The following is a 110,915-nucleotide window of genomic DNA, read 5'->3' on the forward strand; positions in this document are numbered from 1 at the left end:
ACCGTTGCAGACCGAGGAGGTGCTGACCGACGCCGGCGTGGGCACCGACGACATCTCCGGGGTGGAGGGCAAGTCGACCACCACGGTGGCGATGGACTTCGGCCGGATCACCATCAACGACGACCTTCAGGTGTACCTGTTCGGCACCCCCGGCCAGGACCGGTTCTGGTTCCTCTGGGACGAGTTGGCCTTCGGCGCCCTCGGCGCGGTGGTGCTCGCCGACACGCGGCGGCTGGCCGACTGCTTCCCCTCGATCGACTACTTCGAGCAGCGTGGCATCCCGTTCGTGGTGGGCGTGAACTGCTTCGAGGACACCCGTCGGTTCGAGCTGGAGACCGTACGCCGGGCGCTCGACCTGGATCCGGACGTGCCGATGGTGCTCTGCGACGCCCGGGACCGGCAGTCCGGCAAGCTGGTGTTGATCTCCCTGGTCGAGCACGTGGCCCGGCAGCGCGGTGAGCCGGTGCCGGCCGCCTGAACCGGCCCCGCCGCGGGCGGGCGGCCTGGCGTCGGCCCGCCGACGCGGGATCGGCGGGCCGATCCGGTCCTCGGAAAGCCGGTTAGCGGGTCGGCTTCGCGGGCAGCTCTGGTTGGATCTACTCCAGGATGCCGGCAAAGGGGTGCAGCGTGACTGGTCAGGGCGAGATCGTCCACATCGGGGGTTACACCGCGCAGAGCGGAGGGCGGGGAAGCGGCATCGTCGCCGCCCACCGGGACCCGGCCACCGGGGCGCTGACCCCCCTCGGCACGGTGGCGGTCACGCCGTCACCGTCGTTCCTCGTGCGGCACCCCACCCGTCCGGTGCTCTACGCGGTGAACGAGCTGACCGACGGGGAGGTCAGCGCCTGGCAGGTCGGGCCGGACGGCGCGCTGGACGCGCTCGGCAGTCGGTCGACCGGCGGCGCCGAGCCCTGTCACCTGGCGGTGCTGCCCGACGGTGACCACCTGGTGGCGGCCAACTACGGCGGCGGCAGCGTCGCGGTCTTCCCACTCGACGCCCAGGGCGTGCCCGGCGAGCGCACCGATCTGGTGGTGCACGAGGGGCACGGCCCCGACCCGGAACGCCAGGACCGGGCGCACGCCCACATGGTCTCCCCGGGCCGGGGCCGGGAGCCGCTGCTCGCGGTGGACCTCGGCACCGACTCGGTCTACCGGTACGACCTGGACGGCGCGAGCGGGCGGCTGGTGCCGCGCGGTCCGCGGATGCGGACGGCGCCCGGCACCGGGCCCCGGCACCTGGCCCGCCATCCCGACGGCCGGCGCTGCTATCTGGTCGGCGAGCTGGACGCCTCGGTCACCGCGTACGAGGTGACCGACGAGGGGGCACTGCACCAGCGTGGCCGGGTCGAGGCGAGTGAGCGAGCGGGCCACGTCCAGCCGTCGGAGGTCGCGGTCGACCCGGACGGCCGTTTCCTCTACGTCGCCAACCGCGGGGTCGGCACCATCGCTGTCTTCGACCTGGCCGGTGAGCTGCCCGATCTGGTGGCCGAAGTGGACACCGGCGGTGAGTGGCCGCGACACTTCGCCCTCATCGGGGAGCACCTGTACGTGGCCGACGAGCGGGCGGACATGGTGCGGGCCTTCCGGCGGGACGCGAGCACCGGCATCCCGGCCCCGGTCGGCGAGCCCGTCCCGGTGGCGAGCCCGACCTGCGTGCTGCCGTGAGTCGGTCGGCGGCGGGACCGGACGTGAGAGGGAAACCGGTTTGGCAACGCCGTGGGGCCGCCTCGTCACACTCTGTTGCTAATTGGTGATCAACTGTTTCTCCTGCGTAACTTTAGTCCGAACGGATGTGGCAGAGACGGCACCTAATACGCAAGATGGTCAGCGTGTCAGCAGGCCGCCATCGCATGCGTACAAAACTTCATCTAGCAGCCGCCGCCGCGACGGCGACGGTTCTCGTCGTCACCACCGGCGTCTGGTTCGGCTATAAGGAGCTGGTCCAGCCCAGCTGTTCGGGAGAGATCCGACTCGCCGTGGCGGTCGCCTCCGAGCTGGCGCCCGCCGTGGACGCCGCCGCGTCCCAGTGGGTCAAGGACGGCGCCGCGGTCGGCCCCACCTGCATCCGGGTGGACGTCTCGGCGTCCGACCCGGTCGACGTGGCCGCCGTGGTGGCCGCGAAGCACGGTGCCGTGCTGGCCGGCGTCGGCCAGGCCAGCGGCACGGCGGTCACTCCGGACGTCTGGGTGCCGGACTCCTCGACCTGGCTGCTGCGACTGAAGAAGGACGCCACGGCGTTCGCGCCCACCAACGGCGCCTCCATCGCGCGCAGCCCCGTCGTCGTGGCGATGCCCGAGCCGGTGGCCACGCGGCTGGGCTGGCCCAACGCCAAGTTCACCTGGGCCGATCTGCTCAAGCAGGTCAACAGCAGCAAGCCGCTGCGTACCGGCATCGTCGAGCCGACCCGGGACGCGGCCGGCCTGTCCGGCCTGCTCTCGCTGACCACGGCCGCCAGCGGTGCCGGCGGGGACGCCCAGCGCAACACCGTCGGCGCGCTTCGGGCGCTGGCCACGGGTCGCTCCTCGCTCCGCAACGACCTGCTGGCCCGCTTCCCGACCGCCACGGACCCGACGTCCATCGCGAGCGCGCTCGGTGCGGCGGCGCTCTCCGAAGAAGACGTGATCGCCTACAACAGCAAGAAGCCCCCGGTGCCGCTCGCCGCGCTCTACATGGAGCCGGCCCCGATGCCGCTGGACTATCCGTACGCGGTGCTGCCCGGCATCGAGCCGACCAAGGCGGCGGCGGCAAAGGTGCTGTTCGAGCTGCTCACCGCCCCGAAGTTCCGCGACCGGCTGGCGGCGCAGTCGCTGCGCGGTCCGGACGGCAACTGGGGTGCCGGCTTCAACGCGCCGCAGGGCGCCCCGAGCCCGGCCGGCGGCGCGTCGACCGCCCCGGCGGCCGGCGGCACCGCGGCGGGCGGCCTGGACCCGGCCGCGATACAGCGTGTCGTCTCCAGCTGGTCGATCGCCACCCAGTCGGGTCGGATGCTCGCCGTCATCGACGTCTCCGGCTCGATGAAGGACCTGGTGCCCAGCGCAAACAACCGCAGCCGGGAGGAGGTCACCGTGGACGCGGCCCGCCGCGGCCTGGGACTCTTCGACGACTCCTGGTCCATCGGCCTGTGGACCTTCTCCACCAAGCTGGTCGGCAACCGGGACTACCGGCAACTGGTCCCGATCGGGCCGCTCTCCGGCCAGCGGGCGCAGTTGGAGGGGGCACTCGCCACCATCAAGCCGTCCAGCGGTGACACCGGCCTCTACGACACCATGCTGGCCGCGTACCAGGCGGTGCAGGAGGACTGGCAGCCCGGCCGGGTCAACTCCATCGTGCTGTTCACCGACGGCAAGAACGAGGACGACAACGGCCTCAGCCAGGGGCAACTGCTCGCCAAGCTCAAGCAGGTCGCGGACCCGGAGCGGCCCGTGCAGGTCATCATGATCGGTATCGGCGAGGGCGTCAGCAAGACCGAGTTGGAGTCGATCACCAAGGTGACCGGTGGCGACGTCTTCGTCACCAAGGACCCGAACGAGATCGGCAGCATCTTCCTCACCGCCATCGCGCGCCGCCCCCCGGCGCCGCGCTGACCGGCCGCACAGCAGGAGAAACCCGCCGTACCGCGTCAGCCGGTACGGCGGGTTCCTTTTATGGCCGCAGGGTTGAAGAAAAGTGACGGCAATACGTCGGAAGCAATCGGCAGCCATAGTTATCAAGGCAGGATGTCGACGTGTCCCGGCATCGTCCGTCCGCCTCCGGTCCGACTCGTCGGCCGGGGCCGTCCTGAGCAGAGTGGGAGGGCCGGTGACCGCGGCGACACTGTTGACCCCCGCCAGCACCTCGGCGACGCCGGAGGGCCCGCCGAGCGGGCTGGTGGCCCGCGCCGACGAACGGTCCTACGTCCGGGTCCTGGTCGTGCTGGACACCACAATCCTCATCATCGCGCTGCTCGTCGGGTACGTCGGCCGGTTCGGGGACGAGGAGCCGGTCGGCTCCAAGATCCCGTACGTGCTGGTGGCGCCGGGGTTGGTCCTGGCCTGGCTGATCTCCCTCAAGGCGCTCGGTTGCTACGACGACCGGGTCGTCGGCTACGGGGCGGACGAGTACCGGCGGGTCAGCTCGGCGAGCCTGCGGTTGGCCGGCGCGATCGCGATCGCCGGCTACATCGCCGACGTCGGCGTCTCCCGTGGTTTCCTCGGCATCTCGTTCGCGGTCGGCACGGTCGGGCTGGAGGTGACCCGGTTCGTCGCGCGCAAACGCCTGCACCGGGCCCGCTCGAAGGGCACCGGCTGGTCCCGCAAGGTGCTCGTGGTCGGCGACACCGCACACGTCCTGGAGTTGGTGCACACCCTGCGCCGGGAGCCGTACGCCGGCTATCAGGTGGTCGGCGCGTGCATCCCCGACGCGCTGCTCGCGCCGGTGGCCCAGCGGCTCGGTGACGTGCCGGTGGTGGGATCGTTCCGGGGCATCCCGGAGGCCGCCACCGCGATCGGCGCGGACACGGTCGCGGTGACCGCCTCCGGTGAGCTGACGGCGGCCCGACTGCGTCGGCTCGGCTGGCAGCTGGAGGGGACCGGCGTCGACCTCGTCGTGGCGCCCGCGCTGACCGATGTGGCCGGCCCACGGATCCACACCCGTCCGGTCGCCGGGCTGCCCCTGATCCACGTCGAGGCGCCCGAGTTCCGTGGTGCGCGCAAGCTGGTCAAGGGGTTCGTCGACCGGTCGGCGTCGTCGCTGGCGTTGGCGCTGCTGCTGCCGCTGATCGCGGTCATCGCGTTGGCCATCAAACTGGACAGCCGGGGGCCGGTGCTCTTCCGGCAGGTCCGGGTGGGTCGGGGCGGCCAGGAGTTCGGCGTGTTCAAGTTCCGGACGATGGTGGTCAACGCCGACGCGCTGCTCACCGAGCTGGCGACCCGCAACGAGACCGACGGCCTGATGTTCAAGATGCGCGACGACCCTCGGGTGACCCGGGTCGGCCGGCTGCTGCGCAAGTGGTCGCTGGACGAGCTGCCGCAGCTGGTCAACGTGCTGCTGGGCCAGATGAGCCTGGTCGGGCCGCGTCCGCCGCTGCCCTCGGAGGTGGCCCGCTACGACGGTGACGTGGCCCGGCGGCTGCTGGTGAAGCCCGGCATGACCGGGCTGTGGCAGGTCAGCGGTCGATCCGACCTGAGTTGGGAGGACGGCATCCGACTCGATCTCTACTACGTGGAGAACTGGTCGCTCGCCGCCGACCTCACCATCCTCTGGAAGACCGCCGGCGCGGTGCTGAACAGCCGCGGCGCGTACTGACCGCCGCCGCTCACGCCTGCGGGCCGGTCCAGTCCAGGCAGACCACCACGGCATCGTCGACGAGGTCGCCGGCCACGAACGCGCGCAGGTCACCGATCAGCGACCGCACGGCGTCCAGTGGCTCCATCGGGCCCGTCCGGCGCAGGAACCGGTCCAGTGCCGTCTCGCCGTAGCGCACGTTCTTCCCGGTGGCCTCCACCACGCCGTCGCTGACCACGAAGAGCCGGTCGCCGCGTTCCAGCGTGAACGTCTGCTCGTGGTAGTCGGTCGCCTCGAACATGCCGAGCGGGAACTGCGCCTCCAGCGGTTGCTCGGTGACCTCTCCGCCCCGCAGCAGGACGAGGCGTGGCGAGCCGGCGTCCACCACGCTCATCGTCCCGGAGCGCAGGTCCAGCTCCATCAACAGCACGGAGAGGTGCCGCTTGCCCCGGTACTCGTCGTAGATGGCCTGGTCGGCGAGGGCGGCCTGATCACCCAGACTGAGGCCGGCCCGGCGGGCGTTGCGCAGCGCGTGGGTGGCCAGCGACGTGAGCAGGGACGCCGCGACACCCTCACCGGTCCCGTTGACCGTGGAGAGCCAGAGACGCTGCCCGTCGTCGGCCCAGTCGAAGCTGTCGCCCCGCACGGCGTACGCCGGCTCCAGCTGCCCGGCCAGGCTGAACGAGGGTCGGATCCGGCTGCGGCCGGGGAGCAGGTCCCACTGCATCTCGGCGGCCAGGGTGAGCCGCTGGCTGCGCCGCGCGACGCGGTAGACGTCGGTGCCGGCGGAGACGGCCGCCAGCTCGTGCGCGAGCGCGGTGGCGACGTCGGCCAGCTCGCCGAGCACTGCCGGGTCGTCGGCCACCGGCGCGAGACGCAGGACGCCCCGCCGTTCGCCGCGCATGCTGACCGGCACCCAGGCGGTGCCGTCGACCAGCAGGGGCACCTGGTGGTCGAAGGCCCGCCAGGCGGGGTGTCCGGCGTCCCGGATGGAGTCACCCTCGGTGAGTGGCAACAGCTCCGAGAGGCGGTAGTCGACCTGGTACAGCTCCGCTTCGGTGATCCCGTACGCCTCTTTGAAGATCTTCCCGATGCTGCCCACGAGAAGGTCGGCGGGTGTCTCGTTCAGGGTACGACGTGCCCGATTGACCGGTTTACTCATCAGGCCTCCTTGATCAAAGCTCGACTACCAGTGGCTTCGGAGTAGTCTCGGGCCACCATGGCCGAAGAACACGGTCCACCGGACCCTGCGACGAGTATGGCTGCCGCGTTGGACGCGGCGGCGGGAGCCCTGCTGGGCGTATGGGATTCCGCCCGCGAGGCGACCGCCAGCCGGGTCTCCGGAGCCCAACTACGGGCTGTGATGGTGGTCGAGCAGCACGACGGGATCAACCTACGCCAGCTCGCCACCCGCCTGGACATGTTGCTCAGTTCCGCCAGCCGACTCTGCGACCGGTTGGTCGCGGCCGGCATGCTGGAGCGCGAGCCGGGTCGCTTCGACCGGCGGGAGATCTCCCTGCACCTCACCCCGGAGGCCCGTCGACTCCTCGCGGAGCTGCGCGCCGACCGGCAGAAGCGAATTGCCACAGTGCTGGCGGCGATGACTCCGGCGGGCCGTACCGCCCTGGTGAGCGGGATGCGGGAGTTCGACGAGGCCGCCCGCCGGCAGCAGGCGCGAAGCGGCTCGGCGCCGGATGACGGGGACCGGCCGCCTGGGCGAGACGACTGGCCGGACGACGCGGACCCGCGGGATCCGGACCGGCCCACCGGGCCGGCGGGGGACTCGTCGGAGCGCCCGGAGCGGTCGACCCGAACGGTGTGGCAGACCGGCCCCGAGCGGGCGGTGGGCACGCCGCGCGAATGGCCCACCGGTGAGCCGCCGGTGGCCCGGACCGCCTGACTCAGGCCGGCGCCGACGCGCACACCGCCAGCACGGCGATGTCGTCGTGAGCCTGCCCGCCCAGCCACTCGTCCACCACCTGGAGCAGCCTGTCGACCAGCGCGGCCGGAGGCAGCCCGGCCGCTGCGGCCAGTGCGGCGCGCAGCCGGTGCGCGCCGAACTTCTCGGCGTGGACCGGGCCGCCGTTCGCCTCGGTCACCCCGTCGGTGTACGCGAGGAGCAGGTCGCCCGGGTCGAGGTGCACCCGGGCGTCGGCGAACCGGGCGTCGGCCAGTGCGCCGACCGGCATCCCGCCGACCGGAACCGGGACGACCGAACCGGCGGCGGTGACCAGCAGCGGCGCGGGGTGCCCGCCGCCGGCGATCCGGATGTCCACCCCCGCCGCCCCGCGCTCCAGTGACCCGAGCAGCAGGGTGGTGAGCTGGCTGCGCCGTGCGGCCGTCGGGCGCGTCGAACAGGGTGCGGTTGAGCAGGTGGATCAGCTCCAGCGGTCGCTGCCGCCGGGCACGGTCGGCAGCTCCGGCGGGAGCAGGCTGGTCTGCAACACCCGGGCCAGGTGGGCCTGCTCGCCGTACAGCTCGGCGGCGGCCAGCGCCGCGCCGGCCCGCGCGGCGAACTCGCGGGCCAACTCGACGTCGCGTGGGTCGAAGCCGGCCCGGCCGGCACGGCGGACCAACAGCAGTGCACCGGCTGACCCCCCGGGACCGGGCATCGGGCTGACCAGCAGCGCGCCCGGCCGGCCGAACCCGGGTGGGAGCACGGCGCTCAGGTCCGCGGCCTCGGCGTCCCGCCAGCGGCTCGGCTCGGTGGGTACGCCGTCGACCGCCCCGCAGGTGCCGGCCGTGGTGCTCGGCGTCGAAGCTCTCGGTGCCGTCCCGCACGGCCCGGACCGGTGCCGCCACCGGGCACTCGGACAGCTCGACGTCCGCGACGATCTCCGGGAGCAGCTGGGCTGCCCGGGCGTTGACGAGGGTGACCCGGCCGGTCTCGTCGGTCGTCAGCACGGCCTCGGCGAGCCCGTCGAGCAGCTCGCGGGCCAGTGGCGAGTCGGCCGGCAGCGCACCGCCGCCGCGTTGGCGGGTCGGTGGTCGCGACGCCTGCCAGTCGCCGCCGACCGGACCTGCGATGCCGCCCCGTCGGGTCGTGGTCACCGCCCGACGCTGCCGGGCGTCCGACGACCTGTACGCATGCTGCTCCTGCGCTCCTCGCCTGCCGATAGTTGCTCGACGGCAAGCGTACCGAGCCGCACCGACGCACGCCCGGAGCGCGTCAGCCGGAGCGGTTCAGCCAGCCTGCGGGGCGGGCGACGATCCGCCGTACCACCGAGCCGGCCGCGCCCACGGCGGCGGCCTCCGGACCGAGGGTCGAGGGCCGGACCGTGACCGGTGACCAGGCGGCGGTGAGCACCCGGGCCGCGATCTCGGCGAGCACCGGCGGGCACAGCCAGGGCGCCAGCGGGGCGTACCCGCCGCCGAGCACCACGGTGTCCAGGTCCAGCAGGTTGACCACGCCGGCCACCGCCACCCCGAGTGCCGTACCGGCGTCGTGCAGCGCCCGTAGCGCGTCCGGGTCACCGGCCTCGGCCAGCTCGGCCAGTCGCGCCGTCGCGGTGTCCGCGGGAAGCTCCGCCCGTACCAGCCCGGCGCCGGCCACGATCGCCTCCTGACCGGCGTACTGCTCCAGGCAACCCTGCCCTCCGCAGCGGCACGGACGGCCCTCGGGGTGGACCGGGAGGTGGCCGATCTCGCCGCTCCAGCCGCGTACGCCGCGGAACAGCGCGCCGTCCAGGACGATCCCCGCGCCGATGCCGACCTCGCCGGAGATGTGCAGGAAGCTCGCCGGGCCGGGCGGCCGGGAGTGCAGCTCGCCGAGCGCCGCGAGGTTGGCCTCGTTGTCCACCACCAGGGCCGGGATGCCGGGCACCTGTTCGGTCAGGGGCGGGTGCCTGCTGAGCAGTTCGGGCACCGCGACGTCCCGCCAGCCGAGGTTCGGCGCGAGCCGGACCAGGCCGGCGTCGTCCACCAGGCCGGGTACGGCGAGCGCGGCTCCGGCCAGGGTGAGGCCCTGCCGGGCCGCGTCGGCGCGGGCCTGCCGGGCCAGGTCGACGAGGCGGGCCAGCGCGTCGGCGGGGGCGACCGGGCGCAGGTCGGCCCGGTGCACGGTGCGGTGCCGGACCTGGCCGGCGAGATCGACGACGCACACCGTCAGGTAGTCGACGTTGACCTCCAGGCCGAGCCCGGCCGGGCCCTGGTCGGCCAGGACCAGCCCCCGGGCCGGGCGGCCGGCGCCCGCCCGGGGCGCCGGGTCGGCCTCGCTGACCAGTTGGCCCGCGAGCAGGTCCTCGACCACCGCCGAGACGGTGGCGCGGGTCAGGCCGGTGGCGGTTGCCAGGTCGGCCCGGGACGGGGGACGCTCGGCGGCGGCGATCCGGCCGAGAACCAGGGCGAGGTTGAGCTCGCGGAGGCTGCCCTGACGGGCTGCGCCGGCCGGGGCGTGGGTGGGGCTCACCCCTTGACAGTGCCATAGGGCGGGCAAATAATTCAATCGCTGAACAAATACCTGACACCACCACCCCGGAGGTTGCTCATGGCACCCCGTCCCACCCCCGCCGACAAGTTCTCCTTCGGGCTCTGGACCGTGGGCTGGCAGGCCCGCGACCCGTTCGGCGACGCGACCCGTCCCGAGCTGGACGCCGTCGAGGCGGTGCACCGGCTCGCCGAGCTGGGCGCGTACGGCATCACCTTCCACGACGACGACCTGATCCCGTTCGGGGCCGACGCCGCCACCCGCGATCAGCGCATCGCGCGGTTCCGCAAGGCGCTCGACGAGACCGGCCTCGTGGTGCCGATGGTCACCACCAACCTCTTCACCCACCCGATCTTCAAGGACGGCGGCTTCACCAGCAACGACCGCGACGTCCGCCGGTTCGCGCTGCGCAAGGTGCTGCGCCAGGTCGACCTGGCCGCCGAGCTGGGCGCCAGCACCTTCGTGATGTGGGGTGGTCGCGAGGGCTCCGAGTACGACGTCGCCAAGGACGTCCGCGCCGCCCTGGACCGTTACCGCGAGGCGGTGGACCTGCTCACCCAGTACGTCATCGACAAGGGCTACACCATGCGGTTCGCCCTGGAGCCCAAGCCCAACGAGCCGCGCGGCGACATCCTGCTGCCCACCATCGGGCACGCGCTCGGCTTCATCTCCCAGCTGGCCCACCCGGAGATGGTCGGTCTCAACCCGGAGGTCGGCCACGAGCAGATGGCCGGGCTCAACTACGCCCACGGCATCGCCCAGGCGCTCTGGCAGGGCAAGCTGTTCCACCTGGACCTCAACGGCCAGCGCGGCATCAAGTACGACCAGGACCTGGTCTTCGGCCACGGTGACCTGATGAACGCGTTCGCCCTGGTGGACCTTTTGGAGAACGGCAGCCCGAACGGCGGGCCGACCTACGACGGCCCCCGGCACTTCGACTACAAGCCCTCCCGCACCGAGGACATGGACGGTGTCTGGGCCTCCGCGGCGGCCAACATGAGCACCTACCTGCTGCTCAAGGAGCGGGCCGCGGCGTTCCGCGCCGACCCCGAGGTCGTCGAGGCGCTCGCCGCCAGCAAGGTCGACGAGCTGAACACGCCGACGCTCGGCGACGGTGAGGGCTACGAGGAGTTCCTGGCCGACCGGTCCGCGTTCGAGGACGTCGACGTGGACGCGGTGGCCGCGCGGGGCTTCGCCTTCGTCCAGCTCAACCAGCTCGCCGTCGAGCACCTGCTCGGCGCTCGCTGAGGCCCCGCCATGCCGTTGGTCGCAGGCGTTGACTCGTCCACCCAGTCCTGCAAGGTGGTCATCCGGAACGCGGAGACCGGCGCCCTGCTCCGGCAGGGCCGGGCACCGCACCCGGACGGCACCGAGGTCGACCCGGAAGCCTGGTGGCAGGCGCTGCGCAGCGCCGCCGACGAGGCCGGCGGGCTGGCCGACGTCGCGGCGGTCTCCGTCGCCGGCCAGCAGCACGGCATGGTCTGCCTCGACGAGGCGGGCCGGGTGGTGCGCCCGGCCCTGCTGTGGAACGACACCCGCTCCGCCGACGCCGCCGCCGACCTCATCGAGGAGGCCGGCGGCGGCTCGGAAGGGCGGCGGTTCTGGGCCGAGGCCACCGGCAGCGTGCCGGTGGCGAGCTTCACCATCACCAAGCTGCGCTGGCTGGCCCGGCACGAGCCGGATCTGGCCGCACGGGTGGCGGCCGTCTGCCTGCCGCACGACTGGCTGACCTGGCGGCTGGCCGGTGCGCCGGGGCTGGCGGGGCTGCGGACCGACCGGGGTGACGCCAGCGGCACCGGCTACTGGTCCCCGTCCACCGGTTCCTACCGTCCGGACCTGCTGGAACGGGCCTTCGGTCGGCAGCTCGTGGTGCCCGAGGTGCTGGGCCCGGCCGAGTCGGCCGGCACGCTGGCCGACGAGCTGGGTGGGGGCGGCGCGCTGCTCGGCGCGGGCACCGGCGACAACGCCGCCGCCGCGTTCGGCGTCGGCGCCGGTCCCGGTGACGTGGTCGTCTCGATCGGCACCTCCGGCACGGTGTTCAGCGTGGCCGACGTGCCGGCCGCCGACGAGAGCGGCGCGGTGGCCGGCTTCGCCGACGCGTCGGGCCGCTTCCTGCCGCTGGTCTGCACGCTCAACGCCGCCCGGGTGCTGGACGCCGCCGCCACGATGCTGGGCGTCGACCTGGACGAGCTGGCCGAGCTGGCGCTCTCCGCGCCGGCCGGCGCGGACGGGCTGGTCATGGTGCCCTACCTGGAGGGTGAGCGGACGCCCAACCGTCCGCTGGCCACCGGCGCGGTGCACGGGCTGACCCTGCGCACGTCGACCCGCGCGCACCTGGCCCGGGCCGCCGTGGAGGGCATGCTCTGCGCGCTCGCCGACGGCCTGGACGCGCTTACCGCGCAGGGCGCCACCGTCCGCCGGGTCATCCTCGTCGGCGGCGGGGCACGCTCGGCCGCGGTCCGCCGGATCGCACCGCAGGTCTTCGGCTGCCCGGTGGTCGTTCCGCCCGCCGGGGAGTACGTCGCCGACGGCGCCGCCCGCCAGGCCGCCTGGGTCGCCCTCGGCGGTCCGACCCCGCCGCAGTGGGAGGTCAAGGGCACCGAGGAGTACGCGGCGGAGCCCGTCCCCGCCGTCCGTGACCAGTACGCCGCCGCCCGCGGGTTGGTCCTCGACCGCCGCTGAGCGTCGGAGTCGACGCGGGTGGGAGCCGACCGGCACCCACCCGCGTCGCGACTTGCGTACCGGAGTCTGGTTGGCTGCCCGTCATGAGCGTGACCAGTGGCGGGCCCGGCCAGCGCCGGAGTGGCCGGGGCGGCGGCCGGGCGCACCGGCTGTACAGCGTCGTGGTGTTCGTGCTGCTCGCCTCGCTCGACAACGTGGCGATCGGGCTCGTCCCACCGCTCTACAAGCCGATCGCCGGCGCGTTCGACGTGTCGGGGCGGCTGCTCGGGCTGGTCACCGCCGTCAGCTTTCTGGTCAGCGCGGTGGCCGCGGTCGGCTGGGCGTACGTCGGGGACCGGAGCAACCGCAAACCGCTGCTCATGGTGGGCACACTGCTCTGGGCGGCGGGCACCGGCGGCAGCGCGCTCGCCGGCGGGTACCTCACGTTCCTGGCCGCCCAGCTCGTCGCGGCGGTCGGTCTCGGTGCGGTCGGCTCGGTGGGCTTCTCGGTGGTCACCGACCTGATCTCGCCGACCCGGCGCGGGTTGGTGATGAGCTTCTGGGGGCTCTCCCAGGGCGTCGGCACGCTCGCCGGCACGCTGTTCGGCGGGCTGCTCGGCGCGGCCGACTGGCGACGGCCGTTCCTGCTGCTGACCGGGGTGGGCCTGGTCGCCACCCTGGCGTACCTGTTCACCTACGACGTCCGGCGCGGCCAGAGCGAACCGGAGCTGGCCGACGCGCTGGACGCCGGCGCGGACTACGACTACCGGATCAGTCGGGCCGACGTGCCGAGGATCCTGGCCCGGCGTACCAACCGGTGGCTGATCCTGCAGGGCCTGACCGCGCAGGCGGCGTTCGGCTCGCTGGTCTGGCTGCCGGTGCTGTTCGCCGAACGGGCCGAGGCCCAGGGCTACTCGGAGTCGACCGCGGTGGTGGTGGGCAGCGTCTTCGCCACGCTGTTCCAGCTCGGTGGGGTGCTCTCCATCGTGGGTGGGCTGGTCGGCGACGCGGTGCAGCGGCGTACCCCGGGGGGTCGGGCCCTGGTCGCGGCGGTCGGCATCCTCGCCGCGCTGCCGTTCTACCTGGTGCTGTTCTTCGTGCCGGTGACCATCGACGTGCCCGACGGCGGCAGCGCCGGCGCGGTGGTCGGCGCGGTGCTGTCCAGCGTGGTCACCGAGCCGTCGGTCGGACTCAGCCTGCTCACCGCCGTGGTGGCGCTCGCGTTGACCTCGGCGAACTCGCCGAACTGGTTCGCGCTGATCGCCGACGTGAACCCGCCGGAGCACCGGGGGACCGTCTACAGCCTCGGCAACCTGGTCAACGGGGTCGGCCGGTCGGCCGGCAACGGGCTGGTCGGGGTCGCCTTCCAGGGTCTTCGCGCGGCCTTCCCGCCACCGCTGAACTTCGCCGTCGGGCTGGCCGCGTTCCAGCTCTTCTTCATTCCCACCGGCATCATGTACTGGCTCGCCTCGCGTACCTCACCGGCGGACATCGACAACGTGCACGACCTGCTGCACACCCGAGCCGACCGCCTCTGACGGGCCCTCGCCCCGTACCCGCGCCGGCTCGTTGGCTGGTTGTTCCGGAGCGGCCTGGACCTCCTTCTCATCACCCGATCATCGGGCGGCCGCCAGGTCCGCGTAGTGCCAGCGCCGCCTTTGCTCTGCTTCAACCCACGCAACACATAAGGGCACCGACTGTCGCCTCGGTTGAAGCAGAGCAAAGGACGTGATGCGCAGCGGTCCCCGTCCCCGACCCCCCCCCACCGGCCCGGCGCTGGAAAGCGGTGGGGCGGTGGGGCGGACTCCATTCAAACGGCAGCGGAGCAGGCCGCGGCGGCGGGAGAGGGCTGGACCGGACCGGTCAGCCGCGGAGCCAGACCGTGACGTCGGTCGGGACCGCGCCGTGGTCGTCCAGCGATGCGCTCGCGGCGAGCACCTCGGCGCCGGCCGGAACCGGCACCGGAGCGTCGCCGAAGTTGGTAAGCACCGTCAGCTCGCCGTTGCGGAAGGTCAGCACCTCGTCGTTGGAGGACAGCCACTCCAGCGTGCCCCGGCCCAGGCCGTGGGCACGGCGCAGACGCAGCGCCGTGCGGTACAGCTCGTACGTCGAGCCGGGCACGTCGCGCTGCCGGTCCAGCGCGTACTCCGCCCAGGACGGGGGTTGCGGCAGCCAGCTGGCGTCGGTGGGCCCGAAGCCGTACGACGGGGCGTCGGCCTCCCACGGGATCGGCACCCGGCAGCCGTCGCGGCCCCGCTGGGTGTGCCCGCTGCGCGCCCAGGTCGGGTCCTGCCGGGCCTCGTCGGGCATCGTGGTGTGCTCGGGCAGGCCCAGCTCCTCGCCCTGGTAGAGGTACGCCGAGCCGGGCAGGGCGAGCATCAGCAGGGTGGCCGCCCGGGCCCGGCGCAGGCCGAGCGCGGCGTCCGGCTGCGGGTCGCCGATGCCGATGCCGTTGGGCCGGCCGCCGCCGATCGCCAGGCCGAGCCGGGAGGCGTGGCGTACGACGTCGTGGTTGGACAGCACCCAGGTCGTCGGCGCGCCCACCGAGTCGGTCGCCTCCAGGGAGCGGGTGATCACCGCGTACTGGGCCGGCGCGGTCCAGGCGGCGAGCAGGTACTCGAAGTTGAACGCCTGGTGCATCTCGTCCGGGCGGACGTAGCGGGCCAGCCGCTCGACCGGCTCCACCCACGCCTCCGCGACCAGTACCCGCTCGCCGGGGTAGCTGTCCAGGACCCGCCGCCACTGCCGGTAGATCTCGTGCACGCCCTCCTGGTCCCACATCGGCGGGCGCGGCTTGTCGATCTCGTTGCCGGAGAGGATTTCCTGGGGCTCTTGCCAGTCGGCCAGGTCGGCCTGCTTGACGAGGCCGTGCGCCACGTCGACGCGGAAGCCGTCCACACCGCGGTCCAGCCAGAACCGCAGCACGTCCAGGAACTCCTTGTGCACCTCCGGGTTGTCCCAGTTGAGGTCGGGCTGGCCGGTGTCGAACAGGTGCAGGTACCACTGGCCGGGTCGGCCGTCCGGGTCGACCGTCCGGGTCCAGGCCGGACCGCCGAAGACGCTCTGCCAGTCGTTCGGCGGCTGGTCGCCGGCCGGGCCGAGGCCGTCGCGGAAGATGTACCGGGACCGCTCCGGGCTGCCCGGCGCGGCGGCCAGCGCGGCCTGGAACCAGCGGTGCGCCGACGAGGTGTGGTTCGGCACCAGGTCGACGATCACCCGCAGGCCGCGGGAGCGGGCCTCGGCGATCAGCTTGTCCGCGTCGGCGAGGGTGCCGAACAGCGGGTCGACGTCCCGGTAGTCGGCCACGTCGTAGCCCGCGTCGGCCTGCGGGGACGGATAGAACGGGGAGAGCCACACCGCGTCCACGCCCAGCTCGACCAGGTGGTCGAGGCGGGCGGTGATGCCCGGCAGGTCCCCGATGCCGTCACCGTCGGAGTCGGCGAACGAGCGTGGGTAGATCTGGTAGATGGCGGCCTCGGTCCACCAGCCGGTGATCGGGTGACCGGAGGAGGTCTGCTGCGTCGGATCGGTGTTCAGGGTCGTCTCCCGTGTCGCGCGGTGGGTGGACTGCCGGCGGTGCTGCTGCCGGCCGCGTCGCCGCCAGCCGCCGGCCGGCGGCGGATGGTTGGGGTTCAGTGTGCCCGCGGCGGCGCGGTGGACTCTCGGACCACCAGCCGAGTGGGCAGGATCACCGATGTGTCGCCGCCGGCGGTTCGTTGACCGACGATCGGGCTCAGGTTGCGGGCCCCGAGCGGGTCGAGCAGCATCCGGGCGGCCAGCCGGCCCTGTTCGGCGGCCGGCTGGGCGATGGTGCTGAGCCCGAGCACGCCGGCGAGGTCGTGGTCGTCGATGCCGACCACGCTGACGTCCTGCGGTACGCGCAGCCCGGCGTCGCGCAGCGCGGTCATCGCGCCCATCGCCATCTCGTCGCAGGCGGCGACGATAGCGGTCGGCGGAACACCGCGGGCCAGCAGCTCGGCGGCGGCCCGGTTGCCGCCGTCGATGGTGAACGACGACTCGACGTCCAGGCTCGGATCGGGTCGCAGGCCGGCGGCCCGCAGCTCCGCCTGGTAGCCCCGGCGCCGGTCGAGGTGGGTGGTGAAGGCCAGCTCGTCGTCGGGGTCTCCGGAGATGTGCGCGATCCGCCGGTGGCCGAGGTCGAGCAGGTGGCGGGTGGCCATCCGCGCGGCCGCCACGTCGTCGATCCGTACGCACGGCCAGTTGGGCACCCTGCTCCCCGAGCTGATGGTCACGCCGGGCAGGTCCAGGGCGGCCAGCGCGGTCAGGTCCGCCGGGCGCAGCGGCGTGGCGACCAGCATCATGGCGTCGACCCGCTTGTGCAGGTTGGCGGTGCGCAGCACCCGCTGGCGGATCTGCTCCCGACCGCCCAGGTTGTAGAGCAGCAGGTCGTAGCCGGAGTGGTGCAGATACTCCTCGACCGCCTCGACGACCGTGCTGAAGAACCAGCGGGTAATCCGGGGTACGACCACCGCGACCGTGCCGGTGCGGCCACCGGCGAGCCGGGACGCGCTCGGCGAGACCGCGTAGTCGAGCTGCTCGGCGGCCGCGAGGACTCTGCGTCGGGTGGCGGCCGAGACCGTCGGCAGCCCGCGCAGGGCCCGCGAGACGGTTGCCGTGGAGACCCCGGCCAACCGGGCGACATCATCAATCTTCGTCATGCTTCCCCCGCTCGGTACCCGTCGCCCGCCGCCGCCCTCAGGGGCCAGGCGGCGGCGGGCAAGCGGGTCAGCCCTTGACGCTGCCGGCGAGCAGACCTCGCACGAAGAAGCGCTGCAGGGACAGGAATACGACGAGCGGTACAACGATCGAGACGAACGCGCCCGCGGTCAGCCGCTGCCACTCGTTGCCCCGGGTGCCGGCCATCTCGGCGAGCCGAACCGTGAGCGGGGCGGTCTCGTTGCCGCCACCGGCGAAGATGAGCGCGACCAGCAGGTCGTTCCAGACCCAGAGGAACTGGAAGATGCCGAACGCGGCCAGCGCCGGGGTGATCAGCGGCAGCACGATGGTGCGGAAGATCTTCGGGTGGGTGGCCCCGTCGACCCGGGCCGCCTCCATCAGGTCGCCGGGGAGCTGCGAGATGAAGTTGTGCAGCAGGAAGACCGCGAACGGAAGCGCGAAGCAGGTGTGTGCGAACCACACCTGGGCGAACTTCTGCTCGTCGACCAGGTCCCATGCCGGCATCAGGGTGACGCCGCCGAGGGTGACGCCGGTGGAGAAGAACTTCAGCAGCGGCACCAGGGCCATCTGCAGCGGGACGATCTGCAACGCGAAGATCGCGATGTAGAGCCAGTCCCGCCCGCGGAAGTCGATCCACGCCAGCGCGTACGCGGCCAGGGCCGCGAAGGCGAGCGGGAAGAGCACCGACGGGATGGTGATCGCCAGCGAGTTGATGAAGTAGCTGGCGAGCTGCCCGGACGACGCCGACCGCCCGAAGAGGACCTGCTGGTAGTTCTCCAGGGTGAACTGCGGGTTGGTGAAGGCCGTCCACCAGCCGGTGGTCTTGATCTCGTCCTCCGGACGGAGGGAGGAGACGAACAGGCCGAAGGTCGGGATGGTCCAGACCACCGCGATGACGATCGAGACGAGCGTGGCCGTACGGCTGTTGAGTCGCCGACGTACCCGCCCGGCGGCGGTGGACGCGGTGCCGTCGGTCTTCTGGACGCCGGCGGCGACGGTGGGCGTTGCGGTCGTCATCTCAGCCCTCCCGCTGTTGACGGAGGTTGCGGATCTGGTAGATCACGACCGGGATGACCAGGATGAAGAGGAAGACCGCGAGCGCGGAGCCCTGCCCGTTCTGGCCGTACCGGAACGCCTGGTTGTACATCTCGCTGGCGATGACGCTGGTGTCGTAGTTGCCGTTGGTCGAGGTCCGGACGATGTCGAAGACCTTGAGCGTGGCGATCGTGAGCGTCACCGCCACCACGATCAGGGCCGGCCGGATGCTCGGCATGGTGATCTGCCAGAACATCTGCCAGGGGCTGACCCCGTCGAGCCGGGCGGCCTCCACGATGTCGCCGGGGATCGCCTTGATCGCGGCGGAGAGCACCACCATGGCGAAGCCGGCCTGGATCCAGACCATGATGACGATCAGCAGCAGCGTGTTCAGGGGTGATTCCAGCAGCCACTGCTTGGGCTCGCCGCCGAGACTGGTGACGATCTGGTTGAGCAGACCGATCTGGTCGCCCTCGCCGCGGTAGGCGTAGACGAACTTCCAGATGATGCTGGCGCCGACGAAGGAGATCGCCATCGGCAGGAAGATCAGCGACTTGGCCACGGCCTCGAACCGGGCCTTGTCCACCAGGACGGCGTAGATCAGGCCGAACGCGGTCGCCACCAGCGGGACCAGAACCACCCAGACCAGGGTGTTGATCAGGACCCGGAGCATCGAGTCGTCGGAGAACATCCAGCCGTAGTTGCGCAGTCCCACCCAGCTGGTGCTGCTCCCGTCCATCAGGGAGAGCAGCACGGTGCGAATGGCCGGCACGACCAGGCCGATGGTGAGGAGCAGCAGCGTGGGCAGCAGGAAGAAGAGCGCGAAGATCCCCTCCCGTTGCCGGGGGCGGCGGGGAAGTGGAGCTCCACTCACCGAGGCGGCCACGAGCTGCGCCTCCCGTCGCCGGGCAAACCAGGCCGGGACGACGTCGAGCAGCAGGAGCAGACCGCCCACCACCACCACGAAGGCGACCAGCCCGTACATCAGCATGAGGAGCTTCGGCTGCTCATCGGCGAAGTCGAACTCCATCAACCCTCCCTTCCGGGTCCGGTTCGGCCGGTGGCCCGGCCCGCGACCGCGGGCCGGGCCACCGCCGGGATCACTTGGGCCAGCTGCTCTCGATGCCCTGGAGCACCGGGGCGGTCGCCTTGCCGTTCAGCCAGTCGACCATGCCCTTCCAGAACGTTCCCGCGCCGACGGCGGCCGGCATCAGGTCGGATCCGTCGAAGCGGAAGACGCCGGTCTTGTCCTGCAGGATCTGGACGGAGAGCTTGTCGATCGGGCTGGCGACGTTGGCGATGTCGAGCTTGTTGTTCGCCGTGACCCAGTTGCCGAGCTTCGCGCGGCTGTTGACGTACTCGGCGGAGGCCAGGTAGGTCTGCACCGCCTGCACCTCGGGACGGTCGGCGTAGGCGACGACGAACTCGCCCGCGCCCAGCACCGGCTTGCCCTTGGCCGCGTCGATGGCCGGGAAGTAGAAGGCGAACGCGTCGCCGTCCTCGGCCACCTTGGTGCCCTCGGGGAACTGGTTGGCGTAGAAGGACGCCTGTCGGTGCATCGCGCACTTGCCGGTGGTCACCGGCAGGCCCGCCTCCTGGAAGGCGGTGGTGGTGATGCTCTTGACGCCGCCGAAGCCGCCGTTCATGTACTTCTCGTTCTTGAGGATCGTGCCGGCGCGGTCCACCGCGTCGACGACCCGCGGGTCGTTGAACGGGATCGCGTGGGTGGTCCACTGGTCGTAGACCTCGGCGCCCGCCGTACGCAGGAGGACGTCCTCGATCCAGTCGGTGGCCGGCCAGCCGGTGGCGTCACCGGACTCGACGCCCGCGCACCACGGCTTCATGCCACTGGCGGCGATCTTGTCGCTCAGGGCGATGAGCTGCTCCCAGGTGGTCGGGACCTCCCAGCCCTTCTCCTTGAACGTCTTCGGCGAGTACCACACGAAGGACTTGACGTTCGCGCCGAGCGGCACGCCGTAGAGCGTTCCGTTGACGGTGCCGTACTTCAGCCAGTCGGCCGGCATGTTCTGCTCGGCCAGGGCCTTGGTGTCGGCGCCGAGGGACTTCAGCTTGCCGGCGTCCGCGAACCGCTTCACGAGGCCCGGCTGGGGCACGAAGGCGATGTCGGGCGCGTTGCCGCCGTCGACCCGCACGGGGAGCTGGGCCTCGAACTCGCCGCTGCCCTCGTACGCGATCTCGATGCCGGTGCAGTCGGTGAACTGCGACCACGACCGCTCGAGCAGGTCGGCCTCGGCGTCACGGATGGACGCGTAGATGGAGACCTTCTTGCCGTCGTGGCCCTGGTACTTCTCGTATGGGGCGCACTCCGCGGAGCCCGCCTTGTCGCTCTTCTTGTCGTCACCGGTACCGCAAGCGGTGGCGCTGAGCGCCAGCCCGAGCACACCGGCGATCACGAAGGCCTGGCGTGGTCTGGTAAAGACCGCCATGCCGTCCTCCTTCCTAGCCGGCGTGGTCTCCGCTGGTGACCCTCGCCGGTCCGATTGGGCGTGCACACATGTAAGCGCTTGCATCCGGTCTGGTCCACCCCCTGTCAGACACGAGCGAGTAACAATCCCGAAACCTCGTGTCCGTCGGCTGGGCGCGCTCCCAGTCGCGGATCCCGGCTCTTTCGAAGAGTGGCGATATCTGTCAGGCTGAGGCCACTTCATCGAAGGTTTTGAACATAGGAGGAGCTGGATGCGTAAGCGGTGGATCAGCCTGCTGGTGACGGGCCTGCTCGTCGGGGGAGTCCTCGCGCCGGCGAGCCCGGCGCTGGCCGCGCCGACCTTCAAGGTGCCGTTCCCGTGCGGCCAGTCCTGGTCGGGGCAGACCCGGTCGGACCACAGCCCGGCGTACGCGGTCGACTTCAACCGCACCGACGACCTCGGCGACCCGGTGGTGGCCAGCGCCCCCGGCACGGTCGACCGGGTCACCGACCTCGGCGGCACCAGTTACGGCAAGTACGTGCGGATCGACCACGGTGGCGGCTACACGACCTACTACGCCCACCTCAACGGCTTCAACGTCTCGGTGGGGCAGACCGTCGGCTACGGCAAGGTGCTCGGCTGGGTGGGCAGCACCGGCGGGTCCACCGGCCCCCACCTGCACTACGAACAGCGCCTCAACGGCAACGACATCCAGGTCAGGTTCAACGGCACGCTCGGCCTGTACTGGGGTAGCAAGACCTACACCAGCGACAACGGGTGCAGCTCGGGCACCGGCAACGCCACGGTCGACACCAGTGGCACGCCGCTGACCGTCCGCTCCGGCCCGGGCACGGGGTACGCCTCGGTGGGCACCGTCGCCGACGGCACCCGGGTGACCATCGCCTGCCAGACCAGCGGCTCCACGGTCACCGGCACGTACGGCACCAGCTCGATCTGGGATCGCATCGGCAGCGGCCGCTTCATCGCCGACGCGTACGTCTACACCGGTTACGACGGCTACATCCCGAACGTGCCCCGCTGCTGACGGGGCCTGGGTCCTCCGGCGGGGCCGCTTCCCGCCGGAGGGCCGGCGCCGGTCAGGTGTTCAGTCGCCAGATCGACAGGTTGAGCGCGGCGGCGAACGTGACCCACGCCCAGTACGGCAGCAGCAGCGCGGTCGCGACCCGGGACACCCGGGCGAAGAGCGCCACGGTGAGGCCGATCGCCAGCCACATCACCACGATCTCGGCGAACGCCAGCCCGTACCGCCCCGCGCCGAAGAACAGTGGCGTCCAGATGGCGTTCAGGACGAGTTGGGCGGTCCACGCCCAGAGCGCGGGGGAGAAGCCGACCCGACGCCACACCAGCCAGCCGGCCAGGGCGATCAGCGCGTAGAGCACGGTCCAGACCGGGCCGAAGAGCCAGGAGGGCGGCGCCCAGCCCGGCTGGCGCAGGCTCGCGTACTCGTCGGTGGTGCCCTGCACGCCCAGCCCGCCGATCGCGGCCGCGACGAAGACCGCCGCCGCGAAGCCGGCGAGCGCCCAGCGCGACCGTCGGCCGGAGGCGGGCCGCGCCTCGCGAGATGTCTCCATGGTCGAGATATTGCCGCTGAACCGTCGGGTCAAACCCACAAAAAAGCGCCGGGGCCGCTGCGGCCGGGGCTTCTGTCGGGAGGACGAAGCTCCGGTCGCGGCGACCCCGACGGGTCCCGGTGTTGTGATGAGTTGTCAGAAGGTGCGAACGGTCAATTGAAGATGCTGACACCACCCGGGCCGACCAACAGCCCGACGACGATGAGGACGACGCCCCACAGGATCTGCCGGCGGAACAGCGCGAGGATGCCGGCGACCACGAGTACGACTGCGAGAATCCAGAGAATCAGCTCCATGACCTCTGACTACCCGACCCTCCGATCGGGGAAACCTGGTCGGTGTCGAGTTGATCCCCGACATGGAAGACGCTGTACGCCTGCTTGATCACCGGGTGCGCCACGTTGCGGACGCGTACCCCTCCCGGGGTGGTGCCGCGCTCGGTGCCGGCGTGCGCGTGCCCGTGCAGGGCCAGCGCCGTGGGCGCCGAGTCGATCGCCTGCCCGAGCTGGTACGACCCCAGGAACGGGTAGATCTCCAGCGGCTCGCCGGCCAACGTGTCCGGAACTGGCGAGTAGTGGGTCAGCGCGACCAGCATGTCGCAGTCCAGCGAGCGCAGGGCCTTACCGAGGCGGTCCGCGCTCTCGTTGGTGGTCCGGACGAACGCCTTCATCTCCGGCTCGCCGAAGTCGCTCGCGCACCGGCCGGCGAACCCCCCGCCGAAGCCCTTGACGCCGGCGATGCCGAGCCGGCCGCCCGCGCAGTCCAGCACCACGCCGTCGCCCTCCAGCACGGTGATGCCCGCGTCCTCGAGCACCTTCACGACCTGCGGCACCTGGTCGCACTGGTGGTCATGGTTGCCCAGCACGGTCACCACCGGTACGGCCAACCCGCCGAACTCCTGCGCCACGCAGCGCGCCTCGGCCTCGGTGCCGTGCCGGGTCAGGTCGCCGGCCAGCAGCAGCACGTCGGCGCACTCCGGCAGCTCCTCAAGCGCCGGGCGGAACCGGCCGACCACGTCCTCGTCCAGATGCACGTCGCCCACGGCGGCGATCCGGATCACCATGAAACCTCCCTCAGGGCAGTTGCTCGATCTCCGTGGGCGCCTGGGCGCGGATCACACCGATGTCGCTGGTGATCGGCACGTCGGGGAAGCGCTCCGACACCCGGCGCAGGATCTCCTCCCGCCGGTGCGGGCTCTCCACCTCGCCGTAGAGCACGAGGGCGCGTTCCCGCCGGACCACGGTGATCCCCTGTTCGGCGACTGCGGGATCCTCGGAGAGCAGCCGGTGGATCTCCGCCTCGACGTACTCGTCCGGCGGCCCCGCGCCACTGTCGCGATCGTGCGTCACGGTGTCTCCTCTCCTGGTTGGGTGCCGGTGTCCGGCACCACCTCCAGCCGATCCAGCAGCACCAGGAACGCCTCGGCGTACGGCGAGTGCTGCGTCTCCTTGCGTACCCGTTCCCAGTCGATCTGCTCCCGCAGCGACCGGGCCAGTGGCAGGCCGCGGGCGAAGTCGCAGTAGTGCTGGGAGAAGCTCAGCAGCTTGTGCACCATCAGCTGGGTGGCGGAGAGGACCGGCATGTGGATGGCGTCCACCGGCCGCACGACCGTGTCGGCGAACGTCTCCTCGGTCACCGGCGTCTCGATCGGCCGGTGGATCAGATCCACCATCCGCCCGTCGTCGAAGACCTTGACCAGCCAGTCCTCCGGCGGCCGCTCGGCGCGGAAGCCCGCGGCCACGAGCGCCTCCAGGGACCGCTCGACGTCGGCCTCGCGGATCAGGAAGTCGACGTCGTGGTCGCTTGAGTGGCCGCCGTGGGCGTAGACGGCGAAGCTGCCGCCCAGGGCGAACGGGATCTCGGACTGCTTGAGCACGGCGGCGACCTTCTTGAGGGTGTGCACCAGACTCTCGTCCCCGCGCTCAGCCATCTGGATCTCCCGTCGGTCGTGTTGGTGGACAGGCGGTTGGATTCGAACTCCCGTACCCGGCATTCCGGTCGCCCACACCTGGTGTCGTCGCGGTCGGGTGCCAACGGTGACAAAGGGCAACAAACGTCACGGGCCGCAAGCACGGGTCGGATAACCTGTCGAGGGTGGCCAGATCATCGGGGACGCGACGCGGCCGAGCCCGATTGCGCACCGTCGCACTGATCGGCATCGACGGCTCGGGCAAGACCACGCAGGCACACCGGCTGGCCGACGCGCTGACCGCCGCCGGCCGCCCCGCGACGTACCGCCGCAACGCCAGCGGGCGTCGCTGGCTCGGCCGGCTCGCGCACCGGCTCGGCCTGCCGGACGCGCAACGACTCGTCGGGCGCGACGGCGTCCTGGCGGTGGAGTCCGTGCTTCGCTGGCTCGCCATCGCCGCGGCCCTGCTCAGCTGCCTGCTCACCGGCCGGACGGCGGTGATGGACCGCTACTCGGCCTGCCAGTACGCCAGCATCCGCGCGCACGGCGGGCACCGCTGGGAGCGTCTGGCCCGGGCCGGCTACCGCCTGTTCCCGACGCCCCAGGTGACCTTCCTGCTCGCCGTGGACCCGGCCGTGGCATACCAGCGCATCGAGGAGCGCGGCACCGACCACGAGTCGATGGGCTGGCTCACCGCGGCGGACACCGCCTACCGGACCCTGCCCGAGTACCCGAGCTTCGTCCTCGTCGACGCGGGCCGCTCGGCCGAGGAGGTGACCGAGCAGATCCAGGCGCACCTGTCGACCTGGCTGCGGTCGGACGTCCGCCCCGACCCCACCCGGCCATCGGCGGAGGGGTCAGCGCCCCCCGAGGTGCCGCAGCCGGCGCCCCCGCCCGCCCCGACACCCCCGCCCGCCCCGACACCCCCGCCCGCCCCGACACCCCCGCCCGCCGCGTCGGCGCAGGAGCGGGCCGGGCGCGGCGACATAACGTCCCTGCTCGTTCAGGCGCGTCCGTAGACCGGAACGCTGGCCCCGGTGGTCGGCGCGGAGTCCGTCGAGGCCAGGAAGCGGATCACCGGCGCGATCTCGGCCGGCGTGACCCAGCGGGAGTGGTCGGCGTCGGGCTGCGCGGCCCGGTTCGCCGGGGTGTCGATGACGCTGGGCAGCACGGTGTTGCAGCGCACGTTGCGGGAGCGGTATTCGACCGCGACCGCGTTGGCGAAGGCCAGCACCGCCGCCTTGGCCGTGACGTAGCCGGCCGCGCCGGCGAACGGGGTGAGGGCCGCCCGGGCCGACACGCACACCACCGCGCCGCCGCCGGCCGCGACCAGGCGCGGCAGCGCGGCCTGGGTGACCAGGTACGTGGGTCGCAGGTTGACGGTGAGCATCCGCTCGAACTCCTCGACCGGTGTCTCGTGCACCAGGCCGCCGCTCGCGTACCCGCCGACGAGGTTGACCACCGCCCGCAGCGGCGCCGCGGGGTCGCCGACGGCGGCCTCGACGACGCGGGCCGCGCCCGCCGGGTCGGTCAGGTCCGCGACGACCCGGACCAGCCCGTCCGCCGCCGGCTCCGACCCGGGCCGGGCTGCCCGCTGCGGTACGACCACCCGCCAGCCCGCGTCGACGAACGAGGCGACGACCGCCCCGCCGAGCCCACCCGTGCCTCCGGTCACCACCACGCTGCGCTCCGCCATGCGCCACACGCTAGCGTCCACCGCGCCCACCCATCGGGCGACCGGCGCTCTGCCGACAGCAGAGTGGTTGGCATGATCGGCCACCGGCGGCGCAGGATCGGCGGATGCGGATCCTGATTCTCGGTGGCACGCGGTTCTTCGGCCGGGCGGTGGCCCGGCTCGCCGTCGCGCAGGGCCACGACGTGACCTGCGCGGCCCGGGGCGTGTCCGGTGTCGTGCCGACCGGTGCGCGGTTCGTGCCGGTCGACCGCGACGACCCCGCGGCGCTGGTGTCGCTCGCCGGCGACGGCTTCGACGCGGTGGTGGACGTGACCCGCCAGGTCAGCCACGCCCGGCACGCGCTCGCCGCGCTGGCCGACCACGTCGGTCACTGGTCGTTCGTGTCCACGATCTCGGTGTACGCCGACAACACCGCCCCGGGTCAGACCGCGGCGCACGCCCCGCTGCTGTCGCCTGCCCCGCCGGACGTGGACGCTCCGGTCGGCCCGGACCACCGCTGGTACGGCGAGTGCAAGGTCAGCATCGAGCGGCTGGTTCGCGAACTGATGGGTGCGCAGCGGTCGTTCATCTGCCGGGCGGGGCTGATCGTCGGCGCCGAGGACCCGAGCGACCGCTTCCCGTACTGGGTGCGACGACTGGCGAACGGCGGGGAGGTTCTCGCGCCCGGACGGCCAACCGACCGGGTGCAGTTCGTGGACGTCGCCGACCTGGCCGGCTGGCTGCTGCACGCCGCCGACGCCCGCCTCGCTGGCACGTACGACGGCACCGGCCCGGCGATGTCCCGCGCCGATCTGCTGACCGGCGTGGCGGCCGGTCTGGGTGTCGCCGAGCCGCACCTCACCTGGGTCGATCAGGACTTCCTGCTGGCGCGCGACGTCCGCGAATGGTCGGGGGAGCGGGCGTTGCCGCTCTGGGTGCGACTGCCGGAGGGGGCTGGCCTGATGGACCGGGATGCCCGGCCGGCGCTGGACGCGGGTCTGACGATCCGTCCGTTGTCCGACACCGTTCGGGCGACCGTGTCCTGGATGACAGCGCGGCCCGACGACGTACGGCAGGGTGGACTCGACCCGGCGGATGAGGCGGCGATCCTGGGAGAGTGGCAGGCTGTGCGGAACGCGTGATCCGGGTCGTCGACACTTTTCCCACCACATACGGTCATGGTTGACGCTCACGCCTCGTGAAAGTAAGTTTCATCCGTGGCGAAGAGTCCGAAGATTTCTGCGAGTCACGAGCCTGGTGGGCTGATCGTCCACATCAGCGGGCTGTTGCCGTCGCTGTCGCCCGCCGAGCAGCGGGTCGCCCGCCTGGTCGTGTCCGACCCGGCCGCCGCCGCCCGGCGGACCATCACCGACCTCGCCACCGCAGCGGAGACGTCGGAGGCGACAGTCATCCGGTTCTGCCGATCGGTCGGCATGGACGGCTATCCACAGCTGCGCATCCGGCTGGCCGCCGAGGCCGCCCGCCGCATCGAGCCGCCGGACGCCCGGGTCGTCGGCGGTGACATCCCGCCCGGCGCCGACCTCGCCCAGATCATCGCCACCATCGCGTTCAACGACGCCCGAGCCGTCGAGGAGACCGCCGAGCAGCTCGACCCGGCCGTCTGCGAGCAGGTGGTCGAGGCGATCGCGAGCGCGGGCCGGATCGACATCTACGGCGCCGGCGCCAGCGGGTTCGTCGCCTCCGACTTCCAGCAGAAGCTGCACCGCATCGGCCGGATCGCCTTCTACTTCCCGGACGTGCACACCGCGTTGACCTCGGCCGCCCTGCTCGGCCGCGGTGACGTCGCGATCGGCATCTCGCACACCGGCACCACCTCCGACGTCATCGAGGTGCTGGAGCAGGCCCGGACGCGGGGCGCGGCCACCGTGGCGCTGACCAACTTCCCGCGCTCGCCGATCACCGAGGTCGCCGACTTCGTGCTGACGACCGCGGCCCGCGAGACCACCTACCGCTCCGGAGCGACGGCCAGCCGGCTCGCCCAGCTCACCGTCGTCGACTGCCTCTTCGTCGGGGTGGCCGCCCGCAACCGGTCCCGGGCCCGCAAGGCCCTGGAGGCGACCGCCGAGGCGGTCCAGTCGCACCGGGTGGGTGCCAGTCGGAGACGGGCATGACGCCCGGTTCGGTGGAGCCGGACGAGGACATGTCAGCACCGCCCGCCCGCCCGAGCGTCCGGGTGGGCGCACCCACCGAACGACGCAACCCCCTCAGCGCGGACCTCGACCTGATGTCGACCCGGGACGTGCTCACCGTGATCAACGAAGCCGACCGGCGGGTGCCGGCGGCGGTCGCCGCGGTGCTCGACGAGATCGCCACCACCGTCGACCTGGCGGTGGCGGCGTTGCGCGGCGGGCACCGGGTGCACTACTTCGGGGCCGGCACGTCCGGCCGGCTGGGCGTCCTCGACGCGGCCGAACTGGCTCCCACCTTCAACTCGCCCCGGCACTGGTTCTGTGCCCACCTGGCCGGCGGCCCGGACGCCATGTGGCGGGCCGTGGAGGACGCCGAGGACGACGACCGGAACGGGGCGGACGAGGCCGCCGGATGTGTGCGCGCCGGTGACCTGGTGGTCGGTCTGGCGGCCAGCGGACGCACCCCGTACGTCCTCGGGGCGCTCGCCGCGTCCCGCGCCGCAGGCGCCTCGACGGTGCTGCTGTGCGCCAATCCGGAGGCGGAGGCCGCCCGGTCGGTCGACGTGTTCATCGGGGTGGACACCGGACCCGAGGTGGTCACCGGGTCGACCCGGATGAAGGCGGGCACCGCGCAGAAACTGGTGCTGAACACGTTCTCGACCGCCGTCATGGTGCGCCTGGGTCGGGTCTACTCGAACCTCATGATCGATATGGTGGCCACCAACGCGAAGCTCCGGGGACGAATGATCTCGATCCTGGTGGAGGCGACCGGCTGCTCGGAGGAGGTCTCCCGACGCGCCCTCAGCGCGGCCGACGGCGACCTGAAGACGGCGCTGGTCTCGCTGGTCTCCGGAGCCGAGGTGGCCGCCGCCCGAGCCGCCCTGGAGCGCTCCGCCGACCAGGTCCGCGGGGCTCTAGCCCTGCTCGCCTCCTAGCCCGCACCGCCCGGGAAGCGAACGGGGCTCCGGATTGTTCACCGGGGCGGGGGGTAATAACACCCCCGTGGATGAACCGACCGCCCCATTGCTGCGTATCTGGCAGTGACCAGGATCGCAGCACGGAGGTGACCCGGGTCGCTGTGCCGGCGCGGGCGGCGGTGTTGCCATGGTGCGGGCGATCAGCGATTCGTCGACCCGCCAACCCGTCCGAGGCGCCCAGCGGCGAGCCACCCGACGGGTGCTGACAGCAAACATGGACCGTGCTCTCAGCAACTACTCAGGCATTCGTGACACTTTCGACTCACGACATGGAATCCCCGACACGTCTCATCTGTTGTGTAGGTGTCAGCGACGGCGGGCACAGCAGAAGTTACCAGGGGCTGACCGGACGTGGGGAATGGCAAGGAACCGGGCAACCGGCGCGAGCGAGGGGACCGTGGGCAACGTGGACAAGAAAATCGGCATGCGCACCGACGAGGTTGCCGAGGAGCGCGACCTGGTCGGCGTCTACCTGCACGAGATCTCCCGGACGCCACTGCTGGACGCCGCCAAGGAGGTCGATCTCTCCAAGGCGATCGAGGCTGGCCTCTACGCGGAGCACCTGCTCGGCGAAGACGCAGTTCCCGACGGTGTCGACCGGGCCGACCTGGAGCGGCTGGTCGTCGAGGGTGAGCGCGCGAAGGACCTCTTCATCCGCGCCAACCTGCGACTGGTCGTGTCGATCGCGCGTCGTTACGTGCGCTCGGGCATGCCCATGCTGGATCTGATCCAGGAGGGCAACACCGGCCTCGTCCGGGCGGTCGAGAAGTTCGACTACGAGCGTGGCTACAAGTTCTCCACCTACGCCACGTGGTGGATCCGCCAGGCCATCAGCCGGGCGATCGCTCAGCAGGAGCGCACCGTCCGTCTGCCGGTGCACCTGGTGGAGGACGTCAACCGGATGCGCAACGTCATCCGGCAGCTCACCCGTGAACTGGGCAGCGACCCCGAGCCGGAGCAGATCGCCGCATCGCTCGGTGTCACCGTCGAGCGGGTCAACGAGTTGCGCCGCTGGTCGCAGGACACCGTCTCGCTGGACACCCCGGTGGGCGACGACGGCGACACGAACCTCGGCGACCTGGTCGCCGACAGCGACGCGCCGTCGCCGGAGGACATCGTCCTCAGCGGCCTGGAGCGGCAGCGCATCGAGGGGCTGCTCAACCACCTCGACGACCGGTCGGCCGGCATCATGCGGGCCCGCTACGGGCTGGAGGACGGCCGCGAGCACTCGCTGACCGAGGTCGCGTCCCGCTTCTCGCTGTCCCGCGAGCGGATCCGGCAGCTGGAGATCCAGGCCCTCGGCCGGCTCCGCGAGCTGGCCCGGGCGGAGGGGCTGCAGGCAGCCTGACCTGGTAGTAATGACGGCGAACGGCCGGCGTCCGATAGGGGGACGCCGGCCGTTCGCCGTATCGGGTCGGGCTAGCGGACCCGGCCGTAGCCGTGGATGGACATCATGTTCATGCCGCGCTTGAGCACGTTGCGACCGGCGCTCGGCGCGTCGATGACCTGACCGTCGCCCACGTAGAGGGCGACGTGCCCGAGCCCGCTGTAGAAGATCAGGTCTCCCGGGCGCAGGTCACCCCGACCGATGTGGGCGACCGCTCCCCACTGCATCCGTGCGTTGTGCGGCAGCGACCTGCCGGCCGCCCGCCAGGCCGCGAGGGTCAGTCCGGAACAGTCGTAGCCGTTCGGCCCTTCACCGGCCCAGACGTACGGCTTGCCGACCGCCCCGAAGGCGTAGCGCACCGCAGCGCCGGCGTCCCCGGCCACGGCGGGCACGTTTGTGGCCTCGGCCTCCGCCGCCTTGGGCGCGGGTCGCTCGGTGGCGGCCCCGTACGCCTGCCGGCGCAGCTCGTACAGGTCGGCCAGGTCACTCTCGATGCGCTTCTTGCCCGCCGCCAGCTCGCGGGCCTGCGCGGCCTGCCGGGTCAGCGTGGCGTCCAGGCGTGTCTTCTCGTCGAGCAGCCGCCGCTGGTTCGCGGTGAAGCCGGAGATGCGCTCCTGGCGCTGGCGGGTCAGCTGATCGAGGGTGCCGAGCCGGTCGAGCAGAGCGACGGAGCCGCCGGGACGCAGCAGCGCGTCCATCGTCTGCAGGCCACCGCTCTTGTACGCGGTGTTGGCGAGTGCCGCGACGTCGGCCCGGCTCTGCTCGGCCTGCTGTTCCAGGGGGCCGATGCGGGCCTGTAATCGGGCCACCGCGGTCTTGTTGACCTTGATGTCTTCGGTGAGCTTGTTGTAGGACTCCACGATCCGTTCCAGCTCGGCCGAGGACGTCTCGATCCGGTGGGTCAGGTCGGCGGGGGACGGCTCGGCGTGGGCCACCGCCGTCGGGGCGATCAGTGCGGCCGACATGCCGGCCAGGACCGCGGTGCGCAGCAGGGTTCTCAGGGATGACAAGAGCGAAGGGCTCCTCTCCCACGGCCGCCGACGGGGCTGCTGACGCCCTCGGCGACACCGGCCGGGGCCATCCGGGTGGACGGCACTGGGCCGGACCGGCTCGCCCAACCTAACCCGGGACGGTTGTGCCGCGCAGTTGAAGCAGGGGCGAAAGTTGGCGAAGTGGCGCGAAGTGCCGCTGCTGTCGGTGACACCAGCGGGACTGCTGACGCGGGAGGGGGGACCGCCCGCGAGCCCGTTTTCGCATCCGCTGACCGATATCTGACATTCGTCGTTCCGGGCGTATGCCGTCGGATGGCCTCCGCCAATATCCGATAAAACCTGAAATGGATGCTGTTTCGCGGCGATGTCCCCCGGTCGGGTGAGCAGGTCGGAATCGTAAATGCCCAGGTGGAGTGGCGGTGCCCCAACACAATGGAGCCGCAGCCGGGAATCCCGTCCCCGGGCAGCGATGCCCGGCCACGGACCGAACCCGGCAGACCGCCCCACGGGAGGAACCGTGAATCGTGAAGGCGCAAAGACGCGACCGCAACGAACGGTGCCCGGAGCCAGGTCCACGCTGCTGTACGCGCGACCCGGCATCATCGTCACCGTCGACCGGTTCACCGTCGGCCGCACCAGCTATCGCATCGTCGACCTGACCCACCTGCGCACCACCCGAGGCCCGCACGACCGGATCGCCGTCCGGGCGGTGGTGACCACCGCATCCATGATCGGCGTGGTCGGCCTGCTTCTCGGCTTCAGCGGCGGCCTGCAACGGTTGACCGCCGAGGCGTACCTCATCCTCGGAGCGGTGCTCCTGCTGCCGGCGGCACTCGCCCTGGTCGGCGACCGCTGGCGCCCACCGCCGTACGAGCTGTGGGGCTGGCACCGGGGCGCGGAGGTGCTGCTGTTCAGCGCCGACGACGAAAGGCAGTTCGGCCAGGTCACCCGGGCGCTGCTGCGCGCCCGGGAGGTCAACCGGTACGGCGGCTGGGTCGACCCCCTCGCCTCGGCGGACCCGTGGCGGCCCAGCCGCTGACCAGACCCGCCGCCGGGCCGGTCAGCTGGCGACCGGCTCCGGCGTACGGGTGGCGGGCCGGTCCAGCCAGGCGGTGACGCGACGCTCGGCGTAGAACGAGACGAACGGCACGGTGCCGGCGAGCATCACCAGGAGCATCCGCTTCAGCGGCCAGTCCGCCCGCCGGCTCAGGTCGAACGCGGCCACCAGGTAGATCATGTAGAGGAAGCCGTGCGCCGGGCCGACCGTCTCCACCACGACCGGGTTGTCGAACGCGTACTTCAGTGGCATGCCGACAACGACAAGCAGGATCAGCACCACGCCCACGATCCAGGCGATCACGCGGTACCGGGTAAGGGCTGCGCCCACCTTCGTCCGTCCTTCCGAGCCCGGCTCAGCCGGGATAGTCACCGGGCCGGGCGCCCGGATTGGCGTTCAACCATGACAGGTAGTCGTTGTAGGCGGCCAGGTCGGCGTCGTCGCCGGGCGTCGCGTTGACCGGCACCCGGGTCACCCGCACCGGTCGGCGTACCGCCGGTCGGGAGCCGATGGTCGCGGCCGGCGGCGGCTCGACGGCCGGTGCGTCGGCGGGGTCCGCCGGTGGCTGGGCGGCTGTTTCCGCGTTGTGGCGTGCCAGCCGCACCTCGCGCCACCAGACGTACACCACGAAGCCGGCGAAGATCGGCCACTCGACCGCGTACCCCCAGCTGAGGTTGTTGCCGGCCGTGGCCCGGCTGATCTGCCACCAGCCCAGCCCGAGGAAGCCCACGACCAGCACGACCATGGCCACGTGACGCGCGATCCACGCCGGGGTCCAGAGCCACCTCATGGCGTCGAGGGTACCGGGAACGGCGGCGCTCTCCGACACGGTGTCGTAGCTGCCACGCGGGCGGGATGGTTTGGCGTTCCCCGGTGTGGGCATCCGTCTAGACGCCAGCCCAAACGAGACCAGGGGGGCGATGATGACCGGATCGGTACGCGAGGACGGCTTTCCGTCCAGCGGCAGCACGGAGATGAGCCCTGAGCAGCGGGTGCCCGAGTGGGGCGGCGACCACCTCGCCGACTCCGGTGGCGCCGACCTCGACGGCGACGCGCTGGGCGTCGACCCGACGGAGCTGACCGACGACGATCTGATCCGCGAAATGCACAGCCTGCACCGGACCCGGCTGGACACCCTCCGGCACGCGGCCGACTCCGCGCTCGCCAACCACCTGCGGCGCACGGCGGACCTGGAGACCGAGTACCTCGCCCGTCACCCGGGCCGGGAGGTCGACCCGAGCCGCCTGCGGGACGTCTGATGCCGGCGCGAGCCGTGCGCGGCATGTCCGCGCCACCCGAGGTGGTCTTCAACACGGCCACCGACCCGGCTCGGGCCTCGGCCTGGTTGCCGGCGCCGCTGCGCAACGACGGGAGCCCTCCCGCCGAGATCAGGGGCGAGGAGCTGCGGGCCCGCTGGAGCGACGCCGACTGGGCCGCCGAGATCCGGGTGGACCCGGCTGACTCCGGCGGCGCCCGGATCCAGCTCGACCTGACCGACGGCTCGGGCGCCGACCCGGACCAGTTGGCCGACGAGGCGCTGACCAACCTCGCCCGCGAGGTCGCCGACAACCTCCAGGCCGGCTGACACCGTCACCGACGGCCGCTTTCGCACCATGACGACATGTGAGGAGAACGGTGAGCGACACTGGCCTGCGACAGAAGGCGGCGCGGCTGCGCCGGGCGTACGCGCCGCACGAGCACCGGCCGCTCGGCGGCTACCTGGTGGCGATGGGCACCTACGCCGGGGTGACCGGGGCGCTGGCCGGCCTGGTCAAGGTGACCGGCCGCCCGGTGCCCGAACGTCCCGCCCCCGCCGACGTCGTGTTGCTCTCCATCGCCACGCACAAGCTCAGCCGGCTGCTGTCCAAGGACGCGATCACCAGCCCGCTGCGGGCACCGTTCACCCGCTATGACCGGCCGATCGGCAGCGGTGAGGTGATGGAGCAGGTCCGCGACTCGGGCAGTTCCACCCGGCACGCCATCGGCGAGCTGCTGAGCTGCCCGTTCTGCCTGGCGGTCTGGGTGGCCACGGGGCTGACCGGGGGCCTGGTGCTCGCCCCCCGCCTCACGCGTCTGGTGGCCACCGCGCTGACGGCGGTGGCCGCGTCCGACTTCCTCCAGATGGCGTACGCCACGGCGCAGCAGGCCGCCGAGGGTGGGCACGACGACGACTGACCCGACGACGAACGCGACGTGGGGGCCGGCATCAGCCGGCCCCCACTCTCGTACGCGTCAGCGCTGCATGCCGGACCAGCCGTGCGGCGATTCCGGCTCCCGTTCGTCCTCGTCGTCCCCGGTGATGATGTCCCGGTCCACCGCGGTGCGGTCGTGTTCGTTGGCGAAGTCCGGCTCGGGCGTGGTGTCCCTGCCCTTCGGTGGTTGGCCCAACGCCGGCACCTTCTCGTCGTGGTCCTCGTGGTGCGTCATGTCGGTGTCCCTTCTGGGGTCGCTCAGGCGACGGTGCCGCCCAGCAGGTCACTGGCCTCGTCCACCGCGTACTCGCCCTCGGGGAGCGCGTCGATCCGGGCGAGCAGATCCGGCGGTAGCTCGGCGGCCACCGCCCGGCGGTAGATATCCCCCTGGGTGACCCGCTCCTGACCTCGGAAGATGTCATCGAGCAGGTCATCGAGGGCGTGGGTGTCCGGCTCGTCGGCAACGGGTGCGTCGTCGGTCACGCCGATCAGCTACCCGGGGCGGAATCGGTCAAACGTCGCGCCGGTGGGCCCACCTGCCGAGAGGGTGACCCACGAGGCTTCCTTTGCTCTGCTTCAACCTACGCAACGGTTTTGGGCGCTGGCTGTTGCGTCCGTGGAAGCAGAGCAAAGGCGCCGTTGGGAGCATGCTCTGCGTCGGTGGCGCGACGGTGCTCTTGTACAGACAGCGCCGCCCCCGAGCCTTGTGGGCCGGGGGCGGCGCTGGTGTCGGTGTGTAGGTCGCCTCTCGGCGAGTGGCGCGACGCGGCTCCAGCCGAACGGTATTCCGCGAGGGCTATTTAGGTGAGGCCCGGGGACACTGAGCACACCGACACCTCAGTTAACCAGGCCCCACCGTCCCGTGTTCCGCGCACCGCAGTGCCGGCCGTCACACCCTCACGCCCGGGTTGGCAGCGTGGCCCGACGGGCCCGTACGGCGGTGGCCAGGTGGTCGAGCACCTCGGCGGTGTCGTCCCAGCCGAGGCAGGCGTCGGTGACCGAGCGGCCGTACACCAGCTCGCGGGTCGGGTCGAGATCCTGCCGGCCGGGCAGCAGGAACGACTCCAGCATCACACCGGTGATCCCGCGCTGGCCGGCTGCCATCTGCGCCGCCACGTCCGCGGCGACCAGCGGCTGGTTGCGGTGGTCCTTGCCGCTGTTGGCGTGGCTGGCGTCGATGACCAGGCGCTCCGGCAACCCGGCCGCCCGGAGCAGGTCGAGCGCGCCCGCCACCGACTCCGCGTCGTAGTTGGGCCGACCGCCACCACCGCGCAGCACCAGGTGCCCGTCGGTGTTGCCGCGGGTGTGCATGATCGCCGGGGTGCCGGAGAAGTCGATGCCCGGGAAGACGTGCGGCACCCCGGCGGCGCGGATCGCGTCCACGGCGGTGCCGATGCTGCCGTCGGGGCGGTTCTTCATGCCGATCGGCATCGACAGGCCGGAGGCGAGCTGCCGGTGCACCTGGCTCTCCACCGTGCGGGCGCCGATCGCACCCCACACCACCGTGTCCGCGATGTACTGCGGGGTGATCGGGTCGAGGAATTCGCAGCCCACCGGAAGGCCGAGACGCAGGACGTCGAGCAGCAGCGCCCGGGCCCGGCGCAGGCCGGTGTTGACGTCGCCGCTGCCGTCCAGCCCAGGGTCGTTGATCAGGCCCTTCCACCCGACGGTGGACCGCGGCTTCTCGAAGTAGACCCGCATGACGATCAGCAGGTCGTCGGCGAGCCGGTCGGCGGCGGCGCGCAGACGCTCGGCGTAGTCGAGGGCGGCGGCCGGGTCGTGCACCGAGCACGGGCCGACCACCACCAGCAGGCGGTCGTCCTCGCGGTCCAGCACGCGGCCCACCGCGCGTCGGCCGTTCAACACGGCGGCGGCGAGCGGGGCGTCCAGGGGCAACTCGTGGTGCAGCAGGGCGGGTGTGGTCAGCGGCACGACACGGTCGATCCGCTGATCGCTGACCCGATCGGTCTCCGGGGTCGTCACGGTGGGCATCCTTTCGCCGACCGTGCCCGGGGCCGGTGCCCGGGACGAGCCGGCTGCTCGTACGCAAAAGGGCAGGAACGACAGCTCCTGCCCAGCCGGCTCGGTCCGTGGTGACGTCAGTTCATGGTGAAGTCACCGGCGTGGGAGCCGGCTGCCTAAACCATCGATAGGAACGCGTCACGAGGGCCAGCGTACCCGACCGGGCGGGGGTGCCCGTGGCATCGTCCCAAGATGCGGGGTGAACATCGCGTGCCGAGGCCGGGCCGGGGGTAACAGCTGTGCCATGACTGACGAGCAGAGCGATCAGGAGCGGGCGGAGTCCCGCGCGCACCACCTCCTTCCCGAGGAGGAGGCGGTGGGCAGCGACGACCCGCAGGCGCAGGCGGAGGCCATCCTCGCCGAGTCGGACATCCGCGAGGAGGACCAGAACGTGGCCCCGGACACGGTGCTGGAACGTCGTACCTCGGATCAGACGGTTGCCGCCGTCGAACCGCCGGACTGAGCCCGCGCGCCGCGGGCCCGGCGTGAGCCCCGGTAGGTCTGCTCGCGCAGCCAGGCGAGTGGACCGGCCGCCCGCAGTTCGGGTGGCAGGTTGCGCACCGGGTCGAACGCGAGCGCGGCGTCCTCGGCGGCGTCGAGCGGGGCACCGATGCTGACCTGGCCGACCGGCCGCCACGGCCCGACGGCGGACGCGACCGCGAGCACCACGCGCGGCGCGTCCGCCCGGGCCGCGGCAGCGACGGCGGCCAGAGTGCGGCCGAGGTCGACCGAGTCCGGGTCGGCCAACGCGGCCAACCAGAGATGACGCCGGCCCAGGCGGTAACACGTGATCGTGCTGTACGTCCCGGTGAAGCCGCGGCGGGGCAGCGGCAGGTTCCGCAGCACCGGAGCGGCGCCGCTGGAGCTGACCAGCAGGTCGAACGGGCGGCCGGTGGGGGAGTGCACGCGTACCGCCAGGCCCAGCACGTCCGGCCAACCGCCGGGTGTGGGCGTACCCCTGGAGAGCCGGACCGTGGCCGCGTAGCGGCCGGGGTCGTCCAGCAGGGCGACCCCGGTGGGTGGTCCGGGCGTACCCCAGATCGTCACCTCGCCGGTGAACGACCGGCCGGCCGGATGCAGCAGCCGGCCGAGCGCGGCGGTGGCGCGTTCGACGGCCCTGGCGGCCGGTCCGACGGTGCGGCGCGCGGGCGGAGCGGGGGTCGGTGGGGTCATTGCTCTGCGGTACCCCGACCGGCCGAGTCGATGCCGGTCGGCCGGCTCGCCGACCGGCGGCACGTCACCTTTCCGCCCGCGAGATCGGATAGCGTCGTGCCATGCCCGACAGTGGTTACCCCTGGCCCATCGAGACGTCCCGACTGGACAACGGCCTGCGCGTGGTGGTGAGCGAGGATCGCACCGCACCCGCGGTGGCCGTCAATCTCTGGTACGACGTCGGATCCCGGCACGAGCCGGCCGGGCAGACCGGTTTCGCCCACCTCTTCGAACACCTGATGTTCGAGGGCTCGGTGAACGTGGCGAAGACCGAGCACATGAAGCTGATCCAGGGCTCCGGTGGCTCGCTCAACGCCACCACCAACCCGGACCGGACGAACTACTTCGAGACGGTCCCGGCCGAGCACCTGGAGCTGGCGCTCTGGCTGGAGGCCGACCGGATGGGTGGGCTGGTCCCGGCGCTCACCCAGGAGACGCTGGACAACCAGCGCGACGTGGTGAAGAACGAGCGCCGGCAGCGCTACGAGAACGTCCCGTACGGGGATGCCTGGCTGCGGCTGCTGCCGCTGCTCTACCCGCCGGGGCACCCGTACCACCACTCGACGATCGGCTCGATGGCCGACCTGAACGCCGCCGATCTCGCCACCTTCCAGGCGTTCCACGAGATGTACTACGCGCCGAACAACGCGGTGCTCACCGTCGTCGGCGACGCCCAGGCCGCCGAGGTGTTCGCGCTGGCCGAGAAGTACTTCGGGGCGTTGCCCGCCCGCGACGACATCCCGCCCGCGCCGGACGGTCGCCGCGTCCCGGCGACCGGGAAGCCCGCCGTGGAGACGGTGATCGGGGACGTGCCGGCGCCCCGCGTCTACATCGCCCACCGTGGCCACCCGTTCGGCAGCCCCGGCTACGACGTGCTCACCGTGCTCGCCACCGTGCTCGGCAGCGGCCGGGGCAGCCGGCTCTACCAGCGGCTCGCCGACGGCGAGCGGATCGCACAACCCGATCTGGTCGGCGCGTACGGGGTGGACCTCGCGCACGCCCCGGCGCCGCTGATCGCCACCGCCACCGCCCGTCCCGGCGTGAGCGCCGAGCGGTTGGCCGAAGGGCTGGCCGAGGTCGTCGACGAGCTGGCCACCGTGCCGGTCACCGCCGCCGAGCTGGACCGGGCGAAGGCGTTGCTGAGCACCGCGTGGTGGCGGCAGATGTCGACGGTGGACGGCCGCGCGGACACGCTCGGGCGGTACACCACCCAGTTCGGCGACCCGGCCCGGGCCGCCGACCGGCTGCCCGCCTGGCTCGCGGTGACCGCCGAGCAGATCGCCGAGACCGCTGCCGAGGTGCTCGGCGCCGCCGACCGGGTGACCCTGACCTACCTGCCCGAGGAGACCGCATGACGCTGATCGCCGACCGTCCCGGCCCGGGTGCCGCTCGCCCGTACCGGTTCCCGCCGGTGGTCCGCCGCGCGGCGGGCGGCGGCCAGGTGGTCGCCGCGCACCTGCCCGGGCAGAACCTCGCCGTCGCGTTGCTGCTGCTCGACGCCGGCGCCGGCCGGGAGCTGACCGGCAAGGAAGGGCTGGGCGGCGTGCTCGCCAAGGCCCTGGAGGAGGGCACCGCGCAGCGGGACGCCACGGCGTACGCGCTGGCCATCGAGGCGCTCGGCACCGAGCTGGTGACCGGGCTGGACTGGGACTCGTTCCAGATCAGCGTGCAGGTCCCGGTGGATCGGCTGACCGCCGCGGTGCAACTCCTCGCCGAGGCCGTCCGGACGCCCCGGCTGGACCCGGCCGACGTCCGGCGCGTGCGCGACGACGAGGCCACCGCGCTGCGGATGGACTGGGCCAACCCCGGCCCGCGCGCCGACGCCGCGCTGCGCGCCGACCTGTTCGGCGCCGACACCCGCTGGGGACGACCGATGTACGGCTATCCGGACTCGGTGGCCGGCCTGGACGTGGAGGACATCACCGTCTTCCACTCCGAGTGGTTCCTGCGGCCCGGCACCCTGATCGTCGCCGGTGACCTGGACCGGATCGACCTGGACGCGTTGGCCGGGGCGGCGTTCGCCGGCACCGGGGGCGGTCCGGCCGAGCGGGGCGGCCCGATCGAGGTCCCGCTGCACACCGGCCGCCGGATCATCCTGGTGGACCGGCCCGGCTCGGTGCAGTCCACGCTGCGGCTGGGCCACCCGTCGCCGCACCGGGCGCACCCCGACCACGTGCCGATGACCCTCGCGGGCACGGTGCTCGGTGGGGCGTTCACCTCCCGGCTCAACCACCTGATCCGCGAGGTGCGCGGCTACACGTACGGCATCCGGGGCGAGTTCGCCTCGTCCCGCCGGTTCGGGCGGTTCGCGGTCAGCTCGGGCGTGCAGACCGCCGTCACCGCGCCGGCCCTGGTCGAGGCGGTGGGCGAGATCACCCGTACGCAGGCGGGAGGCGTGACCGAGGACGAGCTGGCGGTGGCCCGTTCCTGGCGGGCCGGGCAGCTGTCGGTCGAGTTGCAGAGCCCGCGGGCGATCGCTTCCGCGCTGACCACGCTGGTGGTGCACGACCTGCCGGACGACTACCACGCCCGGCTGCGCGAGGAACTGCTCAACGCCGACGTGGACCAGGTCTCCGCGGCAGCGGCCACCCACCTGCACCCGGAAGCGCTGACCCTGGTCATCGAAGGCGACGCCGCCGTGATCCGCAACGACCTGGAAACCGCCGCCCTAGGAGACCTGCTCCCCTAACCCCGCCCCCCTCCCGCCTCCCGCCTCCCGCCTCCCGCCCCCCGCCCTCAGCCCTCAGCCCTCAGCCCGTTGATCATGAAGTTGTTGTCACTCGGCACGGCGTGTCGCGGCAATAACTTCATGATCAACGGGGGAGGAGGGGGGTGAGGTGGGGGAGGTGGTGGTGGGGGGTGGGTGTGAGGTGGGACCCGGGGGGTGGGAAAGGGGTCCCGGTTTCGGGGGTGGGGTGGGTAGCCTCCGGGCATGAGGATCGGCATTGTGGGGGCCACCGGCCAGGTCGGTGGCGTGATGCGGCAGGTGCTGGCGGAGCGGGAGTTCCCGGCGGAGCAGGTGCGGTTGTTCGCCTCGGCGCGGTCCGCCGGGCGGACGCTGCCGTGGCGCGACGGCGAGGTGACCGTCGAGGACGCCGCGACCGCGGACTACTCCGGGCTGGACATCGTGCTCTTCTCCGCCGGTAAGGGCACCGCCCGAGAGTTGGCTCCCCGGGTGGCCGAGGCCGGCGCCGTGGTGATCGACAACTCGTCGGCGTTCCGGATGGACCCGCTGGTGCCGCTGGTGGTCGCCGAGGTCAACCCGCACGCCGCCGCCGACCGCCCGAAGGGCATCATCGCCAACCCCAACTGCACCACGATGGCCGCGATGCCGGTGCTGCGCCCGCTGCACGCCGAGGCTGGTCTGGTCGGCCTGGTCGTCTCGACGTACCAGGCGGTCTCCGGCGCCGGCTTGGCTGGCGTCGCCGAGCTGGACGAGCAGGTCCGCAAGGTCGCCGAGCACGCCGCCGGGCTCGCCTTCGACGGGTCGGCCGTGGAGTTCCCCGCGCCGCGCTCGTTCGCCGAGCCGATCGCCTTCAACGTGCTGCCGCTGGCCGGCTCGATCGTCGACGACGGCTCGTTCGAGACCGACGAGGAGCAGAAGCTCCGCAACGAGACCCGCAAGATCCTGGAAATCCCCGACCTCAAGGTCTCCGGCACCTGCGTCCGGGTTCCGGTCTTCACCGGCCACTCGCTCCAGATCAACGCCCGCTTCGCCCGCCCGATCACCCCGCAGCGGGCCCACGAGCTGCTCGCCGACGCGCCCGGGGTCGCGCTGACCGCCGTGCCGACGCCGCTGCAGGCCGCCGGGCAGGACCCGACCTACGTGGGCCGCATCCGCGCCGACGAGACCGTCGAGTACGGGCTGGCGCTGTTCTGCTCCAACGACAACCTGCGCAAGGGCGCCGCCCTCAACGCCGTACAGCTCGCCGAGCTGGTGGCCGCCGAGCGACGCTGACCGTTGCGATCACTGCGGGCTCCCGCCGGTCTCGGTGGGGGCCCGCAGTCCGTGGCGGGCGGCGGTGCATCGGGGGCGGGAGCACGCCGGTCATGTTTGGATGGACGTAGCCGACCGCGCCACCTGGAGGAAACCGTGCCGGAGGACCCCACCCAGCAGGCGTTGACCGACCTGATCGCCGGCCGCTCGATGGGCGTGCTGGCCACCCTCAAACGCGACGGGCGACCCCAGCTGTCCACAGTGGTCTACTCGTTCGACCGCGCGGCCGGCCTGATCCGGGTGTCCGTCACGGACGGCCGGGCCAAGACCGCCAACCTTCGTCGGGACCCGCGGGCCAGCTTCCACGTCGGCAGCGAGGACGGCTGGGCGTACGCGGTGGTCGAGGGGCGGGCCGAGCTGACCACTCCGGCGGCCGACGTCGACGACGCCACGGTCGAGGAGCTGGTGGGGCTCTACCGGTCGCTTCGCGGCGAGCACCCGGACTGGGCCGACTATCGCAACACCATGGTCGCCGACCGGCGGCTGGTGCTGCGCCTGCACGTGGAGCGGATCTACGGAATGCCGCCCCGCGCCTGAGAGGGTCGCGAACCACGCCCGTTCCTGCGGGGCCGCGGACCGCGACCGACGACTGACCCCTGGGCGACGAATCCCGGCTCAGCCGGGCTCGATCACTGTCACGCCGGGCCAGCGTTGCGCGGGCCGGTGGCGAGCAAGTCGCTGCCGGGACAGCGTGACGCCCACCCGGGCCGGGTTGTGCCGCCACACCCCGCCCAGCAGATCCGCCAGGCCGTACGGGGCGCAGACCTCCAGCCCACCGGTCGGGCGCAGCCGCACCGCCACGGCGGTCGCGTACTCCGGCCAGGTGGCCACCGCCTCGGCGACGCTGCGGTACGGGGCGATCGGATCGCCGCCGAACTTCGACGCGTACCAGGTGTGCACCGCCGCCTGGTTGCGTGCCTCCCACGGCGGCGCCGGCCAGGCCGCGGCGAGTCGGGCGGTGGCCCGGTGGTCGTCGTCGCGGGACAGTCTCGTCGGGTCGAAGAAGACCACGTCCACGTCGCGGACCGTCGCCGGGTCGAACCCGTCGCCGTACCGCTCGCTCCAGACGAGGTCGCGGACGGCGCCCGCGCCGATCCAGGCGTCCGGTAGGCCGGAGTCGCGAACCACGGTCAGAGCCCGGGTCAGCCAGGCGTTGCCGGCGACGAGGTCTCTCAGCTCCCGCTCGCCCGTCAGCACCCCACCCACGCTAGGCGGTGCTGCCCTCGGCCAGTTGGTGGGGTCTGTACCACTATCTCGCCCGGCGTCACGACCTTGTCGATCAGGCGGTGTCGCGGAACGGCCGCGGGCCGCGGTCGCGACAGCTGCCTGCCCCCGGACAGCGGCCCGGCCGTCGGCGTTACCCCCTCCCGTGCGGCGGGTAGACGGGCCGTGCCGACACCGAGAGGGGAGCACCATGACAACGGTCGGAGAGTTCATGACGACCCGGTTGGTGACGATGGACGGCAACGAGACGCTCATCGCCGCCGCGCAGGAGATGCGCGACAGCGCGATTGGTGACGTGGTGGTGACCGATGGCAACGGTGTCGTCGGTATCGTCACGGACCGGGACATCACGGTCCGTGGTGTCGCGGAGAACATGGACCCGGGCTCGACCCGGCTGAACCAGATCACCACCCGCAATGTGATCACCGTGAGCCAGTACGACGACGCGGTGGCCGCCGCGGACCTGATGCGCACCTACGCCGTACGCCGGCTGCCGGTGATGGACGACGGGCGCCTGGTGGGTCTCGTCTCGATGGGTGACCTCGCGGTCGAGCGCGAACCGCAGTCGGTGCTGGCCGACATCAGCGCCGACGATCCGAACAACTGACGACCCGCCGCCAACGCGCCGGCCCTCCCCTGCCGGGGGAGGGCCGGCGCCGCCGTGCCCCACCCCCCTCGGTGATCAAGAGGTTCGCGTCACGACACGCCGGACGCGGTGACGCAAACCTCTTGATCACCGGGGCAGGGGGGTGGGGGATGGGGTGGGGTGGGTGGGGTCACCCGATTCGGGCGAGGTTGGGCTTGGGTGGCAGGGGGACCCGTGCGGGGACGTGCAACGCCGGCCGTGCGCGCGACGCGGGCGCGCCGGGTGGGATCCCGGGCCCGGCCAACTGGGGGAGGAGTGGACCCGATGGTGGACGCGACCACGAGGTTCTTCGAGGACCTGGACCGGCGGGGGTACGAGCCTCTGCTGGCGAAGACCTCCGGGACACTGCGGATCGATCTGCACGAGGGGGCGCAGACCCGGCACTGGCTGCTCGCGATCGACCACGGGCGACTGAACGTGAGCCAGGAGGACCGGGAGGCCGACACGGTGATCGGCGCGAGCCCGATGCTGTTCGACGAGATCGCGGCCGGCCGTGAGCACGGTCTGGCCGCCCTGTTGCGCGGGGACATGACGGTGTCGGGGGACGCCCGGCTGGTGGTGCAGGTGGAGCGAATCTTCCCCGGGTCGCCGGACGCCCGTGGGCCGCGTCGCCGCTTCGCGGGGGAGGCGCGCTGATGGGCCAGAGCAACACGATCCGGATCCTGGACGGCAACACGTTCGTCGTCTGTGAGGACACCGGTGACATCGAGGCGACGCCGAGTGAGCCGACCGGGCTCTTCTCCATCGACACCCGGTTCCTGTCCACGTGGGTGCTGAGCGTGAACGGCGAACGCCTCAACTCGCTGTCGTACGACGACCTGCAGTACTTCGAGTCGCGGTTCTTCCTGGTGCCGGGGATGGCCACGCACTACGTGGACGCGAAGTTGTCGATCATCCGGGAGCGTGCGGTCGGCGGCAGCTTCCGGGAGCAGCTCACCATCCTCAACCACGACGAGAAGCCGGTCGACCTCGAAGTCCGGATGGACGCGGCGTCCGACTTCGCCGACCTGTTCCAGGTCAAGGACGAGATCCTGAACAAGAAGGGCGAGATCTACACCGAGGTGGAGTCGGACAAGCTGCGCCTGGGCTACCGCCGGGGCAACTTCCGGCGCGAGACGATCATTTCCTCGTCGATATCGGCGCGGTACGACAGCCGGGGCTTCGCGTACACCGTCCACCTGGAGCCGAACGAGCAGTGGGAAGCGGCGATCGACGTGCAGACGCATGCCGTCGGCCCCGGCGGCCGGGACCTGCGTCTCGGGCTACGAGTGCACGGCGGCGAGCGGCTGGCCCTGCAACATGACCTGGAGCAGTGGATCGCGGAAGCACCGAAGGTCAACAGTCAGCACGGCCGGGTGGCCAGCACGTACCGGCGCAGCCTGATCGACCTGGCGGCGCTGCGCTTCTCGCCGCTGTCGCTGGGCGGCGCCACCCTGCCGGCCGCCGGCCTGCCCTGGTTCATGACCATGTTCGGCCGGGACAGCATCCTCACCTGCCTGCAGACCCTGCCGTTCACCCCGCAGTTGTCGAAGACGACGCTGCGCATCCTGGCGTCGCTGCAGGGCAGCCGGTTCGACGACTTCCGGGACGAGGACCCGGGGCGGATCCTGCACGAGATGCGCTACGGCGAGACCGCGGCCTTCGAGGAACAGCCGCACTCGCCGTACTACGGGTCGGTGGACGCCACGCCGCTGTTCCTCGTGCTGCTCGACGAGTACGAGCGGTGGAGCGGGGACGTCGCGCTGGTCAAGGAGTTGGAGCAGGAGTCCCGGGCGGCGCTGCGGTGGATCGACAGCTACGCCGACCTGGTCGGCAACGGCTACATCTGGTACGAGCGGCGCAACACCGAGACCGGCCTGGAGAACCAGTGCTGGAAGGACTCCTGGGACTCGATCTCCTACTCCGACGGCACCCTGCCCCCCTTCCCGCGGGCGACCTGCGAGGTGCAGGGGTATGCGTACGACGCGAAGGTCCGCGCGGCGCGGATGGCCCGCGAGTTCTGGGGTGACCCGGAGTTCGCCGACCAGTTGGAGCGGGAGGCGGCGGAGCTGAAGGAGCGGTTCAACCGGGACTGGTGGGTGGCCGACGGCGAGTACTACGCGCTGGCCCTGGACCCGGACGGCCGCCAGTGCGACGTCCTCAGCTCCAACATCGGACATCTGCTCTGGAGCGGGATCGTCCTCCCCGAGCGCGCGGAGAAGGTGGCGGCGCACCTGGTCGGGCCGCGACTGTTCTCCGGCTGGGGGGTGCGGACCCTCGCCGAGGGGGAGACGCGGTACAACCCGATCGGCTACCACAACGGCACGATCTGGCCGTTCGACAACTCCTTCATCGCCTGGGGCCTGCGCCGGTACGGCTTCGTCGAGGAGGCCGCCACCATCGCCAACGGCATCCTGGACGCGGCCACCTACTTCGACGGGCGGCTACCGGAGGCGTTCGGCGGCTACCCGCGGGAGCTGACGAAGTTCCCGGTGGAGTATCCGACGGCGTGCAGCCCGCAGGCCTGGTCGACGGGTACGCCGCTGCTGTTGCTGCGCACCATGCTCGGCCTCGAACCGCACGAGGGGCACCTGGCGGTGGAACCACGGTTGCCGGTCGGGATGGGCCGGATCGAGGTGCTGGACATCCCGGGTCGTTGGGGTCGGGTGGACGCCTTCGCCCGCGGCCGGCTCGATCTGAACAGCCTCGCCGACTGAGCCAGGACCGGCGGACCGGCGGACCGGCGGCGGCGCGCCACCCGCGTCGCCGCCGGGCCGCCGCCCAGGCGATCCCCAGCCGGGCAGGGTAGATTCTGCGGATGCCGGAGCTCGTTTACCCGCCCGTTATCGCCGCCGCCAAGACAATGTTCCGGGTCCTCGACCTGAAGATCACCATCGAGGGCGCTCACCACGTACCCCGCACCGGCGGGGCGGTGTTGGCCAGCAACCACGTCAGCTACCTCGACTTCATCTTCGCCGGGCTGGGTGCGAACGCGTCGGGTCGGCTGGTGCGGTTCATGGCCAAGCAGTCGGTCTTCACGCACCGGATCTCCGGCCCGCTGATGCGCGGCATGCGCCACATCCCGGTGGACCGGCAGGCCGGCGCCGCCTCGTTCCGCTCGGCGGTCGACGCGCTCAAGCGCGGCGAGGTGGTGGGCGTCTTCCCGGAGGCCACGATCAGCCGGTCGTTCACGGTCAAGGAACTCAAGAGCGGCACCGTGCGGATGGCCCGTTCGGCGAAGGTGCCGGTGCTGCCGGTCGCGCTGTGGGGCACCCAGCGGCTCTGGACGAAGGGCCGCCCGCGCACCCTCACCCGCCGGCACACACCCATCACCATCCTGATCGGCGAGCCGATCCAGCCGGCGGACTTCCCGGACCCGAACGTGCTGGCCGCCGAGCTGACCACCCGGCTGAGCGCGCTCGTCGAGCGGGCCCAGCGCGAGTACCCGGACGCGCCGGCCGGCCCGGAGGACACCTGGTGGCTCCCGGCGCACCTCGGTGGCACCGCGCCGACCCCGGAGGAGGCCGCCGCGCTGGACGCCGTCGGCGAGGAGCGCACCCCGAGCGTCTGAGAATGATCAAGACCGGCCGCGCGGACCGGCTTCACCAACGCCCGGACGCCGCGCCGCCTGCGAAACCGTCCCAGGAGGTCGGCTCCGGTCCCGAGCGGTAGTAGTCGTCGCGGGAGCGGAACTCCACCGGCAGCGAGCCGGGCAGGGTGATCCGGGTTTCCCCGGCGGCCAGCGCGGGGCCGGCCCGCAGCAGCAGAACGTCGCGCTCCTGTGCGGAGAGGTCCACGAGTTGCGGGCGGGTGAGCCGGAACATGGCCGCCGCCCGGCGCACCTGCCGGGCCAGCGCGATGATCTCACCCGGTGACCCGCCGAGGGCCAGCGCCGGCTGCTGGATGGTGCGCAACGCGTCGCAGACGATCATGAGCTGCGCCGGATCGGTGCGGGGAAGCTCCAGCCGGGACGGCCACTGCCAGCGGATCTGGCCGGTCATCAGACCGGTCAGCCGCCCCGCCGGCCGGGACCGCGGGGTGTCGTCGTCGACCAGGGACAGCTGCGAGCCGGTGCCCACCCAGCAGATCCGCTGGTCGGTGACGGTCACCGAGACCGGCCCGGGAAGCTGCCAGCCGCGTCGTGTCTCGGTCGGCCCGAGCAGGTAGCCAGCGACGAGCAGCCGGTGTCTGCCGAGCACCTTCTCGCCGGGCAGCGGGCGCATGTCGTAACGCCGGTCGAGGGTCGGGCCCACGTCGTCGTCCGGCGCGTCGAACCGGTGTGGGCCGATAAAGAAGGGGGACGCGTCGGCGTGCATCGTCACGACCTCCCGGTCAGCTGGCTGTGGGTTGAGCCTGGCCGATGCGCCGGCCGCTGTCATGACGCCCGTTAGGGGGTCGGCCGGTCGTGCGTCGCCTGTGACCGGTAGATGCCGATCTCCTCCGGGCGGACGAGCCCGTCCTCGATCGCACGGGCGAGCAGAGCGGCCTTTGTGGCTGCCGGCCGCCCCGCCCGGGTGTACTTGATCCGCGCGCGGTCCACATACTGCTTCACGGTGTGTTCGCTGATCTGCATGCGACGGGCCACCGACGCCTTCGACATCGACTGGAACCAGAGCAGCAGCGCCTCTCGCTCCTTGTCGGACAGCATCGGCCGGTCCGGCCTCGGATCGCCGACCATCGCGCCGGCGAGCGCTGGCGGCACGTACGGGCGGTCGCTCGCCGCGGCCAACACGGTCGCCACGCAGTGCTCCCGGCCCTCGTGCTTGGCCAGGAAAGCCACCGCCCCGGCGTCCAGCGCGGCGAGCATCGTCTCCGGGTCGGTGTGTTCCGAGTAGACCACCACCCGTCGCCCGGTGGCACTCAACTCGGCCAGCTTGTCCAGCGCCATCCGGCCGTGCAGCCGCAGGTCGAGCAGGACGACGTCGGCGTCCGGCGCGGCGCGCAGCACCTCGTCCGGGTCGTCCCCGGTGGCCAGCACGGTCAGTCGCGGCTCGCTGGCGAGCCAGGCGCGCACTCCCTCGACGACCACCGGGTGGTCGTCGACGATCGACACCCCGACCAGCCGGTCACCGGTCACCCCAACCACCGGGTCTGCGCCCATCTGATGTCCCCGTCCCGTTCGTAGAGGTGCTGCACCGGCCCGTCCTCGTGCTCCCCGGGCGGAGGGCCGGTCGCGTCCGGCCCCTCCCGGTCCGGCGTGACCAGACTGACCACCACCTCGCCGGGGCCGGACACCACGGTCAGACGCGCCCACCCCCGGGCGTCGGCGAGCAGGCCGGTGAGCGGGTCGGCCAGCCGGCGGCGGATCTGGACCGGCAGCGGCGGTGGGGTGCCGATGGCGATCAGGTCGATCGGCAGCCCGTTGCGTTCGGCCAGGTCGGCGGCGGCCCGCAGCTCGTGCAGCAACGGGTCGGGCACGTCGTCGGACTCGGCGATCAGGCGGCGCAGCCGGGCCGCGGCCAGCACGCAGCGGCGCTGCGCCTCCGGGTCGTCCGGGGCGATCTCGCCGGCGGCCAGTTCGCCGAGCACCCGTCCGGCCGCCGCGCCGACCAGGGCGAGCCGGTCACGGCGTTCCTGCCGGCCCCGCTCGGCGGCCGCCCGCTCGGCGGAGAGCGTGTGCAGCGTGGCAGCCGCGGCGGCCCGGTCCCGGGCCAGGCCGACGATCACCGCGCTGCCGACGAAGACCGCCACCGGCAGCGAGAAGGTGCCGTAGACGTACATGGTGTAGCGGGCCAGGTCGGCCGGGCCGGGGCCGTGCGCGAGGACGGCGGCGAGCGCGATCAACGCGTGCGTGGTCAGCAGCGCGACCAGACCGCTGACCCGCCGACCCCACAGCGCCAGCACGAAGAACCAGCCGAGCGTGCCCCACACCCAGTTCGCGGCGGCGAACAGTTGCCGTTCGCCGACCGCGGCGAAGACGGCCGCGTCGACGGCGAGCAGCAGCCCGGCGAGCGGCCAGGGCGGCAGCGGCGCGCCCCGCAGCAGCCGGACGCCGGCCACCGCCCCGGTCACGGCGACCAGGATCCAACCGCCGAGCACCACCGTCGGCGCGGTGAACTGGGTCCGCGTCGCCAGCACCGCCGGCAGTCCGATCGCGACATGCCAGGCCAGCGCGATGGCGACGGCGACGATCCGGGCACCCCGGTCGGAGGCGTGCGCCACCGCGGCCGGCGCGGCGAGCACCGCGGGCTCGGGCGGCGTGGGCCCGTCGGCCGGGCCGGGCGGCGGCCCCGGGATGGGCGCCTCGCGGGTGCGGGTGCGCTCCGCCGAGGCGCCGAGGTCAGCCGACACCGGGCCACTCCAGTCGGATCCGGGTGCCCGCACCGGGCGCGGAGCGCACCTCGGCCCGCCCACCGACCGCCGCCATCCGACCGTGGATCGACTCGCGCAGCCCGTACCGGTGCGCGGGGACGGTGTCCGGATCGAAGCCGGGGCCGTCGTCGACCACCTCGACCACGACGGCGACCGCGTCGCGGGTCAGTCGCAGTGTGGCCTGCGCGCCCGGCGCGTGCCGGACCACGTTGGACAGTGCCGCGTAGGCGCTCTCGGTGATCGCGTCGGCCACCCCGGCGGGCACCGCGCAGGAGGCCAGCTCCAGGCCCACCGCCAGTTCGGGCAGCCGGTCGGGCACCGTCCGCAACCGACCGTCGAGGGGAACCGGGCCGTCGCCGGGCACCGGGCCGAGGTCGGTCAACGCGACGAGAGTACGCAGGTCGGCGGCGCACCGGTCGCGGAACGCGGCCGACGGGCCGGCCACCGCGCCGAGCCCCACCATGGTCAGCGTGCCGAGCACGGTGTCGTGCAGGTCCCGATTCTGCTGGCGCTCCGCCTCCCGGGCGGCCCGGGCGACCAACGCCTCCCGGGTCAACCGCTGGTGCTCGGCGAACGCCCGGTCGGCCCGCCCGATCCGGCGGCGCATCACCGCCGTCATCATCGCCGTGCAGGCCGTCTGCACCAGCAGGGTGGCGGCGTGCGCCCGGGACTCGGCGGGGTTGCCGGCCACCTGCGTGCCCACCACGTAGGTGGCGGTGACCAGCAGCCCGGCCGGGACGGACCAGCGGGCCGGTGCGGTGGCCTGCGCGTTGATCACCGTGGTGCTGGCGAGCACCGCGATCCAACTGCCCTCGCCGGGCAGCACCTCGGGCGCCACCAGGCGAGGGATGAGCAGACAGGCCAGCGCGGTGAGCCCGACGTCACCGGCGACCAGTGCCGGGGTGATCCCGTGGCGCACCGCGCGGCTGGCGTACCAGAGCGACCAGCCGGTGAGCGCGGCCACGCCGGGCAGCAGCAGGGCCTCATCGACCGGCGGGGTACGCACCGACAGCGCCACCGCGGCGCCGACCAACCCGCACGTCAGCCGCAGCAGCGCCGGAAATGTGGTGAAGATGAGGCTCAACGCCCCGCCGGCCGGGCTGTCCAGGACGGGCGGTGGCACGGTCGGGGCGGCAGTCGCCGGCATCGGGAGCTGTCCTTCCGACAACGACCCGGTCCGGGTCCGCGCGGCATAGATCGACATCGGAGAATAGCATGGCGGACGGTGAGCGTTCACCCACCGTGCGCATGGTGTCGCCTTCTCGTCACTCTGCGCTGCGGGGCTGGATCAGGTCCCACCGATTGCCGTACAGATCGACGAAGACCGCCACCGAGCCGTACGCCTCGTGCCGTGGCTCCTCCAGGAACCGCACCCCGGCCGCGACCATCCGGGCGTGGTCCCGGGCGAAGTCCTCGGTGTGCAGGAACAGCCCGACCCGGCCGCCGGTCTGGTCGCCCACCCGCGCCTGCTGCTCGGCGCTGCTCGGTCGGGCCAGCAGCAGCGCCGTCTCCCGAGCCCCCACCGGGCGCACCACCACCCAGCGCGAGCCGTCCGGGCGGGCCGTGTCCTCCACCAGCTCGAAGCCGAGGCCGCCCACGTAGAACTCGATCGCCTCGTCGTACTCGCGTACCAGTACCGCGACCAGTCCCAGATGTGCCATCGGGCCATCATGCCGACGGATGCGCCGGCCCCGGCGGGCGGCGTCGCCCATGGTCGGCGACGTCACGCCACTCCTGGTGGTCGGAACCCCGGAGCGTCCTCGCCCGTCTCATTCGGCGGCGGAGAGGTGGTGAGCCGGATGCGTTCGGGCGGAACGGCACTGGCGGCGGCGCTGCTCGGCATGGGGCTGTGTGGCCTCGTATTGAGCGGCTGCGCGGGCCCGGTCAACACGCCGAACGATCCCGGCCCGGCCGAGATCGTCGAGAAGTGGACCTCCTGCGCCGAGGTCGCGCCGCAGGCCGGCGTCGTGCTGCCCGTACCGCCGGGGCCGGACGGGCCCGCGGCGCCGACGCCGTCCGGGATCGAGCCGAAGATCGGGCGGATCGACCCCGCGTTCGTGCCGGTCGCCGCCGTGCTCTGCGGTCGCGAGGTCCGGCCACGTGCCGGTGGCGGCCGGGAGCAGGTGGCCACCGAGCGCCGCGCCGACGAGATCGGCGCGCTGGTGGCCGCGTTGCGCCTGTCCGACCAGGGCCGGGGCCGAGGGGAGATCGCCTGCTCCCTCGAGATGCTCGTCCCTCCGTGGCTGGCGCTGCTCGACGACCGGGGCCGCTGGCTGCGGCCGTACCTGCCGACGGACGTCTGCGGCAAGCCGCGCCCGGAGGTGCGCGCGGCGTTGGACGGGCTGCGCCTGACCACTGTCGACTCCCGTACGGTCGGGCTCGTCGAATCGTCGGCGGCCGAGACCGTCGGCTGCGAGCAGCGGTGGTCGGACATGGTGTGGGTGGAGACCAGCTTCGGACGTCCCGGGCGTGTCGTGCCCGGGGCGAGTCCGAAGGCCGGGCCGCTGCGCCTCTGCGTCTACGAGGTGCCCCCGTCCGAGCGGGGCGGCGGCAAGCCGGCCGGTGACTTCGTGTACGGCGGGCCGCTGCCGCCCGAGCGGCAGGCAACGGCGCTCCGCGCGCTGGCCGCCACCAGGCCGGCGGCCGACTGTGCCACCCCGGCGTCCCGCTTCGCGGTGCTCCGGTCCCTGGATGGCGGTGGGCCCGAGTGGTACGTCGAACTCGACGCCTGCCGGCGCTTCCTGGTCGTGGCACCACCCGGTGGGACGCAACTCGGGCAGGGTGACGCGGCGTTGGCGGCGCTGTTGGGACCGGTCTGAGCGCGCGCCGGACTCAGCCCACCGGCAGCGCCTTCGTGCCGCCGCCGGCGATCGACCGCTTCACGGCGGCGCCGCCCGACCAGAAGTAGCAGCGCACACCCCGGTCGCCGCGCGCCCACAGCTCCTGCGAGGGGAAGCGGTACGCGGTGCCGGTGCGGTAGCGCAGCTTGGCGTCGACGGGCACCTTGGCGTAGCGGGCGACCAGCGTACGGCAGGCGGGGTGGACCGCGTCCTCGTCGCGCACGGCGTCGGCGTAGGAGCGATCCGGGGCGGTCCAGACGCCGACGAACTCGTACTGGTGCCCGGCCGTGCAGGCGGCCGGCCGCAGTCGGCCCCACTCGTCCTCGTTCATGCAGCCGTACGTCAGCGGCGAACGGCTGCCGACCGCGTTGCGCAGCGTCCCGGACCGGTGGATGGCCCGGTCGGAGTCGCCGTTGGCGCCGTCCACCTCGTCCAGCTCGAAGATGTCGCACCGGTAGGAGCGGCTGCCACCCGCCCACCCGTCCGGCGAGGTCGGCGCGACCTGGACGGAGAGCCGCGCGGTGCGCCAGTCCCCGCCGACGAACTCCTTGGCCCGGGTGTCGCAGTCGGCGAAGACGCCACGCATGGCCGCCGACTCCACGGTGGGTGGGGTGCTGCGCGCGGCCAGGGCGCCGGTGAAGGTGCCGACGTGGAACGTCTCGACCAGGTGGGTCTTGGCGCAGTCGACGGGGGAGTAGCTGCTCAGGTACGAGCTCGCCTCGGGGATGACGTGGCACTCGCCGGCCTTCGGGGTGAACTGCTGCGCCGCCGCCATCGGTCGCCAGTCGTCGGACAGGTCACCGTCCGTGCCGGCCGGCGTGCCGCAGCCCGCCAATGCCACCGTGAGGAACGCAGCCGCGAGCGCTGCCCTGCCGTACCGTCGCATGTGTTTCTCCCCGTGGCCCCCGTGTGGACGCGCGCAGCATATGGCACCGGTGCGACGGGTCGGCACCCGCTTCCGGCCGGACCCGGTGCTACCCGTGGAAGACGCCCGCAACCCGGTCGGATGGTCGGAGGGCTATCGTACGGTCGCGCCATGGCAGCCAGCATTGACCTGACGCTCGACTCCACCGCCGCCCCGATACTCGCCGCGTTCTGGAAGACGGCCCTGGGCTACATCGACGAGCCGCCACCGCCACCCTTCACGACCCGCGCCGAGTGGCTCGCGCAGTTCGATCCGCCGGAGGACGACGTTGCCGACGACGGCGCGTGGCTGTGCGACCCCGACGGCACCGGCCCCCGCCTGTCCATCCTCAACGTCCCCGAGCCCAAGACGGCGAAGAACCGGCTGCACATCGACATCCGGGTGCCCGGTCACGGCACCCCCGACGAGCGGTGGGCGCGGATCACGGCGGAGGCCGCTCGCCTCGTGCGGGCCGGCGGAAGTGTCCTGGAGGAGGCCGACCGGCACCACGTGGTGATGGCCGATCCGGAGGGCAACGAGTTCTGCGTCGCCGCCGCAGCGGCCGCCTGACGTCGTCGTGATCCCCGGCCGAGGGGCACGCGCGGTGCGCGTACCCCTCGGGCTTCTCAGCGGGCGCGGACCGCGACGGCCGTGTACGGCGTGGTCGGGGTCGGTGGCGTGGTGAAGCGGGCGTTGGGCAGGTACAGCCGGCCGAGGGCCTTGGCAACTGTGGTGGGCACGTCGAAGTTCGGGTCGGTGATCGTGCCGGTGACGGTTCCGGCGGTGCCGGCGCGGTTCAGCGTGACCACCGCGATCTGGTTGAGGCTGTTCTGCACGACGTAGAGGGTGCGGCCGAGCAGCAGCAGGCCGTCACCGTTGGTGAAGGTGTAGCCGGGCACGGCCACGACGGTGGTCGCACCGGTCACCGGGTCGACCCGGAACAGTGTTCCCGTGTTGGACTGGACGACGATCAGCGCCCTGCCGTCCGGTGTGGTGGCGATGCCGTTGAGGTTCACGCCGGTGCCGACCTGCTCGTATGCGCCGGTCAGCGCGATGGTCGTGAAGCCGTCGGCAGGCGGCAGCGCGCCACCGCGACCGAGTGGCAGCCGGTAGAGCACCGGCCGGTTGGAGTCGGTGACGTACGCGGCGTCGCGGGTCAGGACGACGTCGTTGACGAATGTCGGGGCGGTGGCGAACTGGTAGCGCGCCAGCACTTCGCCCGTGCGGGTGTCGAGCACGCGAGCGTCGCCGGCCGTGCCGCCGGCGACGAACAACCGGCCGCGCGGGTCGACCTTGAGCCCGAGCGACGGGGTACCGGTGGGTGCTCCGATCGTCGTGCCCCGGCCGGTCACCAGGTCGGCGCGGTAGATCTCGCCGGTCGCGCGGGAGCCGAAGTACGCGTACCGGCCGGCGGTGGCGATGCCCTCGGGCTGGAACCCGTCCGGCAGGGCGACAACTGCCGGCGGTCGGCCCCCGGCTTGCGCGTGGGCGGGCGCGACGGCGACGGAGGTCAGGAGGGTGGCGGTCAGGGCGACGCCGAGCGCGGTCCTGAGGGGTCGGATCACTGTGCTCCTTCCGGGCGGGCTGAAAAGGACACACCCGCCGCGATCACTGGGGCCAGGACCTTCCCCACTGTACGACCGGTGGAGGTCCGCTCCGGCGCCACAATCGTCAAGGCCGCGCACCAGCCGCTCGGCAGTGACCCCCCCGCCCGGTCGGACATGTAGGCCGTGCCGGGCACGCCGTCGGCACGCAGGCGGCGGGTCGGTGCGCCCAGGCGGAGTCGTCAGAGCTGTTGGACGATCTGGATCGGGTTGCCGTCGGGGTCGGCCGTCCAGGCGATCAGCAGGCGGTCGAGCCACCGGTGCGGCGCAGCCAGGGAGGGTGCGCCGTTCGCGGTGAGGGCGGCGTACGCGCCAGCGGTGTCGTCGGTCCAGAGGACCACCGCGGCCCGCTGCCCCTGCGGCACGGGGTCGAGGCCGTGGTCGTCGCGCGTGGAGGCCACCGAGGCGATGCCGATCTTGTAGCCGTCGAGCGCGAGATCGATGTGGATCGGCTCGCCCTCGGTCGGCACCCGGAAGGTCTCGGTGAAGCCCAGGCCGGCGTAGAACTCGGCGGCTCGGCGGACGTCCTCGCTGAAGAGGATCACCTGAGGAGTCCGGAACATCGACACGCGGCGACGCTATCAGCGCAGCCGCTGCCCGCGAGCCCGTCCGGGTCACCGCCGTGGTCGGCGACGGTCTGCACCCACCTGATCATCCCGCTCAGCGTGTCCGCCATTGTCGAGTGGGCGCTCGGAGGCAGGCACTGCTGTACGGATGGCTGCACAGCCCTCAGGATGCGATTGTGCTCGCCGAACCAACGATGCTTCTCGTCCACAGCCCGCTTCTCACCGCAGCGACATGGGATGCCCTGCGTCCGCATCTCGAAGCGGCGGGGTGGCGTGTGGAAGTGCTGGACCTTCGCCCCCTCGTCGAGTCGACGTCCTTTCATGCGGCGGTCTGCACGGCGGCTGCCACCGTCACTCCTGGTGCGCACACCGTCGTCGTCGGCCACAGCCGCGCGGGCGCGTACCTGCCGGGCATCGCCGACGCGGTCGGCAGTGACCAGCTCGACGTCGTCTTCATGGATGCCCGCCTGCCACACCCGGGCACGAGCTGGATCGGATCACTGCCGGCGGAACGGGCCACCTGGCTGCGGGAGATGGCGGCGTCCGGCCGGCTGCCACGGTGGGACACCTGGTTCCCCACGGCCTCCCTGGCCGATCTCCTGCCCGACCCCGAACAGCGGCGGCGGGTGCTGGACGGCATACCTGAACTGCCGTGGCAGGTCGTCTCCGAGGTGCTACCTACGCCGGGCGGGGCATGGCACTCCGCCCGACACATCTACCTTCAGCTGAGCGCGGCGTACCAGTCCACGGCAGAGCAGGCCGAAAAACGTGGGTACCGGGTCCGGAGCCTGGACGCCCATCACCTGGCGATGGTCACGCACCCCGCAGTGGTGGCGGATCTGCTTGTGTCGGCATTGCAACCGTAGGACGCGATTGCTCAACCTCATCATTGTCGACCTGTTATGTGGTGGGTGCGCCGCCCGGCCCTGGTCAGGTCGAGCAGATTGGCCAGGCGGTACCGCAACACCCGCGTCTGCCGGACCGAGAGAAGCAGCCGGGTTGCCGCGCTGTCCTCCAGGCGCACCATCGGCTCAGCAGCCTCGTGCAGGGCCTGTACCAGGACCGCTTGCACGGTGATCGCCTCCGGCCGGTCGGTCTCCACGCCGAGGATGCGGGAGTGGTGCTGACCCCGACTCTCACAATCGTCCCGGTCGCACCAGCGTGGATGCGTCAGACCGGCCGGGGCATCGGCAAGGGTGCCGGTCGGGAAGACGAACATATGGCCGCAGGACCGTACGACGTCCGGTGCCATGCCGATCAGGTGGGCCTCCAAACCGGCGCGGGCAATGGCAGCGGTTGCGCGGATGGTGTGGTCAACACAGGTGTACGTGCAAGCGTCCAGGGAGTCCGCCGAGTACAGCTCGATGCGGATCGTCGCGGGTTCTGGACAGGCGGGCAGGGTGGGTAGGGTGCTCACGGGTCGCCTCCTTGCTAGGCGATCAAGGCCCTCGATCGGCGTGGCTGCGCTGGTCGAGGGCCGCCTTCATATTGGCTGTGACAACGCGCTCGATCCCGGCTCGGGCCGTGTCTTGAAGCTGGTAACCCCATGTCCTCTGGTGCTTCTATCGGCTTGCTGAGTCCAGTGAAGTCGAAGTCGGACGATGCGCCCATGCAAAGCTGGTGCAACGAGCGGCAATCCGATGCAACGCATCACGGGAGGCGCGATGGCGAGGGTGGATCAGTGGACTGGACGCCTGGCCTGTGTGCTGCAAGCTGCCGCCGGGATGACGAACGAAGGGTTCGCGGCCTGGCTGGGCATCGCGGTCAGAACCGTTGCGTACTGGCACAGTCGGCCGGAGACGGTGCCCGGCAGCGCGAACCAAGAGTTGCTGGACGCAGCAGTCGGCCGGCTTTCGGACTCGGTCAGATCGCGGTTCCTACAAGACATCGACGACGTCGCCAGGAAGCACAGAGGCGCTGGTAGCGGCACTGATCTCGGCGATGTCGTGAGTGATGCCGCAGACGCAGTCGCCCATGACTCGCTGCTGTCGAGCGCAGGGGTGCCGCATGACTCGATCGAGGCAATGCAGCAGGACATGGCCGTGCTGGCGCGGTCTGTTGGAATGGCTGCCTTCGACACGTTCTCAACTGCACGGCGGCTGCGTGACGAGGCGCGAGCGTTGGCCGACCGCACGCGGCGGCCGGGGGACTTGGTCGATCTCTTCGTGGCCATCGGCCAGGGCGCATCACTCATGGCCTCCACCGCTTTCGACCTCGGACACTGGACCGAGTCGGCCGCCCTTGCCCGGGCGGCTACCCAGTACGCAGACCTTGCCGGCCACGCGTCCTTGAAGGCGTGGACGTATGGGCTGCAAATGACGTTGGCGAACTGGCGCAACGAGCCTGATGCCGCTCTCAGCTACTACGGCCGAGCGATGCGTGTGGCCCCCGACGGTGAACCGAAGCTGAGGCTCCGCTACATCGCCGCTCGCTCCTACGCCCTTCTCGATGACCCCGCCTCAGTGGCTGCCGTTCTGGACGCTGCCCAACAAGACAGGGAGGCGGCAGAGGGTCGGCCCGACGAGCTGGCTACGGCGACCGGTGGTGAGTTCGCCTTCGGAGACGCACGCGCCGCAGCCTGCGCCGCCGCTGCCTGGCTCGACCTCCGCAACGGCGAGCAGGCTGCGAGGTACGCCCTCGATGCGCTGCGCGTTTATCAGGCGCTGCCGACAGCGCGGCGGCCATACTCACAGATCAACGGCACGAACATCGACATGGCCGCTGCTCACCTACACATGCGAGATCCGGACGGGGCTGCTGAGGCGCTGCGTACGGTGCTGGCTCTGCCGCCGCAAAGGCGCAACGTCTCGCTAACCGGTCGGCTCGCTCGGATAGGACGTCTGCTGAACGAGGCACGGGGAAGCGGCGATGCCGACGCACGGCGGCTCGCCGACCAGATCGCGGTGTGGCTGTCGGAGACCTCATCTCGACCGCTCGTTTGAGCGGCGCCAGGCGGCCAAAACCTGCGCTTCCCTCGCTCGGCTGATGCCGATTTCGGCGGCGCGGTCGTGGTTGCTGACGTCCCCGCTCTCGACCAACCACCGCCAGGTGTCCCGGACGGTCAATTCGAGTGGGCGGGCGCGGAGACCGGCGGCTTGCGCGGCAGTGGTGTCGACGTTCCACACCCCGTCGAAGGTGCGCCAGAGCGGCAGTTCGGACCACTGCCGGATGCCCTGTGCCAGCAGAAAGTCGTCGGGCACCCAGGTGAAGGAGGTTTCGGTGTGCGTCGAGTGAGCGCAGTGCGCGAGCAGTTCTCCGAAGGTCCCGCTACCCACCGGAGCGCAGACGTTGAACGTGCCGGCCAGGTCGTCAGTGATGGTGCGCAATGCGAACGCGGCCAGATCGCGTACATCGATCGGCTGGATTGCCCGGTCAGGCGAGCCTGGCGCTAGTACCTCGCCGCCAGCGGCCACACGACGTAGCCACCAGGGCAGGCGGCCGACGTACTCACGTGGGCCGAGCACGACGCCGGCGCGCAGAATTGTGGTTCGGTCCGCTCCGAACGCGGCGAGTGCCGCTGCCTCGCAACCGGCCTTCTGGTAGCCGTAGCGGGTCGGTCCGTCCTCGGTGTCGGTGCCGTAGTCCGGGCCCGCGTCCGGCGGGCAGTGAAGCACCTCGGATTGCTCGCTCAGCGGCTTGACCGGCCAGTCCCGGTAAACGCTGAGCGTGGATACGAAGACGTAGCGACTGGCGACGGGAGCGAGCGCGCCTGCCACGTCGAGGACGTTCCTGGGCACGTAGCCAGAGGTGTCGACAACGGCATCCCAAGGCCCGGCGGCAGCGAGAGCGGCGACGTCCTCAGGCCGAGTCCGGTCGCCTCGGATGTGCCGTACCGCTTTAGAGAAGGGAGCTGACGTGCCGCGGTTGAATGTTGTCACCTCCCAGCCGGCATCGATCCCAGTCGTGACGACGGAGTATCCAACGAACCAGGTTCCGCCAAGCACCAGCAACCGCATGGGCTCATCCTGCCGACCCGGCCGACGCGCCCCGACCGTGGGCAGCCGCAGGTGCTACGGCTGCACGATCTGCGGCGCGCCTGCGCGCCGTTCCTGGCGAGGCGGTTGCACGCTGAGTGATCGTCCGATTGGTTGCGCGGGCGAGAGACCATTGTCGGATGGGTTCTAGCGCTCCCTCGTGGATGGTCCTTGTTGCTGCCGCTCTGGCGGTCGTGGGCACGCTCGCCGCCGCGCTTATCACCCAAGTGGCCAGCGGGGTGCGCGAGCGCCGACAGTGGAGATGGCAACGGGAGCAGGAGCTTCTTCGCTGGCGGCACGAGCGTGAGCAGGAGGAGGGGCGCTGGGAGCGAGAGAAGGCCGAGCGCCAGGAGCAGTGGGAGCGCGAGGATATCGCCCGCTCGCGCCAGGAACGCCTAGCCTCGTACAGCGAACTGCTCCAGCAGTTGGACAGCTTCAGAAGTGCTATTTCAAGCCGCCTCCCTGTTGATGGCTCCGGCCCCAAGAAGATCGACGCAGCATGGCGCAGCGAGGTTATGACGCTCGCCAACGCCTTGGAGTTGACGCGGGCCAAGGTCAGGCTCTTCGCGTCCGTGGAGACGGACAAGGCCTGCGGAGAAGTGTTTGTTCGTGTGCGCCGCTGTTGGGCCTCATTCAGCGGCGGGATGCTGGACAGGCAGGAGCGCATTGATGTGCTCCGTAGCGACCTCTGGAACCTCGGCGCACTATCTGCTGAGCTTCTAAAGGCGATTCGCTGGGAGCTTGGGTTGGATGTCGCTCAATGAGAGCGGCGTGATCCGGCTGCCGGCTCCAGGGTTGGAGCCAGGTGCTGGATGAGCGTCGGTCAGCTGCCCGTGGTGTCGCCCTGTGTCATGTCGATGAGCCGGCCGGTACTGGCATCCTGCGTGAGGGTCCAGAGGTTCGCCGGCAAGGCCTGCTCGTGGCAGAGCGTCTTGATGATGAGTCCCGGTCCGGACCTGTGCACGATCAACTTGTCAGCCACGAGGGTAAGATCAATGCGGGTTGCCACGATCTACCTTCTTCGTTGAGGCTACCGGCGAGCACCGACCCCGCCAGCCGCTGTAGTTGGACGTGCTGTACCGGCATGGGCAAGCCGATGCATCGTCGGACGGTGCCGATGTAGCCTGGCCTTGGCCAGAAAGGGGGTGCCGGCCCGTGGCGTACAGCTACGTGTGTGAATCGTGCCGCCGGGCGTTGAATCTTCCTGCCGAACGCTCCTACCTGAACAAGATCAAGAAGCGGGCCGCCGCTCCAAGTCCCGAGATCGTGCAACGGGACGCCACCGGCAAGCCCTGGCTCCTTGGACGGCAGCTCTCAGGGTGCTATGAGATGTCGCCCGCTGCGTGCGTCTGCGTATGCGTGCCGAGCGGCCACGACGCGCTGCAATGCTCGGGAGAGGGTGACTTTAAGGTCGGAGGTCGCCCCGGGTCCGGCTTTGTCGATCACCTCGCCAAGGAGTTGGGCCGCGAACCCATACCGGAGCTGGCGATCGCACGCGACGATGAGTGTCAGGTCCTAGTCCGGGCCATCCTCGCCTGGTTGTGCAGCTCGACGGACGACGAGCAGCCGGCCAGGGAAGCGGAGCTGGAGGGCATGCGATACGAGGACCAAGTGAAGCTCCTGCGGGACTTCATCACCGAGATGCGCGCTGACCTTCTACAGGAGCGGTCGTACCGCGACCTCAAGATGAACCTGATGAAGCTCACCCGGTTCCGCAACACGGTCGCGCACTCTCGACCAGTCGGAGGCGACCACCTCAACCGGGTCAAGCGTGAGAAGGGCAAAGACATCTGGATCTCCGTCACCCCAGAAGAGCTAGCGGCGTACCTCGATCTGTCGATGCAGCTGCAATCACAGCTCTCTTCTCTGCCGGCTCATCTCACCAGCAGACCGAGCACCGTCGCGCTCGGCCCGCCTCACTCGGCGACGACTGTACGGTGATCCGAACCGTTCCGAACGGAGCGGGGATTAGCGACCCTCTGCCTCTAACTACCCTTCGGGGTACCTGGCTTCGCTGCGCTGCCGTAACTCCACGCGGACTCGGGCGGACTCTGGATCTTCCGGCCGTCGATACCCGTGCTGGCCAACTAGGAGTTGTGCGCCCGGCAGGATTCGAACCTGCGGCCTTGGGATTAGAAGTCCCCTGCTCTATCCGCTGAGCTACGGGCGCGCGGTGTGGAGTCGCGCCCAGAGGGTACCGCCGTCCGGCTGCCCGACGACGAAAAGGGTGCCCGCGTCCACGTTGCCGAGCAGGGTCTCACGGAGTGCACCCGACCGGCATCCGGGTTCCCACGAAGAGGCCGAGCGTCGGCCCGTACCCTCGGCTGGTGTTGCTGGACCCCGACGCCGAGAGCGGCGTCGCCTACGAGCTGTGCCAGGTCGTCGGCCGCGCCATCCTGCCCTACCGGACGGCCGACGCCTACGGCACCGCCTTCTTCTTCCAGGGCGGCGACGACCCGGTGGGGGAGGCGCTGCTGACGGCGGCCGACCTGGTCGGCCCTGCGGGCGGTGAGCTGGGCCTGCGGGCGAGCGTCACCGAGCCGGCCGGCGTCGCCCCGGACGTCATCGCGGAGGGCGAAATCGCGCCCGGCTGGGCGCGCTTCCCGGGCGACGGGGTCGCGGTGCTGCCGACCGCCGGCCTGCACCGGTACGCCGGCGACGGCGGCTGGCGGTGGCGCGTGCAGCCGGTGCCGGCGGGGATCGCCGCCGGGCCCGAGGCCGTCGCCCGCCTCGGCGCCGACGCCAGTTCCGCTTTCGTGCTGGCCCATGGGGTACGCGAGGACGCCTCGCGCCCTCTGGAGGTGGGGATCGAGCGCGTGGTCCGCGACGGGGACGACGTGCGGATCACCGGCGAACTGCCACCGGGGTACGTCGGGGCGCCCGTCTTCGTCGTGCAGCCCGACGCCACCGGCGAGGTCTCGCTGTACTGCCTGGGCCTGGTGCTGCCCGGCGTCGACGGTCACCCGGTGGCGACCTTCGACCGGATCCAGGCCGTCTTGTCGGCCGCGCACGGCGACGCCTGAACCCGGCTCGACTGAACTGTCACCGAGCGCCGTAGATTCGGCGCGGCCGGTCGTCCGAGCTGGGACAGGTCAATCGCCGACCGCCGTCGCCTCGGCGTGACCGGGAGACGGGCGTCGGCTCTGCGGCAGCGTGGGCGCATCGGCGGGATCGTCGGCGGCCGGGGCGGTGGGGCCGGCGGCCAGGAACGCCTCGGCCCAGCGGCCGACCTCGTCGAAGACCTTTGCGCGTACGGCGGGGCCGGAGAGCGTGAGGTCGTGCAACCCGCCGTCGAAGCGGGCCAGGGTGACGTGCCGGCCGAGGCGGGGCGCGTACCGCACCATGTGTTCGACGTCCAGCACGGCGTCGGCCAGGGTCGCGTTGTCGTGCCACTTGGTGCCCCGGAAGGAGCGGGTCGAGCAGGCCAGCAGCACCGGCACCGGGATGTCCAGGCCGGCGCGCAGCCGGCGTTGACCGGCGCGGATCGCGTTCAGCCAGCCGGCGCGCACCGGGAACCCGGCCAGCGGCTTCCACGCCAGGTCGTAGGTCCACTCGCCGCGGTGGTCGGCGTGCAGGCTCTCGCCGTACACCGTGCCCAGGCCGAACGGCAGGATGCGGTGCGGCGCCCTGCGGCCCAGCCGGGAGACGGCGGCCGCGAGGGGTCGACGGACCGCCCAGGGGGCGTTGAGGTCGAAGAAGGGGCTGTTGAGGACCAGGCCGTCGACGGTGCCGGTGTCGCGGCGGGCATCCGCCCAGAGCGAGATGATCAGGCCGCCGGTGGAGTGGCCCATCGCCAGCAGGGTGTCGTGCCCGTCGTCGGAGCGGATGATCTCGGCGGCGGCGTCCAGCTCGGGGAAGTAGTCGCTGATGTCGCGGCAGAAGTTCGGCGTCTGGTGCGCGAGCAGGCTGCGGCCGTACTTGCGCAGGTCGAGGGCGTAGAAGTCCCAGCCGCGCTCGGCGAAGAAGTCGGCCAGGTGGGTCTGGAAGAAGTAGTCGACGAAGCCGTGCACGTAGAGCACCGCCCGCCCGGTGGGGCGCTCGGCCCGCCGCCGGACCAGGGTCGCGACAACGGGGCCTTCGTCGTCGGTGCCCAGGTCGATCGTCTGCCGCTCGTACGGCGGCCCCAACACGTCCGGTTCCACGAACGCGACGCTACGCCGGCAAGCTACCCGGCGGTAGCCCCACGCTGCATGCCCCGACCGGCCGTGCCTCCCGGCCGGGGCATGACAGGGGTACGCGTCAGGCCGTCTCGGCGTCGGCGCGGCTCGGGTCGGCGGCGGGCAGCGCGTCCGACTCGTCGGTCGGGTCGACCTCGCCCTGCGGCTGGGGGATGTCCCGCAGGTGCTTGTTGTGCCGGGGCTCCTGCCGGGTCTTGGCGTCGTTCAGCCGCCGGCGCAGGTCGTCGCGGACGTCGTTGAGGGCGGCGTGCAGGTCCTCCTCGGCGGAGGTGGTGACGATCTTCTGCCGGCCGGCGATCCAGCACTCCAGGGTGACCTTCTGGCCCCGGGCCTCCCGGTCCTTCACCGACACCTCCAGCTCGGTGGCGTCGGCGTGGAAACCGGCCAGCCGGGCGTCGAGGGTGGCGAACTGCTCGGCGATCCAGTTGCGGTCGCCCTGGGAGAACCCCGCACCCACCCGCAGGCACTCGCCCACGGTCGCCGGGTTCGCCACGGCGCTCATCGCCGCACCTCGGAAACGGTTGCGGAGCCGAAAGTAGTGATCGTCATGGCGCTGACCTCTCGTCGACGTGGAGCTTGTCGGTGGTGCGTTGATCAAATCCATACCCAGTTCGGGCGGCTCCGGAACCGTCGGCGCCCGGACAGGTAGGTCGGCCGTACCACATCGGGGGTGTGATCAGGGCGTTGTCCACAGGTGGCCTCGTCATCCACAGGCCGGGGTGGTGGCGCTGGCGGCAGCCGACGAGAGCGCACAGGCTCGGTGCCGAGTCGACTCGCTGGCAGACCCCGGATCCCCTGGAGGGACGATGTTCGACACGTACGTCACGATTGTCGGCAACATTCTGACCGCGCCCGAGTGGCGGCGTACGACCCAGAGCAACACCCTGGTGGCCAACTTCAAGGTCGCCTCCACCGCCCGCCGGCTCGACCGCGACAGCGGTCGGTGGGTCGACGGCAACTCGCTGCGCGTCCGCGTCAACTGCTGGCGCAAGCTCGCCGAGGGCGTGGCGGCCTCGGTGATGGTCGGCGACCCGGTGGTGGTCTGCGGCCGGCTCTACACCCGCGACTGGACCGACGACGCGGGCAACCACCGCACCCTCTACGAGCTGGAGGCGGTCGCCGTCGGCCACGACCTGTCCCGGGGGCGGGCCCGCTTCCTGCGCAACCGGCCGACCATGACCACCAGCACGGTCGAGGACGCGGCCATCGAGAGCCGCGTGCACGGCGAGCCGACCGAACCGGTGCCCGACGAGCAGGCGCCGGTGCTGCGCGACGACCGCCCGCTCGACGACGACTTCGAGTTGCCTGAGTACGGCTCGCTGCGTACCAGTCCGCTGGGCCACGGCCCGCTCGACGACGTCTCCCTCGAGGGCGGTGACTCTCTCGACGACGGCTTCTCCGGCGGCGGCGATGGGCCCGCGGCCCTCGACGACGAGCTGGCCCTCGCGGTGAGCGCGGACGACTCCGACCTGGAGGGCGACCCCGACGACGAGTTGGGGCCGGTGCCCGAGGAGGGCCGGCCGGAGGTTCCGCCGTCCGGTCGGGGCCGGCGGGGCCGGGGGCGGGTTCCGCAGCCGGCGTGACGGTTCGCATCGAGCCGGAGTCGGTGTGACAGCTCGGCCCGGTCGCCTGAGGTCGGTGTCGACGACGGTGCGCGCCGGCGGCACGACGGGGGCGGGGTGGCGACGCGACCGGCGTCGTCACCCCGCGTGACGGAGGTGGGGTTCGATGGAGCACGGCGGCCGCGGCTGGCGCACGCGGTGCTCGTCTAGGCTGGCCGGCCGGGGGGTGGTACGCGTGCGACGGACAGCGCCGGTGGCGAACGCGGTGGGCCTGGTGGCCGGTTACGCGCTGGACAGGCTGTTCGGCGACCCTCGCCGGTGGCATCCGGTCGCCGGGTTCGGCCAGGTGGCGGGCGCTCTGGAGAGTCGCCTGCACCGGCCGGACCGGACGGCCGGCGCGGTGTTCACGGCGCTGGCCGTCGGTGGGCCCGTGGTGCTCGGGGCGGTCGCTGCGGCGGCCACCCGGCACCGGCCGGTGAGCCGTGCGGTGCTCGTCGCCGCCGGCACCTGGACCGTGCTGGGCGGCCGTACTCTCCGACACGAGGCCGCCGTCATGGGCCGAACGCTTCGTGACGGTGACCTGCCCGCCGCCCGACGGCGCCTCGGCAACCTCTGCGGCCGGGACCCCTCGACCCTTGACGAGTCGGAGTTGGCTCGGGCCACCGTCGAGTCGGTCGCGGAGAACACCTCCGACGCGGTGGTCGCCCCGCTGGTCTGGGGAGCGGTCGCCGGCCTGCCCGGGCTGCTGGGCTACCGCGCCGCCAACACCCTCGACGCCATGGTCGGGCACCGATCGGAGCGTTACGCGCGGTTCGGCACCCCGGCCGCCCGGCTGGACGACCTGCTCAACCTGGTGCCGTCCCGGCTGACCGGGCTCCTCACCATCGCCGTCGCGCCGGTCGCGAACGGCGACCGGGAGCAGGCCTGGCGGGTGTGGCGACGGGACCGCAACGATCACCCGAGCCCCAACGCCGGCCAGTGCGAAGCGGCGATGGCCGGCGCGCTCGGCGTCCGCCTCGGTGGCCGCAACAGGTACTTCGGGCGCTCCGAGGTCCGCCCGTTCCTGGGCGACGGCCCCCGTCCCGAGGCACGACACCTCAAGCGGGCAGCCCGCATCTCCGGCGCTGTCGGCCTGGCCGCACTCGGGCTGGCGGCCGCGTACCCGGTGACCGTCGGCCGCCTGGCCGGCGCCGTCGCTCGTCGGAGTCTGCGGGCCGTCGCGGCCGGGCCCGGGAGCCGCCTGCTGTCCGGCGGGGCCGGGAGCGGCCTGCTGTCCGGCGGGGCCGGGAGCGGCTTGCGGATGGCTGGGCGGAACGGTCGGCTGCTGTTCGGCGGGGTCGCGTCGGAGCGGGGCCTGTTCCGCGGTGCGGCGCGGCGGGTGAGCGGGCGGTGAGCGGCGGGCTGCTGGTCGCCGGCACCACCTCGGACGCCGGCAAGAGCGTGCTCACCGCCGGCATCTGCCGATGGCTGCACCGGCAGGGCGTGAAGGTGGCGCCGTTCAAGGCGCAGAACATGTCGAACAACTCGGCCGTCGTGGTCGGGCCGGACGGGCGTGGCGGCGAGATCGGCCGCGCGCAGGCCATGCAGGCCGCCGCCTGCGGGCTCGCCCCGGACCTGCGCTTCAACCCGGTGCTGCTCAAGCCCGGCAGCGACCTGGCCAGCCAGGTGGTTCTCCTCGGTACGGCGGTCGACACGATCACCGCCGGCACCTTCCGACAGGTGCGGCCCCGGCTCGCCGAGACCGCGTACGCGGCGCTGGCCGAGCTGCGGGCCGCGTACGACGTGGTGATCTGTGAGGGCGCCGGGAGCCCGGCGGAGATCAACCTGCGGGCCGGGGACTACGTGAACATGGGGCTCGCGCGGCACGCCAACCTGCCCGCCATCGTGGTCGGCGACATCGACCGGGGCGGCGTCTTCGCCTCGATGTTCGGCACGGTGGCCCTGCTCGACCCGGCGGACCAGGCGCTCATCGCCGGCTTCGTGATCAACAAGTTCCGCGGCGACCTCGGCCTGCTCCAGCCCGGGCTGGACATGCTGCGTCAGGTGACCGGCCGTCCCACGTACGGGGTGCTGCCCTGGTCGCTCGACCTCTGGCTGGACGCGGAGGACTCGCTCGCCTACGGCCGGGTGCTCGGCCGCCCCGCCGCACCGCACGGCACCGACTGGTTGGACGTGGCAGTCGTCCGGCTACCCCGGATCAGCAACGCCACCGACGTGGAAGCGCTGGCCACCGAGCCGGGCGTGCGCGTACGCCTCACCGTCGAGCCGGCCGAACTGGCCGCCGCCGACCTGATCGTCCTGCCCGGCTCGAAGTCGACCGTCGCGGACCTCACCTGGCTACGCGAGACCGGCCTCGCCGACGCGGTGACCAGACACGTGGCAGCCGGCAAGCCGCTGCTCGGCCTCTGTGGCGGCTTCCAGATGCTCGGCCGGGCCATCCACGACCCGGTCGAGAGCCGGCAGGGCAGCGTGCCCGGGCTCGGCCTGCTGCCCATCGAGATCACCTTCGATCCACGCAAGACCGTCCGGCAGTCGGTCGGCACCGGCCCCGGCGACGTGGCGGTCCGCGGCTACGAGATCCACCACGGGTACGTCTCGCAGACCGACCCGGCCCTGACTCCGTTGCTGACCGGGGCCGACGGCGACGGTGAGGGCGCGGTGCTCGGCGCGGTGCACGGCACGCACTGGCACGGGGCGTTCGAGTCCGACGGGTTCCGCCGCTGGTTCCTCACCGAGGCCGCCCGGCTGGCGGGTCGTACCGGGTTCCGGGTCGCGCCGGGCACCAGCTTCGCGGCAGCCCGGGAAGGCTCGCTCGACCTGCTCGGCGACCTCGTCGAGGAGCACCTGGACACCGACGCCCTCTGGCGCCTCATCGAGAGCGGCGCACCCCCCGGTCTTCCCTTCATCCCACCCGGCGCCCCGCAGCTCTGAGCAGGGCGGTTCAGGGCCGGATGTCGGCGGGGCGGTCCGTGGTGGGCAGGCCGGCGGCCAGCCACGCGTCGACGCCGCCGATCATGTCGGTGGCCCGGCGCAGGCCGAGGGTCTGGAGGCTGGCGGCGGCGAGGCTGGAGCTGTAGCCCTGGCGGCACACCACCACGATCTCCCGGTCGTAGGCGGTGGCCTCCGGGATGCGCCAGGCGCTGGCCGGATCGAGCCGCCACTCCAGCACCGTGCGGTCGATGACGACGGCGCCGGGCAGGTCGCCCTGTTCGCGGCGCTGTGCGTCGGTACGGGTGTCGACCAGCAGAGCGCCACCGCGGACCGCCTCGACGGTCTGCTGTGGAGTCAATCGGTGCAGCCCGGCGCGGGCCTGTTCGAGGAGGGCGTCAATGCCGGGGCTCATCACGTCTCGGAGCACCACCCGATCATGCCGACTCGGGTGCCAACCCGCGCGGCGAACGGGCCGCCCGTCACCCGTCGCCCGCCCCAATTCCCCCGGTCGTGAGAATGACCGGCCCAGGGTGTCAGCCGGACGTGTCACCCCACCGAAACCGGCGTGATCGACTCGGTTTCCGTGATGTCGGGGTGTGCTGGCCGACGGGATACCCCGACATCAATGAGGCCGAGTTGATCTGGGCGGTGAACCCCCGTTGCCGGGGTGTGAGCGGGGCATACTTCGGTCGTGCACGGACTCGTCACCAGAGGGCTTGCCCACAGGGGCCCGCAGCGGCGCGGCCCCGACCGCACGGGCCGGCACGGGGATGAGGGCGGGGCTCAGGGCGGGAACGAGGACGGGAACGAGGGCGTAGACGAGGGCGGGGCTGCGGGCGTGGACGGGGCTCAGGCCGGGAACCAGGGCGGGGCCGCGGGCGTGGACGGGGCTCAGGCCGGGGCTGCGGGCGTGGACGGGGCTGAGGGCAGGGCTCAGGGCGGGAACCAGTGCGTAGACGAGGGCGTGGACGTCGGCGGGTCGACCGAGCGATCCGCCGCGCCGGTGCCGACGGTGGTGGTCGTCGAGGCGTACGCCGAGTTGGCCCGTCGGGTGCTCGCGGGCCCGGCGCGGTTGGGGCGGACCCGGCTGGTCGCGGTGGACGGGCCGAGCGGCGCGGGCAAGAGCCGGTTCGCCGCGCACCTCGCGGACGCCCTGGCGGCGCAGTCCGGCGGGCGCCCGCCGGTGGTGCACACCGACGACCTGCTCGACGGCTGGGACGACCAGCTCACCTTCTGGCCTCGTCTCGACACCGAGGTGCTGACCCCGCTGCGCCAGGAAGAGCCGGGCGCGTACCGGCGCTACAGCTGGGTGCGGCGGTGCTTCCTACCCCGCCCGGTGCCGGTGCCGGTGACGCCGGTGCTGATCGTGGAGGGGGTCAGCGCGGCCCGTGCCGTCGTCCGGCCGGAGCTGACCCTCGCCGTCTTCGTCACCGCGCCCGCGCCGCTGCGGCTGGCCCGTGCGGTCGAGCGGGACGGGCCGGAGATCCTGCCCGAGCTGCGCCGCTGGCATACCGGGGAGCGGGCGCACTTCGCCGCCGACGACACCGCGGCGCGCGCCGACCTGGTGGTCGACGGTGCGCCGACGCTGCCGCTGGACGCGTCCCGGTACTACGTGCGGGTCCGCTGACCGGGCATGGACGCCGGCCACCCGCTGCGGCACGATGCGAGGAGTCACGGCGAAACGGGGGCCCCATCATGACGGCAGCGGACGCGCCGGCGCGGCGCCGGATCACCCTCACCGGCATCAGCTCGCGGGCCTGGGAGCATCCGGCCGACCGGGGCGCCCTGGTCGCGCTGCGTGAGCTGCGTGGTTTCGACGACGTGGTGCGGGCGTTCTTCGGCATGTGGAACGAGCGGGGTTTCCGGCTGTCGGTGCTGGCGTCCGGCATCCGCGTCGATCACCGGCAGTATCCGGCGGTGTGGCAGCGCTACACCGAGGCCGCGGCGGCGCTCGACGTGGCCGAGCTGCCCGAGCTGTACGTGACGCAGTCGCCCTGGCTGGGCGCCGAGGCGGTGGGTCTGGACCGGCCGTTCATCGTGCTGAACTCCGCGTGCGTGCAGCAGCTCGACGAGGACGAGCTGCGCTGCCTGCTCGGCCACGAGTTGGGGCACGTGGGCAGCGGGCACGCGGTCTACAAGACCATGCTCATGATCCTCAACCGGTGGGCGGCCAACCTGAGCTGGTTGCCGGTGGGCGCGTTCGCGCTGCGGGCGATCATCGCGGCGATGCTGGAGTGGTGGCGCAAGGCGGAGCTGTCCGCCGACCGGGCCGGCCTGCTCGCCGGGCAGGACCCGGCCGCCGCGCTGCGGCTGCTGATGAAGCTCGCGGGCGGCGGCGACCTGTCGCAGATCGACACGACCGCCTTCCTGGAGCAGGCCGCCGAGTACGCCGGCGGCGGCGACCTGCGCGACAGCCTGCACAAGATCCGGATGACGGCGTGGAGCACGCACCCGGCGCCGGTGGCGAGGGCCGCGCAGTTGCGGCAGTGGATCGACTCCGGGGCGTACGGGCGGGTGCTGTCCGGGGACTATCCGCGCCGCGACGACGACGCCTCGACAAGCGTCTCGGAGGAGATCAAGGCCGCTGCCGAGTCGTACCGGGAGGAGTTCAGCCGTTCCACCGACCCGCTGGTCGGGTTGCTGCGCCGCCTCGGCGACGGCGCCAGCGACGTCGGCGGGTGGGTGGGCGGCACGGCCGGTCGGGCCCGCTCCTGGATGGACGCCGCCACCGAGGCCGCCGGCCGCGCGCACCGCGCCGGCCGGGCCGCCCCGGGCGCGCGGGCGGGCTCCGGCCCGGCGGATGACGGTGACGGTACGGGCTCGGCCAACACGCCTGGGTAAGGCCGGCATACGATTCCGGTCATGACCTCACCGATCATGTCCGAGTCCGAGGTGCGGGCCGCCGTCGAGCGTGAGATGCCCGGCGTACGCGCCGACCTGGAACGCCTCGTCCGCATCCCCGGCATCGCCTTCGAGGGCTTCGACCACTCACACGTGGAGCGTTCCGCCGAGGCGGTCGCCGACCTGCTGCGCGGCTGCGGCCTGGACGTCGACATCGTGCGCTCCGGCGGGCAGCCCGCGGTGATCGGCCGTCGGGCCGCCCCACCCGGTGCGCCCACCGTGCTGCTCTACGCCCACCACGACGTGCAGCCGGTCGGTGACCGGTCGCTGTGGGAGTCCGACCCGTTCGAGCCGGTCGAGCGCGACGGCCGCCTGTACGCCCGGGGCGCGGCCGACGACAAGGCCGGCATCATGGCGCACGTCGCGGCGCTGCGGGCGTACGGGGACGCGCTGCCGGTCGGTGTGGTGCTGTTCATCGAGGGCGAGGAGGAGTACGGCTCCGACTCGCTGGAGCAACTGCTGCGCGAGCACCGCGACGAGATCGCCTCGGACGTCATCGTGATTGCCGACTCCGGCAACTGGGACATCGGCGTACCGGCGCTGACCACCTCGCTGCGCGGCGTCGTCAACTGCTTCGTCGAGGTCCGCACGCTGGACCACGCCGTGCACAGCGGCATGTTCGGGGGTGTCGTCCCGGACGCGCTCACCGCGCTGGTCCGCCTGTTGGCAACCCTGCACGACGACGCCGGTGACATGGCGGTGGACGGGCTGGTCAGCCGGGAGGGCGCTGCCGTCGACTACCCCGAGGACCGGATGCGGGCTGAGTCCGGACTGGCCGAGGGTGTCCAGTTCATCGGCACCGGCCGGCTCACCGACCGGGTCTGGACGAAGCCGGCGGTGTCGGTGCTCGGCATCGACGCGCCGTCCACCGGCGAGGCGCCGAACGCCCTGGTCCCGGCCGCGAAGGCGAAGCTCAACGTCCGTCTCGCGCCGGGAGACGACCCGAAGCGGGCGTACGCGGCGGTGCGCGCCCACCTGGAGAAGCACGCGCCGTGGGGCGCCCAGGTGACCGTCACTCTGGAGCACGATGGCGACCCGTGCGTGATCGACGCGTCCGGGCCGATGTTCGACGCCGCCCGCTCGGCGTTCCGCGCCGCCTGGGACGGCACCGACCCGGTCGACATCGGCATCGGCGGTTCGATCCCGTTCATCGCCACGTTCCAGGAGATGTTCCCGGAGGCGGCGATCCTGGTGACCGGTGTGGAGGACCCGCACGCCCGCGCGCACGGCCCGAACGAGAGCCTGCACCTCGGCGAGTTCGCCAAGGTCTGCCTCGCCGAGGCGCTGCTGCTGGGCAAGGTGGCCGCGGCAAGCAGTTAGGTGTCGGAACGACAACTTTGCGTCTGATCTGGGAGTTTGCGGCGTGTCGCCGGGCGGCTTGTTATAGCCTTTCGAACATGAGTACGAACGAGGTGATGGCCCGGTTGGGGGCCGCCGTCAGCGCACTGGGGGACGTCGACGTCTCCGCGTGGTCCGAGGACACGCTCAACGACCAGCTCGGTGAGCTGTCCGCCGCCCTGGTCGCCCTCGACTCGGTGCTCTCCCGGGTCGCCGGCGAGGTCCGCGCCCGAGGGTTGCGCATCGAGGAGCCCGTCTCCGCCTGATTCCCGCCGCCCCCTCGTGGGCTGCGGCACCGCGCCGACACCGCCCGGGCACGGCAATGCCCGGGCGGTGTCGGAGGTGGCTGGCAGGATGGGCTTCGTGCGGTTCATCGACCTGGCGGCCACCTCCGCCGCCGTGGGCGCCACCAGCGGCCGGCGGGCCAAGGTGGAGCTGCTCGCCGACGCGCTGCGCCGGCTCGACCCGGCCGAGGTGGAGCCCGGCGCCGGCTATCTCGCCGGTGAGCTGCGTCAGCGGCAGACCGGCGTGGGCTACGCGAGCCTGCGTGACCTGCCGCCACCGGCCACCGAGCCGACGCTGACCGTGGCCGCCGTCGACGCGGCCATCGAGCAGATCGCCGCCGTGCAGGGCGCCGGGTCGCAGGCCCGCCGCCGGGCTCTGCTCGGCGGCCTCTACGCGGCGGCCACCGCCGACGAGCAACGGCTGCTCACCGGCCTGTTCGGGGGTGAGCTGCGCCAGGGCGCCCAGGCCGGGCTGCTCGCCGACGCCGTGGCCCGGGCCGCCGAGGTGCCGGTGGCGACCGTCCGCCGGGCCCTGCTGCTCGCCGGTGACCTGCGTGCCGTGGCGGTGGCCGCGCTGGCCGGCGGCGAGGCCGAGCTGGCCGGGTTCGGCCTGCGGGTCGGCCGGCCGCTGGCGCCGATGCTCGCGCAGAGCGCCCCCTCGGTCGACGAGGCGCTGGCCGCGACCGGCACGCCGGCGGTGGTCGACGTGAAGCTCGACGGCATCCGCATCCAGGTGCACCGCTCCGGCGCCGACATCGCCGTGTTCACCCGCAGCCTCGACGAGATCACCAACCGGGTGCCCGAGGTGGTCGCGGCGGTTCGCGCCCTGCCGGGCCGGGAGCTGGTGCTCGACGGCGAGGCGATCGGCCTGGACGAGACGGGCCGTCCGCTGCCGTTCCAGCAGACCTCCAGCCGGGCCGCCCGGCGCACCACACCGAGCACCACCGGGCGGACTCCGGTCGCCCCGGCGGTGCTCGCGGCCGCCGCCAGCACCGGCGCGACGGTGCTCACTCCGTACTTCTTCGACCTGCTGCACCTCGACGGCCAGGATCTGATCGACCTGCCCGGTCGGGAGCGGTGGGCCGCGCTCGCCGGCGCGGTGGACGCGTCGCTGCTGGTGGGGCGCATGGAGGTCGACGGCCCGGAGCAGGCCGGCGCGGCGTTCGCCGCCGCGCTCGACGCCGGCCAGGAGGGCGTGGTGGTCAAGGCACCGGACGCCCCCTACGACGCCGGCCGGCGCGGCGCCGCCTGGGTCAAGGTCAAGCCACGGCACACCCTCGACCTGGTGGTGCTCGCCGTCGAGTGGGGCAGCGGCCGGCGCAAGGGCTGGCTGTCCAACCTGCATCTGGGCGCCCGTGACCCGCGTACTGGCGACTTCGTGATGCTCGGCAAGACGTTCAAGGGGCTCACCGACGAGCTGCTGCGCTGGCAGACCGAGCGGTTCCTCGACCTCGCGGTGGAGCGCGGCGACTGGGTGGTCCGGGTCCGCCCGGAGCAGGTGGTGGAGATCGCCTTCGACGGGGTGCAGACGAGCACCCGCTATCCGGGTGGGATGGCCCTGCGGTTCGCTCGCGTGGTGCGCTACCGCGACGACAAGTCCGCCGCCGAGGCGGACACCATCGACGCGGTCCGCGCCATCCACGCCGGTCGGCTGAGCGGTTGACGGGCCACACCGGCCCTCGTCTCGCGCCGGGCCGGCCGCCCGCTCAGGCGGACGCGCTCGGCGTCGGCTCGGCCGCCCGGTCCAGCGGGGCGGTCGCGCTGTCGAGCCCGGCGGCCCGGCGTGCCTCGCGTCGGGCCACCCAGCCGTAGCCGAAGAGCGCCATCGCGGCGAAGAGCCACCACTGCACGACGTAGCCGAAGTTCTGCCAGTTGTTGGTGTGCCCGACCGGCACGGCCTTGAACGCCCCGTCGGCGGCCGGGGTCTGGTCGTCCAGCAGCAGGTAGCCGCCGTAGACCGGGTAGGGCAGCTCGCGGGCCAGGCGCGGTACGGCGATCCGCCGCGTCTCCAGCCGGCCGTCGCGGCGGTCCACCGTGCCGGCGCCGCTCTCGGTCTCGTGCACCCGGCCGCTGACCGTCACGTCGCCGCCCGGCGGGGCGGGCACCGACGGCTGGGCGGTCGCCCCGCCCGGCGCGGGCGGGATCCAGCCTCGGTCCACCAGCAGCGCGCTGCCGTCGGGGAGCACCAGCGGGGTGAGCACCTCGAAGCCGACCCGGCTGTCGACCGTCCGACCACGGACCAGGACGGTGTTCGACGGGTCGTACCGGCCGGTGGCGGTGATCCGGGTCCAGACCTTGTCCTTCGCGGGGGCCGGGCCGGCGGTCCCGGGGCCGCCGGTGGGCGCGCGGAACGCGTCGGCCAGGGGCGCCGGGGCCATCCGCTCGCCCGCGTCGATCCGCTCGTTGATCTCGGTACGGCCCCGGTAGCGGTCCAGCTGCCAGTTGCCCAGCCACACCATGACGGCGGCGGCGACCAGGGTCAGCGCGAGGGCGCCCAACCAGCGTGGGCTCAGCAGGAACCGGTACACGGCACCGAGGCTACCCGTATGACCGGGGCCACTCACCGCGACCGGGCCGGGACGGTCCGCCGACCCCCGGTTGGCGGTGCTCGCCCGTCGGACCGGACGGGTATCGTCACGCCGACGGATCGACCTCCTCGGTTGTCCGTCGCGTACCCGCCGCCGCCCGCGAGGAGTCGATGATGACCGTCGTGCCGCGCCTGGTGCTCAGCGCACCGTCCTCCGGGCACGGAAAGAACGCGCTGGCGATCGGGCTGCTCGCCGCCCTGGCCGAGCGGGGTGTCGACGTCGCCGGGTTCAAGCTCGGCCCGGATCATGTCGACGCCGCGTACCTCGGTCTCGCCGCCGGTCGGCCCGGTCGGGTGATCGATCCCCGGCTGGTCGGCGTCGACCGGCTCGCCGCGCTTGTCGCACACGGCGCCGCGGGTGCCGCGCTCGCCGTCGTGCAGGGCAGCATGGGCCTGTACGACTCCGTCGGTGGCCGCCCGGAGCAGGAGTCCACGGCCGCCGCGGCCACCGCGCTGCGCAGTCCGGTGGTGCTGGTGGTCGACGTGGCCGCGATGGGGCAGTCGGTGGCCGCTTTGGTGCACGGTTTCCGCTCGTACGACGAGCAGTTGTGGCTGGGCGGGGTGATCCTCAACCGGGTGGCGTCGTCGCGGCACGAGGCGATGCTGCGCGAGGCGCTGGACGACGTCGGCGTGCCGGTCTACGGCGCGCTGCGTCGCCAGGACCTGCCGGCCGTGCTGCCGTCGCGCCGGCACGGGGTGGCGCCGGTGGTCGACTCCTCGACCGACGCGGTCCGTGCGGTGCGCCGGCTGGGCGAGGCGGTCGCCGCCACGGTCGACCTGGAGCGGCTGCTCGGGCTGGCCCGTTCCGCTCCGCCACTGCCGGCGGCGGCCTGGTCGCCGCAGGAGGCGCTCGGCGAGCTGGTCGTCCCGGCGCAGCGCCCGCTGGTGGCGCTGGCCGGCGGGCCGGGCGGCAGCTTCAGCCACCCGGAGACCGCGGAGCTGCTGTCGGCCGCCGGCGCCGAGGTGGTCACTGTCGATCCGCTGCGCGACGAGGCGCTGCCCGTCGGCACCCGCGCGCTGGTCGTCGGGGGTGCGCTGCCCGAGTCGTACGCCGAGCAGCTGTCGGCCAACCGGCGGCTCTGCATCGCGGTGGCCGAGCTGGCCCGCACCGGCCGGCCGGTGGTCGCTGAGGGCGCCGGCCTGCTGTGGCTGGCCCGGGAGCTGGACGGGCTGCCGATGTGCGGGGTGCTGGACGCGGTGGGTGTGAGCCGCGACGGCCTCGTGGTCGGCTACCGGGAGGCGACCGCCCAGACCGACAGCGTGGTCGCCGCGCGCGGCACGGTGGTCGTCGGGCACAAGGAGCACCGGGCGGTGCTCACCCCGCGCGCCGGTCAGCGGCCGGCCTGGAGCTGGGACGGCGGCACGCCGGAGGGTTTCGTGTGGCGCAACGTGCACGCCTCGCAGCTCACCCTGCACTGGGCGGGACACCCGGCGACCGCCGCCCGGGTGGTGGCGGCGGCGGTCAGCGAGCCGGCAGCCGACGCGGTGCCCGCGCAGCCTCCCGTGGTGCCCGCGTGATCGGTGAGTTGGCGGTCCGCCGGTTTCCGGCGTTGACCGTCTCCACCCCGCGTACGGAGGTGCGTCGGCTCACCGCGGCGGACGCGTCGGCCGCCGGGGAGATCTTCGCCGACAAGCTGACCCGGCGGTGGCTGCCGCTGGCCGACGACTCCGGCCCGATCGACGGGCACGCCTGGTGCACGGATCTGGCCCGGCAGCGGCGCGACAGCGGCGAGGGCGACCACTACGCGGTGGTCCGCCGGGAGGACGACCAGATGGTCGGCTCCCTCTGGACGCGGCGCACCGACTGGGGCGCCCGGCTCACCGAGGTCTCCTACGCGATGGCCCCCCACGCGCGGGGCTTCGGCCTGGCCGCCGAGGCGGTGGACGCGGTGGCCATCGCGCTGATCCTGGAGCACGGCTTCCAGCGGGTCGAGCTGCGGGTGGCACCCGGCAACCTGGCGTCCCGCCGGGTCGCCGAGAAGGCCGGCTTCAGCTACGAGGGGTTGCTGCGCAACGCCGGTTTCGTCGGCGGTGGCCGGGCCGACCTCGAACTGTGGTCGTTCGTGGCCGCTGATCTGCGCTGATCCGCGCCGTCATCCCACGATGGCGTCCGACGGTGGCGTGAACTGGCGGGTCGGCGTGCCCTTCAGGCCGTCGCGCAGGGTCTCGGCCACCGCCGCGATCGGGATCTGGGACTGCCCGTCACCGACGGCGTTGAACGGGTTGTCCGGGTCGGAGATGAAGCTCGCCGCGGCCAGCTCCGGGGTGTAGCCGACGAACCAGGCGGACCGGGTGCTGTCGGTGGTGCCCGTCTTGCCGGCGACCGGGCGGCCGACCGTACCCCGGACGCTGTCGGCGGTTGACCAGCCGCCGCAGCCGCCGCGTGCCGGACTGTCCCCGGTCGGGCAGCGGGCGGCGTCGGTGGCCGCCCGGGCGGCGTCGGCGCTGACCACCTGGCGGCAGCGCGGCTTGGCGACCTCACGGTGCAGACCGCCCGGAGTGGCGTACGTGGCCGGAGTGCCGTCCCGGTTCATGATCGCCTGCACCGGGATCGCCTCGCAGTAGCGGCCGTCGGCCGCGACGGCGGCGTAGGCGTTCGCCATCTCCAGCGGTGTGGCGTCGGAGACGCCCAGGGTGAACGCGCCCCACTTCTTGGCCTTGCCCGGGGACGCCTGTTCCCGGTCGACGTCGGTGCGCCAGCGCAGCCCGAGCTGTTCGGCCAGCCGGACCGCCCGGTCCGCGCCCACCTTCTCCTCCAGCCACACGAAGTACGTATTGACCGACTTGCCGAAGCCGGACCACATGGTCTGTTGCCCGGTCATCGCTCCGCTGGCGTTGGAGGGCGCCCAGCCGTCGTAGACCGACGACTTGTAGCGGTACGGGGCGTTGAACGAGGTGGACAGCGTCATCCCCGAATCCAGCGCGGCCAGCATCGGGAACATCTTGAACGTCGACCCGGCCTGGTAGCCCGGCAGGTCGCCGCCGCCGAGCAGCGGCGCCACCGTGTTCGGATAGTTCGCCTTCACCTTCGGCCCGGCCTCCGGGTTGGAGCTGGGTGGGTTGTCGGCCAGGTCCAGGGAGTAGTTCCGGTTCACCGCCATCGCCTTCACGCGCCCGGTCCCCGGCTCGGAGACCACGATCCCGTTGGCGAACGGGCTGCCGGTGCCCTCCTTGGCGCCGACGTTCTTCTCCGCCGCCTCCTGGATCTTGGGGTCGAGGCTGAGCACGATGCGGTAGCCGCCCCGACGCAGCTTGTCCATCCGCTCCAGCCGGTTGGCCCCGAACGCGGGCTGCGAACTCCACCAGTTCTTCAGGTAGTCGCAGGCGAAGCCCCAGCTCCGGTACTTCTCGATGAGCGAGGCGCAGTCGCTCGGCGGGGTGGTGAGCTTCAGCCGGATCGGCTCGGTCTTCGCGGCGGCGGCCGAGTCGGGGGAGAGGTAGCCGAGCTGACTCATCCGGTCCAGCACGTAGTTGCGCCGCCCGGTGGCGTCCTTCTGGTCGGTGTCGGCCGGGTCGTACTCGGAGGGGGACTTGACCAGCCCGGCGAGGGTGGCCGCCTCGACCGGGGTGAGGTCCTTCGGGGTCTTGGAGAAGAAGATCTCGCTGGCGGCGTAGATGCCGTACGCCCGGTGGCCGAAGTACGCGGAGTTCAGGTAGCGCTCGAGGATCTGCTCCTTGCTCAGCTCCTTCTCCAGGTCCAAGGCCATGCGCATCTCCTTGACCTTGCGCAGGCTGGTCTGCTGGGTGGCCTCCTGGACCTCCTTCGGGGTGTTCGCGCTGTCCCGCAGGGCCATCCGGACGTACTGCATGGTCAGCGTCGAGGCGCCCTGGGAGCCGCCGGAGCGGGCGTTGGACACGAAGGCGCGGGCCACGCCCTTCGGGTCGACGCCGTGGTGCTGGTAGAAGCGGTTGTCCTCGGCGGCGACGATCGCCTGCTGGATGTTCGGCGACATGTCCGACAGCTTCGTGTACTGCCGGTACTCCTCGTAGAACATGGTCAGCACGGTCTTGCCGTCCGGGGCGTAGAGGTAGGAGGTCTCGGCGGGCAGGGCGGTGGTCAGCAGTCTGGTCTTCTGCTCCGTGGCGTGCGCGGTGGCCTTCGCGCCGAGCCCGGTGAAGGCGACCACCGGGTACGCGACGGCGGCGATCACGATGCCGGCGATGAGGCCGGCGCGGAGAAGAGGAACGAGTCGACCAGCGGCAGCAAGGGGTCGGTTGCTCACGTGGCCAAGTTATGACATTTCCGATTCGTACATGAGAAGAACTCATAAACCCGCGAGGTGGTGACATGGCTTACGCCGACATCGACTGTTCCGCCGGCCACCTTCCCGGCAGGATCGCGGACATGCGCGATCAGTCTGCTGCCATCACCCCGCCCATCGGGGCCGAGCCGGACCTCGCGCACCACGGCGACGCCGAGGTGGGCGCCGGGCTGATCGACCTCGCCGTCAACGTCCGCCAGACGCCACCGCCGGCCTGGCTGGCCGACCCGATCGCCGCCACCCTCACCGACCTGGCCCGCTACCCCGACCCGGCGCCGGCCCGCGCCGCCGTCGCCGCCCGGCACCGGCGTCACCCGGACGAGGTACTCCTCACCGCCGGCGCTGCCGAGGGCTTCGTGCTGATCGCCCAGGCGCTGCGTGGCATCCGCCGACCCGTGGTGGTGCACCCGCAGTTCACCGAGCCGGAGGCGGCGCTACGGGCCGCCGGCCATTCGGTCGAGCGGGTGCTGCTGGACCCGGCCGACGGGTTCCGGCTCGATCCGTCCCTGGTGCCCGACGACGCCGACCTCGTGATGATCGGCAACCCGACGAATCCCACCTCGGTGCTGCACCCCGCGCGGACCGTGGCCGCGCTCGCCCGTCCCGGCCGGGTGCTGGTGGTCGACGAGGCGTTCGCCGACACCACCGGCGGCGCGCACCCCGGCGAGCCGGAGTCGCTGGCCGAGCGGCGGGATCTGCCCGGGCTGCTCGTCCTGCGCAGCCTCACCAAGACGTGGGGCCTGGCCGGCCTGCGGATCGGCTACCTGCTCGGCGCCCCGGAGCTGCTGTCCCGCCTGGCCGCCGTCCAGCCGCTGTGGGCCGTCTCCACGCCCGCGCTGGCCGCCGCCGCGGCCTGCGCCACCGGAGTCGCGGTCGAGGCCGAACGCGCGATCGCCGCCGACCTCGCCGCCGACCGCGACCACCTGGTCGCGCGCCTGGCCGACCTGCCCGGCGTACGCGTCGCGGGCCGCCCGGCCAGCGCGTTCGTCCTGCTGCACCTGCCCGACGCGAACCGGGTCCGAGAGGGCCTGCGCGACCGGGGCTGGGCGGTACGCCGGGGCGACACCTTCCCCGGGCTCGGCCCGGACTGGCTGCGGGTGGCGGTACGCGACCGGAACACCACCGACGCGTTCATCGAGGTGCTGCGCGAGACCATGGAGGCATGATGCTGGAGACCACGATTTCGGCCATCCGGCCACTCGACGAGGCGGCGATGGCCGCCGCCCGCGAGCTGCACGGCCGGCTGACCAAGCCGCCGGGCTCGCTGGGCCTGCTGGAGGATCTGTCGGTACGCCTCGCCGGGCTGGCCGGGGCCTGCCCACCGCCGCTGCCCGAGCCGGCCGCCGTGGCGATCTTCGCGGGCGACCACGGGGTGCACGCCCAGGGGGTCAGCCCGTGGCCGCAGGAGGTCACCGGGCAGATGATCGGCAACTTCCTGGCCGGCGGTGCGGTCGTCAACGCGTTCGCCCGCCAGGCCGGCGCCTCGGTCACCGTGGTCGACGTCGGGGTGGCCACCCCGCTGCCCGTCCCCGAGGCTTCCGGTCCGGCCGACCCGTCCGCGCCCCGACTGGTCACCGCCTCCGTGCGCCGGGGCACCCGGGACCTCACGGTGACCGCCGCGCTCACCCGGGACGAGGCGCTGGCCGCGGTGCGGACCGGCATCCGGATCGCCGACGAGCTGATCGACGCCGGGGCGGGCATCCTGCTCACCGGGGACATGGGCATCGGCAACACCACCCCGGCCGCCGCGCTGATCGCCGCGTTCACCGGCGTCGACCCGCTCGACTCCACCGGCCGGGGCACCGGGATCGACGACCCGACGTACGCCCGCAAGGTGGCCGTCGTGCGGGCCGCGCTGGCCCGGCACACGCCCGATCCGGCCGACCCGCTGGGCGTGCTCGCCGCCGTCGGTGGCCTGGAGCACGCCGCGCTGGCCGGGCTGATCCTGGGCGCCGCGGCCCGCCGTACGCCGGTCCTGCTGGACGGCGTGATCGCGGTGTCGGCGGCGCTCGCCGCCGCCGCGTTCGCACCCGACGCGGTCGCGGCCATGGTCGCCGGGCACCGCTCGGCCGAGCCGGGCGCGACGGTGGCGCTGCGGCACCTCGGCCTCGACCCGCTGATCGACCTGGGGCTGCGCCTCGGCGAGGGCACCGGCGCGCTGTTGGCCCTGCCGGTGGTCACCGGCGCGGTCCGCGTGCTGCACGACGTGGCCACCTTCGACTCCGCCGGGGTGGCCGAGAAGTGACGGTGCCCAACGAGCGGGCGGTCCGGCTCGGTGGTGCGGCGTGAGCGCCAGCCCGTACCCGCTCGGCCTGCGGCTCGAGGGGCGACGTGTGGTCGTGGTGGGCGGCGGTGCGGTCGCCACCCGGCGGGTGCCGGCGCTGCTGGATGCCGGCGCGGACGTCCTGCTGGTGGCCCCGGAGCTGACCCCGGCGCTGCGGGCCCGGGTGGACGCGGGTCGGCTGCACTGGGTGCCGCGCCGGTTCGTGCCCGAGGACCTGGACGGGGCCTGGCTGGTCCAGGTGGCGATCGACGATCCGATGGCGGCGGCTGCGGTGAGCGCCGTCGCCGCCGAACGGCGGATCTTCTGCGTCCGGGCCGACGACCGGACCGCCGCCACGGCCTGGACGCCGGCGGTGACCCGCCACGGCCCGGTCACCGTGGCGGTGCTCGGCGGCGGAGATCCTCGCCGCGCGATGACCGTCCGCGACGCCATCCGCGACCTGCTCGCCGTACGCGACGCTGCTCCCACCCGGGTCCGGCCCGACGCCGAGGCGACGACCGGCGCGACCGCCGGGCGGGTGGCGCTGGTCGGGGCGGGGCCGGGAGACCCGGAGCTGATCACCGTGAAGGGTTGGCGGTTGCTCACCGAGGCCGACGTGGTGGTCGCCGACCGGCTAGTGCCGGGTCTACTCCTGGACGAACTCCGCGCCGACGTCGAGCTGGTGGACGCCTCGAAGATCCCCTACGGCCCGTCCCGGGCCCAGGAGGAGATCAACCGGATCCTGGTCGACCGGGCCCTGGCCGGCGCCGTCGTGGTCCGGCTCAAGGGCGGCGACCCGTACGTCTTCGGCCGTGGCGGCGAGGAGCTACTGGCCTGCGCGGCGGCCGGCGTGCCGGTGACCGTCGTCCCGGGAGTGACCAGCTCGATCGCCGCTCCGGCGGCGGCCGGGATCCCGGTCACCCACCGGGGGGTGGCGCACGAGTTCACCGTCGTCTCCGGCCACGTGGCACCCGACTCGCCGGCCTCGCTGGTGCGCTGGGACGCCCTCGCGGGCCTGCGCGGCACCCTGGTGATCCTGATGGGGCTCAAGAACCTCGCCGCCATCGCCGAGACCCTGATCGCGCACGGCCGGTCGCCGCAGACGCCCGCCGCGGTCGTTCAGGAGGGCACCACGGGCGCCCAACGGACGCTGCGGTCCACGCTCGGCGCGGTGGCCGCCGACGCGCTCACCGCCGAGGTGCGCCCGCCCGCGGTCGTGGTGCTCGGCGACGTGGTGGGTGCCCTCGACGGGTGACCGGTGGCACGGTCCACCCGGGCGGCAGAGCGGACCCCGGGCGGTGCGGGCGGCAGAGCGGACCCCGGGCGGTGCGGGCGGCGGAGACCGGCTGGTCCCCGCGCGCGTCCTTTGCTCTGCTTCAACCGACGCAACACCCAGAAGGCGTTTGTGTTGCGTGGAGTGAAGCAGAGCAAAGGACGCGCAGAGGGCGACGCGAGGGCCCTGACGGCGGCTCTCGGGTGACCGGTACCCGCCGGTGGGGTTCGACCGGCCGGCGTCGGCCGAATGACGAAGGGCCGGAGCAGCGCTGCCCCGGCCCTTCGTCGAACTGACTGTCGGCTACTGCTTGAGCATGTTGTCGAGCAGCAGGGCGCAGCGGATCAGCCCGAGGTGGCTGTACGCCTGCGGGTGGTTGCCCAGGCCGCGCTCGGCGAGCGGGTCGTACTGCTCGGGGAGCAGCCCGGTCGGGCCGGCGGTGAGCACCATCTGCGCGAACAACTCCTCGGCGTCGGTGCGGCGGCCGGTGCGCAGGTACGCCTCGATCAGCCACGCCGTGCAGATGTGGAAACCGCCCTCACGGCCGGGCAGGCCGTCGTCCCAGTGGTAGCGGTAGACGACCGGGCCGCTGCGCAGGTCCGCCTCGATCTTCAGGACGGTGGACAGGAAGCGCGGGTCGTCACCCGGGAGCAGGCCGGAGAGGCCGATCCAGAGCGACGAGGCGTCCATGTCCTCGTCCCCGTACGCGACGCTGTACGCCTCGACGTCGTCGTGCCAGCCGTGCTCCAGCACGTTGGCGCCGATCCGGTCGCGCAGGTCCTTCCACTCCGGCCGGTCCTCGCCGCCGTGCTGGCGCATCACGTGCAGCGCCCGGTCGACGGTCATCCAGCACATCACCTTGGAGAAGACGTGGTGCCGGGGTGGCAGCCGCGCCTCCCAGATCCCGTGGTCGGGCTCGTGCCACCGGCGGCGAACCGCCTCGACCATGTTCTCCAGGACCCGCCACTCGTCGTCGCGGACCGAGCCGCGCGCGTCGGCGACCGCCGCGATCAGGTCGGCGATCGGGCCGAACACGTCGAGCTGGAGCTGGTGGTTGGCGAGGTTGCCGACCCGGACCGGCCGGGAGCCGGCGTACCCGGGCAGCGTGTCGATGACCGCCTCGGCGCCCAGCTCGTAGCCGTCGATGGTGTAGAGCGGGTGCAGTCGCTCCGGGTGGCCGCCGGTGCGCTCGATGCAGCCGTCGACCCAGCGCAGGAACGCCTCGGCCTCCTCGATCGACCCGAGGTCGACAAGCGCGCGGGCGGTCAGCGCGGCGTCACGCAACCAGCAGTAGCGGTAGTCCCAGTTGCGGACGCCGCCCAGCTCCTCGGGGAGGGAGGTGGTCGCCGCGGCCAGGATCGAGCCGGTGATCTCGTGGCAGAGCCCGCGCAGGGTGAGCGCGCTGCGGGCCACCAGGTCGCGGGAGGTGGACGGCAGCCGCAGCGAGGCCACCCAGTCCTTCCACGGCTGCTCGGCCGCGGCCTGCCGATCGTGGATCGGCACCCGGTGGTGCTCCAGGCTGTGCGTGCCGAAGCGCAGCTCCAGCACGACCTGCCCGCCGGCGGCCGACAGGTCGACGGTCGCCTTGGCGGTCTCGTACCCACCGTCGTTGTTGACCTGCCACTCGACCCCGGGGGAGTAGAGGGCGACCGGTTCGTTCGAGCCGAGCACCAGCAGGCCGTCGCCGAGCGGCTGCAACTGCACGGCGACCTGACCGAACTCGGGGCGCGGGGCGAACTCCACCCGGACCCGACCGCTGCCGGTGAGCACCCGGACCAGGGTCGAGTCGCCGGTGACCACCGCCGGGCCGTCCGGCGTCGTCTCGCGGGCCGGCTTGTCCAGCCAGTCGGTGACGGTGAGCCCGGACCACCGGGTCTCGACGGTCATCGTGCCGGAGCGGTAGCGCTGGCCCAGCGGGATGCCCCCGCGCTCCGGGGCGACGCTGAAGTGACCGGCCGGGCTGCCACCGACCAGGTCGGCGAAGATCGCCGCCGAGTCCGGCTTGGGGTGGCAGAGCCAGCTGACCTTCGCCTCCGGCGTGAGCAACGCGACCGTACGACCGTTGGCCAGCATGGAGTGCCGCTCGATCGGCACCGCCCGCTCGCCGAAGAGCCAGTGGCGGCGGGTCTCCAGCAGCAGCCCGAGCGCGCGGGCTGCCTCGATGGGCTCGGCCACCCGGAAGCCGGCCTTGGTCTCGCCGGGGCCGATCTTGATGCCGAGGTCCGGCCCGTGCAGGTTGCCGAAGGCGTTCTCGTCGGTGACGTCGTCGCCGATGAAGAGCACCGCGCTGGCCGAGAGCTGGGTCCGGAGCTGGTCGACGGCGGTGCCCTTGTGGGTGGCCACCACGGACAGCTCGATGACCTCCTTGCCCTGCGTCACCGTGACGCCGTCGAAGGTGGCCGGGCCGTTGCGGACCGCCTCGATGGCTGCGGCGGCGACCTGCGGGTCGACGCCCCGGGTGTGCACCGCGACGCTGGCCGGCTTGCGTTCCAGGCGGATGCCGGGGTGTTCGGCGGCGATCTCCCGCAGCGCGTTGCGCACCTGGGTGCGCACCGCGACCAGCTCGGGGGAGAGGCGCTCGACGAAGCCGATGTCGAACTCGGAGCCGTGACTGCCGACGAGGTGCACCTCGCTGGGCAGCCGGGAGAGCGCGGCCAGGTCCCGCAGGGCCCGGCCGGAGACCACGGCCACGCTCGTCTGCGGCAGCGCGGCGAGCGCGCGGATCGCCGCCACCGATTCGGGCAGCGGTACGGCGGTGCTCGGGTCCTCCACGATCGGCGCGAGTGTGCCGTCGTAGTCGCAGGCGATCAGGAGCTGCGGAACCCGGGCGATCCGGCCGATGGCAGAGCGCAGCTCGGGGTCCAGCACCCCGGTGGCGATCGCCGCTCCGTCGTTGACGGACGTGTTCACGCGGCCTCCGCCTCGGGAACTCCGAGTTCGGAGAGGAAAGACTTGGCCCAGTGCCCCACGTCGTGGGTACGCAGGTGACGTTGCATTGTCCGCATCCGGCGGCGTGCCTCGGTTTTCTCCACGTGCACGGCCCGGAGCAGGGCGTCCTTGACCGCGTCCGGGTCGTGCGGGTTACACAGGAAGGCCTGGCGCAGCTCCGTTGCGGCGCCAGCGAACTCGCTGAGCACGAGCGCACCGCCCTGGTCGGCGCGTGATGCGACGTACTCCTTGGCGACGAGATTCATACCGTCTCGCAGCGGGGTCACCATCATCACGTCCGCAGCAACGTACATCGCGGCCAGTTCACTGCGACTGTACGACTGATGGAGGTAATGCACGGCCGGCACGCCGACTCGGCCGAATTCGCCATTAATGCGACCAACTTCGCGCTCTACCTTGACCCGAAGTGCCTGGTAGTGCTCGACGCGCTCGCGGCTCGGCGTGGCCACCTGCACCATAACGGCGTCCGGAACTGTCAACTTTCCGTCAGCGAGCAACTCGCGGAACGCCTTGAGCCGCAACTCGATGCCCTTGGTGTAATCCAGCCGGTCCACACCCAGGATGATCGTCTTCGGGTCGCCCAGCTCGGCGCGGATCTGCTTGGCCCGCGCCTGGATCGCCGGGTCGGCGGCCATCCGTTCCATCTCCTGGGTGTCGATCGAGATGGGGAAGGCGCCCGCCTTCACCTGTCGCCCGTCGACCTGGATCATCTGCCCCTCGTAGCGCAGGCCGAGGAGGTGCCGGGCCAGCCGTACGAAGTTCTGCGCGGCCAGCCGCTGCTGGAAGCCCACCAGGTCCGCGCCGAGCAGACCGCGCAGGATCTCGGTGCGGAACGGCATCTGCATGAACAGCTCGATCGGCGGGAACGGGATGTGCAGGAAGAACCCGATCCGCAGGTCCGGACGCAGCTCGCGGAGCATCGCGGGGACCAGTTGGAGCTGGTAGTCCTGCACCCAGACCGTCGCGCCCTCGGCCGCCACGTCCGCCGCGGCCTCCGCGAACCGCGCGTTGACCAGCCGGTACGCCTCGCGCCACCGGCGCTTGTAGGCCGGGGTCTCCACCGCGTCGTGGTAGAGCGGCCAGATCGTCGCATTCGACTGGCCCTCGTAGTAGCGCTCCAACTCCTCGGAGCTGAGGGGGACCGGGTGCAGCCGGATGCCCTCCAGGTCGAACGGCTCGGGGGCGGCGCCGGTGCCGCCGGCCCAGCCGACCCAGGTGCCCTGGTGTTCGGCGAGCACGGGATGCAGCGCGGTGACCAGCCCGCCTGGGCTGCGTCGCCACTGCCGTCCCTCGGGTGTGCTCACCTCGTCGACCGGCAGACGGTTCGCCACAACGACAAAGGAGCTACGGACGGTCACGATCGGCCACCTCCGGGTGCTGACGGGTCCACCGCGATGAGCGTACTGAGCGTAGCTGCGGCGTCTTGTGCCCCGTGCCGGAGTCTCCTACCCGCCTCGGTCTGGCCGAATCCTACAGGTGATCTTGTCGACAGCCGTGGCGGTCAGAGATCGATGATCGGCCATTCCTTGGGCAGTACCTCACCAAGCAGTTCCCGCCGATCCGTCATGATCGGTACGACCGCTCGGGCTGCCGCTTCGATCGCAACCTGGGCGAGATCGATGCTGCCCAGGAGGCGGGACCAGCCGCCCAGGATGGGGCACATGTTGTGATCGACCGGCGCGACAACTACAGCTTCGAGATCGGAGACAATGTCCAGCAATGGCCAGCCGTCGCTGGACACTCGGCGATATGCGGCTGTCAGGCACATGGCCGGAATGATCACGGACTCCCGGCGGTAGGCAACCTTGGCGATCTGGATGCCCACAGCCGGCTCTCCTTCGGAGTAGGCCAGCAATGCGGTGGTGTCGAGTACGAGTCCCGCTTCAGTCACGAACCTGTAGCCGTCCCCGCGACGCCTCGTTCAGCAGCGCGGCGGCCTTGGCGCGCAACTCGGGAGTTATTGCCTGGCGAGCCTGATCCAACTTGCGCCCGGCCTCCTCGAGGCCCTCGTCGGTGATCTTGAAACCGATCTGCTCCAGAATCCGCCGGGTTCGTTCACCGACCATTCGTTGGCGGATGCTCTCCGTCACGAAGGCGGACACGTTGGGCTCGGTGGCCAGCCGTTCTGCGACGTCGTCCGGGATGCTGATGGCGATCTTTTTGGTCACACTCAAGACGGTAGTGAGTTATACCGACTCCGGCAATGCGGCTCGCCGGCGTACTCCTGGGGCGGGGTGATGTGGGCGAAGCGCGCCGTACCTGTCAGGATTGACGATGGCGTGCGCGCGGCCGGCTCCCGGCCGGCGGCGGCGGGTGCAGGTCCCAGCCCGCGCCGCGCCGCCGACTCAGGCGACAGTAAACCGACGGAGGTAGCCCGCACCGTGGCCCAGTACATCTACGTCCTGGAAAAGGCGCGCAAGGCGCACGGCGACAAGGTCGTGCTCGACAACGTGACGCTGAGCTTCCTGCCGGGGGCCAAGATCGGTGTGGTCGGCCCGAACGGCGCCGGTAAGTCCAGCCTCCTCAAGATCATGGCAGGGCTGGACAAGCCGAGCAACGGCGAGGCCCGGCTGATGCCCGGCTACACCGTCGGCATGCTCGCCCAGGAGCCCCCGCTCAACGACGCCAAGACCGTGCTCGGCAACGTCGAGGAGGCGGTCGCCGAGACCAAGGCCAAGCTGGAGCGGTTCAACAAGATCGCCGAGCAGATGGCGACGGACTACTCCGACGAGCTGATGGAGGAGATGGGCAAGCTCCAGGAGGAGCTGGACCACGCCGACGCGTGGGACATCGACTCCAAGCTCGAACTGGCCATGGACGCGCTGCGCTGCCCGCCGCCGGACGCCGACGTGACCCAGCTCTCCGGTGGCGAGCGCCGCCGCGTCGCGCTCTGCAAGCTGCTGCTGGAGGCGCCCGACCTGCTGCTGCTCGACGAGCCCACCAACCACCTGGACGCGGAGAGCGTCTCCTGGCTGGAGCAGCACCTGGCCAAGTACGCGGGCACCGTCATGGCGATCACCCACGACCGGTACTTCCTGGACAAGGTGGCCGGTTGGATCCTGGAGCTGGACCGCGGCCGGGCCATCGGGTACGAGGGCAACTACTCCACCTACCTGGAGAAGAAGGCCGCCCGGCTGGCCGTCGAGGGCCGCCGCGACGCCAAGATGAAGAAGCGCCTCACCGAGGAGCTGGAGTGGGTCCGCTCCAACGCCAAGGCCCGGCAGACCAAGTCCAAGGCCCGCCTGGACCGGTACGACGAGATGGCCAACGAGGCGGAGAAGACCCGCAAGCTGGACTTCGAGGAGATCCAGATCCCGCCGGGCCCGCGCCTGGGCAGCACGGTGATCGAGGCGAACGGCCTCAGCAAGGGCTTCGGCGACCGGCTGCTGATCGACAACCTGTCGTTCTCGCTGCCCCGCAACGGCATCGTCGGCATCATCGGCCCCAACGGCGTCGGCAAGACGACCCTGTTCAAGACCATCGTCGGGTTCGAGGAGCCGACCGGCGGCGAGGTCCGGGTCGGCCCCACCGTCTCGCTGTCGTACGTCGACCAGAACCGGCAGGGCCTCGACGGTGACAAGACCGTCTGGGAGGTCGTCTCCGACGGGCTGGACTACCTGATGGTGGGCAAGGTCGAGATGCCCTCGCGGGCGTACATCGCCGCGTTCGGCTTCAAGGGACCGGACCAGCAGAAGCCGACCAAGGTGCTCTCCGGCGGTGAGCGCAACCGGCTCAACCTGGCGCTGACCCTGAAGATCGGCGGCAACGTCATCCTGCTCGACGAGCCGACCAACGACCTCGACGTGGAGACGCTCTCCAGCCTGGAGAACGCCCTGCTGGAGTTCCCCGGCTGCGCCGTGGTCATCTCCCACGACCGGATGTTCCTGGACCGGGTCGCCACGCACATCCTGGCCTGGGAGGGTGACGACCAGGACCCGGCCAGGTGGTTCTGGTTCGAGGGCAACTTCGAGGCGTACGAGAAGAACAAGATCGACCGCCTCGGCGCGGAGGCCGCCCGGCCGCACCGGGTGACCTACCGCAAGCTGACCCGCGACTGATGTCCGACCGGTTCGTCTACCACTGCACGCTGCGCTGGTCCGACCTGGACGCGTACGGCCACGTCAACAACTCGCGCTTCCTCACGCTCTACGAGGAGGCGCGGGTGGCGTTGATGTTCGCCGGCGGCCGGGCCTGGGGAGTGGGCTCGTTCGCCGACGGCGTGGTGATCCGCCGGCACGAGGTCGACTACCTGCGCCCGGTCGACTACGCGCTGGGTCGGGCCACCGCGGAGGCCGCGCCCACCGTCCGCATCGAGCTGTGGGTGGAGGAGATCAAGGCTTCACGGTTCACCGTCGCGTACGAGCTGTACGACGGCGAGGTGCTGGCCAGCCGTGCCCGCTCGGTGCTGGTGCCGTTCGACCTGACCCGCCAGGTGCCCCGGCGGATCACGCCCGAGGAGCGGGATTTCCTGCTCACGTACGCCCCGCAGGGCGGCGGGGCGTGACGCTGCCCGGCACCGCCGGCCCGGACCGGGTGGCGGCGTCGCCGTCCGGGCACGGCGTGACCGGCGTGGCCGACGCGGGTGCCTTCCTGGCCCGGCTGGTCCGGCTGGACCCGGCGGCGCCGGTCCGGCTGCGGCCGGCCGGCGCTCCCGGCCGGGTCGCCCTGTTCGCCCGGCTGCCCTGGCAGGTGCTGGTGGCCCGGACGGTCGCCGGTGGGGCCGCCGGAGACGTCACGGTGGGTGCCGCCGACCTGCTGGCCGAGCTGGAACGCGGTGGCGCGACGTTGCCGGCCCGCCGCGACGCGCAGTGGCGCTGGCCGCTGCCACCGGCGCGCAGCGAGCCGGTGGAGGTGCTGCCCGTCGTCGAGCTGCGGCGGATCGCCGACGCGGCGGCGGGCACCCTGCGCACCGCGAGCGAGCAGGGGGTGGCGGGCCGCGCGGTGGGTCAGCGCGCGTTGCGCGACGCGCTGCTCGACCACGTGGCCGTGCTGGTCACGCCGGACGATCCGCCGGGCCCTGCCGTCGAGGTGCCGCAGCGGCTGGTGCAGGGGCTGGTCCGGATGGGCTTCCTCGGCGCGATCGACGATCCGGCCGGTCCTGGCGCGCGCTCCGAGGTCCAGGTGCGGGTGGCGGGCCGTTGGGTGGGCCTGGTGGGACCATACGGAGCGGCCTGGTTGCAGAAGGCCACCGATCTTGCCGTGACGCCGATCGCCACTCGTCCGAACGGATGACCCCTGCTCATTCTTCTGGGCCGGGGCGGCCGTTGGGGGGATGCTTCAACCCGGCTGTCCGGGTACCGTCCATCCTCGGATCCAACGCACCGTAGGCGGCTGGATCCGCTGGGGAGTGAGGTGCGACGAGCGATGCCGTGGTGGTCATGGCGCCCCGGTCCCGCCGACGGCGGCGATCCGGAAACCCGAAGCGGGATCACAGTGGAGAGCGCGGTCCGGGTCGGCCCGCCGAGCCCTCGCCAGCCGGGGGACGACTGCCCGGGCAGCGACCGGCCCGTACTGACCGAGATGCCGGCGACCATCGAGCCGGTGAGCCTGCGCCGCGTCTGTGACGCACTCGACCTGCTCGACGTGCGCTACCTGGCCGACGGCGACGGCAACCTGCTGGCCATGTGGGAGCGGCACGCCGTGCTGGTGACCCTCGAAGGCCCCGAGGACGAGATCCTGGTGATGCGGGCCCGCCCGCACGCCACGGTTCCGCCGGACTGGGCCGACCGGGCCTACCGGGTGGTCAACGAGTGGAACCACACCCGCCGCTTCTGCAAGGCGTACATCGGCGACCCGACCGAGCGCGGGCAGCTGCCGATCTACGCCGAGTTGCAGGTGCCGCTGGGCGCCGGCACCCACGACGCGCTGCTGGTCGAGATGCTCGACTGCGGCGCGGCGGTGGCCGCCAGCTTCGTGGACTGGCTGCACGACGAGGGCGCCCTGCTCTGAGGCGCCCCGCGGCGTCCGTGCCGGAACGCGCCGTCAGGCGCCCTCGGCCGGGTCCTCCATCACGTTGACCATGAAGTACGCGGCCCGCTCCAGATAGTCCCAGAGAGCGACGGCGAGCTGCGGCTCCAGGTCGAGCCGGTCCACCGCCTGGCGCATGTGCCGCAGCCAGGCGTCCCGCTCGGCCCCGCCGATCCGGAACGGCGCGTGCCGCATGCGCAGCCGCGGGTGCCCGCGTTGTGCGGAGTACGTGTTCGGCCCGCCCCAGTACTGCATCAGGAACAGGGTGAACCGGTCGGCCGCCGGGCCCAGGTCCTCCTCCGGGTACATGGGTCGCAGCAGGGGATCGGTGGCGACGCCGGCGTAGAACTCGTCCACCAGCCGGCGGAAGGTGGGTTCGCCGCCGACCGCTTCGAAGAGGGTCATCGACGCATCGTTACGGTCGGATTCACCTGCGGGGTTCACCGTTCCATCCTGCCAGGTGCGTCGGCCGCCGACCCGACCCGGAGGCCGTGCGCCGGCTCACGCGGTGGATCAGGTGACCGCGTGCCGGCGGTGGCCGTCCGCGGGCCGGAGGTCGGTGCCCGCCGGCGTGCCGTCGGCGATGGTGCCGCCCGGATCGGGGGTCGGCTCGGCGTTGGCCGCGGCGGCCTTGGCGATGGCGTCGTCCACCGTCTGCTTGCCCGGCCAGCGCAGGGCGGCGATCGTCATCAGCAGCACCCCGGCGGCGCTCCAGACCCCCACCACCACCGGAATGGAGAACCGCTCGGCGAGCAGCCCGGTGACCAGCACCGCGAGACCCTGGATGACCTGGACGCCGGTGGCCATCACGCCGAACGCGCGGGCCCGGAATCCGTCCGGCAGCGCCTGGACGAAGAGCCCGTTGGCCATCGGCATCATCCCGGCGACCGCGAACCCGCACAGGGCGGCCAGCAACGCCACCACCAGCGGTGGAGGGTCGAACAGCGCCGGCACCAGCACCAGCGGGGAGAACACCGCGAGGGGCCGCATCAGGGCCAGTCGGCGGGTCGGGCCGAACAGCCGGCTCACCAGCAGCCCACCCAGAACGTAGCCCACCGGGTTGGCGACCATGATCACCGCTTGCGCGGTGCCCGGGGCCATGCCGCCGGAGGAGCCCTTGTTGGCCCAGGCCGCGGCCAGCCCCTCCGGAACGATCGAGAACAGCAGCGCGCTGAACACCAGCACCGCGATGGCCCGCAGCACCGGCGTGCCGAACACGATCTGGAACCCCTGGGCGGTCTCCCGGAGCAGGTGAGAGCGGTGCGCGCTGGTCATCGTCGCTGGCCGGTTCCGCACGCCGACGCGGACCAGCAGCGCCGAGAGGCCGAACGTGACCGCGTTGAACAGCAGCGCGACCGTCGGGTCGATGGAGGCGACGGCGGCGCCGAGCAGGTAGCCGACGACCTGGGCCGCCTGCCCGATGCTGGCGTTCAGCGACAACCCGACCACCAGCCGGTCCCCGGCGAGGATCTGCGGCATCAGCGCGGACTTCGCGGCCTGGCTCGGCGGGTTGGCGAGCGTGGCCGCGAAGATGAGCACCAGCAGCGCCGGAACGGGCAGGTCGGGGAGGGCGATGAGCAGCATCAGCGCCATCCGGATGACGTCACACGCCACCATCACCCTGCGGTACGGGTGCCGCTCGGCCAGGGCGGCGAGCAGCGGGCCACCCAGCAGCCACGGCAGGTAGCTGACCGCGAACGCGGCGGCGGAGAGCGCGACGGACCTGGTCTGCTGGTAGACGAGGAGGGTCACGGCGGCCTTGGCGACGTAGTCACCGACCCAGGAGAGAGCCCCGGCCGCGAAGACGGCCCGGAACTCGCGCTGGGCGAACACTTCGCGAAAAGTGGCCGGGCCTTCCGCGGAAGGTCGCTCGTCGGGCACCGTCGCCTCCATCGGCCCCCGGAACGGCAGCTCGTGGCGGCCGGGCCGGGAACACTCGTCAGATCTACGGATCAGCGAGGATGTGACCACGCTCCGGCGGGAACGCGTGCTCCGGATTCTGCCCGATCGTCTGACAACTAGCTAGGGCGAACGGATCGTTCGTCGCATCCCCGACTGAACGAACGGACGATACTCCAGGGGCCGGGCGGCTGGCGACCCCTGTATTGCCGGCCAGTCTCGCCGGTGTCAGGTGGCGCCGCCCTGGCCGGTCTCACCCTCCGGCAACGGCCGGCTCGACACACCGGGATAGATGCGGGCGGCGGCGATCTGCGCGGTGATCCCCGAGTTCTCCAGCGCCTCCGCCAGCCTGCGGCGCAGCTCCCGGCTCACCGCGAACTGGCCGTCGGCCGTCGTCTTCACCACCGTACGGATCACGGCGCCATCCACCGTCATCTGCTCGACACCCAGCACCTCCGGGGCCTCCACGATCTCCGGCGACAGCTCCGGGTCCAGCGCCACCGAGGCGGCGGCCGTCCGCAGCACGGCGCTGGCATCCTCCGTACCGCTGAAGCCAATCGGCAGGTCCACGACCACCAGCGCCCAGCCCTGGCTCTTGTTGCCCACCCGGATGATCTCGCCGTTGCGGATGTACCAGAGCACGCCGCGTCCGTCGCGGACCGTGGTGACCCGCAGCCCGACCGACTCCACGACACCTGTCGCCTCGCCCAGGTCGACGTTGTCGCCCACGCCGTACTGGTCCTCGATCAGCATGAAGAGCCCGGCGATCAGGTCCTTGACCAGGCTCTGCGCGCCGAAGCCCAGGGCGACGCCGGCGATCCCGGCGCTGGCCAGCAGCGGGGCGAGGTCGAAGCTGAACTCGCGCAGGATCATCAGCAGCGCGATGCCGAAGACGAACGCGGTGGTCAGGCTGCGCAGCACCGAGCCGATCGCCTCGGCCCGTTGCCGGCGGCGCTCCGGCACGAACTCGGCCGGGTCTACCGCGGCCGTGGGCACCCGCTCGCGCAGCGGCCGCAGCATGGTCGGCACGGCGCCGTTGGTGGTCGTCCGGACCAGTCGGTCGATCGTCCGGTGCAGCGCCCAGCGGGCCACCATCGCCAGCGCCACTATCAACAGCACCCGCAGCGGCTTGAGCAGGATCCAGTAGCTGCCCTCGGCGAACCAGGCCGACCCGGTGATCCGGTAGATCGTCTCGCAGGAGGTGCTGCCCTGACAGTTCACCGACACGGCGTCGGACAGGGCAAGGGGCGTTTCGCTGGCGGCACTCACCCTGTCTTCGTACCGCAACGCCCCGGACCGGCCGCCGCCGACCCACCGGCCGGGTGAGATGCGCCCGAGCGCCGGGTCGGACCGGGGCGAACCGGCCATCGTGACAAGTGCGGGAAAGAGCTTCACGTCCGACCCCGGATTAGTACGTGCAATCCGGGGTCCGATCAGGGACTATTGGCGCAACGGACGTCGGTGATCGAGCGGGCGTCGACGGTGCGGGCCCTCGTGCCCAACTCCGGTCGGCGGCGGTTCGCAGCAGCCGCTGAACCGGGAGGGTGAGCGCGATGCCTGACATACGACCCACGGTGGGCTCCGGCGCGCTGGTCCTCAACGCCACCTACGAGCCCCTGTGTGTCGTGTCGGTGCGACGCGCCGCGATCCTCGTCCTCTCCGCCAAGGCCGTCTGCGTCGCCGACGGTGACGGCATCCTGCACAGCGCCCGCGACGCGCTGCCCGTGCCGTCGGTGGTCCGTCTGACCCGCTTCGTCCGGGTGCCCTACCGCACCCACGTCGGGCTGTCCCGCCGAGCGATCTTCGCCCGGGACGGCTGGCGGTGCGCCTACTGCCGAGGGCCGGCCGAGACCATCGACCACGTCTTCCCGCGCAGCCGGGGTGGGCGGCACGCCTGGGAGAACGTGGTCGCCGCGTGCGCCCGGTGCAACCACACCAAGGGCGACAAGACCCCGGCGGAGCTGGGCTGGCGGCTGCACGCCCTGCCGACCGCGCCGAAGGGCACCGCCTGGCGGGTCCTCGGGCACCGCGCTCCGGACCCGCGCTGGGCCGACTGGCTCGACCTGCGCGAGCCCGAAGCGGCCGCCTGACCAGTCTGCGCGAGCCCGAAGCGTCCGCCTGACCTGCCCGGCGGCGCGGAACCGCCGGTCGGGCTCAGTCCTGCTGCGCGGCCGCTCGGCGGGTCGCGCGCTCGTGCCGGTCGACCGCCCGGGTGTGCGCGACGGTCAACAGCCGGTCGATCTCGGGCAGCATCTGCGGCCCCGGCATCACGATGCTGGCGAAGCCGTACAGCGCGTACCCCGGGTGCGGCGTGACCGTGTCCAGCCGGGCGAAGTCGAAGGCGTCCCGGTGCTCCTCGAACGCCTTCGGTGGGAAGCCGAACATCCTCTCGAACTCGGCCCGGCCCAGGTCCAGGTTGAGGCGGAAGACGCCGGGGCGGTCCAGCTGCGCGGCTTCGTCGAAGCCGGGCACGTCGTGCTCGACGATGGTGGCGAACGGCTGGCGGCGGTCCGGGCCGACGTAGAAGAACCGGTCGCCCCAGGCGCCCTCGGGTGATCCGTCCTCCTCGCTCGCCATCACCTGCTCGACGTCGGGCAGCGCGCGGATCCGGTCGGCGAGCACGGTCGCGTCGACGCCGGTCGGGATGTGCAGCACCGCGTCGGCGTGGTCGATGGTGGCCTGGTCCAGCGGGAAGTAGCGGTAGTCGTGCGCTCGCCGCTCGGCCGGCCCGATCTCGGCCGCCCGGACGTACCCGGGGAGGGTGAGCTTCTGCTGGAGCCTGCCCTCGTAGGTCGACGCGGCAGGCACGTCGATGCCGAGCGCGGGGCTCGCGCCGAGGCTGCCGACGATCACCGCGTACCGCTCGCCCAGCAACGCTCCGACGATCGCGCCGGCACCGGCCCACGACACCTCCGTCGCGCCCACCGTCATCGTGCTCGGGTGGCGCTGGAGGTGCGTGTTGTGCGCGAAGACCAGCGTGGGTCCACGGTGTGCCTCGACCGCCCGGATCGCGAGCAGGTTCTCGGCCATCAGCGCGTCCCGGACCGCGGCCAGGTGGGCGAAGCGTTCCTCCTGGACCAGTGGCGCCGCGGCCGCCGCGTGGTAGCGCAGCACCGCGACCGCCGACGTGGCGTGGACGAATGCCGCAGGCCAGCCCTCGGGCCGTCGGTGCGCCCGCAGGTACAACTCGGTCAGCAGGTCGTCGGCGAGCACCCGCAGTCGCTGGGCGTCGGACGAGCGTCCGACCGACCGGCCCGGCTCCCAGATCGCGGCCGTGTCGCTCCATTGGGCCTCGTCCCCGACGAGGTCGTCGATCTCGACCGACCGGTCGAGGTCGAGGAATTCGCACACCCGCAGCAGGTGACGCCGCGGGCTCGGGGCGCCCTCGATCTCCAGCGGGGCGTCGAAGCCATGAAATCTCAGGCGCTCGGCGGCGGGCCGTCCGTCGTTCCACTCGCGCATCCGCAGCAGCAGGTCACGGTTGGCCGGCGCGGCGCCGAACCCGTGGCTGAACCCCTCGGCGAGCGCGCGGTCGAGCGGCACGGCCGCGCCCTGCACGAACGCGTCGGCGAGCAGTCCCGCGGCCCGGTCGCTCTCCAGGGCGATCGACCGGTAGCCGTGCTCGGCCAGCGTCAGGAAGGCGTCGTTGCGGATCTGGAGGAACGCGGATTCACCGTGCGTCGGCTCGCCGAGCGCGAGCAGCGTGGGGGAGCCGGCAAGCAGGTCAACAAGGGTGGTCATTGCATCAACCGTATCGTTGCACCAGCGGTGGAGACTTCAGAGCGATGGAGCGCGGGTGACAACCACAAAACCCTCAAAGCCCGGGGTACGCCGACCGGTCGATCTCGCGCGCCGGCACGGACTGTCGGCGCAGGCCGTCCGTAACTACGAACGGGACGGCGTGCTGCCACCTGCCGAGCGCACCGCGACCGGGTACCGCCGGTTCACCGAGGTGCACGCCACAGCACTGAGCGCCTACCTCGCGCTCATCGTTGGTCACGGTCACGCGGCCAGCGGCGACATCATGCGCGCCGTCAACCGGGGCGAGATCGACGTGGCGTTGCGCACGATCGACAGCGGTCACGCGCTGCTGCAACGCGATCGGGAGACCCTGGACGCGGTCGAGGCGGCGGTCACCACTCTCACCGCGAGGGAGCCCGCGCCGCAGGGCCGGAGAGCCGTGCCGATCAGCGTGCTCGCACACCGGCTCGGCGTACGACCCGCGACCCTTCGCAAGTGGGAGGCGGCCGGAATTCTGCGGCCGGAGCGCGACCGGGTGACCCGCCACCGCGTCTACTCGCCCGACGACGTCCGGGACGCGGAACTCGCCCACCTGCTGCGCCGGGGCGGGTATCGGCTCGACCACATCGCCGACGTGCTGCGACGGGTACGCGACGCCGGTGGCGCCGAACCGCTCGCCGCGTCGCTCGGCCAGTGGCGCCGACGGCTCACCGAGCGCGGTCGGGCCATGCTCACCGGGGCCGCCCGGCTCGCCGAGTACCTCGACGCCGGCGCCGGCGATCAACCACCACGGGCCTTGACCAGCGAGGCGAAGACCACCAGGTTGTCCGAGTAGCCCCTCTCGCCGCCCACCCACCGGCCGCCGCAGGTGATCAGCCGCAGGCTGGGGCGGCTGAAGTCGCCGTACACCTCGTCCACCGGCAGTCGGTCCTTGTCGAACCGCTCCATCGAGTCCACCTCGAAGACCGCGACCCGGCCGTCGGAGCGGGTGACCTCGATTTGGTCTCCCGCGCGCAGTTCCCGGAGCTGGTGAAAGACGGCCGGGCCGGTGGTGGTGTCCACGTGTCCGACGATCACCGCCGGCCCGTACTGGCCGGGGGTGGGGCCCTGGTCGTACCAGCCGGCCTCCTGGGCGCGGCCCACGTCGGGCACGGCGATGGTGCCGTCCGGGGCGAGGCCCACGTCGTGCAGCGGAGCCCGCAGGTCGATCTTGCTGATCGAGAGAGCGGTCGGGCGGCTGGCCGGCAGCACGGGGAACTTCTTCGGCGGCGGCCGCAGGCCGGCGCTGATCCGGTCCGGCAGCAGACTCACCCCGGTCACCTGCTCGACGCCGAGCATCGCCACGATCAGCACCATCAGCGTGGCCACGGCCAGGACCGGCAGTCCCGGCCCGGTGCCGAGCCGACGCCGGAGCAGCGGCGACCCGGCGGGACGGCTCGGCGGCAGCGGGCGGGCGTCCGGATCAGTGGTGGCGACGCTGGCGGACACCGCCTGTCCGGCGACCCGGCGCAGCCGAACCGAGACCCGGGCCACCAGCCGTCCGGAGGCGCGCAGGGCCGCTGCGGCCCGGAGGCGGGCACGGTGGTCCGACCGCGCACGCGCGGATCTGCGGGTCATGGCAGGTCCGGCTCAGGAGCCGGCTCCGGTCCGACGCCGACCGCCCACCATGCCGAGCGCGACCGCGGCGGCCACCACTGCCACGCCGCCGACGACCAGGATCGATCCGATGCCCCGGCCGCCCGCGGTGCCGCCGCCCCCCGTCGCCGGCCCCTTGCTGGGCGAGGCCATGTTCAGCACGGTCAGCATCGTCTGGGCCGTCTGGTTGTTCTGGCACCGCAGGTCGACCTGGTAGTCACCGGGTTCCTTGTTGCCCGGAACGGTGACCTCCCCCTTGAGGAAGCCGTTGTCCGGTCTGAGCACCACGCGCCCGAACGCGTCGGACTGCACGGTGGCCTGTCGATTGTTGCTGTTGTTGTTGTCGCAGCTCGCGCGGATCGTGACCCGGCTGCCCGCCGGGACGCTGTTCGGCGTCACCTCGACGAAGGTGTTCTCACCGGCACGCGCCGGTGCGACCGACAACAGGACGAACGCCCCGATGAGCCCCACCAGTGCCAGTGCGGACGAGAGTGCGCGGTTGATCGTGCGAAGTCCCTGCATGATTTCCCCCCAACCGGCGACGACCGCCGGAACCCTCCCCTGGGCACGCGGGCTGAGTTCCCGTTGGCCCGGAGGCAAACCAGCGGGCGGGCAGGGTCAGCGGCGGCGGGAGCTGGCACCGGCGGGCGGGAGCGGGGTGATCGGCTGCCAGTCCAGCGGGGACGACAGGACCATGGTGCTCGACGGCTGCCCGTACGGGGCGAGCCGGTCGATGACCGCCTCGAAGTCGCCGATCGAGCCGGCGGCCACCTTGAGCATGCTGCACGCGTCGCCGGTGATCCGGTGGATCTGGAGAATCTCCGGCCAGCCGGACACCTCCGGGTCGTGCAGGATGCACCGCGCGCCGTAACAGGACATCCGGATCAGGGCGACCACCGTACGGCCGGCCCGGGTCAGGTCCACGTGGGCGTGGTAGCCGGTGATCACCCCGGCCTCCTCCAGCCGGCGGACCCGCTCGGCGACCGCTGGTGGGGACAGGTGCACCCGGCGGGACAACTCACTGAAGGAGAGCCGGGCGTCGGCCTGCAACTCGCGCAGCAGCGCCCAGTCCATGTCGTCCACGCTCGAACCTTACTTTCGTGAACCGAACTCGCCCAGCTGCCTTCGGTTCGTCAGGTCAGGCCGACAAGTGCCGTTGATCCGGCATTCCGCAGGCCGATCCAGCCGCGAGATCATGGCGTCGGCAGCTTCGGGGGAAGGGAGACGACTGGTGGATCAGACGGATTGGCGGGCGCCGAACCGCGTCGCCACGGTACGACCGGTGACCCCGCGCCAGCGGGCAGCCCGCGCCGCGCGCAACGGCGGCGAGCCGACGCTGGAGTTCGCCGAGCTGGTGCCCTACGACGCGTACGTGCGGGCCACCGCCCTGCACCAGTTGCAGCAGCCCCTCAGCGACGACCCCGGCGAGATGTCCTTCCTCATGGTCAGCCAGATCATGGAGCTGTACTTCGGGCTGACCTGCCACGAGCTGCGGGAGACCCAGCGTCTGTTGCGCGCCGACCGGATCTGGGACGCGCTGGCCCCGCTGCGCCGCGCCACCCTGCACCTGGAAGGGCTCAACGCCGCCTGGCAGGGCCTGCGCTGGATGACCCCGGCCGACTTCAACCGGTTCCGCAACCTGCTCGGCGAGGGCTCCGGCTTCCAGTCCGCGATGTACCGGCACCTCGAGTTCCTGCTCGGGCTGCGCGACCCGGCGCTGATCCGGCCGTTCCGCAGGCAGAGCGAGGTGCACGCCGCGCTCAGCGCCGCGCTGGCCGCCCCGAGTCTCTGGGACGACGTGGTCGCGCTGCTGGCCCGGCGCGGCTTCGACCTCCCCGCCGATCTGTTGAACCGGGACGTGGCGGTCGAGCACGACCCGCAGCCGGAGGTCGAGGCGGCCTGGGTGCGGATCTACGCCGACGGCGGCCCGGACAACCACCTGCGGCTGCTCGGCGAGGCCCTGAGCGGCGTCGCCGAGGAGTTCGGCGACTGGCGGTGGAACCACGTCAAGGCGGTACAGCGGACAATGGGCGCCAAGGTCGGCAGCGGCGGCTCCGCCGGGCTGGCGTGGTTGCAGCGCAGCATGGCCCGGGTGGTCTTCCCGGAGCTGTGGTCGGCCCGCACCGCGATGTGACCGGAGAGCGAGACATGCACACCCCAGAGAGCGAGGCACACCGCCTCGACCAGGCCGACCCGGGCCACCGACACCTCTTCCACGTGCCGCCCGCCGACGGCGGCGACCACCCCGAGTCGGCGTACCTCGCCGGCAACTCGCTCGGCCTGCAACCCCGGGCCACCCGCGACGAACTCCTCGCCGACCTGGACGCCTGGGGGCGGCTCGGCGTCGAGGGGCACCTGGAGGCGGAACGCGCCTGGCTGCCGTACCACGAGCTGTTGACGGGCCCGGCCGCCCGACTGGTCGGCGCCCGGCCCGCGGAGGCCGTGGTGATGAACTCGCTCACGGTCAACCTGCACCTGCTGATGGTCAGCTTCTACCGCCCGGCCGGCGACCGCACCCGCATCGTCATCGAGGACAGCGCGTTCCCCTCGGACAGCTACGCGGTGCGCAGCCAGGCCCGCTTCCACGGGCTGGACCCGGACGACACGGTGGTCCGGCTGCGCCCGCGTCCCGGCGAGGACGCGCTGCGCACCGAGGACGTCACCGGCTACCTGGCCGCCGAGGGTGACCGGGTGGCACTGGTGCTGCTGGGCGGGGTCAACTACCTCACCGGCGAGCTGCTGGACATCCCGGCGATCACGGCGGCCGGTCGGGCGGCCGGCGCGGTGGTCGGCTGGGACCTGGCGCACGCCGTGGGCAACGTGCCGCTCGCCCTGCACGACTGGGACGTCGACTTCGCCGCCTGGTGCTCCTACAAGTACCTGAACTCGGGGCCGGGCGCGCTGGCCGGCGTCTTCGTGCACGAGCGGCACCTCGGCGATCCCGACCTGCCGCGCTTCGAGGGTTGGTGGAGCACTGCGGCGGCGACCCGGTTCGAGATGACGCCGGTGTCCCGGCCGCCGTCCACCGTGGAGGCCTGGCAGATCTCCAACCCCCCGATCTTCGCGATGGGCCCGGTGCGGACCTCGCTGGAGCTGTTCGACGCGGTCGGCATGCCGGCGCTGCGCGCGCGCAGCCTCCGACTCACCGGCTGGCTGGAGTCACTCCTCGACGAGGTCACCGCCGACCGGCCGCTGCGCGTGGTCACCCCGCGCGATCCGGCCCGCCGGGGTTGCCAGCTGTCGGTACGCGTCGGCGCCGGCAACGCCGCCGAGCTGACCAAGCGGCTGCGGCACGAGCACGGCGTCATCGCCGACGCCCGGGAGCCGGACATCGTCCGCTTCGCCCCGGTGCCGCTCTACTCCACGTACCTCGACTGTTGGCGGGCCGCCGCCGCACTCGCCGCCACCGTCGGGCCGGTGACCCCGTGACGAAGCGGCGCGACGAGATCGCGATCATCGGCGCCGGCCTGGCGGGCTGCCTGGCCGCCTGCTTCCTGGCCCGGCGTGGCTACCCGGTCGCCCTCTACGAGCGTCGGCCGGACCCGCGTGCCGGCGCGGCCGAGCGGGGACGCTCGATCAACCTGGCGCTCTCCGAGCGCGGGTTGGACGCGCTGCGCCGGATCGGCCTGGCCGAGCAGGTGATGACCGACGCGCTGCCGATGCGCGGCCGGATGATCCACCCGGTCGAGGGGCAGCCGCAGTTCCAGTCGTACAGCGCGGCCGGTGACCGGGCGATCAACTCGATCAGCCGGGGCGCACTCAACAACGCCCTGCTGGACGCGGCCGCCGCGCTGCCCGGGGTCCGGATCGTCTTCGACCACCGGCTCGTCGGGCTCGATCCGGCCGACGGCACCCTGAGCTTCGACACCCCGCAGGGCACGGTTGGCGCGAAGGCGTCGGTCGTGTTGGGCGCCGATGGCGCCGGCTCCGCGGTACGCGGACAACTGCTGGCGTACGGGCTGCTGCGCGAGAGCGTGGACTTCCTCGACTACGGCTACAAGGAGCTGACGATTCCGCCGCTGGGCGGCGACTTCGCCCTGGATCCGGACGCGCTGCACATCTGGCCGCGGGGCACCTCGATGATGATCGCGCTGCCGAACCCGGACCGGTCCTTCACCTGCACGCTGTTCTGGCCCAACGACGGCGACGGCAGCTTCGCGTCGCTGACCAGCCCGGCCCAGATCGAACGGCACTTCACCGAGCACTACCCGGACGTGGTCCCGCTGGCCCCGAACCTGGTCGACGACTACCAGCACAACCCGGTGGGCGTGCTCGGCACGGTGCGTAGCGCTCCCTGGCAGGTCAACGGGACTGTCTGCCTGCTCGGCGACGCGGCCCACGCCATCGTGCCGTTCTACGGCCAGGGCGCCAACTGCGCCTTCGAGGACGTCGTCGAGCTGGACCGCTGCCTCGACGAGTGTGCCGACGAGTGGTCGGCGGCGTTGCCGCTGTTCCAGCGCCGCCGGCAGGAGAACGCCGAGGCGATCGCGCAGATGGCCCTGACCAACTTCGTGGAGATGCGCGACAAGGTCGCCTCGCCGGTGTTCCAGACCCGGCGGCGGGTGGAGCACGCACTGGAACGGGCACTGCCCGGCCGGTACGTTTCCCAGTACGAGCTGGTGTCCTTCTCCACCACCCCGTACGCCGAGGTGCGCCGCCGGGTCCGCCGGCAGCACCGGGTGCTCGGCGCGGTCGCGGGTGGGGCCGCGCTGCTGCTGGTCGGCGCGATCGGCGCTGCACTGAGCCGAGGGAGGCGGGCATGACGGGCACCTGGGATCCGCGACTGATGGCCGGCCACGCGCCACGTGGCCCCCAGCGGCTGCGCAACTTCGTGGGCGGCGAGTTCGTCGACGGCGGGTCGACGTTCACCAAGGTCAGCCCGGTGACCGGCGAGCCGGTCTTCGAGGTGGTCGAGGCGGCACGGTCCACGGTGGACGACGCGGTGGCCGCCGCCCGCGCGGCGCTGCGCGGGCCGTGGGGCCGGATGGGGGAGCGGGAACGCGCCGAGGTGCTGCGCCGCGTCGCGGACGAGCTGGAACGTCGCTTCGACGATCTGGTCACCGCCGAGGTCGCGGACACCGGCAAGTCCATCGCCCAGGCCCGCACGCTGGACATCCCGCGCGGCGCGGCGAACTTCCGGGCGTTCGCGGAGATCGTGGCGACCGCGCCCACCGAGTCGTTCACCACTGTCACCCCGACCGGCGGCCGGGCGCTGAACTACGCCGTGCGCAAGCCGGTCGGCGTGGTCGCGGTCATCGTGCCGTGGAACCTGCCGCTGCTGCTGCTCACCTGGAAGGTCGCCCCGGCGCTCGCCTGCGGCAACGCCGTCGTGGTCAAGCCCAGCGAGGAGACGCCCGCCTCGGCGACGCTGCTCGCCGAGGTGATGGCCGCCGCCGGCGTACCGGACGGGGTGTTCAACCTGGTGCACGGCTTCGGACCGGACTCGGCCGGCGAGTTCCTCACCCGCCACCCGGGCGTCGACGCGATCACCTTCACCGGCGAGTCGACCACCGGCGGCGCGATCATGCGGGCCGCCGCCGACGGCGTGAAGGCGGTGAGCTTCGAGCTGGGCGGCAAGAACGCCGGCCTGGTCTTCGCCGACGCCGACCTGGACGCGGCGGTGGCCGGCTCGATGCGCTCCAGCTTCACCAACGGCGGGCAGGTGTGCCTGTGCACCGAGCGCATCTACGTGCAGCGCCCGGTCTTCGAGGAGTTCACCGCCCGGCTGGCGAAGCGGGCCGGCGAGCTGGCGTACGGCTGGCCGACCGACGAGGCCACCGCCACCATGCCGCTCATCTCCCCGCAGCACCGGGCGAAGGTGCTCGGCGCGTACGAGCTGGCCCGCGCCGAGGGCGCCGAGGTGCTCACCGGCGGCGGCACGCCCACCTTCGGCGACGCCCGTGACGGCGGGTCGTACGTGCAGCCGACCGTGCTCGCCGGGCTCGGCCCGGATGCCCGCACCAATCGCGAGGAGATCTTCGGCCCGGTCGTGCACGTGGCGCCGTTCGACACCGAGGACGAGGCGTACGCCCTGGCCAACGGCACCGAGTACGGCCTGGCGGCGACCGTGTGGACCCGGGACGTGGGTGTCGCGCACCGGGCCGGGGTCCGGCTGGACGCCGGCATCGTCTGGGTCAACACCTGGTTCCTGCGCGACCTGCGCACGCCGTTCGGTGGGGTGAAGGCGTCCGGCATCGGCCGCGAGGGCGGCGTGCACTCGTTGAACTTCTACTCCGAACTCACCAACGTCTGCGTGGACCTGTCGTGAGCCGTAGCGAGGGAGCGGGCATGGAAGCCGACATCGAGGCCGCCAACCGGGAGCTGGCCGAGGCCCGCAGCACCGGCAAGCCGTGCCCGCCGCTGCGCGGGCGGCTGCTGCCGGAGGGCGACGTCGAGTCCGCGTACCGCGTGCAGCAGCTCCAGGCGCGGGCCTGGCAGGGCCGCGGCGAACGCCGGGTCGGCGCGAAGATCGGGCTGACCTCCCGGGCGGTGCAGGAGACCTTCGGGGTCTTCCAGCCGGACTTCGGGATGCTTACCGACGCGATGGCGGTCGGCGACGGGGTCGAGGTGCCGATCGACCGGCTGCTCCAGCCGCGGGTCGAGGCGGAGATCGCGTTCGTGCTCGACAAGGATCTCGCGGATCCGCAGATCACGACCGTCGACCTGATCCGCGCCGTCGACCACGTGCTGCCGGCGATCGAGATCGTCGACTCGCGGATCGCCGGCTGGGACATCTCCATCGTGGACACCGTCGCCGACAACGCCTCCAGCGGGCTCTTCGTGCTCGGCACCACGCCACGCCGCCTCGCCGACGTCGACCTGCGGCTGTGCGGAATGGTGCTGGAGCACGCCGGTGAGCCGGTCTCGGTGGGCGCGGGCGCGGCCTGCCTGGGCAACCCGCTGCACGCCCTGCACTGGCTGGCGAGCACCCTCGCCCGCGCCGGTGACCCGCTGCGCGCCGGGGACGTGGTGCTCTCCGGGGCGCTCGGCCCGATGGTGCCGGTCACCCCGGGCGCCGCGTACGAGGCCCGGATCTCCGGGCTCGGCTCGGTACGGACATCCTTCAGCGACAGGGGCGGCCAGTGACCACTGACGTGGCGGTGCTGGGATCGGGAAACATCGGCACCGACCTGATGATCAAAGTGTTGCGGCTGAGCGACAGCCTGCGGATGGTGGCGATGGCCGGCATCGACCCGGCCTCCGACGGCCTGGCGCGCGCTCGCCGGCTCGGCGTCGCCACCACCGCCGACGGAGTGGACGGGCTGGTCGCAATGCCCGAGTTCGCCGACGTCGAGCTGGTCTTCGACGCCACCTCGGCGGGGGCGCACCGGCGCCACGACGAGGTGCTGCGCGCGCACGGCCGGACGGTGGTCGACCTGACCCCGGCCGCGCTCGGCCCGTACGTGGTGCCGCCGGTCAACCTCGACGAGCACCTGCACGAACCGAACGTCAACATGGTGACCTGCGGCGGGCAGGCCACCGTGCCGATCGTCGCCGCCGTCCGCCGGATCACCCCGGTGGCGTACGGGGAGATCGTCGCGTCGATCGCGTCGAAGTCCGCCGGGCCGGGCACCCGGGCCAACATCGACGAGTTCACCGAGACCACCGCTCGCGCCATCGAGGTGGTCGGCGGGGCGGAGCGGGGCAAGGCGATCATCGTGCTGAACCCGGCGGACCCGCCGCTGCTCATGCGCGACACCGTCTACTGCCTCTGCCCGGACGTCGACGCCGACACCGCCGCCATCGCCGCCTCGGTGGCGGACATGGTGGCGACGGTCCAGGAGTACGTCCCCGGCTACCGGCTCAAGCAGGACGTGCAGTTCGACCGCGTCGAGGCGTACGTGCCGACGCTCGGGCGGCAGCTCACCGCGTTGCAGGTGTCGGTCTACCTGGAGGTGTCCGGGGCGGGCCACTACCTGCCGGCGTACGCCGGGAACCTGGACATCATGACCTCCGCCGCGCTGCGCACCGCGGAGCGGCTGGTCGCCAGGCGTCCTTCGGAGGTGGCCGCGCCATGACCGACCTGTACATCCAGGACGTGACGCTGCGCGACGGCATGCACGCCATCGCCCACCGGTACACCGTCGAGCAGGTGCGCACCATCGCCGCCGCCCTGGACGCCGCCGGGGTGGCCGCCATCGAGGTGGCGCACGGCGACGGGCTCGCCGGGTCGAGCGTGAACTACGGCCACGGCGCGGCCAGCGACGCCGAGTGGATCTCCGCCGCCGCCGAGGTGATGACGAACGCGAAGCTCACCACCCTGCTGCTGCCCGGCATCGGCACGATCGCGGACCTTCGGGCGGCGAAGGCGCTCGGCGTGACGAGCGTCCGCATCGCCACGCACTGCACCGAGGCGGACATCTCCGCCCAGCACATCTCCTGGGCTCGGGAGAACGGCATGGACGTGGCCGGGTTCCTGATGATGTCGCACATGAACGACCCTGCTGGGCTCGCCGGGCAGGCCAAGCTCATGGAGTCGTACGGGGCGCACTGCGTCTACGTCACCGACTCCGGCGGCCGGCTGCTGATGTCCGACGTGGCGCAGCGGGTCGACGCGTACCGGCAGGTCCTCGACCCGGAGACGCAGATCGGCATCCACGCCCACCACAACCTGTCGCTCGGGGTGGCCAACAGCGTGCTCGCCGTCGAGCACGGCCGCATCCTCGGCGCCGGGCCGCTCGGCTCGCCGTCCGGCCGGACCGTGCGCGTCGACGCCTCCCTCGCCGGCATGGGCGCGGGCGCCGGCAACGCGCCGCTGGAGGTTTTCGTGGCGGTCGCCGAGCTGCACGGCTGGAAGCACGGCTGCGACGTGTTCGCGCTGATGGACGCCGCCGACGACATCGTCCGCCCGTTGCAGGACCGGCCGGTCCAGGTCGACCGGGAAACGCTCTCCCTGGGGTACGCGGGCGTCTACTCCAGCTTCCTGCGGCACGCCGAGCGGGCCTCGGACCGCTACGGCGTCGACGTCCGGTCGATCCTGGTCGAGCTGGGCCGCCGTCGGATGGTCGGCGGCCAGGAGGACATGATCGTCGACGTGGCACTCGACCTGGCCGGCAAGGAGCAGCAGTCATGATCGGCGTGGACATCACCGGGATCGCCGACAAGCTGGGCGCGGCGGCCGACACGGCCACCGCGATCGGTCAGCTCGCCGCCGAGACCGGTCTTGACGTGGACACCGCGTACGGCGTGCAGGCCGCGCTGGTGCAGCGCCGGCTGGAACGCGGCGAGCGGCTGGTCGGGCTGAAGATGGGGCTGACCAGCAGGGCGAAGATGGCCCAGGTCGGCGTGGACGAGGTGATCTGGGGGCGGCTCACCGACGCGATGCGGGTGCCCGACGGCGGTTCCGTGGACCCGGCCGCGTACATCCATCCCCGGGTCGAGCCGGAGGTGGCGTTCCTGCTGGACCGGCTGCCGGAGCCGGGCGAGCCGGTCGGCGACTTCGCCACGGCGGTCCGCGCGGTCGCCCCGGCCATCGAGCTGATCGACTCCCGGTACGCGGATTTCCGCTTCTCGCTGCCGGACGTGATCGCCGACAACACCTCGGCCGCCGCGTTCGTGGTCGGGCCGTGGTCGCCGGTGCCGTCGGGCCTCGACAACCTGGGCGTGCTGCTGGAGGTCGACGGGCGGGTGGCCCAGGTCGGCTCGACGGCGGCGATCCTCGGCGATCCGCGCCGGGCGCTCGACGAGGGCATCCGGCTGGCCGGCCGACACGGGGTGCGGTTGCAGTCCGGCTGGGTCTTCCTGGCCGGTGCCGCCACCGCCGCGGTGCCGCTGCGTCCCGGTGCCCATGTCCGCGCCGTCGTCGAGAAACTCGGCACGGCTTCGCTGCGGGCGTCGTCGTGACCGCCCGGGTGGTGGCCGGGAAGGCCGTGCCGCGGGGGGCTTTTCCGCACGTCAAGGTCGCGGGTGGGTTCGTATTCATCTCCGGTACGTCGTCGCGGCGGCCGGACAACAGCTTCGCCGGTGTCGAGGTCGACGCGTTCGGCACGACGAACCTCGACATCCGGGTGCAGACGCGGGCTGTGATCGAGAACATCGGCGATCTGCTGCGCTCGGTCGGCGCGGACCTCACCGACCTCGTCCAGGTGACCACGTACCTGGTCAACATGAACGACTTCGGTGGTTACAACGAGGTGTGGGCGGAGTTCTTCGACGCGTCCGGACCGACCCGCACCACGGTGGCGGTGCACCAGTTGCCGCACCCGCACCTGCTCATCGAGATCCAGGCCGTGGCCCTTCTTCCCTCGGGAGGTCAGTCGTGAGTGAGATCGCCGAGCCGTTCAGCTTTCCGGGCTGGATCGCGGAGAACCAGCACCTGCTGAAGCCGCCGGTGGGCAACAAGGAGATGTTCCCCGGCGGGGACGACTTCATCGTGATGGTGGTGGGCGGGCCCAACCAGCGCACCGACTTCCACGTGGACCCGTACGAGGAGTTCTTCTACCAGGTCAAGGGCAACATGCACATCAACCTGATGACCCCCGAGGGTCCGCGTACGGTGCACGTGCGCGAGGGTCAGATGTGGATGCTGCCGCGCAACACCCCGCACTCGCCGCAGCGACCGGAGGCCGGCTCGATCGGTGTGGTCGTCGAGCGGGTCCGCGAGGAGGGCACGCTGGAGACGTTCCAGTGGTACTGCCCCGAGTGCGGAAACCAGGTGCACGAGGTGGAGTTGCAGGTCCGCGACATCGCGGCCGACCTGCCGCCGGTGTTCCAGGCATTCTACGCAGATGAGGCGGCACGCACCTGCGCCAACTGCGGCACTCTGCACCCGGGCAAGGGCTGATGCCCGCTGGTGTCGTCGACGTGCACACGCACGTCGTACCGAAGGGGTGGCCGGACCTCGGCGCGGCGTGCGGCGGGTCCGGCTGGCCCTGGTTGCGGGTCGACTCCGAGCGCGCCGCCATGATCATGGTGGGGGAGACGGAGTTCCGTCCGGTCGGCGCCGAGTGCTGGGACGCGTCCCGCCGACTGGCCGACATGGACGCCGACGGTGTCGCCGTGCAGGTGATCTCGCCGACGCCCGTCTTCTTCAGCTACGACCGTCCGGCCGACCAGGCCGTGAAGGTCGCCCGGATCTTCAACGACCTGACCCTGGAGATCACCGCGGCTGGCGGCGACCGGCTGGTGCCGTTCTGTCAGGTGCCCCTGCAGGACCCGGACGCCGCCTGCGCCGAGCTGGACCGCAGCCTGGCCGCCGGGCACGTGGGCGTGGAGATCGGCAACCACGTCGGCGACCGGGATCTGGACGACGCCGGGGTGGTCACCTTCCTCCAGCACTGTGCCGAGGTGGGTGCGCCCGTCTTCGTCCACCCGTGGGACATGCCGGACGGCCCGCGTCTGAACCGCTGGATGGCCCGGTGGCTCACCGGGATGCCCGCCGAGACGCACCTGTCGGTGCTGGCGATGATCCTGGGCGGCGTCTTCGA

Annotated in this window: 114 protein-coding genes and 1 tRNA gene (2 of these 115 only partly in view); 64 read left to right on the plus strand and 51 right to left on the minus strand. The window is 72.3% G+C overall.

All coding sequences use genetic code 11. The features are described from left to right. From ACFYPR_RS04880 to ACFYPR_RS04895, 4 genes are all read left to right on the plus strand, one after another. Positions 1–478: the 3' portion of an ATP/GTP-binding protein gene (locus ACFYPR_RS04880; RefSeq protein ID WP_234582070.1), read on the plus strand. It extends 125 nt beyond the left edge of the window; 478 of the gene's 603 nt are visible here — the last part of the coding sequence; its start codon lies beyond the left edge, outside the window; its stop codon occupies positions 476–478. Positions 479–627: 149 nt separating this feature from the next. Continuing rightward, complete coding sequence (locus tag ACFYPR_RS04885) at positions 628–1,665, plus strand: lactonase family protein (RefSeq protein ID WP_354856998.1); 1,038 nt, start codon at positions 628–630, stop codon at positions 1,663–1,665. A 164-nt stretch (positions 1,666–1,829) separates the two neighbouring features. Next, positions 1,830–3,584, plus strand: a complete 1,755-nt coding sequence (locus ACFYPR_RS04890) for a substrate-binding domain-containing protein (RefSeq protein ID WP_355066074.1) — start codon at positions 1,830–1,832, stop codon at positions 3,582–3,584. A gap of 214 nt (positions 3,585–3,798) precedes the next feature. Beyond that, on the plus strand, positions 3,799–5,283 hold the full coding sequence (locus ACFYPR_RS04895; protein WP_354857002.1) for a sugar transferase: 1,485 nt from the start codon (positions 3,799–3,801) through the stop codon (positions 5,281–5,283). A gap of 10 nt (positions 5,284–5,293) precedes the next feature. Here the strand turns inward: ACFYPR_RS04895 and ACFYPR_RS04900 are convergent, their stop codons facing one another. After that, positions 5,294–6,424 (minus strand): PP2C family protein-serine/threonine phosphatase, encoded by a 1,131-nt coding sequence (locus tag ACFYPR_RS04900; protein ID WP_354857003.1) that lies wholly within the window; start codon positions 6,422–6,424, stop codon positions 5,294–5,296. A gap of 96 nt (positions 6,425–6,520) precedes the next feature. Between ACFYPR_RS04900 and ACFYPR_RS04905 the strand changes: the two genes are divergently transcribed. Then, positions 6,521–7,162: a MarR family transcriptional regulator gene (locus ACFYPR_RS04905; protein ID WP_355137910.1), complete on the plus strand. Its 642-nt coding sequence runs from the start codon at positions 6,521–6,523 to the stop codon at positions 7,160–7,162. Between the two features lies 1 nt (position 7,163). Here ACFYPR_RS04905 and ACFYPR_RS04910 read toward each other — a convergent pair whose 3' ends face one another. The 3 genes from ACFYPR_RS04910 to ACFYPR_RS04920 form a co-directional block, all read right to left on the minus strand. Then, complete coding sequence (locus tag ACFYPR_RS04910) at positions 7,164–7,538, minus strand: PP2C family protein-serine/threonine phosphatase (RefSeq protein WP_387258602.1); 375 nt, start codon at positions 7,536–7,538, stop codon at positions 7,164–7,166. 102 nt (positions 7,539–7,640) lie between these two features. Beyond that, complete coding sequence (locus ACFYPR_RS04915) at positions 7,641–7,922, minus strand: hypothetical protein (protein WP_355066234.1); 282 nt, start codon at positions 7,920–7,922, stop codon at positions 7,641–7,643. 509 nt (positions 7,923–8,431) lie between these two features. Continuing rightward, a complete protein-coding gene (locus ACFYPR_RS04920) occupies positions 8,432–9,670 on the minus strand; it encodes an ROK family transcriptional regulator (RefSeq protein WP_354857006.1) in 1,239 nt (412 codons plus the stop codon). A gap of 78 nt (positions 9,671–9,748) precedes the next feature. Between ACFYPR_RS04920 and xylA the strand changes: the two genes are divergently transcribed. The 3 genes from xylA to ACFYPR_RS04935 all read left to right on the plus strand — a co-directional run bounded on the left by xylA (position 9,749) and on the right by ACFYPR_RS04935 (position 13,887). After that, positions 9,749–10,936, plus strand: a complete 1,188-nt coding sequence (gene xylA / locus ACFYPR_RS04925) for a xylose isomerase (protein WP_354857007.1) — start codon at positions 9,749–9,751, stop codon at positions 10,934–10,936. Between the two features lie 9 nt (positions 10,937–10,945). Continuing rightward, a complete protein-coding gene (xylB, locus tag ACFYPR_RS04930; RefSeq protein WP_387258603.1) occupies positions 10,946–12,370 on the plus strand; it encodes a xylulokinase in 1,425 nt (474 codons plus the stop codon). 83 nt (positions 12,371–12,453) lie between these two features. Beyond that, complete coding sequence (locus ACFYPR_RS04935; RefSeq protein WP_387258605.1) at positions 12,454–13,887, plus strand: MFS transporter; 1,434 nt, start codon at positions 12,454–12,456, stop codon at positions 13,885–13,887. A gap of 325 nt (positions 13,888–14,212) precedes the next feature. Here ACFYPR_RS04935 and ACFYPR_RS04940 read toward each other — a convergent pair whose 3' ends face one another. The 5 genes from ACFYPR_RS04940 to ACFYPR_RS04960 form a co-directional block, all read right to left on the minus strand. Beyond that, positions 14,213–15,886, minus strand: a complete 1,674-nt coding sequence (locus tag ACFYPR_RS04940; RefSeq protein ID WP_387258699.1) for a glycoside hydrolase family 13 protein — start codon at positions 15,884–15,886, stop codon at positions 14,213–14,215. Positions 15,887–15,981: 95 nt separating this feature from the next. After that, the gene (locus tag ACFYPR_RS04945) at positions 15,982–17,028 is read right to left on the minus strand and encodes a LacI family DNA-binding transcriptional regulator (RefSeq protein ID WP_354863137.1); all 1,047 of its coding nucleotides are present in this window, start codon (positions 17,026–17,028) and stop codon (positions 15,982–15,984) included. 67 nt (positions 17,029–17,095) lie between these two features. After that, entirely contained in the window at positions 17,096–18,064 is a 969-nt protein-coding gene (locus ACFYPR_RS04950) for a carbohydrate ABC transporter permease (protein ID WP_387258607.1), read from the minus strand. A 1-nt stretch (position 18,065) separates the two neighbouring features. Continuing rightward, the gene (locus ACFYPR_RS04955; RefSeq protein ID WP_355066088.1) at positions 18,066–19,112 is read right to left on the minus strand and encodes a sugar ABC transporter permease; all 1,047 of its coding nucleotides are present in this window, start codon (positions 19,110–19,112) and stop codon (positions 18,066–18,068) included. A gap of 70 nt (positions 19,113–19,182) precedes the next feature. Then, positions 19,183–20,529: an ABC transporter substrate-binding protein gene (locus ACFYPR_RS04960; protein WP_354860934.1), complete on the minus strand. Its 1,347-nt coding sequence runs from the start codon at positions 20,527–20,529 to the stop codon at positions 19,183–19,185. A 250-nt stretch (positions 20,530–20,779) separates the two neighbouring features. Here ACFYPR_RS04960 and ACFYPR_RS04965 point away from each other — a divergent pair, with 250 nt between their 5' ends. Beyond that, entirely contained in the window at positions 20,780–21,553 is a 774-nt protein-coding gene (locus tag ACFYPR_RS04965; protein WP_355137904.1) for a peptidoglycan DD-metalloendopeptidase family protein, read from the plus strand. Between the two features lie 52 nt (positions 21,554–21,605). On the opposite strand, the gene ACFYPR_RS04970 is transcribed toward ACFYPR_RS04965, so the two are convergent. From ACFYPR_RS04970 to ACFYPR_RS04990, 5 genes are all read right to left on the minus strand, one after another. Continuing rightward, positions 21,606–22,100 (minus strand): TspO/MBR family protein, encoded by a 495-nt coding sequence (locus tag ACFYPR_RS04970; RefSeq protein ID WP_354860930.1) that lies wholly within the window; start codon positions 22,098–22,100, stop codon positions 21,606–21,608. 152 nt (positions 22,101–22,252) lie between these two features. Next, complete coding sequence (locus ACFYPR_RS04975) at positions 22,253–22,396, minus strand: GPGG-motif small membrane protein (RefSeq protein WP_165947907.1); 144 nt, start codon at positions 22,394–22,396, stop codon at positions 22,253–22,255. Next, on the minus strand, positions 22,387–23,163 hold the full coding sequence (locus tag ACFYPR_RS04980; RefSeq protein WP_355137902.1) for a metallophosphoesterase: 777 nt from the start codon (positions 23,161–23,163) through the stop codon (positions 22,387–22,389). Before ACFYPR_RS04980 ends, ACFYPR_RS04975 begins: the two co-directional genes overlap by 10 nt. Before the next feature lie 10 nt (positions 23,164–23,173). Then, positions 23,174–23,449 carry a hypothetical protein gene (locus ACFYPR_RS04985; RefSeq protein ID WP_354860927.1) on the minus strand — a complete coding sequence of 92 codons (276 nt, stop codon included), beginning with the start codon at positions 23,447–23,449 and terminating at the stop codon, positions 23,174–23,176. After that, complete coding sequence (locus tag ACFYPR_RS04990; protein WP_354860937.1) at positions 23,446–24,093, minus strand: nucleotidyltransferase family protein; 648 nt, start codon at positions 24,091–24,093, stop codon at positions 23,446–23,448. Before ACFYPR_RS04990 ends, ACFYPR_RS04985 begins: the two co-directional genes overlap by 4 nt. A gap of 101 nt (positions 24,094–24,194) precedes the next feature. Between ACFYPR_RS04990 and ACFYPR_RS04995 the strand changes: the two genes are divergently transcribed. Then, positions 24,195–25,028: a dTMP kinase gene (locus ACFYPR_RS04995; RefSeq protein WP_387258610.1), complete on the plus strand. Its 834-nt coding sequence runs from the start codon at positions 24,195–24,197 to the stop codon at positions 25,026–25,028. On the opposite strand, the gene ACFYPR_RS05000 is transcribed toward ACFYPR_RS04995, so the two are convergent. Next, entirely contained in the window at positions 25,013–25,705 is a 693-nt protein-coding gene (locus ACFYPR_RS05000) for an SDR family NAD(P)-dependent oxidoreductase (protein WP_387186561.1), read from the minus strand. The genes ACFYPR_RS04995 and ACFYPR_RS05000 overlap by 16 nt on opposite strands. A gap of 104 nt (positions 25,706–25,809) precedes the next feature. Here ACFYPR_RS05000 and ACFYPR_RS05005 point away from each other — a divergent pair, with 104 nt between their 5' ends. The 4 genes from ACFYPR_RS05005 to ACFYPR_RS05020 all read left to right on the plus strand — a co-directional run bounded on the left by ACFYPR_RS05005 (position 25,810) and on the right by ACFYPR_RS05020 (position 30,159). Next, on the plus strand, positions 25,810–26,826 hold the full coding sequence (locus ACFYPR_RS05005) for an NAD-dependent epimerase/dehydratase family protein (RefSeq protein ID WP_387258612.1): 1,017 nt from the start codon (positions 25,810–25,812) through the stop codon (positions 26,824–26,826). 75 nt (positions 26,827–26,901) lie between these two features. Continuing rightward, entirely contained in the window at positions 26,902–27,816 is a 915-nt protein-coding gene (locus ACFYPR_RS05010; RefSeq protein ID WP_354860921.1) for a MurR/RpiR family transcriptional regulator, read from the plus strand. Next, positions 27,813–28,769, plus strand: coding sequence for an N-acetylmuramic acid 6-phosphate etherase (murQ, locus tag ACFYPR_RS05015; RefSeq protein ID WP_355066099.1), 957 nt, complete (start codon positions 27,813–27,815; stop codon positions 28,767–28,769). Before ACFYPR_RS05010 ends, murQ begins: the two co-directional genes overlap by 4 nt. Positions 28,770–29,169: 400 nt before the next feature. After that, positions 29,170–30,159: a sigma-70 family RNA polymerase sigma factor gene (locus tag ACFYPR_RS05020; protein WP_354860919.1), complete on the plus strand. Its 990-nt coding sequence runs from the start codon at positions 29,170–29,172 to the stop codon at positions 30,157–30,159. 71 nt (positions 30,160–30,230) lie between these two features. Here the strand turns inward: ACFYPR_RS05020 and ACFYPR_RS05025 are convergent, their stop codons facing one another. Continuing rightward, complete coding sequence (locus ACFYPR_RS05025) at positions 30,231–31,208, minus strand: NlpC/P60 family protein (RefSeq protein ID WP_387186567.1); 978 nt, start codon at positions 31,206–31,208, stop codon at positions 30,231–30,233. A gap of 538 nt (positions 31,209–31,746) precedes the next feature. Between ACFYPR_RS05025 and ACFYPR_RS05030 the strand changes: the two genes are divergently transcribed. After that, positions 31,747–32,229: a DUF6232 family protein gene (locus ACFYPR_RS05030; protein ID WP_387258614.1), complete on the plus strand. Its 483-nt coding sequence runs from the start codon at positions 31,747–31,749 to the stop codon at positions 32,227–32,229. A gap of 21 nt (positions 32,230–32,250) precedes the next feature. Here the strand turns inward: ACFYPR_RS05030 and ACFYPR_RS05035 are convergent, their stop codons facing one another. Continuing rightward, positions 32,251–32,577, minus strand: coding sequence for a DUF3817 domain-containing protein (locus ACFYPR_RS05035; RefSeq protein ID WP_234582096.1), 327 nt, complete (start codon positions 32,575–32,577; stop codon positions 32,251–32,253). Positions 32,578–32,602: 25 nt separating this feature from the next. Beyond that, positions 32,603–33,037, minus strand: coding sequence for a hypothetical protein (locus ACFYPR_RS05040; RefSeq protein WP_355137890.1), 435 nt, complete (start codon positions 33,035–33,037; stop codon positions 32,603–32,605). A gap of 130 nt (positions 33,038–33,167) precedes the next feature. Between ACFYPR_RS05040 and ACFYPR_RS05045 the strand changes: the two genes are divergently transcribed. The 3 genes from ACFYPR_RS05045 to ACFYPR_RS05055 are packed head-to-tail and all read left to right on the plus strand — an operon-like array spanning position 33,168 to position 34,422. After that, positions 33,168–33,506, plus strand: coding sequence for a DUF6158 family protein (locus tag ACFYPR_RS05045; protein WP_355137888.1), 339 nt, complete (start codon positions 33,168–33,170; stop codon positions 33,504–33,506). Further along, complete coding sequence (locus tag ACFYPR_RS05050; RefSeq protein WP_354860914.1) at positions 33,506–33,832, plus strand: hypothetical protein; 327 nt, start codon at positions 33,506–33,508, stop codon at positions 33,830–33,832. Before ACFYPR_RS05045 ends, ACFYPR_RS05050 begins: the two co-directional genes overlap by 1 nt. 50 nt (positions 33,833–33,882) lie before the next feature. After that, a complete protein-coding gene (locus tag ACFYPR_RS05055; RefSeq protein WP_354860912.1) occupies positions 33,883–34,422 on the plus strand; it encodes a DUF1360 domain-containing protein in 540 nt (179 codons plus the stop codon). A gap of 57 nt (positions 34,423–34,479) precedes the next feature. On the opposite strand, the gene ACFYPR_RS05060 is transcribed toward ACFYPR_RS05055, so the two are convergent. The 3 genes from ACFYPR_RS05060 to ACFYPR_RS05070 form a co-directional block, all read right to left on the minus strand. Continuing rightward, a complete protein-coding gene (locus ACFYPR_RS05060) occupies positions 34,480–34,674 on the minus strand; it encodes a hypothetical protein (protein WP_354860911.1) in 195 nt (64 codons plus the stop codon). A 23-nt stretch (positions 34,675–34,697) separates the two neighbouring features. Beyond that, positions 34,698–34,931: a hypothetical protein gene (locus ACFYPR_RS05065; RefSeq protein ID WP_387186576.1), complete on the minus strand. Its 234-nt coding sequence runs from the start codon at positions 34,929–34,931 to the stop codon at positions 34,698–34,700. 405 nt (positions 34,932–35,336) lie between these two features. Next, a complete protein-coding gene (locus ACFYPR_RS05070) occupies positions 35,337–36,431 on the minus strand; it encodes a 3-deoxy-7-phosphoheptulonate synthase (protein WP_387258616.1) in 1,095 nt (364 codons plus the stop codon). Positions 36,432–36,705: 274 nt separating this feature from the next. Between ACFYPR_RS05070 and ACFYPR_RS05075 the strand changes: the two genes are divergently transcribed. Next, on the plus strand, positions 36,706–36,924 hold the full coding sequence (locus tag ACFYPR_RS05075; RefSeq protein ID WP_387258618.1) for a hypothetical protein: 219 nt from the start codon (positions 36,706–36,708) through the stop codon (positions 36,922–36,924). Here ACFYPR_RS05075 and ACFYPR_RS05080 read toward each other — a convergent pair. Further along, positions 36,891–37,634 carry a phosphodiesterase gene (locus ACFYPR_RS05080; RefSeq protein WP_387258620.1) on the minus strand — a complete coding sequence of 248 codons (744 nt, stop codon included), beginning with the start codon at positions 37,632–37,634 and terminating at the stop codon, positions 36,891–36,893. The genes ACFYPR_RS05075 and ACFYPR_RS05080 overlap by 34 nt on opposite strands. Positions 37,635–37,735: 101 nt before the next feature. Between ACFYPR_RS05080 and ACFYPR_RS05085 the strand changes: the two genes are divergently transcribed. The 4 genes from ACFYPR_RS05085 to ACFYPR_RS05100 all read left to right on the plus strand — a co-directional run bounded on the left by ACFYPR_RS05085 (position 37,736) and on the right by ACFYPR_RS05100 (position 42,207). Further along, entirely contained in the window at positions 37,736–39,028 is a 1,293-nt protein-coding gene (locus ACFYPR_RS05085; RefSeq protein WP_387258622.1) for a M16 family metallopeptidase, read from the plus strand. Continuing rightward, the gene (locus ACFYPR_RS05090) at positions 39,025–40,362 is read left to right on the plus strand and encodes a M16 family metallopeptidase (RefSeq protein ID WP_387258623.1); all 1,338 of its coding nucleotides are present in this window, start codon (positions 39,025–39,027) and stop codon (positions 40,360–40,362) included. Before ACFYPR_RS05085 ends, ACFYPR_RS05090 begins: the two co-directional genes overlap by 4 nt. A gap of 243 nt (positions 40,363–40,605) precedes the next feature. Next, on the plus strand, positions 40,606–41,631 hold the full coding sequence (locus ACFYPR_RS05095; protein ID WP_355137876.1) for an aspartate-semialdehyde dehydrogenase: 1,026 nt from the start codon (positions 40,606–40,608) through the stop codon (positions 41,629–41,631). A gap of 135 nt (positions 41,632–41,766) precedes the next feature. After that, positions 41,767–42,207 (plus strand): PPOX class F420-dependent oxidoreductase, encoded by a 441-nt coding sequence (locus ACFYPR_RS05100; protein WP_387258624.1) that lies wholly within the window; start codon positions 41,767–41,769, stop codon positions 42,205–42,207. A 78-nt stretch (positions 42,208–42,285) separates the two neighbouring features. On the opposite strand, the gene ACFYPR_RS05105 is transcribed toward ACFYPR_RS05100, so the two are convergent. Next, positions 42,286–42,867 (minus strand): nucleotidyltransferase family protein, encoded by a 582-nt coding sequence (locus tag ACFYPR_RS05105; protein ID WP_387258626.1) that lies wholly within the window; start codon positions 42,865–42,867, stop codon positions 42,286–42,288. A gap of 217 nt (positions 42,868–43,084) precedes the next feature. On the opposite strand from ACFYPR_RS05105, the gene ACFYPR_RS05110 reads away from it, so the two are divergent. The 4 genes from ACFYPR_RS05110 to ACFYPR_RS05125 all read left to right on the plus strand — a co-directional run bounded on the left by ACFYPR_RS05110 (position 43,085) and on the right by ACFYPR_RS05125 (position 47,090). After that, on the plus strand, positions 43,085–43,501 hold the full coding sequence (locus ACFYPR_RS05110; RefSeq protein WP_354860896.1) for a CBS domain-containing protein: 417 nt from the start codon (positions 43,085–43,087) through the stop codon (positions 43,499–43,501). Between the two features lie 303 nt (positions 43,502–43,804). Continuing rightward, complete coding sequence (locus ACFYPR_RS05115) at positions 43,805–44,176, plus strand: SCP2 sterol-binding domain-containing protein (protein ID WP_355066115.1); 372 nt, start codon at positions 43,805–43,807, stop codon at positions 44,174–44,176. Beyond that, positions 44,176–46,236 (plus strand): glycogen debranching N-terminal domain-containing protein, encoded by a 2,061-nt coding sequence (locus tag ACFYPR_RS05120; protein ID WP_387258628.1) that lies wholly within the window; start codon positions 44,176–44,178, stop codon positions 46,234–46,236. The genes ACFYPR_RS05115 and ACFYPR_RS05120 overlap by 1 nt, the downstream gene beginning before the upstream one ends. A gap of 101 nt (positions 46,237–46,337) precedes the next feature. Beyond that, positions 46,338–47,090: a lysophospholipid acyltransferase family protein gene (locus ACFYPR_RS05125; RefSeq protein WP_387258629.1), complete on the plus strand. Its 753-nt coding sequence runs from the start codon at positions 46,338–46,340 to the stop codon at positions 47,088–47,090. Positions 47,091–47,121: 31 nt separating this feature from the next. On the opposite strand, the gene ACFYPR_RS05130 is transcribed toward ACFYPR_RS05125, so the two are convergent. From ACFYPR_RS05130 to ACFYPR_RS05150, 5 genes are all read right to left on the minus strand, one after another. Then, positions 47,122–47,835 (minus strand): hypothetical protein, encoded by a 714-nt coding sequence (locus ACFYPR_RS05130; protein WP_355066117.1) that lies wholly within the window; start codon positions 47,833–47,835, stop codon positions 47,122–47,124. Between the two features lie 71 nt (positions 47,836–47,906). Beyond that, positions 47,907–48,620 carry a response regulator transcription factor gene (locus ACFYPR_RS05135; protein WP_354858750.1) on the minus strand — a complete coding sequence of 238 codons (714 nt, stop codon included), beginning with the start codon at positions 48,618–48,620 and terminating at the stop codon, positions 47,907–47,909. Continuing rightward, positions 48,593–49,756, minus strand: a complete 1,164-nt coding sequence (locus ACFYPR_RS05140) for a hypothetical protein (RefSeq protein ID WP_387185900.1) — start codon at positions 49,754–49,756, stop codon at positions 48,593–48,595. Before ACFYPR_RS05140 ends, ACFYPR_RS05135 begins: the two co-directional genes overlap by 28 nt. A 43-nt stretch (positions 49,757–49,799) precedes the next feature. Further along, positions 49,800–50,978: a sensor histidine kinase gene (locus ACFYPR_RS05145; RefSeq protein WP_387258631.1), complete on the minus strand. Its 1,179-nt coding sequence runs from the start codon at positions 50,976–50,978 to the stop codon at positions 49,800–49,802. Positions 50,979–51,096: 118 nt separating this feature from the next. After that, positions 51,097–51,492, minus strand: a complete 396-nt coding sequence (locus ACFYPR_RS05150) for a VOC family protein (protein WP_363940019.1) — start codon at positions 51,490–51,492, stop codon at positions 51,097–51,099. 138 nt (positions 51,493–51,630) lie between these two features. On the opposite strand from ACFYPR_RS05150, the gene ACFYPR_RS05155 reads away from it, so the two are divergent. Beyond that, complete coding sequence (locus ACFYPR_RS05155) at positions 51,631–52,650, plus strand: hypothetical protein (RefSeq protein ID WP_387258633.1); 1,020 nt, start codon at positions 51,631–51,633, stop codon at positions 52,648–52,650. Between the two features lie 13 nt (positions 52,651–52,663). On the opposite strand, the gene ACFYPR_RS05160 is transcribed toward ACFYPR_RS05155, so the two are convergent. Further along, entirely contained in the window at positions 52,664–53,557 is an 894-nt protein-coding gene (locus tag ACFYPR_RS05160) for a septum formation family protein (protein ID WP_387258634.1), read from the minus strand. 150 nt (positions 53,558–53,707) lie between these two features. Here ACFYPR_RS05160 and ACFYPR_RS05165 point away from each other — a divergent pair, with 150 nt between their 5' ends. After that, positions 53,708–54,145: a VOC family protein gene (locus ACFYPR_RS05165; protein ID WP_355066127.1), complete on the plus strand. Its 438-nt coding sequence runs from the start codon at positions 53,708–53,710 to the stop codon at positions 54,143–54,145. Between the two features lie 56 nt (positions 54,146–54,201). Here ACFYPR_RS05165 and ACFYPR_RS05170 read toward each other — a convergent pair whose 3' ends face one another. Together ACFYPR_RS05170 and ACFYPR_RS05175 are read right to left on the minus strand one after the other, a co-directional pair. Further along, positions 54,202–55,140 carry a superoxide dismutase gene (locus ACFYPR_RS05170; protein ID WP_355066129.1) on the minus strand — a complete coding sequence of 313 codons (939 nt, stop codon included), beginning with the start codon at positions 55,138–55,140 and terminating at the stop codon, positions 54,202–54,204. 221 nt (positions 55,141–55,361) lie between these two features. Further along, on the minus strand, positions 55,362–55,742 hold the full coding sequence (locus ACFYPR_RS05175) for a VOC family protein (protein ID WP_355066220.1): 381 nt from the start codon (positions 55,740–55,742) through the stop codon (positions 55,362–55,364). Between the two features lie 278 nt (positions 55,743–56,020). Here ACFYPR_RS05175 and ACFYPR_RS05180 point away from each other — a divergent pair, with 278 nt between their 5' ends. Continuing rightward, entirely contained in the window at positions 56,021–56,611 is a 591-nt protein-coding gene (locus ACFYPR_RS05180; RefSeq protein ID WP_387258636.1) for an alpha/beta fold hydrolase, read from the plus strand. Positions 56,612–56,631: 20 nt separating this feature from the next. On the opposite strand, the gene ACFYPR_RS05185 is transcribed toward ACFYPR_RS05180, so the two are convergent. Continuing rightward, positions 56,632–57,162, minus strand: coding sequence for a hypothetical protein (locus tag ACFYPR_RS05185; protein ID WP_387258637.1), 531 nt, complete (start codon positions 57,160–57,162; stop codon positions 56,632–56,634). Positions 57,163–57,409: 247 nt separating this feature from the next. On the opposite strand from ACFYPR_RS05185, the gene ACFYPR_RS05190 reads away from it, so the two are divergent. After that, positions 57,410–58,687, plus strand: coding sequence for a hypothetical protein (locus ACFYPR_RS05190; protein WP_355066134.1), 1,278 nt, complete (start codon positions 57,410–57,412; stop codon positions 58,685–58,687). On the opposite strand, the gene ACFYPR_RS05195 is transcribed toward ACFYPR_RS05190, so the two are convergent. Continuing rightward, positions 58,667–59,701 carry an NAD-dependent epimerase/dehydratase family protein gene (locus ACFYPR_RS05195; protein ID WP_355066136.1) on the minus strand — a complete coding sequence of 345 codons (1,035 nt, stop codon included), beginning with the start codon at positions 59,699–59,701 and terminating at the stop codon, positions 58,667–58,669. The two genes, ACFYPR_RS05190 and ACFYPR_RS05195, sit on opposite strands and share 21 nt — an antisense overlap. A gap of 158 nt (positions 59,702–59,859) precedes the next feature. Between ACFYPR_RS05195 and ACFYPR_RS05200 the strand changes: the two genes are divergently transcribed. Then, positions 59,860–60,483, plus strand: a complete 624-nt coding sequence (locus tag ACFYPR_RS05200) for a hypothetical protein (RefSeq protein WP_355066138.1) — start codon at positions 59,860–59,862, stop codon at positions 60,481–60,483. Positions 60,484–60,542: 59 nt separating this feature from the next. Here ACFYPR_RS05200 and ACFYPR_RS05205 read toward each other — a convergent pair whose 3' ends face one another. Beyond that, positions 60,543–60,728: a hypothetical protein gene (locus tag ACFYPR_RS05205; RefSeq protein WP_355066140.1), complete on the minus strand. Its 186-nt coding sequence runs from the start codon at positions 60,726–60,728 to the stop codon at positions 60,543–60,545. Between the two features lie 146 nt (positions 60,729–60,874). Between ACFYPR_RS05205 and ACFYPR_RS05210 the strand changes: the two genes are divergently transcribed. Next, positions 60,875–61,660, plus strand: a complete 786-nt coding sequence (locus tag ACFYPR_RS05210; RefSeq protein ID WP_363939289.1) for a hypothetical protein — start codon at positions 60,875–60,877, stop codon at positions 61,658–61,660. A 156-nt stretch (positions 61,661–61,816) separates the two neighbouring features. Here the strand turns inward: ACFYPR_RS05210 and ACFYPR_RS05215 are convergent. Next, positions 61,817–61,889, minus strand: a tRNA-Arg gene (locus ACFYPR_RS05215). Between the two features lie 157 nt (positions 61,890–62,046). Here ACFYPR_RS05215 and ACFYPR_RS05220 point away from each other — a divergent pair. After that, complete coding sequence (locus ACFYPR_RS05220) at positions 62,047–62,742, plus strand: hypothetical protein (RefSeq protein ID WP_387258640.1); 696 nt, start codon at positions 62,047–62,049, stop codon at positions 62,740–62,742. Between the two features lie 69 nt (positions 62,743–62,811). Here the strand turns inward: ACFYPR_RS05220 and ACFYPR_RS05225 are convergent, their stop codons facing one another. Together ACFYPR_RS05225 and ACFYPR_RS05230 are read right to left on the minus strand one after the other, a co-directional pair. Continuing rightward, positions 62,812–63,861 carry an alpha/beta hydrolase gene (locus tag ACFYPR_RS05225; protein ID WP_387258642.1) on the minus strand — a complete coding sequence of 350 codons (1,050 nt, stop codon included), beginning with the start codon at positions 63,859–63,861 and terminating at the stop codon, positions 62,812–62,814. A gap of 97 nt (positions 63,862–63,958) precedes the next feature. Beyond that, positions 63,959–64,399 (minus strand): HPF/RaiA family ribosome-associated protein, encoded by a 441-nt coding sequence (locus ACFYPR_RS05230; protein ID WP_354858779.1) that lies wholly within the window; start codon positions 64,397–64,399, stop codon positions 63,959–63,961. Between the two features lie 304 nt (positions 64,400–64,703). Here ACFYPR_RS05230 and ACFYPR_RS05235 point away from each other — a divergent pair, with 304 nt between their 5' ends. The 3 genes from ACFYPR_RS05235 to ACFYPR_RS05245 all read left to right on the plus strand — a co-directional run bounded on the left by ACFYPR_RS05235 (position 64,704) and on the right by ACFYPR_RS05245 (position 68,390). Then, positions 64,704–65,480, plus strand: a complete 777-nt coding sequence (locus ACFYPR_RS05235) for a single-stranded DNA-binding protein (protein WP_354858781.1) — start codon at positions 64,704–64,706, stop codon at positions 65,478–65,480. A 214-nt stretch (positions 65,481–65,694) separates the two neighbouring features. Beyond that, complete coding sequence (locus ACFYPR_RS05240; protein WP_387258644.1) at positions 65,695–66,852, plus strand: cobalamin biosynthesis protein; 1,158 nt, start codon at positions 65,695–65,697, stop codon at positions 66,850–66,852. Beyond that, positions 66,849–68,390: a cobyric acid synthase gene (locus tag ACFYPR_RS05245; RefSeq protein WP_354858787.1), complete on the plus strand. Its 1,542-nt coding sequence runs from the start codon at positions 66,849–66,851 to the stop codon at positions 68,388–68,390. The genes ACFYPR_RS05240 and ACFYPR_RS05245 overlap by 4 nt, the downstream gene beginning before the upstream one ends. A 10-nt stretch (positions 68,391–68,400) precedes the next feature. Here ACFYPR_RS05245 and ACFYPR_RS05250 read toward each other — a convergent pair whose 3' ends face one another. Continuing rightward, positions 68,401–68,802: a rhodanese-like domain-containing protein gene (locus ACFYPR_RS05250; RefSeq protein WP_354858820.1), complete on the minus strand. Its 402-nt coding sequence runs from the start codon at positions 68,800–68,802 to the stop codon at positions 68,401–68,403. A gap of 552 nt (positions 68,803–69,354) precedes the next feature. On the opposite strand from ACFYPR_RS05250, the gene ACFYPR_RS05255 reads away from it, so the two are divergent. The 5 genes from ACFYPR_RS05255 (at position 69,355) to ACFYPR_RS05275 (ending at position 74,576) form a co-directional block, all read left to right on the plus strand. Next, complete coding sequence (locus ACFYPR_RS05255) at positions 69,355–70,017, plus strand: uridine kinase (protein ID WP_387258700.1); 663 nt, start codon at positions 69,355–69,357, stop codon at positions 70,015–70,017. Between the two features lie 68 nt (positions 70,018–70,085). Beyond that, positions 70,086–71,231: a M48 family metallopeptidase gene (locus tag ACFYPR_RS05260; RefSeq protein ID WP_387258645.1), complete on the plus strand. Its 1,146-nt coding sequence runs from the start codon at positions 70,086–70,088 to the stop codon at positions 71,229–71,231. A gap of 36 nt (positions 71,232–71,267) precedes the next feature. Then, entirely contained in the window at positions 71,268–72,611 is a 1,344-nt protein-coding gene (locus tag ACFYPR_RS05265; protein WP_387258701.1) for a dipeptidase, read from the plus strand. A 77-nt stretch (positions 72,612–72,688) separates the two neighbouring features. After that, on the plus strand, positions 72,689–72,895 hold the full coding sequence (locus ACFYPR_RS05270; protein ID WP_007464240.1) for a hypothetical protein: 207 nt from the start codon (positions 72,689–72,691) through the stop codon (positions 72,893–72,895). Positions 72,896–72,983: 88 nt separating this feature from the next. Then, complete coding sequence (locus ACFYPR_RS05275; protein WP_354858828.1) at positions 72,984–74,576, plus strand: ATP-dependent DNA ligase; 1,593 nt, start codon at positions 72,984–72,986, stop codon at positions 74,574–74,576. A 43-nt stretch (positions 74,577–74,619) separates the two neighbouring features. On the opposite strand, the gene ACFYPR_RS05280 is transcribed toward ACFYPR_RS05275, so the two are convergent. After that, complete coding sequence (locus ACFYPR_RS05280; protein ID WP_355066154.1) at positions 74,620–75,441, minus strand: SURF1 family protein; 822 nt, start codon at positions 75,439–75,441, stop codon at positions 74,620–74,622. Between the two features lie 173 nt (positions 75,442–75,614). Between ACFYPR_RS05280 and ACFYPR_RS05285 the strand changes: the two genes are divergently transcribed. Further along, on the plus strand, positions 75,615–77,018 hold the full coding sequence (locus tag ACFYPR_RS05285; protein WP_355066156.1) for a cobyrinate a,c-diamide synthase: 1,404 nt from the start codon (positions 75,615–75,617) through the stop codon (positions 77,016–77,018). Continuing rightward, positions 77,015–77,584, plus strand: a complete 570-nt coding sequence (locus tag ACFYPR_RS05290; protein WP_354858796.1) for a GNAT family protein — start codon at positions 77,015–77,017, stop codon at positions 77,582–77,584. The genes ACFYPR_RS05285 and ACFYPR_RS05290 overlap by 4 nt, the downstream gene beginning before the upstream one ends. 9 nt (positions 77,585–77,593) lie before the next feature. Here ACFYPR_RS05290 and ACFYPR_RS05295 read toward each other — a convergent pair whose 3' ends face one another. Further along, a complete protein-coding gene (locus ACFYPR_RS05295; RefSeq protein ID WP_354858798.1) occupies positions 77,594–79,723 on the minus strand; it encodes a transglycosylase domain-containing protein in 2,130 nt (709 codons plus the stop codon). 122 nt (positions 79,724–79,845) lie between these two features. Here ACFYPR_RS05295 and cobC point away from each other — a divergent pair, with 122 nt between their 5' ends. The 3 genes from cobC to cobA are packed head-to-tail and all read left to right on the plus strand — an operon-like array spanning position 79,846 to position 83,280. Beyond that, complete coding sequence (gene cobC, locus ACFYPR_RS05300; RefSeq protein ID WP_355066228.1) at positions 79,846–80,928, plus strand: Rv2231c family pyridoxal phosphate-dependent protein CobC; 1,083 nt, start codon at positions 79,846–79,848, stop codon at positions 80,926–80,928. Then, positions 80,928–82,007 carry a nicotinate-nucleotide--dimethylbenzimidazole phosphoribosyltransferase gene (cobT, locus tag ACFYPR_RS05305; protein ID WP_354858833.1) on the plus strand — a complete coding sequence of 360 codons (1,080 nt, stop codon included), beginning with the start codon at positions 80,928–80,930 and terminating at the stop codon, positions 82,005–82,007. The genes cobC and cobT overlap by 1 nt, the downstream gene beginning before the upstream one ends. Before the next feature lie 40 nt (positions 82,008–82,047). Then, entirely contained in the window at positions 82,048–83,280 is a 1,233-nt protein-coding gene (gene cobA, locus ACFYPR_RS05310) for a uroporphyrinogen-III C-methyltransferase (RefSeq protein ID WP_354858801.1), read from the plus strand. 321 nt (positions 83,281–83,601) lie between these two features. Here the strand turns inward: cobA and otsB are convergent, their stop codons facing one another. From otsB to ACFYPR_RS05330, 4 genes are all read right to left on the minus strand, one after another. After that, positions 83,602–86,208: a trehalose-phosphatase gene (gene otsB, locus ACFYPR_RS05315; RefSeq protein WP_354858804.1), complete on the minus strand. Its 2,607-nt coding sequence runs from the start codon at positions 86,206–86,208 to the stop codon at positions 83,602–83,604. Further along, positions 86,205–87,605, minus strand: a complete 1,401-nt coding sequence (locus tag ACFYPR_RS05320) for a trehalose-6-phosphate synthase (RefSeq protein WP_354858806.1) — start codon at positions 87,603–87,605, stop codon at positions 86,205–86,207. The genes otsB and ACFYPR_RS05320 overlap by 4 nt, the downstream gene beginning before the upstream one ends. Before the next feature lie 143 nt (positions 87,606–87,748). Next, the gene (locus ACFYPR_RS05325; protein ID WP_354858808.1) at positions 87,749–88,072 is read right to left on the minus strand and encodes a hypothetical protein; all 324 of its coding nucleotides are present in this window, start codon (positions 88,070–88,072) and stop codon (positions 87,749–87,751) included. Between the two features lie 58 nt (positions 88,073–88,130). After that, on the minus strand, positions 88,131–88,415 hold the full coding sequence (locus tag ACFYPR_RS05330) for a hypothetical protein (RefSeq protein WP_354858810.1): 285 nt from the start codon (positions 88,413–88,415) through the stop codon (positions 88,131–88,133). 213 nt (positions 88,416–88,628) lie between these two features. Here ACFYPR_RS05330 and ettA point away from each other — a divergent pair, with 213 nt between their 5' ends. The 4 genes from ettA (at position 88,629) to ACFYPR_RS05350 (ending at position 92,196) form a co-directional block, all read left to right on the plus strand. Next, positions 88,629–90,305 (plus strand): energy-dependent translational throttle protein EttA, encoded by a 1,677-nt coding sequence (ettA, locus tag ACFYPR_RS05335; protein WP_387258648.1) that lies wholly within the window; start codon positions 88,629–88,631, stop codon positions 90,303–90,305. Further along, positions 90,305–90,751, plus strand: a complete 447-nt coding sequence (locus ACFYPR_RS05340; RefSeq protein ID WP_354858814.1) for a thioesterase family protein — start codon at positions 90,305–90,307, stop codon at positions 90,749–90,751. Before ettA ends, ACFYPR_RS05340 begins: the two co-directional genes overlap by 1 nt. Beyond that, the gene (locus ACFYPR_RS05345) at positions 90,748–91,479 is read left to right on the plus strand and encodes a hypothetical protein (protein WP_387258650.1); all 732 of its coding nucleotides are present in this window, start codon (positions 90,748–90,750) and stop codon (positions 91,477–91,479) included. Before ACFYPR_RS05340 ends, ACFYPR_RS05345 begins: the two co-directional genes overlap by 4 nt. Before the next feature lie 132 nt (positions 91,480–91,611). Then, positions 91,612–92,196, plus strand: a complete 585-nt coding sequence (locus ACFYPR_RS05350; protein WP_234582140.1) for a YbjN domain-containing protein — start codon at positions 91,612–91,614, stop codon at positions 92,194–92,196. A gap of 33 nt (positions 92,197–92,229) precedes the next feature. Here the strand turns inward: ACFYPR_RS05350 and ACFYPR_RS05355 are convergent, their stop codons facing one another. The 3 genes from ACFYPR_RS05355 to ACFYPR_RS05365 form a co-directional block, all read right to left on the minus strand. Next, the gene (locus ACFYPR_RS05355; RefSeq protein WP_354860608.1) at positions 92,230–92,619 is read right to left on the minus strand and encodes a globin; all 390 of its coding nucleotides are present in this window, start codon (positions 92,617–92,619) and stop codon (positions 92,230–92,232) included. Between the two features lie 108 nt (positions 92,620–92,727). Further along, positions 92,728–94,107 (minus strand): MFS transporter, encoded by a 1,380-nt coding sequence (locus ACFYPR_RS05360; RefSeq protein ID WP_387258652.1) that lies wholly within the window; start codon positions 94,105–94,107, stop codon positions 92,728–92,730. Positions 94,108–94,341: 234 nt separating this feature from the next. Then, complete coding sequence (locus tag ACFYPR_RS05365) at positions 94,342–95,382, minus strand: mechanosensitive ion channel family protein (RefSeq protein WP_387258654.1); 1,041 nt, start codon at positions 95,380–95,382, stop codon at positions 94,342–94,344. Positions 95,383–95,666: 284 nt separating this feature from the next. On the opposite strand from ACFYPR_RS05365, the gene ACFYPR_RS05370 reads away from it, so the two are divergent. Next, positions 95,667–96,203, plus strand: coding sequence for an HNH endonuclease (locus ACFYPR_RS05370; protein ID WP_354860605.1), 537 nt, complete (start codon positions 95,667–95,669; stop codon positions 96,201–96,203). A gap of 64 nt (positions 96,204–96,267) precedes the next feature. Here the strand turns inward: ACFYPR_RS05370 and ACFYPR_RS05375 are convergent, their stop codons facing one another. Beyond that, a complete protein-coding gene (locus ACFYPR_RS05375; RefSeq protein WP_387258655.1) occupies positions 96,268–97,854 on the minus strand; it encodes a DUF6194 family protein in 1,587 nt (528 codons plus the stop codon). 55 nt (positions 97,855–97,909) lie between these two features. Between ACFYPR_RS05375 and ACFYPR_RS05380 the strand changes: the two genes are divergently transcribed. Then, on the plus strand, positions 97,910–98,689 hold the full coding sequence (locus ACFYPR_RS05380; protein WP_387258657.1) for a TioE family transcriptional regulator: 780 nt from the start codon (positions 97,910–97,912) through the stop codon (positions 98,687–98,689). Here ACFYPR_RS05380 and ACFYPR_RS05385 read toward each other — a convergent pair. The 3 genes from ACFYPR_RS05385 to ACFYPR_RS05395 form a co-directional block, all read right to left on the minus strand. Then, the gene (locus tag ACFYPR_RS05385; RefSeq protein ID WP_354860612.1) at positions 98,635–99,408 is read right to left on the minus strand and encodes a class F sortase; all 774 of its coding nucleotides are present in this window, start codon (positions 99,406–99,408) and stop codon (positions 98,635–98,637) included. The two genes, ACFYPR_RS05380 and ACFYPR_RS05385, sit on opposite strands and share 55 nt — an antisense overlap. A 75-nt stretch (positions 99,409–99,483) precedes the next feature. Continuing rightward, a complete protein-coding gene (locus tag ACFYPR_RS05390) occupies positions 99,484–100,011 on the minus strand; it encodes a hypothetical protein (protein ID WP_354860600.1) in 528 nt (175 codons plus the stop codon). A gap of 96 nt (positions 100,012–100,107) precedes the next feature. Continuing rightward, positions 100,108–100,572, minus strand: coding sequence for an Lrp/AsnC family transcriptional regulator (locus ACFYPR_RS05395; protein ID WP_354860599.1), 465 nt, complete (start codon positions 100,570–100,572; stop codon positions 100,108–100,110). Between the two features lie 112 nt (positions 100,573–100,684). On the opposite strand from ACFYPR_RS05395, the gene ACFYPR_RS05400 reads away from it, so the two are divergent. The 11 genes in view from ACFYPR_RS05400 to ACFYPR_RS05450 are tightly spaced (at most 23 nt apart) and all read left to right on the plus strand, a layout consistent with a single transcriptional unit that may run on beyond the window. Beyond that, complete coding sequence (locus tag ACFYPR_RS05400; protein ID WP_387258659.1) at positions 100,685–101,623, plus strand: tryptophan 2,3-dioxygenase; 939 nt, start codon at positions 100,685–100,687, stop codon at positions 101,621–101,623. A gap of 14 nt (positions 101,624–101,637) precedes the next feature. Beyond that, positions 101,638–102,918, plus strand: a complete 1,281-nt coding sequence (gene kynU, locus ACFYPR_RS05405) for a kynureninase (protein ID WP_387258661.1) — start codon at positions 101,638–101,640, stop codon at positions 102,916–102,918. Further along, positions 102,915–104,252, plus strand: coding sequence for an NAD(P)/FAD-dependent oxidoreductase (locus ACFYPR_RS05410; RefSeq protein WP_354860594.1), 1,338 nt, complete (start codon positions 102,915–102,917; stop codon positions 104,250–104,252). The genes kynU and ACFYPR_RS05410 overlap by 4 nt, the downstream gene beginning before the upstream one ends. Before the next feature lie 23 nt (positions 104,253–104,275). Next, entirely contained in the window at positions 104,276–105,757 is a 1,482-nt protein-coding gene (locus ACFYPR_RS05415) for a 2-hydroxymuconic semialdehyde dehydrogenase (protein ID WP_387258704.1), read from the plus strand. Between the two features lie 20 nt (positions 105,758–105,777). After that, the gene (locus tag ACFYPR_RS05420; RefSeq protein WP_355066179.1) at positions 105,778–106,575 is read left to right on the plus strand and encodes a fumarylacetoacetate hydrolase family protein; all 798 of its coding nucleotides are present in this window, start codon (positions 105,778–105,780) and stop codon (positions 106,573–106,575) included. Continuing rightward, positions 106,572–107,507 (plus strand): acetaldehyde dehydrogenase (acetylating), encoded by a 936-nt coding sequence (locus ACFYPR_RS05425; RefSeq protein WP_387258663.1) that lies wholly within the window; start codon positions 106,572–106,574, stop codon positions 107,505–107,507. The genes ACFYPR_RS05420 and ACFYPR_RS05425 overlap by 4 nt, the downstream gene beginning before the upstream one ends. Next, on the plus strand, positions 107,504–108,562 hold the full coding sequence (dmpG, locus tag ACFYPR_RS05430) for a 4-hydroxy-2-oxovalerate aldolase (RefSeq protein WP_355066183.1): 1,059 nt from the start codon (positions 107,504–107,506) through the stop codon (positions 108,560–108,562). Before ACFYPR_RS05425 ends, dmpG begins: the two co-directional genes overlap by 4 nt. Then, positions 108,559–109,332: a fumarylacetoacetate hydrolase family protein gene (locus ACFYPR_RS05435; protein ID WP_355066185.1), complete on the plus strand. Its 774-nt coding sequence runs from the start codon at positions 108,559–108,561 to the stop codon at positions 109,330–109,332. Before dmpG ends, ACFYPR_RS05435 begins: the two co-directional genes overlap by 4 nt. Beyond that, positions 109,329–109,751 (plus strand): RidA family protein, encoded by a 423-nt coding sequence (locus ACFYPR_RS05440; RefSeq protein ID WP_355066187.1) that lies wholly within the window; start codon positions 109,329–109,331, stop codon positions 109,749–109,751. Before ACFYPR_RS05435 ends, ACFYPR_RS05440 begins: the two co-directional genes overlap by 4 nt. Next, on the plus strand, positions 109,748–110,272 hold the full coding sequence (locus ACFYPR_RS05445) for a 3-hydroxyanthranilate 3,4-dioxygenase (RefSeq protein ID WP_354860585.1): 525 nt from the start codon (positions 109,748–109,750) through the stop codon (positions 110,270–110,272). Before ACFYPR_RS05440 ends, ACFYPR_RS05445 begins: the two co-directional genes overlap by 4 nt. Beyond that, a protein-coding gene (locus ACFYPR_RS05450; protein ID WP_355066189.1) for an amidohydrolase family protein crosses the window boundary here: on the plus strand, positions 110,272–110,915 show its 5' portion. It continues 364 nt past the right edge of the window; 644 of the gene's 1,008 nt are visible here — the first part of the coding sequence; its start codon is at positions 110,272–110,274; the stop codon falls past the right edge of the window. The genes ACFYPR_RS05445 and ACFYPR_RS05450 overlap by 1 nt, the downstream gene beginning before the upstream one ends.

The sequence above is a fragment of the Micromonospora sp. NPDC005254 genome, assembly GCF_042872525.1.
In the GTDB taxonomy this organism is placed as follows: Bacteria; Actinomycetota; Actinomycetes; order Mycobacteriales; family Micromonosporaceae; genus Micromonospora.

Bases quoted from the DNA above. Each gene is read 5' to 3' on its own strand.
- ACFYPR_RS05350 (WP_234582140.1), top strand. From the start codon at position 91,612: ATGCCGTGGTGGTCATGGCGCCCCGGTCCCGCCGACGGCGGCGATCCG.
- dmpG (WP_355066183.1), top strand. From the start codon at position 107,504: ATGACCGACCTGTACATCCAGGACGTGACGCTGCGCGACGGCATGCAC.
- ACFYPR_RS04965 (WP_355137904.1), top strand. From the start codon at position 20,780: ATGCGTAAGCGGTGGATCAGCCTGCTGGTGACGGGCCTGCTCGTCGGG.
- ACFYPR_RS05110 (WP_354860896.1), top strand. From the start codon at position 43,085: ATGACAACGGTCGGAGAGTTCATGACGACCCGGTTGGTGACGATGGAC.
- ACFYPR_RS05175 (WP_355066220.1), bottom strand. From the start codon at position 55,742: ATGTTCCGGACTCCTCAGGTGATCCTCTTCAGCGAGGACGTCCGCCGA.
- ACFYPR_RS05040 (WP_355137890.1), bottom strand. From the start codon at position 33,037: ATGAGGTGGCTCTGGACCCCGGCGTGGATCGCGCGTCACGTGGCCATG.
- xylB (WP_387258603.1), top strand. From the start codon at position 10,946: ATGCCGTTGGTCGCAGGCGTTGACTCGTCCACCCAGTCCTGCAAGGTG.
- ACFYPR_RS05190 (WP_355066134.1), top strand. From the start codon at position 57,410: ATGGCGAGGGTGGATCAGTGGACTGGACGCCTGGCCTGTGTGCTGCAA.
- ACFYPR_RS04945 (WP_354863137.1), bottom strand. From the start codon at position 17,028: ATGACGAAGATTGATGATGTCGCCCGGTTGGCCGGGGTCTCCACGGCA.
- ACFYPR_RS05270 (WP_007464240.1), top strand. From the start codon at position 72,689: ATGAGTACGAACGAGGTGATGGCCCGGTTGGGGGCCGCCGTCAGCGCA.
- ACFYPR_RS05150 (WP_363940019.1), bottom strand. From the start codon at position 51,492: ATGGCACATCTGGGACTGGTCGCGGTACTGGTACGCGAGTACGACGAG.
- ACFYPR_RS05120 (WP_387258628.1), top strand. From the start codon at position 44,176: ATGGGCCAGAGCAACACGATCCGGATCCTGGACGGCAACACGTTCGTC.
- ACFYPR_RS05095 (WP_355137876.1), top strand. From the start codon at position 40,606: ATGAGGATCGGCATTGTGGGGGCCACCGGCCAGGTCGGTGGCGTGATG.
- ACFYPR_RS05340 (WP_354858814.1), top strand. From the start codon at position 90,305: ATGTCCGACCGGTTCGTCTACCACTGCACGCTGCGCTGGTCCGACCTG.
- ACFYPR_RS04905 (WP_355137910.1), top strand. From the start codon at position 6,521: ATGGCTGCCGCGTTGGACGCGGCGGCGGGAGCCCTGCTGGGCGTATGG.
- ACFYPR_RS05265 (WP_387258701.1), top strand. From the start codon at position 71,268: ATGTCCGAGTCCGAGGTGCGGGCCGCCGTCGAGCGTGAGATGCCCGGC.
- ACFYPR_RS05195 (WP_355066136.1), bottom strand. From the start codon at position 59,701: ATGCGGTTGCTGGTGCTTGGCGGAACCTGGTTCGTTGGATACTCCGTC.
- ACFYPR_RS05200 (WP_355066138.1), top strand. From the start codon at position 59,860: ATGGGTTCTAGCGCTCCCTCGTGGATGGTCCTTGTTGCTGCCGCTCTG.
- ACFYPR_RS04990 (WP_354860937.1), bottom strand. From the start codon at position 24,093: ATGCCGGGTACGGGAGTTCGAATCCAACCGCCTGTCCACCAACACGAC.
- ACFYPR_RS05050 (WP_354860914.1), top strand. From the start codon at position 33,506: ATGCCGGCGCGAGCCGTGCGCGGCATGTCCGCGCCACCCGAGGTGGTC.
- ACFYPR_RS04970 (WP_354860930.1), bottom strand. From the start codon at position 22,100: ATGGAGACATCTCGCGAGGCGCGGCCCGCCTCCGGCCGACGGTCGCGC.
- ACFYPR_RS05285 (WP_355066156.1), top strand. From the start codon at position 75,615: ATGACCGTCGTGCCGCGCCTGGTGCTCAGCGCACCGTCCTCCGGGCAC.
- ACFYPR_RS05260 (WP_387258645.1), top strand. From the start codon at position 70,086: ATGACGGCAGCGGACGCGCCGGCGCGGCGCCGGATCACCCTCACCGGC.
- ACFYPR_RS05390 (WP_354860600.1), bottom strand. From the start codon at position 100,011: ATGCAGGGACTTCGCACGATCAACCGCGCACTCTCGTCCGCACTGGCA.
- cobT (WP_354858833.1), top strand. From the start codon at position 80,928: ATGCTGGAGACCACGATTTCGGCCATCCGGCCACTCGACGAGGCGGCG.
- ACFYPR_RS04960 (WP_354860934.1), bottom strand. From the start codon at position 20,529: ATGGCGGTCTTTACCAGACCACGCCAGGCCTTCGTGATCGCCGGTGTG.
- ACFYPR_RS05435 (WP_355066185.1), top strand. From the start codon at position 108,559: ATGATCGGCGTGGACATCACCGGGATCGCCGACAAGCTGGGCGCGGCG.
- ACFYPR_RS05355 (WP_354860608.1), bottom strand. From the start codon at position 92,619: ATGACCCTCTTCGAAGCGGTCGGCGGCGAACCCACCTTCCGCCGGCTG.
- ACFYPR_RS05250 (WP_354858820.1), bottom strand. From the start codon at position 68,802: ATGAGCCCCGGCATTGACGCCCTCCTCGAACAGGCCCGCGCCGGGCTG.
- ACFYPR_RS05020 (WP_354860919.1), top strand. From the start codon at position 29,170: ATGGCAAGGAACCGGGCAACCGGCGCGAGCGAGGGGACCGTGGGCAAC.
- xylA (WP_354857007.1), top strand. From the start codon at position 9,749: ATGGCACCCCGTCCCACCCCCGCCGACAAGTTCTCCTTCGGGCTCTGG.
- ACFYPR_RS05230 (WP_354858779.1), bottom strand. From the start codon at position 64,399: ATGAGCGCCGTGGCGAACCCGGCGACCGTGGGCGAGTGCCTGCGGGTG.
- ACFYPR_RS05370 (WP_354860605.1), top strand. From the start codon at position 95,667: ATGCCTGACATACGACCCACGGTGGGCTCCGGCGCGCTGGTCCTCAAC.
- ACFYPR_RS05420 (WP_355066179.1), top strand. From the start codon at position 105,778: ATGGAAGCCGACATCGAGGCCGCCAACCGGGAGCTGGCCGAGGCCCGC.
- ACFYPR_RS05085 (WP_387258622.1), top strand. From the start codon at position 37,736: ATGCCCGACAGTGGTTACCCCTGGCCCATCGAGACGTCCCGACTGGAC.
- ACFYPR_RS05060 (WP_354860911.1), bottom strand. From the start codon at position 34,674: ATGACGCACCACGAGGACCACGACGAGAAGGTGCCGGCGTTGGGCCAA.
- murQ (WP_355066099.1), top strand. From the start codon at position 27,813: ATGACGCCCGGTTCGGTGGAGCCGGACGAGGACATGTCAGCACCGCCC.
- ACFYPR_RS05360 (WP_387258652.1), bottom strand. From the start codon at position 94,107: ATGGAGGCGACGGTGCCCGACGAGCGACCTTCCGCGGAAGGCCCGGCC.
- ACFYPR_RS05275 (WP_354858828.1), top strand. From the start codon at position 72,984: ATGGGCTTCGTGCGGTTCATCGACCTGGCGGCCACCTCCGCCGCCGTG.
- ACFYPR_RS05145 (WP_387258631.1), bottom strand. From the start codon at position 50,978: ATGCCGGCGACTGCCGCCCCGACCGTGCCACCGCCCGTCCTGGACAGC.
- ACFYPR_RS05135 (WP_354858750.1), bottom strand. From the start codon at position 48,620: ATGGGCGCAGACCCGGTGGTTGGGGTGACCGGTGACCGGCTGGTCGGG.
- cobC (WP_355066228.1), top strand. From the start codon at position 79,846: ATGCGCGATCAGTCTGCTGCCATCACCCCGCCCATCGGGGCCGAGCCG.
- ACFYPR_RS05005 (WP_387258612.1), top strand. From the start codon at position 25,810: ATGCGGATCCTGATTCTCGGTGGCACGCGGTTCTTCGGCCGGGCGGTG.
- ACFYPR_RS05045 (WP_355137888.1), top strand. From the start codon at position 33,168: ATGATGACCGGATCGGTACGCGAGGACGGCTTTCCGTCCAGCGGCAGC.
- ACFYPR_RS05160 (WP_387258634.1), bottom strand. From the start codon at position 53,557: ATGCGACGGTACGGCAGGGCAGCGCTCGCGGCTGCGTTCCTCACGGTG.
- ACFYPR_RS05080 (WP_387258620.1), bottom strand. From the start codon at position 37,634: ATGACCCCACCGACCCCCGCTCCGCCCGCGCGCCGCACCGTCGGACCG.
- ACFYPR_RS05070 (WP_387258616.1), bottom strand. From the start codon at position 36,431: ATGCCCACCGTGACGACCCCGGAGACCGATCGGGTCAGCGATCAGCGG.
- ACFYPR_RS04975 (WP_165947907.1), bottom strand. From the start codon at position 22,396: ATGGAGCTGATTCTCTGGATTCTCGCAGTCGTACTCGTGGTCGCCGGC.
- ACFYPR_RS05090 (WP_387258623.1), top strand. From the start codon at position 39,025: ATGACGCTGATCGCCGACCGTCCCGGCCCGGGTGCCGCTCGCCCGTAC.
- ACFYPR_RS04980 (WP_355137902.1), bottom strand. From the start codon at position 23,163: ATGGTGATCCGGATCGCCGCCGTGGGCGACGTGCATCTGGACGAGGAC.
- ACFYPR_RS05115 (WP_355066115.1), top strand. From the start codon at position 43,805: ATGGTGGACGCGACCACGAGGTTCTTCGAGGACCTGGACCGGCGGGGG.
- ACFYPR_RS05165 (WP_355066127.1), top strand. From the start codon at position 53,708: ATGGCAGCCAGCATTGACCTGACGCTCGACTCCACCGCCGCCCCGATA.
- ACFYPR_RS05375 (WP_387258655.1), bottom strand. From the start codon at position 97,854: ATGACCACCCTTGTTGACCTGCTTGCCGGCTCCCCCACGCTGCTCGCG.
- ACFYPR_RS04955 (WP_355066088.1), bottom strand. From the start codon at position 19,112: ATGGAGTTCGACTTCGCCGATGAGCAGCCGAAGCTCCTCATGCTGATG.
- ACFYPR_RS04900 (WP_354857003.1), bottom strand. From the start codon at position 6,424: ATGAGTAAACCGGTCAATCGGGCACGTCGTACCCTGAACGAGACACCC.
- ACFYPR_RS05130 (WP_355066117.1), bottom strand. From the start codon at position 47,835: ATGCACGCCGACGCGTCCCCCTTCTTTATCGGCCCACACCGGTTCGAC.
- ACFYPR_RS05235 (WP_354858781.1), top strand. From the start codon at position 64,704: ATGTTCGACACGTACGTCACGATTGTCGGCAACATTCTGACCGCGCCC.
- ACFYPR_RS05415 (WP_387258704.1), top strand. From the start codon at position 104,276: ATGGCCGGCCACGCGCCACGTGGCCCCCAGCGGCTGCGCAACTTCGTG.
- ACFYPR_RS05155 (WP_387258633.1), top strand. From the start codon at position 51,631: ATGCGTTCGGGCGGAACGGCACTGGCGGCGGCGCTGCTCGGCATGGGG.
- ACFYPR_RS05125 (WP_387258629.1), top strand. From the start codon at position 46,338: ATGCCGGAGCTCGTTTACCCGCCCGTTATCGCCGCCGCCAAGACAATG.
- kynU (WP_387258661.1), top strand. From the start codon at position 101,638: ATGCACACCCCAGAGAGCGAGGCACACCGCCTCGACCAGGCCGACCCG.
- ACFYPR_RS04950 (WP_387258607.1), bottom strand. From the start codon at position 18,064: ATGACGACCGCAACGCCCACCGTCGCCGCCGGCGTCCAGAAGACCGAC.
- ACFYPR_RS04935 (WP_387258605.1), top strand. From the start codon at position 12,454: ATGAGCGTGACCAGTGGCGGGCCCGGCCAGCGCCGGAGTGGCCGGGGC.
- ACFYPR_RS05000 (WP_387186561.1), bottom strand. From the start codon at position 25,705: ATGGCGGAGCGCAGCGTGGTGGTGACCGGAGGCACGGGTGGGCTCGGC.
- ACFYPR_RS05075 (WP_387258618.1), top strand. From the start codon at position 36,706: ATGACTGACGAGCAGAGCGATCAGGAGCGGGCGGAGTCCCGCGCGCAC.
- ACFYPR_RS05400 (WP_387258659.1), top strand. From the start codon at position 100,685: ATGGCGTCGGCAGCTTCGGGGGAAGGGAGACGACTGGTGGATCAGACG.